Source organism: Methylobacterium pseudosasicola, assembly GCF_900114535.1.
Classification (GTDB): domain Bacteria; phylum Pseudomonadota; class Alphaproteobacteria; order Rhizobiales; family Beijerinckiaceae; genus Methylobacterium; species Methylobacterium pseudosasicola.
Window position 1 is genome coordinate 55,279 of the sequence record NZ_FOTK01000008.1, and the last position, 111,521, is coordinate 166,799.

Genomic DNA, 111,521 nt, shown 5'->3' on the forward strand with positions numbered 1-111,521 from the left:
GTGGGTGCCTCGATCGAAGGTCAGTGGCCGCCCGCGGCGTGCGTCTCCTCGATCAGGCCCAAGGTCCGGCCCGGATATCCGGCGGCGTCGAAATACCGGGTCTCGCCGACCGTCTGATAGTTCAGCACCGTCACGATGCCGGCGGCGTCCGGCTCCGAGCGACGGACATGCTTCTCGGCCGCGGGCCGGGCTCCGTTGAGCATCGCCTCCGTCAGGACCCGGCCGACCAGCTTGCCCTTGTTGGGGATGTCGAGATCGAGGATCCGGGCGATGGTCTTGCCGAGATCGGCGTTGCTTGCCGGGATGTCGCTCTCCAGGCCACCGCGGAAGCTCGGGCCGACCGCGCCCATGACGTTGCGGGTGTCGGAGCGGGCGAAGCTGCCATGCATGCCCTGGCCCTGCTGCAGGGTGGTGTCCGACACCTCGACGCCGCAGGTGGTGGGATCGGCGCAGCCGGTGGAGAAGCTGCGGAAGTTCACCACGATCGCTGGCATCGGGGTCAGGGCCGACCCGTCGAGGGCGATGGACGAGAGCGGCAGGGTCCCGGGGATCGCACCGAGCGCGTCGCTGACGAACAGGCCGCTGACGTAGTCCTGGCGGGACAGGGCCTCGACCACCTTCCGGGCCAGCGCCGTGTCGCTGTTCGGCACGTAGACGAGGTCCGAGCCGCCATTGGCCGCGACCACCACGTCGGGCTTCACCGGATCGGATCCGATCAGGCCGTTGGCCCGGCTCGGGAAGGTGCCGGCCTCCACCTTCGCGCCCTTGGCGTCCGGGTCGAACAGGGTCAGGCCGAGATCGTGCGCGAGATCGATGGCGAGGAAGCCCGGCGGCAGCTGCCTGGCCGGCACGCCCTTGTAGGAGTCCGAGGCGGCGTGGCTCGTGGCGCTCTCTTTCGAGATTGTCGAGAACCCGTGATCCGAGGTGAGCACCACGTCGGTGGTGTCGGCGAGCCCCTGCTCGCGCAGGGCCGCCAGGAGCGCGGCGAGGTTGTCGTCGGCGTTGCGGATGGCGGCGAGGCTCGTCGGCCCGTTGATGCCGGGCATCAGCCGCCCGAGACTGTCGCCGTGGTTGTGCTGCGTCCCGTCGGGATCGCGCGACCAGAACACCAGCACGAACGGCTTCTGCCGCGCCTTGAACAGCGGCAGCACCGCCTTGGTCGCGACGGAGGCGAAATAGGCCTGCTGCTCGACATTGGCCGCGACCGTGCCGGGCGTCTCGGCGGTGCCGGCCTGGCCGTTCGCGCCCCGGGTTGGCGCCTGATCCGGCAGGTTGACCTCCTTGAGCCGGGCGCGGAAAGCGTCGCCGAGCGGGATGCCGCCGGCCCGGCCGGTGCTGTCGTCGATGTGGATGTTGTACTGGCCGGTGCGCTCCGTGTGGTCGAAGACCAGGGACGGCCCGAGCTTGCCGATGCTGGCGGTGGAGAAGCCCTTGGCCCGGGCGGCCTTCAGGATCGTCTCCTCGTTGAGGTAGTTGCCCGCGAAGTGCTCGTCGACGTCGCCGAGCACCGGGTCGCTCTCGAGGAACGGGGTCAAGCTGTCGCCGGCGCCCGGCACCGGGAAGGCCGTGTAGATCGTATTCCCGAACTGGCCGGTATCGCCGAGCATGTGGCCGGTCGCCATGGCGGTGGCGTTCGGCATGGTGAAGGTCGGGAACATCGAGTGCGTGTTGGTGAAGCGCACGCCGGTCTTCATCAGCCGGTCCATGGTCGGTGCGTTCTGCGGGTTCACCATCCCGGCCCGAAGGCCGTCGGCCACGAACAGGATGACGTTGTGGGGCCGCGTCTCGGCGCGGGCGGCGCCTGACGCGCACAATCCGACGAGGCAGGCAACGATGACGCGACGCATAAAGAATCTCCGACCGATCCGGGGAGCGGCGTGGCCGGGGAAGATTACAATGCTGTGACAGGCGGGCATCGGGTGGCGCCGCCGGGTGTACGTCCTGGTGTCGGATCTGGATGCGCGCGACTGCTTGTCGAGACGATCAGCACCTGAGAAACCACAACGAACACAAAGAATAGGCTATCTTCTAGGTATTCGCAGACAAACAGATTACCGGAGACATTCTCGCATGTCTTGCCACCCGCACCGTCATTGCGAGCGCAGCGAAGCAACCCAGTGCGGCGCGCGATCCCCGGACGGAGCGTTTCCCTAGGTTGCTTCGCTGCGCTCGCAATGACGGTGGAGGCTGCTGCGCACGCTTCACCCGGCGACCGTAAAAACGAAAACGGCCGCGATCATCCGATCGCGGCCGCCTCACATCTCTATGCCGCTCTGTTACGCGGCCTTGGGCTTGGCGCGATTGAGCAGCTTGCGGTTCACCAGCACCTCGGCGATCTGCACCGTGTTGAGGGCGGCGCCCTTGCGCAGGTTGTCCGAGACACACCAGAAGTTCAGGCCATTCTCGATGGTCGCGTCCTCGCGGATGCGCGAGATGTAGGTGGCGTCCTCGCCGGCCGCCTCGTGCGGGGTGATGTAGCCGCCGTTCTCGCGCTTATCGACCACCAGCACGCCCGGCGCCGAGCGCAGGATCTCGGTGGCCCGTTCCGCCGAGAGCGGATGCTCGAACTCGACGTTCACCGCCTCCGCATGCCCGATGAAGACCGGCACGCGGACCGCGGTGGCGGTCAGCTTGATCTTCGGGTCGAGCATCTTCTTGGTCTCAGCGACCATCTTCCACTCTTCCTTCGTGTAGCCATCCTCCATGAATACGTCGATGTGGGGGATGACGTTGAAGGCGATGCGCTTGGTGAACTTGCCGCCTTCCTTGATCTCGCCGGCGGTGAACACGGCGCGGGTCTGGTTGAACAGCTCGTCCATCGCCTCCTTGCCGGCGCCGGAGACCGACTGGTAGGTCGAGACCACGACGCGCTTGATCGTGGCCGCCTCGTGCAGGGGCTTGAGGGCGACGACCAGCTGGGCGGTCGAGCAGTTCGGGTTGGCGATGATGTTGCGCTTGGTGAAGCCGACCACCGCGTCGGCATTCACCTCGGGCACGATCAGCGGCACGTCGGCGTCGTAGCGGAACGCCGACGAGTTATCGATCACCACGCAGCCCTGCTGGCCGATCCGGGGCGACCATTCCTTGGAGGTCTCGCCGCCCGCCGACATCAGGCAGATATCGGTGTCAGAGAAGTCGTAGGTGTCGAGGGCTTTGACCTTGAGCGTTTTGTCGCCGAAGGAGACTTCCTGACCCTGGCTGCGGCGCGAGGCCAGCGCCACGACCTCGTCGGCGGGGAAAGCCCGCTCGGCCAGGATATCCAGCATCTCACGGCCCACGTTGCCCGTGGCGCCTACGATGGCGACCTTGTAACCCATCTCTCGTCTCCGCGCGGAAAACCCCGACCGATCCGGGTGCCGCGCTCATGCCAGCAAACTCGGCCGAAGATCGTTCGCGCCGAAGGGGCGCCCGTTAAACGGGCGCGGCCGCGAACCCGCACGAGGTGGGGGCGACGGCCTCTGCGAGCAAGGCGCCGAAGGGCCGAGGCTGTCAAGGCCGGCGCCCACCGTCAAGGATCGATTCACCCTGTCGCGGGAATGCCGGGCATGACGCCCGGTTGGAGGGTGGTGCTCAACCCGGCGCGGTGATGATCGAGCGCGGCCGACATCAGCGGCCGCCCGCACGGGACATCATGCAGAGCGACCATCCGAGTGGAGCAGCGAACGCGGCGACCGGCGCACCGGAAGGGCGGCGCACCCTGTCGCTCGTCGGCCTCGGCCTGCGCCTCGTCGTCGCCTCGGCGATGATCGCCGCGCTCTGCCTCTACGCGCGGAAGCCGCCGGGCGTGCCGCAGCAGGCCGTTGCGGACCAGATCGCGACTCCGTTCGTGCCCACCACGCCGGCACCCAAGGCCCCCCTGGCGGCGACCCCTGTCCGGTTCGGGCTCGCCGAGCCCGGTCTCGATCCGGTTCGGGTCGCGGCTGCCCGGATCGACCCGGCCACGGGCCTGCGGGAAGACGCGCTGGCGCGCGGTGCTTTCGAGGCGATCGAGGCCCTGGCGCTCCGGGTGACCCTCGCCCGGGGCAATGCGGCCCGCCCGGCGCCCAGCCTCTTCATCCTGCTGGCCCGCCGGGCCGCCACCGACGGACCTGCCCTGGCCGTGATTCGCACCGGCCCGGGCGGCCGGATCGTTACGAAGTTCGGCGCGGTCGAGACCCTGGAGGTCACCCTCGGGGGTACCACGCGTCGGACCTGCACCGGATTCCTCAGCCGGGAATCCGCGTTTCAGCTCGACGGCTGGCTCTGCGCACCGCTCGGCCACCCCCCCGAGGCGCAGACCCTCGGCTGCATGATCGACGCCCTGAGCCTCGACGACCGGGCCGATCCCGACGCGACGGCGGCCTTCCTGGCGCCGCGGATGGACCGCGGCTGTTCAGTCACCACGGTCGCGGATGCCACCGAACCGACCGGTTCGATCGGTCGGCGGCGGGCGCACACGAAAAAATGAGGCCAGAATACGGCAAATCGCCGAAGCTCGGCCATTTTCGCGGAACCACAGCCTCGCTCAAGCGTCGTTCTATCAAAGGCGGCGAACTGTTAAGCTTCGGTCGCCATATTGGTGGCACTCACAGACAAGGTTGGCCATGCGCTCGCTTAAGATCGCTCTTCTCGGCGTCATCGCCGCCACCGGCTTCGGCGCCCTGGCATCCGCGCCGGCCCAGGCCCAGGACGGTTTCGGCCCGGGTCGCGTCTACAACGTCGGCCGCCCGCTCCCGATCCGCGTCCGTCCGCGCAGCTGGCTCGACGCCGGCAACGTGCCGCTGACCTCGAACGTCCCGGGCGCCGGCGGCTCGCGGAACCCTGCCCTGAACCCCTACCTGATTGCCGCCTCGAACCAGCTGACCCCGGTCTACGGCCGTAACGATCGCTTCGACAGCGGCACGCTGCCCGACCCGATCACCAACGGCCCGTTCATCGGTGCGCGCTCCTCGGCGATCCGCAACGTCGACCTGTCCTTCGTCGACCGGATCGACCCGACCTCGCCGCTCTACGGCCGCCCCTACTGAGCGAAACGCACAGTCTGGAATTTCGGGAAGCGCGGGCCTTCGGGGCCGCGCTTTTTGTTATTTTGGGGGATTTTCGCACTCGCCCCCTCATCCTGAAGTGTGAGCGAAGCGAGCCCCGAAGGAGCCCTCTAGCCAGACCCGCGATCCTTGGAGCCCTCTTCTGAAACCCAGGGATTTCCGATCGCTAGGCACCTCAGGACGAGGAGAGAGGTAAAGGCATCAAGATGATCGCCGCAGCCTGCATCGTCAGCGCGCGCTACTTGACCTGCACGCTGTCGACGACTTCGCGGAACTTGGCGAGCACGCCCGTGCGCTGATCCTCGCGGACGACGCCGAGGGCGCGCAGGTACCCGTCCGGATTGAACCGGATGGTCTGCGAGACGACCACGGAGACGTTGGTCGGCATATCGACCGCTCGGGCCACGATCTCGTGCCAGTCGACGCCGTTGGAGCGGTAGCTCTGGGCGCGCTCGATCACGAAATCCTTCATGGTCTGGTTGGACGCGAGGGCCGCCCGGGCGAAGCCGTCGCGCTGCTCGGCGGTCGGCGGCTGCTGGACCGCCTGGGCGAGCACCAGGATCGGCTGCTCCAGGTTCTGCATCTGGTCCTTCGGTCCCGCGGTGAGAAGGACGGAGTTGCCGGCCAGCACCCGCACCGGGCGGAAGCCCGCCATGTTGCCGATCCGGAACGGCAGCGCCTCGACCTGCTGGTCGAGGGTCAAGGGCGGCCGCAGGGTGACGCCGGTCACCAGCTTGCGCATCGTCTCTTCGGTCTCCGCATCCGGGAGCGCCTGGGCGATAATCAGGCCGGTGACGGTGGGCGTGCCGACCACCAGAATCCACTTGCGGATCGCGGGCGCGGAGGCGTTGGGATCGGCGGGCTGCTCGCCGGTGTAGAGCATGCCCTCGTTGTCGCCGACCTTGACCTCCTCGCGCTTCTCCACCGCAAAACCCTGGCTGAGCAGGTTGGCGTCGGTGAAGCCGCTGACCATCTCGGCGAAGGCGTTGGGCGGCAGCTCGACCACCGATACGGTGGCACCGCCCTCCTTGCGTTCGAAGCCGGAGAAGCGCCGCGACAGTGCCATGTCGGCGGGCGGCTCGAATCCGAAGCGGGAGCCCGGCGGATAGACCGGATCGGCGGCATGCGCCGCGGAGCCGAGCCCGGCCATCAGGACGGCCAGGGACAGAACCCGCCCGAAACGCAGCGTCAGGTTACGCACCAGCATCGGAAACCGGTTCTCCTCGGGCCAAGGCCCATGCGGCCTCGCCTTGTGCGATGGGTCCGACGGCCGGCTGCTGGTGTCAAGCGCTTGCGAGATCAGGAGATCGGGAGATCCGCCAGGTGGCACTTACGCCTCGGCGGCGCTGACCCGGCGCAGCGTCAGGTTGCAGCGGCCGCCGGCCGGCAGGAAGCCCGGCAACGGGTTCTCGGTGGGCAGGTCGTTCTCCGGGTAAAGGCGGTCGACCCCGTGGTGGATCAGGCGCGAGGCGCCGCCGATCACCAGGGCATCGCCGGGGAGGAGCCGCACCGAGCGGGTCGGGTCCGAGCGCCGCAGGCCGCCGTAGCGGAACAGGGCCACTGCGCCGAGCGACAGGGACACGACCGGGGCCGAAAAATCGGCCTCGTCGCGGTCCTGGTGCAAGCCCATCCGGGCGTCCGGGGCGTAGAGGTTGATCAGGCAGGCTTCCGGCGACGCCGGAAACGCCGCCAGCGCGTCCCAGGCTGCCAGGGCGGTCGGCGGGATCGCGGGCCACGGGTCATCGGTCTCGGGGTGGGTCGGCTGGTAGCGGTAGCCGCTCCGGTCGGAGATCCAGCCGAGCGGACCGGCATTCGACATCCGCACCGAGAACGGCTTTCCCGTGCGCGGCATGCACGGGGTGACGGGTGGCGCGGATGCGAGCACCGCGGCCACTTCGGCGGCAAGCCGGACGCGGGCAGTGGAATCCAGGAAGCCCGGATGGTGGATCAGCCCTGGCGCGAGTTCGGTCGCCAATCAGCGGCCCGCTTCGCCGTCGCGGGCCAGGATTTCCTTGGAGGCGACCGTGGTGTCGGCGGCGAGCCGGTAGACCAGCGGCACGCCGGTCTTGATCTCCAGGCCGGCGATCGTGTCGGCACCCAGATGGTCGAGCACCATCACCAGGGAGCGCAGCGAGTTGCCGTGGGCCGCCACCAGCACCCGCTGCCCGGCCATCACCCGGGGCAGGATCGTCTCGATGTAATAGGGCAGCACCCGGGCGGCGGTGTCCTTGAGGCTCTCGCCGCCGGGCGGCCGCACGTCGTAGGAGCGGCGCCAGAGATGGACCTGCTCCTCGCCCCATTGGGCGCGGGCGTCGTCCTTGTTGAGGCCGGCGAGGTCGCCGTAATCGCGCTCATTCAGCGCCTGCGACCGCACCGTTTCGAGATCCGCCAGACCCATCTCTTCCAGCATCAGCGCGCAGGTGCGCTGCGCCCGGACGAGTTCGGATGTGAAGGCGATATCGAACCCGTAGCCCGCCCGCTTCAGGGCTCGGCCGGCCGCACGCGCCTCGTCAATGCCGCGCTCGGTAAGGTCGGGATCGCGCCAGCCGGTGAACAGGTTCTTGAGGTTCCACTCGCTCTGGCCATGGCGAGCGAGGACGAGCAGGCGCTCCATCGGCAGATCGTATCCCTCGATGTTGGTCTAAAGCCCCAGCACGTCCGCCATGGAATAGAGCCCCGGCGGCTTCGGGTGCGCCCAGAGGGCGGCCTTGACGGCGCCGGCGGCGAACAGGCCGCGGTCGGCGGCATGGTGGCTGATGGTCAGGGTCTCGCCAGCCCCGGCGAAGATCACGCTGTGGTCGCCGACGACGGAGCCGCCCCGCAGAGTCGCGAAGCCGATATCGCCCGGCCGGCGCGCGCCGGTATGCCCGTCCCGGGTCGAGACCCGCACGTCCTTGAGGTCGACGCCGCGCCCCTCCGCGGCGGCCTCGCCGAGGAGCAAAGCGGTGCCGGAGGGCGCATCCACCTTCATGCGGTGGTGCATCTCGGCGATCTCGATGTCGAACTCGTCGCCCAGCGCCTTGGCGACCCGGCGCACCAGCTCCGCCATCAGGTTGATGCCGAGCGACATGTTGCCGGAGCGAACGATGCGCGCGTGGTAGGCGGCGGCCTGGAGCTTGGTGAGGTCATCGTCCGACAGGCCGGTGGTGCCGACCACGTGGACGATGCGGGCCTGGGCGGCCAGCTCGGCGAATTGCACGGTGGCGGCGGGGGCGGTGAAATCGAGCACGCCGTCCGCAGTGGCGAAGGCCTTCAGCGGGTCATCGGTCACCTTCACGTCGAGGGGCGGCAGGCCGGCCAGCACACCGGCATCCTGCCCCAGGACCGGCGAGCCCTCGCGCTCGATCGCCGCCGCGAGGGTGCAGCCCTCGGCCTCGGCCACCGCCCGCACCAGCATCCGCCCCATGCGCCCGTCCGCGCCGACCACCACGAGCCGCATTCACAGTTTCCTATGTCGTTCCGTCCCCGGCGAGCCTGGCCGAAGTCAGGCGCGCCATCAATGGGCCGGACCGTCTGTTGGGATTGTCCCGATCGCGGGCTTCCGCATCGTCTCGATGAGCCCGATGCGGAAGCCCGCTATAAGCTCAATCCTTCTCGGGGGCGATCGCTTCGAGGCCGCCGATATGCTTCTGCGCGTAGAGCGGCAGACCGATCTGCTTGATCAGCTCGAGCTGGGTCTCGAGGAAGTCGATATGGCCCTCCTCGTCCTCGGCGAGCTGCTCGAACAGGTTCTTCGACACGCGCTCGTTGATCGACTCGCAGTACTGCGCGGCTTCGAGATAGAGGCTGCGCGCGCCGTTCTCGGCGGCGAGGTCGCACTCGATGATCTCCTGCACATTCTGGCCGATTCGCAGCGGCTCCAGCTCCTGCAGGTTCGGGAAGCCGTCGAGGAATAGGATCCGGTCGATGAACCGGTCCGCGTGGTTCATCTCTTCGATCGATTCCTTGCGCCAGAACTTGGCGAGATCGATATAGCCCCAGTCATTGAGCATGCGGAAATGCAGCCAGTACTGACTGACCGCAGTCAGCTCGCTCTTCAGGCCGCGATTCAGGTACTCGATGACCTTGGTGTCGCCCTTCATGGCCCCCGTACTCCCAACAGCTATTCTGGCGGGGGGGTCGTGGCGTCACGCCGAAATCCCGTCCTCCGCAGTTTGGAATAAAACCAAACTGCAAGCGCTGGCGCAAGCCGTCGAGCATTCATGGCTGCCTTGATCGCCCACGGCTTCTCCCAGCGCGTTGCGCATGATCTCGCGGATCGTCCGGGCGCAGCGCCCGCATTTCGGGCTGCAACCGAGGCAGGCATAGACCTGCGCCGGGGTGCGGGGACAGCCCGGGCCGGGCGACAGGCAGCTGCGCACTGCGCCATCGGACAGGACGTTGCAAGAACAGACGATCATGCGCGCTGCAGAACCCGTCTTCCTCGGGCCCAACCCGACCGTGTCGAGCAAGGCATTGCGGACCCACCAGATTAGAATGAGTGAAAAGTAGAAGACTTTTCAAGGCCTTACTGGTTATCGGGGAGATGGCATCGCTCCGGCTCCGGGTCAAGGCGGCGCTAATCACAGGGACTCGATCGGATCGTTCACGTCCGATCACCCGGTTCAGCAGCTCGGTCTGCTTGGCTTCAGCGGGCGAGTTCGCGCAGCCCCAGCCGAATCAGCACCTTGGCCTCGGCACCCTCCTCCGCTCCCTTCAGGGCCGCCGCGATGGCGGCGGCGGCCTGCACCTGCGGATAGCCGAGATTGACCAGCGCCGAGATCGCGTCGGCCACCGGGCGCGGCGCGGCGCCCTCCTCCACGGCGCCGGTGAGCGCGATCAGGGCCGGGTCCACCGGTGCGAAGGCGGGCGCCTTGTCCTTCAGTTCGGCGGCGAGCCGCGCCGCCAGCCGCGGTCCGACGCCGGGTGCCCGGCTGATCGAGCCCTTGTCGCCCGTGGCGATGGCGGTCGCCAGGGCGTCGGGCTCCAGCACCGACAGGATCGCCAGCGCCACACGCGAGCCCACACCCTGCACGGTCTGGAGCAGGCGGAACCATTCCCGCTCCGCATCCGAGCGGAAGCCGTAGAGCCGGATCATGTCCTCGCGGACATAGGTCTCGATCGACAGCTCCGCCGCCTCGCCGACCTTGGGCATGCGCTGGAGCGTGCGCGCCGAGCAATGCGCGATGTAGCCGACGCCGGACACGTCGAGGATCACGAAATCCTCGCCGAACGAATCCACCACGCCCCTGAGCTTGCCGATCATTCTGTGCCCGTCCGCTGTCGGGGCGATGCCTATAGAAGCGCGGGCGCCTCCGCCAGACGCGCTTGAGCCCGGCGGCACTTCGTGAAATCAGGGGCGCCGCGGCGGCCAGGCTTGATGGGGATCGAAGTCGGCCGGACGAGCGGGGGAAACGACCATGCGCGCGCCCATACTCGCCCTGATCGGCCTCCTGTGCCTCGGCCCCGCCCGGGCGGCGGACGATCCGGCCGCGGCGGCACCGAGCAAGGATCCGACCCAGGTCCGGCCGGGCGCCTACGTCCTCGATCCGGATCACGGCAAGGTCACGTGGTCGGTGAGCCATCTCGGCTACTCGACCTATTACGGCCAGTTCACCGGCCTGACCGGCAAGCTCGACCTCGACCCGAAGGCGCCGGACAAGAGCCGCCTCGAGGTCAGCGTACCGCTCGGCGGCGTCATCACCGGCAGTGCCCGCCTGAACGAGCATCTGGCGGCACCGGACTTCTTCGACACAGCGAAGTTTCCGAGCGCCACCTTCACGGCCACCGCCGTCGAGCCGACGAGCCCGACCACCGCGCGGATCACCGGCGACCTGACCCTGCGCGGCGTCACCCGGCCGCTGGCGATCGACGCCACCTTCAACCAGGCCGGCATCCACCCGGTGGACCAGCGCTACACCGTGGGCTTCGACGGGCGCGCCGTGGTGAAGCGCTCGGATTTCGGCGTGAACGCCTACCTGCCGGCGCTGGGCGACGAGGTATCCCTGCGCATCGAGGGCGAGTTCAAGGCGGCTCCCTGAGCCACACGCACTAGGTGACGGAGCCCCCTGCCACCGTGTACGCAACCGCGGTTGCTGCATCGCACAGGAAGGATCGCCCGGCATGACCAAGCTCGTCATCGGCGGGGCCCAGATGGGTCCGATCCAGCGGGCCGACAGCCGTGCGCTCGTCATCGACCGGATGGTCGCGTTGCTGGAGCGCGCGGCGCAGGCTGGCGTCGAGATGCTGGTCTATCCGGAGCTGGCGCTGACCACCTTCTTCCCGCGCTGGTACATGACCGACCCGGCCGAGATTGATGCGTTCTTCGAGCGCGACATGCCGAACGCTGCGACGGCGCCCCTCTTCGCCAGGGCCCGGGAGCTGCGGATCGCGATCAGCTTCGGCTATGCTGAGCTGACGCCGGAGGGGCGCCGCTTCAACACTGCGATCCTCACCGACCGGGATGGCCGGATCGTCGGCAAGTATCGCAAGATCCACCTGCCGGGGCACAGCGAATACGACCCCGAGCGCAGCCACCAGCACCTCGAGAAGCGCTATTTCGAACCGGGGGATCTCGGCTTTCCGGTCTGGCGCAATGCGGACGTCGTCATGGGCATGGCGATCTGCAACGACCGGCGCTGGCCGGAGACCTACCGCTGCCTCGGCCTCCAGGGCGTCGAGCTGATCATGATCGGCTACAACACCCCCTCGGTGAACAGCCAGAAGGGTGCGGAGGGCCTGGAGAAGCGCCTGTTCCACTCGGACCTGTCGCTGCAGGCCGGCGCCTATCAGAACGCCACCTATGTCGTCGGTGTCGCCAAGGCGGGTCTCGAGGACGGCCATCCGCTGATAGGCGGCTCGATCATCGTCGACCCGGACGGCACGGTCATCGCCCGCGCCAAGACCGAGGGCGACGAGCTGATCGTGGCGCCCTGCGATTTCGCCGCCTGCGCCTTCGGCAAGACGACGATCTTCGATTTCGCCCGGCATCGCCGGCCCGAGCATTACGGGCGCATCACGGCGCAGGTCGGCGCCACCGTGGAGGTTTGAACGTTGCGCGGTGCTTGGCTGATCTGGACCCTGATGTTCGCCGGACCCGCTTGCGCGCAGACGCCCGCGCCGCCAGCCGCCTCGCCCCTCGACAATTATGCCGAGGCGGCGGCGACCACGATCATTGCCGAGCAGACCTGCCCGGGCATCCAGGTGAAGGCCGGGCAGCTGACGACGCTGCGGCTCGCCACCAAGGTCGCGGCAGCGCAGGAGGCGATCCTGCAGGAGAAGCTGCGGACCCGGGCCACGCAGGTCCGGCAGCAGCTCGCCGCCGACGGGCGGGAGGCTTGGTGCGCGCAGGCGCTGGCCGCGTTCGGCCCGCAAGGCAGCGTCGCCAAGGGCATCCTCGCCACCGGCGCGCCGATCCGCTGACCCTGTTCAGGATTGACACGGCGCCACCCCGCCCCTACTGACCCGGCATGGCGCGCGGCCTCCTCGACGAGGTCCGCGCGTTTCGCGTTGTCCGGGTCCGCCCGTGCAATGACTTCAAACAAGAAGCCGGTCCAGGGGCAGCCGCCCCGGAGGCCGTTCGAGAACACGAGAGCAACGATGTTCGCAGTCATCAAGACGGGCGGCAAGCAGTACCGCGTCGCCGCCAACGACACCATCACCATCGCCACCCTGCCGGGCGAGGCCGGTGAAACCGTGACCTTCGGTGAGGTCCTCCTGTTCGCCGACGGTGCGGGCGCGACGCAGGTCGGCGCGCCGACCCTGTCGGGCATCAGCGTCACGGGCGAGATCGTGAGCCACGGCCGCGACAAGAAGGTGATCGCCTTCAAGAAGCGCCGCCGCCAGAACTCGCGCCGCAAGCGCGGCCACCGCCAGCACCACACCGTGGTGCGCATCACCGGCATCTCCGCGTGATCGAGCGCGGGCCCCAGGCGAGGCCCGCGATCCGCGCGACCCACACGCATTCGGAGCAGATCCCATGGCACACAAGAAAGCAGGCGGCTCGTCCCGCAACGGCCGCGACTCGGAAGGCCGGCGCCTCGGCGTCAAGAAGTTCGGCTCGGAAGCCGTGATTCCGGGCAACATCATCGTGCGCCAGCGCGGCACCAAATGGCATCCCGGCAGCAATGTCGGCATGGGCAAGGACCACACGCTGTTCGCGCTGGTACCGGGCCATGTCCGCTTCGAGACGCGCCGCGGGCGCGCCTTCGTGGCCGTAACCCCGCTGGCCCAGGCCGCGGAATAACAGGCGGGCGCCCGAGCGGCGAAGCTGGCGTCCCGCCCGGTGTCCCACACCGGACCGGAGACGTCGATGCCGAGCCCCTGACGGGACGGATCGGACGGAACACCGGGGAGGATGGGGCACCATCCTCCCCTTCGTCGTCTTGAGGCGGTGCCCCGGAGCCGGGAACGCCGCCCTGCGAGGGCACGATGTTCCCCGATCTCACCCGCGACGATGTCTTCCGGATCGAGACGCGCCGGCTGTGGCTGCGCTGGCCGACGGCGAAGGACAAGGACGCGATCCTCAAGCTCGCTGGCGAGCGGGCGGTGGCCGAGATGACCGCCCGGATCCCGCACCCGCTCGACCGGCACACCGTCGACGCGTTCCCGCTCAAGACGCGGGGCGCCAACAGCGCCGGCAGCGGCCTGACGCTGGCGCTCACCGAGCGGTCGGCCCCGGCAAACCTGATCGGCCTGGTCGGGATCTCGGATGGTGGCGGCGAGCCGCATCTCGGCTACTGGCTCGGCCGGCCCTGGTGGGGCAACGGCCTGATGGGCGAGGCCGCGCGGGCCCTGGTCCATGCCTATTTCGCCTATGCGGGTGGGGGCCGGCTCGAAGCTTCGGCGCTGCCGGCGAACCCGGCCTCCCGGCGTGTCCTGGAGAAGGTCGGCTTCCGGGTGACCGGGCGCAGCGCGCGTCCCTGCCCGGCCCGCGGAGGCGACCGGGAGGTCGACCTGTTCGGCCTCGACCGCAGCGACTGGGCGACCCGTGCGGGCGCTTTCGGCTCCACAGCGGAACTCGCGGCGGCGTCCTGAATCACGGCGTTCCGACCCCTCCGGACGGAGGGGCCGGGCGCGGCGTCGAACAGTCCGGCGCGCCCCCCTATATGCTTCGGCGACTCCCGGGTTGCCGAGGCCAGCCAGCGACGAGATGCACCGTGAAATTCCTCGACGAAGCCAAAGTCTATGTCCGCTCCGGTGACGGCGGTCCCGGCTGCGTCGCGTTCCGGCGCGAGAAGTTCATCGAGTTCGGCGGCCCGAACGGCGGCGATGGCGGCCGTGGCGGCGACGTCTGGGTCGAGTGCGTCGAGGGCCTCAACACGCTGATCGACTACCGCTACCAGCAGCACTTCAAGGCCAAGAAGGGCGAGCATGGCATGGGCTCGAACTGCCACGGCGCCAACGGCACCGACGTGGTGCTGAAGGTGCCGGCCGGCACGCAGATCTTCGCCGAGGACGGCGACACCCTTATCGCCGACCTCACCGAGGTCGGCCAGAAGATCCGCTTGGCCAAGGGCGGCAATGGCGGCTTCGGCAACGCCTACTTCACCACCTCTACCAACCGCGCCCCGAAGCACGCCAATCCGGGCCTGGAAGGCCAGGAGATGTGGATCTGGCTGCGGCTCAAGCTGATCGCCGATGCCGGCCTCGTCGGCCTGCCCAACGCGGGCAAGTCGACCTTCCTGGCGAGCGTCACGGCGGCCAAGCCGAAGATCGCCGATTACCCGTTCACGACCCTGCATCCGGGCCTGGGCGTCGTCCGCTCGGACAACCGCGAATTCGTGCTCGCCGACATTCCCGGCCTGATCGAGGGCGCCCACGAGGGCGTCGGCCTGGGCGACAAGTTCCTGGCCCATGTCGAGCGCTGCCGGGTGTTGCTGCATCTCGTCGACGGCACCAGCGAGCATGCCGGCAAGACCTACAAGCTGGTCCGCGGCGAGATCGAGGCCTACGGCAACGGCCTGGCCGACAAGCCCGAGATCGTCGCGCTCTCGAAGGCAGACGCGCTGGATGCGGAGACCTTGAAGAGCCAGGTCGCCAAGCTGAAGCGCGCCGCCGGCCGGGCGCCGCTGGTCCTGTCCTCAGCGAGCCGCAAGGGCGTCCCGGAAGCGCTCCGGGCGATCCGGAGCGAGATCGACGCCAGTGCCGCGGCGGAGGCGCGACCGGTGGAGGCTTGGCAGCCGTGAGTGCCGGGGCGCAGATCCGGCGCGCCGCGCGGGGCTTTGGCCGACCGGGACCCGCGCGGGATCGTGCTCCGCGCGCACGCTGTTCACGCGCGTAGACTTCGTCCAGACAGCAATCCCTGATTCAGCCCGCGAAGAATTATGATCCCGGCCCTCGAAGAATTCCGTCGCGTCGTCATCAAGGTCGGATCGGCCCTGCTGGTCGACCGCAATGCCGGCCGGCTGCGCCATGCCTGGTTGGCAGCTTTGACCGAGGACATCGCTGAGTTGCATGGCCGGGGCGTCGACGTGCTGGTCGTGTCGTCGGGCAGCATCGCTCTCGGGCGGACGGTGCTGGGCCTGCCGCCCGGGATCCTGCGGCTGGAGGAGAGCCAGGGCGCGGCCTCGGTTGGTCAGATCACGCTGGCCAGGCATTGGGCCGAGGCGCTCGGGCATCACGGCATCGTGGCGGGGCAGATCCTGGTGACCCCGCAGGACACCGAGGAGCGGCGGCGCTACCTCAATGCCCGGGCCACCGTGCTGAAGCTCTTGGAGATGCGTGCCGTCCCGGTGGTCAACGAGAACGACACGGTGGCGACCTCCGAGATCCGCTACGGCGACAACGACCGGCTCGCCGCCCGGGTCGCCACGATGATCGATGCCGACGTGCTGGTGCTGTTCTCCGACATCGACGGGCTCTACACCGCCCCGCCCCAGTCGGACCCGGAGGCGCGGCACCTGCCGGTGGTGGAGCGCATCACCCCGGAGATCGAGGCGATGGCCGGCGGCCCGGCCTCGGAGCTGTCCCGGGGCGGCATGCGCACCAAGGTCGAGGCGGCCAAGATCGCGGCCTCGGGGGGGACGCACCTCGTCATCGCCGATGGGCGGGGCAAGAACCCCCTGAAGGCGGTGCGCGAGGGTGCGCGCTGCACGTGGTTCCTGTCCGGCTCTACCCCGACGGCGGCGCGCAAGACCTGGATCGCCGGCTCCCTGGAGCCGCGCGGGACGCTGACCATCGATGCCGGCGCCGCCAAAGCCCTGCTCGGCGGCGCGAGCCTGCTGCCGGTGGGCGTCCGGGCGATCGAGGGGAGCTTCTCCCGGGGCGACGCCGTGATGATCCGCGATCCTGAGGGCCGCATGCTCGGACGCGGCCTCGTCGCCTATGACAGCGCCGAGGCGGCCCTGATCATCGGCCACCCGAGCGCACGCATCCCGGAACTGCTCAACTATCCGGGCCGCGCCTGGATGGTGCACCGCGATGATCTGGCGATGTTTTAGACTGGACTGATTCTGATCAATTATCGTCCCGTCGAAAACCGCGTATTCTCTGTCACGCTCGATCAGCCGGCACACTTGTAGCCCCGTGGCCCGATGTGCAAATACCGCCCCATCCCCTGTCGGGCCGGTTCTTGCGGCCCCCGAACGTCGAGGACGCCAGCGTGCCCGTCCTGAACCTGAGATCCGATCTCGCCGAGGCCGATACGCTGCCGGAGCAGATGGCGGTCATCGGCCGTCGGGCGCGCGCTGCCGGCCGGCGCATGGCGCTCGCCTCGGCCCAGACCAAGGATCAGGCGCTGCGTCTCATCGCCGAGCGGCTGCGGGCGAACGCGGACGAGATCCTGCGGGAGAACGCCCGGGACGTCGCCGCCGCGCGCCAAGCCGGCCAGAGCGCCGCGCTGATCGACCGGCTCGCCCTTGATGCCGGCCGCCTCGCCGGAATCGCCGAGTCGGTGGAGAAGGTCGGCGCGTTGGCCGATCCGGTCGGGCGCCAGCTCGCCGCAATCGAGCGGCCGAACGGCCTGCTGATCGAGCGCATCGCCGTGCCGCTCGGCGTCATCGGCGTCATCTTCGAGAGCCGCCCGAACGTCACCGCCGATGCCGGTGCCCTCTGCCTCAAGGCCGGCAACGCCGCGATCCTGCGCGCCGGCTCCGACAGCCACCGCAGCGCCCTGGCCATCGCCAAGGCGATGAGCGAGGGCCTGGCCGAGGCGGGCCTGCCCGCCGATGCGATCCAGCTGGTGCCGACCCGGGACCGGGCCGCGGTCGGGCTGATGCTGGGCGGCCTCGAGGGCTGCATCGACGTCATCGTGCCCCGGGGCGGGCGCGGCCTCGTGGAGCGCGTCCAGGCCGAGGCGCGGGTCCCGGTCTTCGCCCATCTCGACGGCGTCAACCACGTGTATGTGGCGGCGGCGGCCGATCTCGACATGGCGCTCGCCGTGCTCCTCAACAGCAAGATGCGCCGGACCAGCGTCTGCGGCGCCGCCGAGACCCTGCTGGTCGACCGCGCCTGCGCGGGGACGCATCTGGCGCCGCTGGTCCGGACCCTGCTCGATGTCGGCTGCGCGGTGCGCGGCGATGCCGAGACTCAAGCCGTCGATCCGCGGGTGACGCCGGTTGCCGAGGACGACTGGCACACCGAATATCTCGACGCGATCATCGCGGTGCGCGTCGTCGACGGGATCGAGGCGGCCATCGAGCATATCGAGACCTACGGTTCGCACCACACCGACGCGATCATCACGGGAGACCGCGCCGAGGCGACCCGCTTCCTGGCGGAAGTCGATTCGGCGATCGTCACCCACAACGCCTCGACGCAGTTCGCCGATGGCGGCGAGTTCGGCTTCGGCGCCGAGATCGGCATCGCCACGGGGCGCATGCATGCTCGCGGCCCGGTGGGCGTCGAGCAGCTGACCACGTTCAAGTACCGCGTCCACGGCAGCGGCCAGATCCGTCCGTGACCCCCCGCGAAGTCCCGGCGTGCGGCTGACCCTGCCGCCGAGCGCCCCCGGCATGCGGATCGGCCTCTACGGCGGATCCTTCAATCCCGCCCACCACGGTCACCGCCACGTCACCGTGACGGCCCTGCGCCGGCTCGGGCTCGACCGGGTGTGGTGGCTGGTGAGCCCCGGCAACCCGCTCAAGAGCCGGATCGCCCTGCCCTCCGTGGAGGCCCGCTGCGCCCAGGCCCAGGAGATCGCCCGACACCCGCGCATCGCGGTGACCGGGATCGAGGCGGCGTTGGGCGTGCGCTTCACGGTGCAGACCCTGCGCTACCTGACCCGCCGCTGCCCCGGGGTGCAGTTCGTCTGGATCATGGGGGCGGATTCGCTCAGCAATTTCCACCGCTGGAAGGGATTCGCCGAGATCGCCCAGTTGGTGCCGATCGCGATCATGGATCGGCCGGGCTTCACCATGACGCCGCTCAGCGCCCGTGCCGCTCACCGGCTCGCCGGGGCGCGGGTCCCGGAGGACGCGGCCCATACCCTGCCGACCCGTCCGCCGCCGGCTTGGGTGTTCCTCCACGGGCCCCGATCGCCCCTCTCATCCACCGAGATCCGCAACGGTCGGCGGGGCGCCTGAGCCCCTTCGCATGCGACGCAGTTGCAATCGCGGCACGATACAGCCAATTTCATACCGGTCGGCGCGCCCCAAGTGGGCGGCGCGACCTCACGAGGAATCAGGACGCTGCCCGAGACCATCCGCACGGAGACCATCCGCACCCATGCCCCCGTTCCGGAAGAGCCCGGAATGGCGCGCTCGGACGACCTGAAGGCTCTCGCCCTCTCGTGCCTCGACGAGATGAAAGCCGAAGAGACGATCGCGATCGACCTCGCGGGCAAGACCTCGCTCGCCGACACGATGATCATCGCCTCCGGCCGGTCGCAGCGCCATGTCGGCTCGATCGCCGACAAGTTCATCCAGGAGATGAAGAGCCGCGGCTACGGCAACGCCCGGGTCGAAGGCATGCCGGCCTGCGACTGGGTGCTGATCGATGCCGGCGACGTGCTCGTCCACATCTTCCGCCCGGAAGTGCGCGGCTTCTACAATCTCGAGAAGATGTGGGGCGCGGACCGCCCGGTAGGCCTGGCGGCGGATTAGCGGTCGCGCGACCTACACCGTGATTGCGAGCGTCAGCGAAGCAACCCAGGGCCGCGCGCGATCTCAGGACGTAGCGCCACACTGGGTTGCTTCGCTGCGCTCGCAATGACGATGCGGCAACTTCCGTCCCGACACAGCAAGAGCCCCCTCCCCCGTGCGCGTCGTCCTGGCAGCCATCGGCCGATTGAAGGCCGGCCCGGAGCGTGAGCTCGCGTCACGATACCGCGACCGGGCGGCGCAGCTCGGCCGCGGCCTCGGCTTTCCCGCCTGCGACAGCGTCGAGATCGTCGAGTCCCGGGCCCGCCGGGCACCGGACCGCTGCGCCGAGGAGGCCTCCGCCCTGCTCACGCATCTCCCGCCCGGTGGAGTGCTGGTGGCCTATGACGAGCGCGGGCGCTCCGACATCGCCAGCGAGGCCCTGGCCGAGCGGGTCGCCGGCTGGCGCGATGCCGGGCGGCCGGCCCTGATGGTGGCGATCGGCGGCCCGGACGGCCTCGATGCCTCAATTCGGACGAAGGCGGAGCTGATCCTGTCCTTCGGGGCCGCCACCCTGCCCCACGGACTCGTGCGCGTGCTCGCCCTCGAACAGATCTATCGCAGCCTGACCATCCTGGCCGGCCACCCGTATCACCGCGGCGAGCCGGGCTGAGGCGCCGTGCGGTTCGATCGCCTCGCCCGTGCCGTCCGACAGCGTTCAACCCTCCGCGCGCTCGTGCTGATCGCGCTGGCCTGCGCGGCCGGGCCGTCGCGGGCCGAGGACCCGGCTGCCAATGCCGAATCCGAAAAAATCCAGCGCGCCACCGAGGAGCGCGAGCGCCGGGCCGAGAACCTGAAGCGGGTGCAGGACGCGCTGGCTGCCAGCGCCGGCCAGCGGGCGCAGTTCGAGAGCGAGATCGCGGCGATCGGCTCGGACCGGGCCAAGCTCGACAGCGCGCTCCTCGATGCCGGCCGGCAGGCTCAGGCCACCGAGGATAGGTTGAGCCGCCTGGAAGAGCGCCTGAAGGCGATGACCGAGAGCGAGGCCGCGATCCGGCGCTCGCTGCATGCCCGCCGCGGCATCGTCGCCGAGATCCTGGCGGCGTTGCAGCGGATGGGCCGCCGCCCGCCCCCGGCGGTGCTGGTGAGCCCGGAGGACGTGCTCGCGGTGATCCGCACCTCGATGCTGCTCGGAGCCGTGGTGCCGGAGCTGCGCGGCGAGGTCGACACCCTGGCCGCCGACCTCGCCGAGATGATCCGTCTGCGCGGCCTGATTGCTCAGGACAAGGAGGGGCTGGCCAACGACCTCGCCGGCTGGGCGCGCGAGCAGCAGCGCCTCCAGGCCCTCGTCACCGCTCGTCGCGCCCGGCAAGCGGATGTCGAGAGCGGCCTGAGCGCGGAGCGCAAGCGCGCCGCCGAGCTCGGCGCGCAGGCGAAATCCCTGAAGGACCTTCTCGACCGCACCGAGGCCGAGGTCGCGGCGTCGAAGCGCTCCGCCGAGGAGGCGAAGGCCGCGGCCGAGCGCGAGGCGCGAGCGACGCAGGAGCGTTTCGCCGCGGCGGGCTTCCGCGATCCCGCCCGTCTGGCCCCGAAAGTGCATTTTGCCGAAGCGCGGGGCGAAGTGCCGCGGCCGGTCAGCGGACGGCTGGCGCGGGGCTTCAACCAGCCCGACGGCAATGGCGGAACCACCCGCGGCGTCTCCTTCACGACGCGGCCGAAGGCGCTGGTCTCCTCCCCGGCCGATGGGTGGGTCCAGTTCGCGGGGCCGTTCCGGTCCTACGGGCGTCTCTTGATCATCAACGCCGGCGATGGCTACTATCTTCTGCTGGCGGGGATGGATCAGATTAGCGTAGAGGTCGGCCAGTTCGTTCTCGCGGGGGAACCCGTGGGCAGCATGGGTGAGGGTGGCGCGGGCTCGCCCGGGTCCGACGGCGAGCCGACCCTCTACGTCGAGTTCAAGAAGGATGGCGGCTCCGTCGATCCGGAGCCGTGGTGGGCCAAAAGCCCCAGTGACAAGATACTTGGCGAGAAGGTTCGCGGCTGATGCGCAAGACATCCCTGATCATGCTCGGCGCCTTCCTGGGTGCCGGCACCTCCATGGTGGCGACCCAGACCGACTTCCTGTCGGGACCGCGGGCGGTCGCCGCCTCGGCCGAAACCTATCGCCAGCTCAGCCTGTTCGGCGACGTCTTCGAGAAGGTCCGCACCGACTACGTCGAGAAGCCGGACGAGTCGAAGATGATCGAGGCTGCCGTCAACGGCATGCTGACCTCGCTGGACCCGCATTCGAGCTACATGGACGCCAAGGCGTTCCGTGACATGCAGACCACCACCCGCGGCGAGTTCGGCGGGCTGGGCATCGAGGTCACCATGGAGGACGGCCTGATCAAGGTCGTCACCCCGATCGACGACACCCCGGCCGCCAAGGCGGGCCTGCTCGCCAACGACATCATCACCCAGATTGACGACGACCAGGTGCAGGGCCTGACCCTGAACCAGGCGGTCGACAAGATGCGCGGCCCGGTGAACTCGGCCGTGAAGCTCAAGATCTCCCGCAAGGAGTCGAAGGACCCGATCGACGTCACGCTCACCCGCGACGTGATCAAGATCAAGCCGGTGCGCTCGAAGGTCGAGGGCGGCGACGTCGCCTATATCCGCTTGACCCAATTCAATGAGCAGACCTTCGACGGCATGCGCGCCGCCATCGACAAGCTGTCGGGCGAGATCGGCGCCGACAAGCTCAAGGGCTACGTGGTCGATCTGCGCAACAACCCGGGCGGCCTGCTCGACCAGGCCGTGATGGTCTCCGACGGCTTCCTCGACCGCGGCGAGATCGTTTCCACCCGCGGCCGCAACCCGGACGAGACCCAGCGGTTCTCGGCCAAGGCCGGCGACCTGACCAAGGGTAAGCCGGTGGTGGTGCTGGTGAACGGCGGCTCGGCCTCGGCCTCCGAGATCGTGGCCGGCGCCCTGCAGGATCACAAGCGCGCGACCATCATGGGCACCCGCTCCTTCGGCAAGGGCTCCGTGCAGTCGATCATCCCGCTGGGCGGCTCCGGTGCCCTGCGGCTCACCACGGCGCGCTACTACACGCCATCGGGCCGCTCGATCCAGGCGAAGGGCATTGAGCCGGATATCGAGGTTCTGCAGGACGTGCCCGACGAGCTGAAGGGCAAGGACGAGACCAAGGGCGAGGCCGGGCTGAAGGGCCACCTGAAGCAGAAGGATACCGACGAGCGCGGCGGTTCCTCCGCCTACATCCCGCCGGACCCGGCCAAGGACAAGCAGCTCCTCTCGGCGATCGACTTCCTGCACGGCATCCAGAAGGGCGCCGCCAACGGGACCCAGGCTCCGCAGCAGCAGAAGCCCAGCCTCCCGAATTGATTTTATCGACGACACGAAACCCGAAACGACCCCGTCCGGCAGGAATGCCGGGCGGGGTTTTTCGTGCCGAAGAGTGGTGTTAGCGGAAGATTAACCATACCGGCCGGCAATGCGGGCTGGGAGTCGCGCCGCTGCTACGGGGCGTGGGACGCGCGCCCGCATCGAGTGCCGCTTGACCGAGTCCACCGACGATATCCTCACGCGCCCGCTCGGGGTGACGGAGGCCGCAGCGCCGGAGCCGCCCCTGGGCCGGTTCGGTCGCCTCGTCGCGCCCCTGCGCCGGCCGAAGATCGCCGCCGGCGCGATCGCGGGCGCCCTGCTCGCCGCCTGCGGGCTGGTGCTGGCGCTCGGCGACCCGCAGGGCGGCGAGCCGCGCGTGGAAGTCGCCATCACGATCCGCGAGCCCGTCGCCCGGCCCGCCCCCGCCCCAGTGGCAGCGACGCCCGAGATGCAGGGCACGGTGGTGGTCAATGCCGGCGGGGCGCAGCAGCGCAGCGCCGAGGAGATCGAGACCGCCTCCGGTGTCACGGTGGTGCGCCCGCCGGGCTCGGGCCCGAGCGAGGCCGTGGTGATCCGCGTGCCGCCGGTCAACGCGCCCCGCCTCGCCGCCGCGCCGGACCCGCGCATCAGCGAGCAGAACCGCCACGGCATCATGCCGAAGCTCGGCGACGGCCGGGTCCGCGCCCTCGACGTCTATGCCCGGGCCGAGGAGCCCGGCACCGGCCCCCGCATCGCGATCCTGGTGACCGGCCTCGGCGTCGGCCAGGCCGCCACCGCCGGCGCGACCGTACGCCTGCCGCAAGCCGTGAGCCTCGCCTTCCTGCCCTACGGCGCCGAGGCCGAGCGCTCGGCCGCCCGCGCCCGCGATACCGGCCACGAGGTCTTCCTCCAGCTGCCGATGGAGCCCTTCGACTATCCCGACAGCGATCCCGGCCCCCAGACCCTGCTCACCGCGCTGAAGGGGCTGGAGAATACCGATCGCCTCGCCTGGTCGCTCGCCCGCTTCCCCGGCTATGTCGGTGTGGCGAATTTCATGGGCGCCAAGATGATGGCCGACCCGGCCTTCGAGCCGGTCCTGCGCGAGATCGGCGCCCGCGGCCTCGGCTTCCTCGACGACGGCACCGGCCCGAAACCCGCCTTCGCCAACAAGGCCCGCACCCCGGTCGCCCGGGCCGAAATCGTCCTCGACGCGGTGCCCCGCGCCGACGCCATCGACGCGGCGCTCAGTCAGGCCGAGGCGAAGGCCCGCGCCACCGGCTTCGCCTTGGTCTCGGCCGGGGGGGCGGCGCTCAGCGTCGACCGGATCGCCCGCTGGGCCAAGGATCTCGACACCCGCGGCATCCGCCTGGTCCCAGCGAGCGTCGCCCTGCGCGGGTCCGTGGAGAAGCGGGTCAGCACGGCCAATTGAGCACGCGCTTTCCGATGCCGGCGCCGTTGCCGCGCGACTTGCCCCTGACCTATGGTCGCTGGCGATGACCACAGATTCTGATCCGGGGGCCGCGCCGCCCTACCGCCCCTGCGTGGGCGTTGCGCTGATCGCGCCTTCGGGCGGCGTCTTCGTCGGGCGCCGGATGAAGGATGCCGGCCCGGAGCACGTCGCCGGCCCGTATATGTGGCAGATGCCCCAGGGCGGCATCGATCCCGGCGAGGATCCGGAGGCGGCCGCCCGTCGGGAGCTCTTTGAGGAGACCAACGTGCCGCCGGACGCGATCCGGCTGCTCGGCGAAATCCCGGACTGGCTCGCCTACGACCTGCCCCCGGCGGTGATGAAGCAGGCCTGGAAGGGGCGCTATCGCGGCCAGACCCAAAAATGGTTCGCCTACGGCTTCCTCGGCAGCGAGGAGCTGATCGACGTGCTCAGCCCCGGCGGCGGCGCCCACAAGGCCGAGTTCGACGCCTGGCGCTGGGCGCGGTTCTCCGAACTGCCCGACCTGATCGTGCCGTTCAAGCGCCCGGTCTACGAGCGTGTGGTCGAAGCCTTTGCGGGTCTCGAGAGCTGGGCGGATGAAGCCCGGGCGGCCCGGCCGTGACGCCGCGGACGGGGTCGTAGGGTGGTGCGCTGGCTCGCGGTCCCGCTCGGCCTGGCCGTGGCGTGGCTCGCTTTCACGGTGAGCCCGCTCTGGTCGCTCTACGACCTCGCGCAGGCCGTGCGCCGGCACGACGTGGCCTATATCGAGACCCACGTGAACTTCCGGACACTCCGGCTGTCCCTGGTCCGCCAGATCACCGGGGCGGTGCGCGCCGCCTCCGACACCGATCTGGAGCTCGAGCCCCGCGATCGCCAGCGCCTCAACGATGTCGCCTACGGCCTCGCCCTGGCGCTGGCCGAGACCCTGGTGACGCCCGACACGGTGATGGACCTGCTCGACAACGGCTGGCCCGACAAGCTCGACATCGAGCGCCCCGCCGCCCTCAAGCCGGAGGGCCTGGCGATCCGCAATGCCGGGCGCCTCCTGCCCTATTACGCCGCCCTGGAGATGCGCGGATTCCGAGCCGTGGTGATCCCGATCCCGCCCGAGGCGCCCCGCGCGGAGCGCACCCGAATCCGCCTGCGGCTGCGGGGACTGAGCTGGCGGCTGGTCGATATCGAGATGGCCGACATCCTGCGCGAGCAGATCGCCGCCAAGCTGGGACGGGCCCTGGCACGGGCGAAGCTCGGGGCGAGCGCGGGGGAGGAGCGGTAGGGACGCGTTCGGTCGTCGTCGCCGCCTGCCGTCCGCGCAGGAAGCGCCCGGAATCCCATTCTCTCCCTCATCCTGAGGTGCCGGAGCGAAGCGAAGGCCTCGAAGGAGCCCTCCAGGGATCGCGCGTCCCGCTGGAGGGCTCCTTCGAGGCTCGCTGCGCTCGCACCTCAGGATGAGGGGGGTTGTAGGGAAGAACGTCGATACCGGCTGCGCGGGGTGTCCCGGCCCTCAATTCGCCTTCGGAGCCGGCGTCTTCCCGGCCGGGGCCTTTTCGTCCGCCGGGGTCTTGGCCTTCGGCTCGCGGGCCTCGACCAGGCTTTCCGCCTCGTCCTCGTCGGTGTCGCCGCCGCGGACGATGGTCTTCTCGGGGTTGGCGAGAAGCGATTTGGCGATGCCGAGCAGCACCTCGCACTCGCCGGGGAACTTGTAGGTCTCCAGCACGATCGCGGCGTCGCGCAGGGTGCGCAGGTCGCGCACCGTCTGGGCGTTGGCGTCCGCCTGCAATTCCTTCTTGGCGGCGATCGCCTCCTCGATCTGGGCGCCCTTCACGTCGCAGGCGGCCCGGGCCGGCAGCGCGGCGGCCGTCAGGGCGAGGACGAGGGCGGTTGCGATCAGCGAGCGCCGCATGGCGGAATTCCTCGGAGGGGCCAGGGTTCAGGCGTGGTGGGGATGCGCGGCGCGCAGGATGTCGTTGGTGAGCGCGACGAGCTGGCTCGGGCGGTAGGGCTTCGGGACGAACACCGATTCGGAGACGGCGTCGGCGGCCGAGAGGCAGGCGCGGCCCCCGGACGTGTAGATGACGGGGAGGTCCGGATGGGCGCTGCGGGCGAGGCGCGCCAGGGCCAGGCCGTTCGTGTTGCGGGCGAGGTCGATATCGGTGAAGAGCATGTCCACGCTCTCCCGCGCCAGGATCGCTTCGGCCTCCCAGGCATCCGCGGCGGTGAGCACCCGATAACCCTCTTCGAGAAGCGCCTCGGCGGCCAGCTCGCAGACGGTCGGCTCATCCTCGACCACCAGGATGGTCGCGGCGGCCGAATCGAGCGCGGGCATGGACAGGCAGGCGAAGGCGGCGGCGAACGGCATCATGACGCAACTCCCACTCACCCGGCGGGGGCGCGGTAGCCCCGTGCCGGATCGAAGGAGCAACGGGCCCTTCCGCTCCGGCGTTCGCCGTGATTGCATCGAATTGCTCCGACTTGGTGCACGGCTCGTTAACCGCGCCCCGGCGCAGGTGAACGGAGCGGTCGAAATGGTTAACGGGGCGTTACCGCGAAGCGTCGGGAGATCGGATCCGTGAACCGGTCCTGGCAGGTGGGCACCGGCCTGCTCCTCACGGGGCTGGCGGGCTACGTCGATGCGCTGGGGTTCGTACGGCTCGGCGGGCTCTACACCTCGTTCATGAGCGGCAACACCACGCAGCTCGCGGTCTTCGGCGCCGAGGCGCAGCCGCACCGGATGGCGCTGCCGGCGATCCTGCTCGCCGCCTTCCTGTTCGGCTCGATCCTCGGCAGCGGGTTGGCGATCCTGGTACCGGCGCGCTGGACCACCCCGGTGGTGCTCGCCTACGAATCGCTGCTGATCCTCGGCGGCCTGGCGCTCGGCCTCGCGACGCCGGAGCTCGGGCTCGCCGCCTTCTTCGTCGCCGTCGCCATGGGGACACAGAACGCCGTGCTGGCGCAGGTGCAGGGTTTTCGGGCCGGCACCACCTTCGTCACCGGCGCCCTGTTCAGTTTGGGCCAGAAGATCGCCAAGGCACTCACCCGCACGGGCGAACCGTTCGGTTGGATCGGTGACGGTCTGGTGTGGTTGTCCCTGCTGCTGGGCGCCTATCTGGGGGCGCTGGCCTACGAAGCGTTCGCTCTCTACGCCCTGATCGCGCCGGCGGCGGTCTCGGGGGCCTTCGCGCTCATCACCGCGTTCCTGGTCCTGCGCGCGGGCCAGCGGACCAAAGGATCGACAGGTAGGGTTGAGTCTCCATGAGCGATTCCGTCAGCCATCCGTCCCTCACCAGCCACGTCACCCCGCTGGAACCGGGCGCCCACGTGGTCGCGGCGCATTTCCTCAAGGATGCCCCGGCCCTGGCGCTGAGCGACGGCACCGTCGCCCTGGTGAAGGAGGACGGGCTCAACACGATCGCCGCCCATCCCGAGAGTGGAATCCTGGTGGCGGCGGCGCACGGCGACCGACTGCTCACGGGCGGCGACGACGGCCGGGTCGTCGAGATCCGGGCCGGCGGCGCCGTGGAGCAGGTCGGCCTCGCCAAGGGCGGCGCCTGGATCGACGCCCTCGCCCTGCACCCCGACGGCGCCCTCGCCTGGTCGGCCGGGCGCATGGTCGTGGCGCGGGACGCCAAGGGCCGGGAAAAGATTTTTACCGCCCCGTCCACGGCCCGCGGCCTCGTCTTCGCCCCGAAGGGCTACCGGTTGGGCGTCGCCCACTACAACGGTGTCAGCCTCTGGTACCCGAATCTCGAGACCCCCGCCGAGGTGGTGAGCTGGAAGGGCTCGCATATCGACGTCACGTGGTCGCCGGACGGCCGCTTCGTGGTCTCGACCATGCAGGAGAACGCCCTGCACGGCTGGCGCCTCCAGCCGGACCGCGGCCACATGCGGATGTCGGGCTATCCCGGCAAGGTCCGGTCGGTGTCTTGGTCGTCGGACGGCAACTGGCTCGCCACCGGCGGCGCCGAGGCGGCGATCGTCTGGCCGTTCGATTCCAAGGAAGGCCCCACCGGCAAGGCGCCCCGGGAATGCGGCGTCCGGCCCGCCCGGGTCTCGCGGGTGGCGTTCCACCCGAAGGCGCCGGTGCTGGCGGTCGGCTACGAGGATGGCTGTATCCTGCTGGTGCGCTTCACCGACGCCTCCGAGCTGCTGGTTCGGCCGGCGGTGCGGGACAGCGGGATCACGGCGCTGGCCTGGGATGCCCGCGGCAACCGGATGCTGTTCGGCTGCGCCGACGGCAAGGCCGGCCTGCTGACCCTGCCGGCCTGATTTTTTGTTACTTTGCGGCAGCCATGCTTTGTTTCTGCTGCGTCGAGTCGCTCGGCTGGAGGGTCTGACGTGTTCCGCGTGTTCCGCACTTTCGGCCTCGCCCTCGGCCTGCTCGGCGGCGTGATCGCCGCGCAGGCCCCCGAATTCGCGCAGCAATACACGCAGCGCCTCGGCGGCGCGGTGGACGAGCTGCGCCGCCAGGTGGCGGTGCTCGAATCGGATGCGCAGGCCACCGGCACCACCCGCGACGGCGCGGTCGACCGGCTGCGCACCAACCCGGACCAGCTCGTGGCCCGGCGCGGCGAGGCCGCCCAGTCGGATATCGCCCGGCTCGCCCGGCTGAGTGCGCAGCAAGAGGCCCTGGCCTCGGCGACGAGCCCGCTCGGCCGCGTGGTCGCGATGCTGCGCGACCCGGACGTGCCGGTGGCGCAGGCCGCCTATCAGGATTTCAGCCCGGCGGTGCCGACCAACGCCGATGGCCTCGCGGCCGCGCTGATCGGCTTCCTGGCCGCCTGGGGCGGCTGGCGCGTGCTCTCGGATGTCGGCCTGCGGCTCGTCCGCCGGCGCCCGCGGGAGACCACGCGGACCGCCTGAAGGCGCGGCGCATCGGCGCGCGGACCCGGGAGTGTTGCTCAGGGTCTACAGCGGCTTGCGCGGGGCTTGCGTATCGAACGTGGTCCGGCCGCCTCGGTCCGGGAGAAAGCGCTAGATGCCGCGCGCGTCGAACCCCACCACGATCGATCCGGCGCTCGACGCCGCCGCCTTGCTGCGGCGCATCGGCTTCTTCGGCCTGTTCGTGATCCTGCCGGTGCTGGCGCAGGTCGCCCGCCGGGCCACCGTGATCCTGGCGCCGATCGCCGTGGTGCTGCTGATCATCGCCAGCGCGATCGACCGCCGCCAGCGCCCGGTGCGCCCGGCCGTGTCCCGGCTGCTCACCGCACCCGCGTTTCTCGCCGGCATGCTGGTGGTGCTGTGGTCGGTCCTGTCCCTGACGTGGACGCCGTTCCTCGGGCCGGCGGTGGAGCGGCTCGCCAACCTCGCCGCGACCATCGGGCTGGCTTTGCTCGGCTACTTCGCCCTGCCCGACCGGATGCGCTCGGCCAACCTCTACCTGCTGCCGCTCGGGGTCGTGGCAGGCTCGATCGTGGCGATCGTGCTCGGGCTGTTCGGCGCCCACCTGGCGCCCCCCGGCATCGACGATGATGGCGCCCTCGACCGCGGCCTGATCCTGCTGATCCTGCTGGTCTGGCCGGCTCTGGCCTGGCTGCGGTCCCGGCGGCGCGACCGCGAGGCGCTGGGGCTGGCCCTGCTGGTCGCCCTGGCGCTGACGGTCCAGCCCGACGCCACGCAGATCGCCGCCCTGGCCGTGGGGGCGCTGGCCTTCGCGGTGACGAGCTACCGGCCGAAGCTCGGCGTGATGCTGACCGCGACCGTCTCGGCCGCCCTGCTCGCCGTCGCGCCGCTGCTGCCGTTCCTCGCCCGCCCGATCGGCGCTGCCCTGCTCGGGCCGCTCTCGCCGGCGGTGCTATCGCTCAAGAGCTGGCAGAAGGTGGTCACCAACGATCCCGTTCGGCTCATCACCGGCCACGGCTTCGAGACGGCTTTGCGCGGGCGCCTCGTCGGGCTGCTGCCGGTGAACGCGCCGACCACGGCCCTGTTCGAGTTCTGGTACGAGCTCGGCATCGTCGGCGCGCTGGCCGCCGCCTTCGCGCTCTATGCCTCGATCCGCCGGGGCGGCCGGGACATCCCGGCCCTGATCCCGGGGGCGATGGGGTGTTTTGCCGCCGCCTTCACGGTGGCCTGCCTCGGGGTCGGCCTCACGGCGATCTGGTGGCTCAGCATCATCGCCATCGCCATCGTGGTGTTCGTGGCGGTGGAACGCGGCCAGTTCCGCACCAGCCGCCCGAAGGTGGCGAAGCTGCACCGGCTGCGGGAAAGCTGAGTCCGCGCTCAGTTTCTCAGGAAGCCGTGCAGCCGGATCCAGGCCAGGAACAGGCCGGGCCAGGCAGCGGCAGGCGTTCCGGGGGCGCCGAGCCCGAAGCCGTGGCCGCCGCGCTCGAACAGGTGCAGCTCCGCCGGCACCCGCGCCTTGCGGAGCGCCGAGAACATCAGCAGCGGGTGGTCGGCCACCGCCACCGGATCGTCGATCGCCTGGACCAGGAAGGTCGGGGGCGTCTCGGGCCCGACTTGGAGGTCGACCGAGTAGGTCTTCATCTCGAACGGCGTAACCTCGTCGCCCACCAGGATCCGGCGCGTTGCGGTCCGGTCGAACGGCTTGCGCATGGTGATGACCGGGTAGATCAGCCCGGCGAGCACCGGCCGCACCGGCTGCGCGTCGGCCTCGTCCACCGCGGCGTAGAGGTTGTTGGCGGTGCCGACCGCGGTCTCGCCCATCAGGTGCCCGCCCGCCGAAAATCCGAGCACGCCGACCCGGGCCGGGTCGATGCCGTATTCCGCGCCCCGCGCCCGGACCAGCCGCAGCGCCCGCTGGGCATCCTGCCGCGGTGCGTCGGGGCCCGCGCCCCAGCCCTCCGCGGGCAGGCGGTACACGAGGAGAAAAACCGTGATGCCGGCTGCGTTCAGGACGCGCCCGACCGGCACCCCCTCATTGCCGAGCGCGATGAACTGGTACCCGCCCCCGGCCGCCACGATGATCGCCGCGCCGTTGGGATTGGACGGCCGCATCGCCAGCAGGCAGGGTTTTGCCACGCGGGTGACATCGCCGGAGGCACCCTCGACATAGCGAAAACCCTCCGCGTCGGGCCCGTTCCCGCCGCCCGGTGGCTCGCCGGGCCACAGGTCGATCACCTGAAGGTCGGCCCCGGGCAGCGAGCGCGGCAGGGCGCGGATCGCCTCGTGCGGCGCCGGCTCCGGCGGTTTGTCTTGGGATTTGGCTGGGCGCAGGCCGAGAAGGGTGCTCAAGCCGGCGAGCAGCAGGCGGCGGTCGAGATGCATGAACCGGTCCCGGGCGCCGCTCAGGATCGGACCGGCACGGCGCGGAAAATGGGTTCGGGCATGGCGCTCTCCTGAGACATCCCTCGCCCAACGCCGTACCGCACGGTGCCGGTTCCAGGGGCCTCAGCTGCGCCGGGCGATCACGGAGACGTAAAACCCGTCGGTGCCGGTCCGCAGGGGGGTCATCTGCAGGCCGTGCTCCGTCCGGCGCACGGCCGAAGCGAGGCTCGGCGGACCCGCCGCCAGCACGGTCTCGGCCGGCACGGCATCGAAGCGCCCGCGCCAGCGCGACAGCAGCCCGGCCACGGCGGCGTCGTTCTCCGCGGGCAGCAGCGAGCAGGTGATGTAGACGATCCGCCCGCCGGGCCGGACCAGCTTGGCCGCCCGGTCGAGCACCTGGCTCTGCTCGGCGACGCGGAGCGCCAGGCTGCCGGGGCGCAGGCGCCACTTGGCGTCCGGGTTGCGCCGCCAAGTTCCCGAGCCGGTACAGGGCGCATCGACCAGAACCCGGTCGATCGTGCCGTCGAGGTCTTCCAACACGTCGGCTCGGGCCTTGCCGCTGCGCGGGGTGCGCACCTCGGCCGTCGCGCCCGACCGGCGCAGGCGCTCATGGATCGGTGCGAGCCGGCGCGGATCGCCGTCGGTGGCGATCAGGCGGGCGCCGTTGCCGGTCTGAGACGCCAGCGCCAAGGTCTTGCCGCCGCCGCCGGCGCAGAGGTCGACGATGGTCTCGCCGGCTTGCGGATTCACCAGCAAGGCGGCGAGCTGCGAGCCCTCATCCTGGATCTCGTACCAGCCGTCCAGAAACTCGGCCTCGACATGGAGCGCCGGGCCGCGGCCATCGGCGCCGATCGGGATCCGGACACCCATGGGGGCATGCGGAGTCGGCACGGCGCCGTGGGCGGCGAGCGCGGGCATTAGGTCGTCGCGGCTGCCGCGCAGGGCGTTGACGCGGATGTCGAGGGGCGCGCGCCGGGCCAGTGCTTTCAACTCGGGAACGAGATCGTCGCCGAGGGCCGCTTGCAGCTCCGACAGCACGAAGGCCGGGGCATCGCCCGCCACCTCGGGGGGCGCCTCCTCCAGCGTGCCGGATTCGAGGCGGGCGCGCTCGTCGTCGCTCAGCGGCGCCGGGGCGAAGCGCTCGCCGGAGAACAGGGAGCTCACCGAAGCGGCGGCGAGCCCCTGCTGCAGCCGCAGGGAGCCGATCAGCACGGCCCGGGGCGCGTCCGAGCCCATGATCCAGGCAGCCGACGCCCGGCGGCGCAGGGCGTCGTAGACCAAGCTGGCGATCCCGGCCCGATCACCCGAGCCGGCGAAGCGGTGCGCGAGGCCCCAATCCTTGAGCGCGTCGGCGGCCGGGCGGCGGCGCTCCGCGATATCGGTCAGGACTTCGATGGCGGCGGAGCAGCGGGCGGCGGGGGTCAGGGTCCGGATCCTTTTGAACGGGTCGAGGCCGACGCGAAACGGCCACGCTTGCCCCACGATGCCGCCACGGTACGGCCGAGCTTCCAGCACGATCCCGGTTCAGACCGGATCGTGGGCGGTCCCGCGACAGGGGCTCGCCCGTGTCGTATGGCATCCTCCCGCCGCGGACCAGTGCGTTCCGCCCCGGGGGCATGGCCGGGAGTGCCTCAGCTCATGTCTTCCGTCGTTCGCATCGCTCTTTCCGGCACCCTGGCCGGGCTCGTCGCCGCCACCCTCGCCGCCTGCGCGAGCGCCCCGGCCGCTGCCCCCGATCTCACCCCGACGCCGCGCCGGCCGGTGGATGCCAAGACGCAGCTCGAATACGGCAACCCGCCCCCGCCGCCGCCTGGCCGGTACTGAGGCTTGACTGCGGGGTGCGGCTCAAGCCGCCTCGCGCGCCCGCCGGGCCTCGTAGGCTTTGAGACCGGCATAGACCTGCTCCAGCGCCGGGAAGGGCGCCTCCGGGGCGAGCCGGAGCCCTCGGGCGATCAGGTCGCCGATGATGTGGTCGGACTCGATCCGGCCGCCGTTCTCGATATCGCGCAGCATCGAGGCGGTGAAGGTCGAGCCCTGGGCCGTGAGCTGCGCCCGCGCCCGCTCGGCGACCACGCCGCGCGGCGCGAACCCGCTCGCCGCCGCGACCGCGGTGCATTCGGTGTGGAGCGCACCGATTAAGGCCGCGCCGCCGGGCGCCGCCACAATATCGCCGATGGCGGCGCGCATCAGGGTTGTCGACCCGGCGAGCGTCGCCAGAAACACCCACTTCTCCCACATCTCCAGCAGGATCACGTCGCTGAGCCGCGCCTGGAACTTCAGGCCGCGCATCAGGTCGTCGATCGCTGCGATCCGGGCCGAGCGCGATCCGTCCCGCTCGCCGTAGGTGATGCTGCACAGCTCGCTCATGTGCCGGATCGCCCCGTCCGGCGCGAGGGTCGCCGCGATGGCGCAGCAGCCGCCGAGTACCCGCTCCGCGCCGAACTTGGCGTCCAGCGCGTCGAGATGGGACAGGCCGTTCAGCACCGGCAGGATCGCGGTCTGCGACCCCACCGCGGGCGCCAAGTCGGCGATGGCGCTGTCGAGATCGTAGGCCTTGCACGATAGCAGCACGAGATCGAACGTCCCGGCCTGCGCCAGCGTGTCAGCCGTGACAGTGGGCGGGGCGGCCAGATGCAGGTCGCCCAGCGGCGAGCGCAGCACCAGCCCGTTCGCCGCCAGCTTCTCGGCCCGGGCCGGCCGGACCAAGAATGTCACGTCGGCCCCTGATTCCGCGAGTCGAGCCCCGTAATAGCCGCCGGTCGCCCCGGCTCCGACGATCAGCGTGCGCATTGGGTGTCTCCGGGGCGAGGCGTCGGCCGCATCGATTTATTGAGGCCATACCATCGAAAGTCGCCGCAAGGATCGAGAAGGCGGCGATGGTTCGTTGCGTGCCAATCGAAGGCAGTCCCCCGTGCGGATCGGCGGCGTATGACGGAGCAGAACGAAGCGCGGGTCCCCTCTCCCGTGCGGGAGAGGGACAGGGTGAGGGGTGCGACCTCTCCGGAAAAACCTATCCCCTCACCCCAACCCTCTCCCGAACGGGAGAGGGGGCGTGTCGGGACGGCGGAAGGGGTTCGCCTCAGGTCCGCGACGGGTAGTTCGGGCTCTCACGCGTGATGGTCACATCATGCACGTGGCTCTCGCGCAGGCCGGCATTGGTGATGCGGATGAACTGCGCGCGCTCTTGGAAGTCCGGGATGGTCGCGCCGCCGACATAGCCCATGGCCGCGCGCAGGCCGCCGGCGAGCTGGTGCAGGACGTTGCCCACCGGGCCCTTGTAGGGGACCTGACCCTCGATGCCCTCGGGCACGAGCTTGTGGGTGTCGTTGACCTCGGCCTGGAAGTACCGGTCGGCCGAGCCGCGGGCCATGGCGCCCACCGAGCCCATGCCGCGGTACGACTTGTACGAGCGGCCCTGGTACAGGAACACTTCGCCGGGGGCCTCGTCGGTGCCGGCCAAGAGCGAGCCCAGCATCGCCACCGAGGCGCCGGCCGCGATCGCCTTGGCGAGGTCGCCGGAATACTTGATGCCGCCATCGGCGATGACCGGGATGTCGGCTTCGCCGGCGGCCTCGACGGCCTCCAGCAGAGCGGTGAGCTGAGGCACGCCGACGCCCGCCACGATCCGGGTCGTACAGATCGAGCCCGGGCCGATGCCGACCTTGATGGCGTCCGCGCCGGCATCGATCAGCGCCTTCGTGCCCTCGCGGGTGGCGACGTTGCCGGCGATCACCTGGACGGCGTTGGAGAGCTGCTTCACCCGGGCGACGGCGTCGAGCACCTTGATCGAGTGACCGTGGGCGGTGTCGACCACGATCACGTCGCAGCCGGCATCGATCAGGCGCTCGGCCCGCTCGAAGCCGCTGTCGCCCGTGGTGGTGGCGGCGGCGACCCGGAGGCGGCCTTGCTCGTCCTTGACGGCGAACGGGTAGGTGACGCGCTTCTCGATATCCTTGACGGTGATCAGGCCGATGCAGCGGTAATGGTCGTCGACCACCAGCAGCTTCTCGATCCGGAACTGGTGCAGCAGGCGCTTGGCCTCGTCCTGGGTCACGCCCTCGCGGACCGTGATCAGCCGGTCCCGGGTCATGAGCTCGGCGACGGGCTGGGCGGAGTTGGTGGCGAAGCGCACGTCGCGGTTGGTCAGGATGCCGACCAGCTTGCCCCGGGAGCCATTGGGACCGCGCTCCACCACCGGAATGCCGGAGATCCGGTTGCGCTTCATCACCTCGAAGGCGTCGGCCAGGGTCTCGTCCGGGTGGATGGTGATCGGGTTCATCACCATGCCGGACTCGTACTTCTTCACGAGGCGGACCTGCTCGGCCTGCTCCGGCGGCTCGAGGTTGCGGTGGATGACGCCCATGCCGCCGTTGGCCGCCATGGCGATCGCCATCGGCGCCTCGGTGACGGTGTCCATCGCGGAGGCGAGGATCGGCAGGTTCAGGGGGATCGTGCGGGTGAGCCGCGTCGCGACGTTGACCTCGGTCGGCATCACCGAGGAGGCGGCGGGCCGCAGGAGCACGTCGTCGAAGGTCAGGCCCTCGATGATCGATGCGGAGTCTACTCGGGCCATGTGCCAACTTTCCTCGGACGGCCGCGCTGTGAGGGGGTGCGCAGCGGGATCGGGTTGGCAAGTGCCAGTATCATGGGGTCCGCGGCTGCGCCAATGCACCGTCGCCGCGCCGCAGCGGGAAATCGTGCATGGCTCCCCCGCTTTTTCGGACCGGGACGGGCTGCGGGGTCAGCGCGCTCCCGGTGCGGGGCCCTTGTCGGTGTATTCCGGCGGCAGGCCGATATAGTCGCCCAGGATGCCGTCGATGCCCGGCGCCCGGCCGAAGGCCTCGCAATCGGGATCGAGCGGCGCCTCGCCGAGCACGGTGACGCGGACGCGGTCCCAGGTCGGCAGGGTGTTGGGCGCGGTGAACGGGTCGTCGCCGGTGGCCAGCATGAAGCCGAAATCCTGGCCGAACTCGCCGGCCAGATCGTAGGCGTCGCTGGCGCGCGAGAAGCGCGGCTGGCTGGTGAACGAGTTGGAGGCCCCGCCCCAGACCATCGCGGCCCGCTGCTCGCGGCGCCGGTCCAGCGCCTCGGCCTCCACCGTGAGGCTGCCGAGCCCGATCGGGATCCGCGGGATCGGGATGCGGCCGATGCCCTCGACGGCGCTGAGGCCGACCTGCGAGGCGACGGTCACGCCGGCCGAGCCCGCGATGGTGGCACCCGCGCCGAGGAGGTCGGTGGGCTCGACCCGCGTCACCTGCGCCCGCACGGTCAGGTCGGCGTCGCGGCCGGTCACGACGTCGTAGCGCAGAGACAGGTCGTAGCAGAGCGCCCGGTCGGCGGCGTTGGCGACGAGGCGGCGTTCCGCCTGGGTCAGCGGCCCGGCGCCCTCGACATCGGCGTGGAACGCCGTCGGGATGATCCGCACGGTGCGGGCCTTGGCCAGAGCCGGCCGGTCCACGTAGAGCCGCGAGGCCGAGGCCACCGCCTCGCTCGCCTTCAGGCGGTCGTAGCGCGTCAGCGAACCGCGATCGTTCAGCAGCACCGTGCCGCAGGCCGCAACCGTCGACAGGAGTGCGACGGCGGCAGCGATCCGCGACAGGGAACGGCGCTTGCTCGGAGAGGGCTGCATCGAGGGTCTCGCGGCCGGCACCGTGCCGGGATCGACGGCCGGAAGACCGCTCGCGCCAAACGTAGCCATTGGACCACCCGCACAAAAGGTGGTGTTCGGTCACGATGCAACCCCTGTTGCGTTGCGGATACAGGCGCGAAACACGACCGTGCGAGATCGCGGCCCCGCCGTGCAACCGTCCCGGCGCGCTACGCGTCTGCTGTCCGATGCCTTCCCCCGCCGCAAAACCGCTCTGGATCGTCCCCCTGACGGTCGCCACCGCCCTGTTCATGGAGAACACCGATTCCACGGTGATCGCCACGGCGCTGCCCAGCATCGCATCGAGCCTCGGCGAGGATCCGATCGCCCTGAAGCTGGCGCTGACCTCCTATCTCGTCAGCCTGGCGATCTTCATCCCGGTCAGCGGCTGGATGGCCGACCGCTACGGCTCGCGCACGGTGTTCCGGGCGGCGCTGGTCGTGTTCATGATCGGGTCGCTCGCCTGCGCGGCTGCCAACGGCCTGGCGTGGTTCGTGGCCGCGCGGTTCCTCCAGGGCATGGGCGGCGCCATGATGGTGCCGGTGGGCCGGCTCGTCGTGCTGCGCAGCGTGCCGAAGTCGCAGCTGGTGACGGCTCTAGCCTATCTGACCTTCCCGGCGCTGGTCGGCCCGGTGCTGGGGCCGCCGCTCGGCGGGCTGATCACCACCTGGTTCGACTGGCGCTGGATCTTCTTCATCAACCTGCCGATCGGCTGCGCCGGGATCGTACTAGCGAGCCTCTACTTCGAGGATATCCGCGAGCCGGAGCGGCCGCCCCTCGACATCGCCGGTTTCTTCCTGCTCGGCACGGGCCTCGCCGCCCTGATGCTGGGACTCGCCTCGATGGGGCGCCACCTCCTGCCGGCCTCGGTGTCCTGGGGATGCCTGGCGGCGGGCACGGTCCTGCTGCCGATCTACTTCGCCCATGCGCGGCGGATCGCCCATCCGATCGTGCGGCTCGACCTGATGAACCGCCCGACCTTCCGGGTCGCGATCCTCGGCGGCAGCCTGTTCCGGGTGGGAACCGGGGCGATCCCGTTCCTGCTGCCGCTGATGCTGCAGGTCGGGTTCGGGCTCGATGCCCTGCATTCCGGGCTCATCACCTTCGCGGCGGCGGCTGGGGCGATGTTCGTGAAGGCTTTGGCGCCCAAGATCCTGCGCCGCCTGGGCTTCCGGTCCCTGATGGTCTGGAACGCCGTCCTGGCCTCAGCCTTCCTGGCGGTGAACGGGCTCTATACGGCGGAGACGCCGCACTGGATCATGATCGCGTTGCTGTTCATCGGCGGCTGCTCGCGCTCGGTGCAGTTTACCTGCGTCAACGCCATCGCGTATGCCGATCTCGAATCCCGGGAGATGAGCGCGGCCACGAGCTTAGCCAGCGTCTGCCAGCAGCTGTCGCTGAGCCTCGGCGTCACCCTGGGCGCGCTGGCGCTCGAGGGCACGGCCGGGCTCCACGGCCGGACCCGGATCGAGGCCGGGGATTTCGGGCCGGCCTTCGTCGCGGTCGCCGTGCTGTCGGCGCTTTCGGTCCTCGCCTTCCGCAAGCTGACGCCCGATGCCGGCGCCGAGATTTCCGGTCGCCGGATGGTCGCCGCGACCCCGCCGGCCCTGAAGCCGCGGGCGAGCTGAGCCGGTCAAGCCGCGGCGCGGGCCGGGGCGCGGCCGCCCGATTTCTTGCCGGTGCCACCGCGCGCCGCCGCGCTTTTGGCCGGTGCCTTGGCCGGCGCGCGTTGCGGAGCCGGACGCTCGGCCGCCAGGCCGGCGCGCCAGCCCTGCCAGCTCCAGGCGCCGGGACCCGTGAGCGCATAGATCAAAAACCCGCCCGCCAGGCCGAGATCGGCGAGCATCAGCGTCCGCTCGGCGACCGCCGCCGGACCGACATATTGCCAGAAGGCGTGCAACATCACCGCCGTCACCGCCGCGAACACGGCGAGCGCCAGCCCGGTCAGCCGCGGTAGCACGCCGAGGATCAGGGCCAGCGGGCCGAAAACCTGCACCACCACGGCGGCGGTGGCGACGCCGTTCGGGAATGGCATGCCGCTGCCGGCGAGCGTCAGCGCGAAGCCCGAGACGTTGAGTGCCCGGGCGATCCCGGTGGGCAGCAGCGCCGCGGCCAGGAGCAGGCGCGCGGCGAGAAGTGTTCCGTCCTGGGCGCGGGCGATCATGGTCGGGTCCGGTCGGCTGTAAGGGCTGGCCGGAGGGTGACGGATTCTCTTGAAGGCGGGGTTAAATCCCCTGGTTCAAGGGCGCATCGTCTTTGCCCGAAAGCCGGCTTCTGCCGTTCGGGACGATGCTCAGCCCGCGACCCCGCCCCGGAACAGCCGGCCGCGCTCGGTCCAGAGCACCACTAACAGCGCCAAGCCCCCGAGGGTCGCGTAGCCGATGCCCACCGGCAGCACGGTCCCGTCGAAGGCCTGGCCGATCACGTAGCCGGAGAACGCCCCCAGGATCGTCGTGTAGAAGCCGACGAACGACGAGGCCGTGCCGGCGATGGCGCCGAGCGGCTCTAGCGCCAGGGCGTTGAAGTTCGGCAGGGCAAAACTCATCAGGAACTGGTTCGCCGCCAGGATTGACAGGAACGCCGCCAACGGCGGATGGCCGTGATAGGCGAGTCCGACGCCGATCTGGGCCAGGGCCACCAGCGTAAAGGCGATGATGCCGGCATGCGAGAGCGCCCGCATCCCCAGCAGCCGCACGATCCGTGCGTTGATCAGCGTGGCCGCCCCCATGGCGCCGGCCACAAGCCCGAAGGCCAGGGGGAAGAGCGGCCCGAGATGGTAGAGCCCGGTGTCGAACACCTGCTGGGCCGAGCCGACATAGCCCATGATGCAGCCGGTGAGCAGGCCGAGCGCCGTCGCGTAGCCGATGGAGACCCGGGTCGTGACCGTGGTGCGGACCGCGTCCCAGGTCGCCCCGAGCGAGAGCGGGCGGCGGTACTCCGGATGCAGGGTTTCCGGCATCCGCAGCGAGAACCAGGCGGTCAGCCAGAAAGCCAGCGCCAGCATCGAGACGAACACGTAGACCCAGGAGCCCAGCGCCAGCATCAGGCCGCCGATCGCCGGGGCGATCATCGGGACGATTAGGAAGACCATCATGGTGAGTGACATCACGCTCGCCATCTCGCGGCCGGCGAAGCGGTCGCGCACGATCGCCACCGAGAGCACGCGCCCGCCGGCGGCGCCGATGCCCTGGATGACCCGGGCCGCCAGCAGCCAGCCGAAGCTCGGCGCCACCATGGCGAGCCCGCAGCCCACGACGTAGATCGCCAGGCTGGTGAGCAGCACCGGCCGCCGCCCGAACGTGTCCGAGATCGGTCCGTAGGCGAGCTGGGCCACGCCGAACCCGGCCATGAACACGTAGACGAGAAGCTGCAGCCGGTTCGGATCGGGCACCGAGAACCGCGTCTCGATCGCCGGGAAGGCCGGCAGCAGGTTGTCGATGGAGATCGCGGTGACCGCCATCATCAGCGCGATGATGGCGACGAATTCGGTGAAGCCCGGCCCCGACCGCGTCTGCGGGACACGAACCTGCTGGACCGGCGGGTTGGGCCGGATCGCGATTGTCACAATGGGAACTCGTGCTGCGAAGGGTTGGCCCGACCGAGGCGCCCCCTTCGCGGCACGCTTATGACGGCCCCGCCCGCGGGGCGCAGTTCAGGCCGGCAGCGGGCGCAGGGCCGGCTCCCGGGGGCTGCGCCCGACGAAGCCCGCCATCAGGGCCGCGACCAAGCAGAGCAGGCCGGCCGAGACGAAGGCGCCGAGATAGCTGCCGGTATCGGTGCGGACCATGCCGGCGAGCCAAGCGGCGGAGGCGGCGCCGATCTGGTGGGCGGCGGCGATCCAGCCGAACATCAGCGCGGCATTCTCCTCGCCGAAGGACTTTCCGGCGAGCTGCACGGTGGGCGGCACGGTGGCGATCCAGTCGAGCCCGTAGAACACCGCAAACAGGGACAGGCCGTAGAAGCTCAGATCGAACGAGTAGGGCAGGAAGATCAGGGAGAGGCCGCGCAGGCCGTAATACCAGGCGAGCAGCTTCCGGGAATCGAACCGGTCGGTGAGCCACCCCGAGGCGGTGGTGCCGATCAGGTCGCAGATGCCCATCACCGCCAGCAGGCCCGCCGCCGTCACCTCGGCGATGCCGTGGTCGATGCAAGCCGGGATCAGGTGCGTGCCGATCAATCCGTTGGTCGAGGCGCCGCAGATGAAGAACGTGCCGGCGAGCAGCCAGAAATCCTTCGACTTCAGGCCGATCCGCAGGCCGCGCAGGGCCCGGAGCGCGGGGTTCTCGGTGTGCACCGGGTTCGGGGTGACGACGGTCTCGCCGTAGCGGGGCAGGCCGAGATCCGCCGGGCGGTCGCGCAGGAACAGGGCCGCCACCGGGATCAGCACCAGGGTCACGGCCGCCACCAGTAGGGAGACCGAGCGCCAGCCCTGCCCGACCGCGAGCGAGGCCAGCACCGGCAGGAAGATCAGCTGCCCCGTGGCGCTGCTCGCCGTGAGCATCCCGATCACCAGCCCCCGGCGCTTGCCGAACCAGCGCCCGGCCACGGTGGCGCCGAGCACGTTGGCGACCATGCCGGAGCCGGAGCCGACCACGAGGCCCCAGAGCAGGACCATCTGCCAGGGCGCCGTCATCAGGCTGGTGGCGGCCGTGCCGATCGCCAGGACGAGCAGGGCGGTACAGACCGAGCGCCGGAGCCCGAAACGCTCGATGATCGCCACCGCGAACGGCCCGATCATCCCGTACAGGAAGATGTTGAGGGCGATGCCGACCCCGATCGTCGCCGCGGTCCAGCCGAATTCCCGCTCCCAGGGCACGATCAGCACGCTCGGCGTGGCGCGCACGCCGGCCCCGATCAGCAGCACCAGGAAGGTCACCCCGGCGACGATCCAGGCATAGTGCAGGCGCGGCACGGGGGGCGCAGGAAGCGTCTCGACGGGGGCGACCATGTTCAAGCTCCGAAGATGAGACGACCAGTTTAGGAGGCGGCGATGAGGGCATCCGCCAGGGCGGCGACGGCTTTAGAATCGACCTGCGCGTTGATCCGGGCCTGGGCCGCCTGCCAGTACGGCGTCGCCGCCGCGACGGCCTCGCGGCCCAGATCCGTCAGGGACACGATACGCGCGCGCGCATCCTGGCCCGGCTCGATCTTCACGAGGCCGCGCCGCTCCAGCGGGTCGAGGTTGCGGGCCATCGTGGTCCGCTCCAGAACCGCCTCGACGGCCAGCCGGGTCAGCGGCGTCGGACCCAGCTGCTCCAGGCGGCGCAGGATTGAGAATTGCGTCACCCGCAGGCCCACCGGACGCAGGGCCGTGTCATAGGACGCGGTCAGCGCGCGGGTGGCCCTGCGCAGCGCGACGCAGGTGCAAGGCTCGGTCAGAGAATCGGTATTCACGATACGTGTATATGCACCTATTTCGACGGGCACAAGCTGGGCCTGACGGTTCGCGCGGTTCGACATGCGCGGACAGGGAAATCCGCCGCGCTGTCATCGACATGGCGGATCACCCTGCTATCGCTGCGCGGGCAAACTCCCGGTTCGTGAGAGGCACGATGACACTCGAAACCGCTACGGCGTTGTCATCCTCGGAACAGAAATCGGCCCGGACCGGACTCATCGAGGCCGCCGCCGAGATCGTCGCCGAACAGGGCGGCCCCGGCGGCTTCGTCCGCGACCTGTTCGGGCGCGTCACCCCGGAAGATTTGGCCCCCTACCCGGCCGGCGCGGTGGCCGATCTCGCGGTTCGCGCCCGCGCCCTCCTGGCCGAGCCGCGCAAGCCGGGCGATCCGGCCCGGGTGCGCCTGAGCGACGCCGAACTGGTGCGGGACGGACGGCCCCGCGAGATCACGGTGGTCGAGGTCGTCAACGACAACCGGCCGTTCCTGCTGGATTCGACCCTGGCCGAGCTCACCGAGGAGGGCCTGACTCCGGATCTCGTCGCCCACCCGATCCTCGGAGTCGAGCGCGACGCGTCGGGCGCGCTGGTGCGGGTGGTTGGCGAGACCACCGCCGATGCCCATGGCAGCCTGGCGCGCGAGAGCTTCATCCACCTCCATCTCGGCCGGCTCGACGGCGAGGCCCGCAAGCGGCTCGTGGAAGCCCTGTCCCAGGTCTACCGGGACGTGGCTCTGGCGAGCGACGACCACGATGCCATGCTGGCGCGGATCGCCGATCTGTCCGACAGCCTCGGCCGCGCCCCCTCCCCGCTGCCGGAGGCCGAGATTGGCGAGGCGCGCGCCTTCCTGGACTGGCTCAGTGACGGCCAGTTCCTCGTGCTGGGCATGCGCCAGCACGGCATCGAGGGCGACGGGCATCCGCTGATCGAAGGGTCGAGCCTCGGGGTGCTGCGCGATCCCGGCGCCACGCCCCTGCGCCGGGGCCGGACGCCGGTGGACTACACCCCCGAAATCCTGGCCTTCCTGGAGGAGCCGCAGGCGCTGATCATCACCAAGGCCAGCGCGAAGTCCCGGGTCCACCGGGTCTCCTATCTCGACTATATCGGCGTGAAGCTGTTCTCGGCCACCGGCAAGCTCTCGGGCGAGGTGCGGATCGTCGGCCTGTTCACGGCCGCGGCCTATACCAGCCCGGCGCGCGAGGTGCCGGTCCTGCGCCGCAAGGTCGAGGCGGTGGCCGAGCGGGCGGGCCTCGACCCGACCAGCCATGCCGGTCGCAGCCTGCTGGCGGTGCTGGAGACCTACCCGCGGGACGAGCTGTTCCAGATCGATATCGACCGGCTGTACCGGTTCACCCTGGCGATCGCGAACCTCGCCGACCGGCCGCGGATCCGGGTGCTGTCGCGCCCGGACCGGTTCGGCCGCTTCGTCTCGCTGCTGGTCTACGTGCCCAAGGACCGGTTCGATTCCACCGTGAGCGCCCGCATCGCGGCGTATCTGGCCGAGGCCTATGGCGGCCGGCCGAGCGCGGCCTATTCGGAGCTCCCGGAAGGCCCGCTGGCCCGGACCCACTACATCATCGGCCTGCCCGACGAGGGCGCGCCGGAGCAGGACCCCGCCGCCCTGGAGGCCGGCATCGCGGCGCTCGTTCGCACCTGGGGCGACGCCTTGAGTACGGCTCTGGCGGAGGCGCATGACGGCGGCCAAGCCCGCCAGCTCGCCGCCCGCTATGCCGACGCGTTCTCGGCCGCCTATCGCGACAATTTCCAGGCGGATGTGGCCGTCGCCGACATCGCCATCCTGGAGGGGTTGAGCGAGGCGCAGCCCCGCGCTGTGCATCTCGGGCGCCGGACCGGCGATTCCGACGCTCAGGTCCGGCTGAAGGTCTTTTCCCGCGGCACCGCGATCGCCCTGTCCGACCGGGTGCCGGTTCTGGAGAATCTGGGATTCCGCGTCATCGACGAGCGGACCTACCGGGTCAGGCCGGCGGGGCTCGACGACTCCGCCCGGATCTGGCTGCACGACATGCGGATCGAGCGCGCCAGCGGCGCGGCGATCGATCTGGACTTGCTGGAGCGGCCCCTCGAAGAGGCCATGCTGGCTCTGGCCGACGGCTCGGCGGAGTCCGACGGCTACAACCGGCTTGTGCTTGAAGCCGCCCTCCCCTGGCGGGAGGCGGCCCTGCTCCGGGCGCTCGGTCGATACCTACGCCAGCTGCGCATCCGCTACGGCCAGGATTACATGGCCGGCACCCTGAGCCGCCATCCCGGGATCGCCCGGGCGATCGTCAGCCTGTTCCGCACCCGGTTCGACCCGCAGGCCGAGGGCGACCGGGCCGCCCAGGAAGCCGAGACCCGCGCCCTGATCGAAGAGGCGCTTTCCGACGTCACTAGCCTGGACGACGACCGGATCCTGCGCCGGTTCGTCAACCTGGTCGAGGCGGCGGTGCGGACGAACTTCTTCCAGACCGCCGCGGATGGCGGCCCCCGGGAGACGATCAGCTTCAAATTCGCCTGCGCCAAGGTCACGGCGATGCCGTTGCCGCGGCCGTTCTTCGAGATCTTCGTCTATTCGCCCCGGGTCGAGGGCGTGCATCTGCGCTTCGGCTACGTCGCACGCGGCGGCCTGCGCTGGTCCGACAGGCCGGAGGATTTCCGCACCGAGATCCTGGGCTTGGTGAAGGCCCAGCAGGTGAAGAACGCGGTCATCGTGCCGGTGGGCGCCAAGGGCGGCTTCTTCCCCAAGCGCCTGCCTCCGCCCTCGGACCGGGCGGCGTGGATGCAGGAGGGCACCGAGAGCTACCGGATCTTCATCCGCACGCTCCTGGAGCTCACCGACAACATCGTCGACCAGGCGATCGTCCCGCCGCCGGACACGGTGCGGCACGATCCCGACGACGCCTATCTCGTGGTGGCGGCCGACAAGGGCACCGCGACCTTCTCGGATATCGCCAACGCCCTCTCCCTGGAGAAGGGCCACTGGCTCGGGGACGCGTTCGCGTCCGGCGGCAGCCAGGGTTACGACCACAAGGGCATGGGCATCACCGCCCGGGGCGCCTGGGAGGCGGTGCGCCGCCATTTCCGCGAGATCGATGTCGACGTGCAGACCGACCCGATCACCGTGGTCGGCGTCGGCGACATGTCGGGCGACGTGTTCGGCAACGGCATGCTGCTCTCGGAAAGCCTCCGGCTGGTCGCGGCCTTCGACCACCGCGACATCTTCCTCGACCCGAATCCCGACGCGGCCAAAAGCTTCGCCGAGCGCAAGCGCCTGTTCGACCTGGGCCGCTCTTCCTGGGCGGATTACGACCGCGCGCTGATCTCCGAGGGCGGCGGGGTGTTCTCGCGCAGCCTCAAGACCATTCCGCTGTCGGAACCGGTCCGGGCGGCCCTCGGCTTCGATCGGAACGAGGCGACGCCCACCGAACTGATGCAGGCGATCCTGAAGGCGCCGGCCGACCTGCTCTGGTTCGGCGGCATCGGCACCTATATCCGCGCCACCACCGAGACCGACGAAGATGCCGGCGACCGGGCCAACGATTCCGTCCGCATCACCGCGCCGGAGCTGCGGGTGAAGGCCATCGGCGAGGGCGCCAATCTCGGCCTGACTCAGCGCGGGCGCATCGAGGCGGCCCGCTCGGGCGTCCGGCTCAACACCGACGCGATCGACAATTCCGCAGGCGTGAACACCTCCGACGTCGAGGTGAACATCAAGATCGCCCTGATGGTCCCGGAGCGGGACGGGCGGCTCGACTACGCGGCGCGCAACCAGCTTCTCGCCGCCATGACCGACGAAGTCGGGCGGCTGGTCCTGCGCAACAACGAATTGCAGACGCTCGCCCTGTCGCTGGCCCAGCGCGGCGGCCTGGGCGAGACCGGGTTCGCCATGCGGACCATGCAGGCGCTGGAGGCCGAGGGGCGCCTCGACCGGGCGGTGGAATACCTGCCGGACGATGCGGCGATCAGCGAGCGCATGCGTCGCGGCGAGGGGCTGACCCGCCCGGAATACGCGGTGCTGCTCGCCTACGCGAAGCTGTCGCTCTACGACGCGATCCTGGCGAGCGCGGTCCCGAACGACCCGTATTTTGACCGGGAATTGCAGCGTTACTTCCCCAAAGCCCTGCGCGAGCAGTTCCCCGACGCCGTGAAGGGCCACCGGCTGCGCCGGGAGATCATCTCCACGGCGCTGGCCAACATCATCGTCAACCGCGGCGGCCCGTCCCTGGTCACGCGCCTCGTCGACGGGACCGGGGCGGATGCCGCGACCATCGCCAAGGCTTACGCCATCACCCGGGACGCCTTCGGGCTGATGGAGCTGAACCTCGCCATCGACGGGCTGGGACGCGGTCTCTCCGGGCAGGACCAGCTCGGCCTCTACGCCGAGGTGCAGGGCCTGCTCACCAACCGGATCGTCTGGTTCATCCGCAACCTCGACCTCACCGGCGGCCTCGCGCCGCTGGTGGCGCGCTATCGCGACGGCGTCGCGGCCGTGGAGGCGGCCTTGCCGAAGGTGCTCGACGCCGCGGCGCTCGCCGCCATCGGCGACCGGGCGGCGGAGCTGAAAGGCCACGGCATGGCCCCGGAACAGGCAAGGCGCCTCGCCTCGCTCAACGCCCTGATCTCCGCGCCGGACATCGTGCGCGTGGCCGAGGCCAGCGGCCGGCCGGTGGAAGAGGTGGCGGCGACGCACTTCGCCCTGGAACACGCCTTCCGTCTGGACGAGCTCGCCGCGGCGGCCCGGACCGTGCCGGTCGCCGACACGTTCGACCGGGTCGCTCTGGAACGCGCGGTGGCCGGCATCGCCGCCGCCCACCGCAAGCTCACCGCCGAGGTGGTCGCCGATCTCGGCGCCGGGCCGGAGGCCGTTGAGGCCTGGGCCAAGGCCAGGGGCGCGCCACTGGTCCGCATCCGCGACGCGGTGGACGCGATTAGCGCGTCCGGCCTCACGGTGTCCAAGGCGACCGTGGCGGCGAGCTTGCTCGGTGACTTGGTGCGGGCGGACTGACGGTTCGTCAGACGCCAGGCGCCGGGCGTCGCTCCGAGACGTTCACATTGGCCGGATGTGGCGCGGGGTCCCTCTCCCGTTCGGGAGAAGGACAGGGTGAGGGATGCGACGTCTCCGGAAAAACCTGGTACCTAACCCCAACCCTCTCCCGCACGGGAGAGGGGGTCGTCCCGGCCTGCACACGAGTCGTTGCCTCGGCATTGAGGCCGACGAAACCCACCGGTACGAGGGCTCCGAAGCCCGTGACCGGCTTTCGGGACTATTTGCTACGCCCTCGGCGCCGAGGCGGAAAAAATCCGGCTGCCGGTCCGGCTGACGGCGGTGACCGTCAGGCCGAGGCCCAGAATCGAGACAGCGGCGGCGATCAGTGGGAGCTGGCCGTAGCCGGCGCCCAGGGTCAGGGCTGCGCTGCCGAGCCAGGCGCCCGTGGCGTTGCCGAGGTTGAACGCGCCCTGGTTCAGCGTCGAGGCGAGGTTCGGGGCGTCGCTGGCGGCCTCGACCACCCAGATCTGGAGCGGCGAGACCAGCGCGAAGGCGAGGCCCGACCACAGGACCAGAATGGCGACGGTCGGGATTGCGTGGTGTGCGACCCCGGCCAGGACCAGCAGCACCGCGACGATGCCGATGAAGCCGCCGATGATCGTCGCCATCAGGCCCCGGTCGGCGAAGTGGCCGCCGGCGAGGTTGCCCACCGTCAGGCCGATCCCGGCTGCGAACAGCACGCCGGTCACGCCCTGCGGCGTGAACCCGGTGACGCTGGTGAGGAACGGCGTGATGTAGGTGAACACCGTGAAGAAGCTCACCGACGATAGGGTGGAGATCAGCATCGGCCGCAGCACCGGCCAGCGGCCGAGAGCCCGGAACTCTTTTACCAGGCCGCCTCGTGTGCCGGGCAGGCCCGAGGGCACGAAGGTCTGGATCGCCAAGCCGGCGGCGATGCCGATCGCCACCACCGCCCAGAATGTCGAGCGCCATCCGGCGACTTGGCCGAGGGCGGTGCCCAGCGGGACGCCGAGCACGTTGGCGAGCGTCAGCCCGGCGAACATCAGCGAGACCGCCTGGGTCCGCTTCTCGCGCGGCACGAGATCTCGCGCGACCACGGCACCGATCCCGAAGAACGCGCCATGTGCGAAGGCGGTGACGATCCGGGCCGCCATCAGCAGGCCGTAGCTCGGCGCCAACGCACAGCCGATGTTGCCGATCAGAAAGACCGCCATCAGGGCGAGCAAGGCGGTCTTGCGGGGCAGCCGCGCGGTGGCGATGGCCACGATCGGCGCGCCGATGACCACGCCCATGGCGTAGCCCGACACAAGGTAGCCCGCCTGCGGGATGGTAACGCCGAAGCTCTGTGCCACCTCAGGTAGCAGGCCCATGATGACGAATTCGGTGGTCCCGATTCCGAACGAAGCGACGGCGAGGGCGAGGATCGGCAGGGGCGGCACGGCGGCCTCCTTCAAGCGGATGACGGGCGCCGCTTTGTGCGACGCAGCATCGCTCAAGGATGGGGCCTGATCGGTTTTTGCATAGCGATGCAAACGCGACGCACCGTTGCGCCACATGCAAGAAGCCGGATCGCGGACGGAAGGGCGACGATCAGGACCGCGTGCTGCCGCGCTCGGTCAGGCGTGGCGGGATCAGTTCCCGCTCGCCGGCACCGGCATCCTCGGCGGCCATGCGGTCGATCATCGCCAAGGCTGCCTCGACCAGCGCCGGAACATCCTGATCGAAGCTGGTCAGGTCGTAGCCGCCCCATGACGCGGCGGGGGTATCGTCGTAGCCGATCACCCGAACATCGTCGGGAATACGCCGTCCCGCGCGCCGCAAGGCGTCGATCGTGCCGAGCGCGCAGAGATCGTTGGCGCAGAAGATTCCGTCGACGGCCCCTTCGGTGCAAAGCTGCGTCGCCGCCTCGGCACCGCCGTCATAGGTGTAGGCGGATCCGGCGACGCGCGGCTCCGGCAGCCCGGCTGCGCGCAGGCCATCGCGAAAACCCGTCAGGCGCTCGGTGCTGGCGGGGCTGTCGGCGGGGCCGGCCACGAAGGCGGGATGGCGTATGCCTCGGGCGTGCAGGAGGGCGGCGGCCTGCCAGCCCCCGAGCGCGTTGTCGGAGCCCACCGAGCCGACCCGCGCGGCCGTCACCGGGGTGTTGAACGAGACCACCGGGATCCGGGAGGCCGAGAGCGTCTCCGCGGCGTCTCGCGAGAGCACCGCCAGGGCGCTGACGATCGCGTCGACCCGGTACTGGGCGAGGCGGGCCGCGACGGCGTCGAGGGTATAATCGCTGTCGACCGGCACCAGCAGGACTTGGTTGCCGGCCTCCCGCAGGCGCGCGGCGAGGATCTGGACGACGCGGGCGTAGAACGCGTTCTCCAGGCCCCCGACCACAAGGGCTACGAGGCCGGACCGGTCGGTCAGCATGATCTTAGGGATCAGGCTCGGGCGGAAGCCGAGGCTGTCCGCCGCCGCCAAGACCTTGTCGCGCGTGCGCGCCGAGACGCTGGCGCCCGGCGTGAACGTCCGGGACACCGCCGATTGCGAGACCCCGGCGAGGCGGGCGACCTCGATCGATGTCGGGTAGCGCTTCGAGACCATGATCGGCGTGCGTTGCGGTGGTTGACGCTCGTCGGCCGAGCCGTCCCCCGCCGTGTCACGCCCGAGGTCGGTCCCTGTCAAACGCGACCGACGAAACCGGCACCCGAGCCTACTCGACCGGCGCCTTCTTGCGTCCCCGGGTCTTCGGGGCCGCCGTCGCTGGCGCTTCCTCGGCGGCGGGCGCTGCCGCCGCCGCACCGCGGGACTTGCGGCGCTGCTGGCCGAGGCCGAGGGCGCGGGCCAGTTCCGACCGCTGGGCCGAATAGCTCGCCGCCGTCATCGGGTAGTCCCTCGGCAGGCCCCATTTCTCGCGATAGGCCTCCGGACTCAGCCCGCGCAGCGTCAGGTGCCGACGCAGAGTCTTGTACGGCTTACCGTCTTCGAAACTCACAAGATGATCGTGCGTGATCGATTTCCGGATTTGCGCCGGACTCATCTTTTCCACGACGGTCGTCGATGACGTTCCTGAAGCCGAAAGGCTGTTCAGGGCCGCATGAATGCCGCCAATCAGACTCGGAAGTTCCGAGGGCGGCACGGAATTGTTCGACACATAGGCCGCGATGATATCGACCGCTAGCTCAATGTGTTCGACCTGCTCAGCTTCAGCGCTATCGCTCACGTTGAACCTCTGTCGTAGCAACTATCCGGCTCGGTGAATCCCCAGCGGATCGTATCGAATTCTGGCATACGCTACCGGATCTCCGAGAAGATCTCAATCGCTACTTTTGCGAGACGACGAAATTTAAGAGCGACTGTAACGGCGCGGGAAGTGCCGCGCAGGTTCGGCGTTGACGCCGCATTAACCACGCGGGCGCTAGCTTGCGTTAACCATACCGACGACCTCGGAGGCGGCGGCGTGATCTGTAGATCCCGGCTGATCATGCGCGGGGCATAGGTGGAGACCAAGATCAGGTGCGGATGGCGGGCGCTGATCGGCGGGGACGGTAGGAGATGCGGCTCGCCCTCGCCGCCCTGACGCTCGCGCTCGCGGCGTCGCCATCCCTGGCTCAGCGCTTCGACGCGATCAGCCCGGTCACCGGCCAGCCCGACAATCCCGGCCTCGGCCAGGACACGGCGCCCAACGGGCTGCCGGCTCTGCGGCGGCGCATCCCGGACGGGTTGTCGCGCGAGGATGGACGCGCATCATCCGGCGGGAATACGACCGGCGGCGAGCAGACGGGTGGCGACAGCCTGCGGTCGCCGCTCTCGCCCCCGATCCCGACCCAAAGCCAATCGGGGCTCTCGCAGCTCGGGACCCGCATCTCCGGTACCGGCCAGCGCACCGGCGGGTCGACCACGGCGCCGAACAACCGGGGGCCGTCGGATCTGCTGCGCACCCGGGCGGCGCCGCCCCGTCGCATCGGTTCCGCGACCCGCAAGGTCACGCAGGAGGTGACGCAGGTGCCGGCCCCGGCGCTGCGCCTGACTCCGGTGGTGCAGCAGGCTGTCGTGGGCGTGCCGGTGCAGCCGGTCCTCGCCTTGCGCCCGGTCCTGCCGCTCTTCGCAATCACCCCCGCGCTCGGCCTGCTCACGCCGGGCTTCATCCTCGGCACCGACCTCGCGCGCCCGATCCCGACCGATCCAGCCTACGCGCCGATCGGCTACCGGATCGGCACCTTCACGGTGCTGCCGAGCTTCGCCCAGAGCGTCGGTTACGATTCGAACCCGGACCAGACCAGCCGGCAATTCGCCAAGGGCTCGGTGGCTCTGCGCACGGAAGCCGCCGTCGATTTCCGCAGCGACTGGTCGTCCAGCTCGTTCCAGGGCGCCCTGCGCGGCTCCTATCTGGAGACGCCGCAGAACGAGGCCGCCAGCCGGCCGGCCGCGGACGGCACGGTCCGCCTGCGCATCGACGCCAACCGTGACCTGCATATCGACGCGGAAGGTCGCTTCCTGGTCGATACCCAGCGCACGTCGAGCCCGAACCTCCAGGCTGCCACGGCCACGAGCCGGCCGCTGCTCGCCGTCTACGGCGCCTCGCTCGGCGCTACGGAGACGTTCAACCGGCTCTCGGTGACCCTGCGCGGCTCGGTCGACCGCTCGCAATTCGACAACGCCCAGCTCTCGGACGGCACGATCATCAACCAGGCCGACCGCAACCTGAACCAGTACAGCCTACAACTGCGCACCGCCTACGAGGTCAGCCCGGATCTGAGTCCGTTCGTGGACCTGCTCGCCGACACCCGCGTCTACGACCTGCGCCGGGACACCAACGGCATCCGGCGCGATTCCGACGGCATCGCCCTCATGGTCGGGGCGAGCTTCGGGCTGGCGCGCTCGGTCACCGGCGAGATCTCGGCCGGCGTCCAGCACCGCTCCTATGTCGACCCGTCGTTGCGGTCGATCGATGCGCCCCTGGTCAACGCCGCTCTGGTCTGGTCCTTGAGCCCGCTCACCACGGTCCGGCTCACGGCGGCGACGGGGGTGACCGAGACCACGGTTCTGGGCTCCAGCGGCATCCTCACCGAGGTCGCGACCCTGGAGGTCCAGCACGACCTGCTGCGCAACCTGTCGATCGTGCTCGGCGGCTCGTTCCTGAAGAACGACTACCAGGGCAGCACCATCAGGGAGAACGGCTTCTCCGCGACCGCGCGCCTCGATTACCGGTTCACCCGCTGGCTGACCTTGCGCGGCACCTACATCTACCAGCAGATCGACAGCACCGTGGCGGGCTCGAGCTTCCGCGACAACACCTTCCTGCTCGGCCTGCGGGTCAATCCGTAAGGCGCGATCTAGAAGCGCTCGACCCAGGGGCGCAGCTCGAGTTCCGAGGTCCAGGCGCTGCGATCCTGGCGCAGCAGGTCGCGATAGGCGCGGGCGATGGCGTCCGGGTCGAGATGGCTGTCTGGGGAATCCGGCGGCTCGCCGCCCCGGGCCGGATTCCGGATGGCCCCGTCGATCACCACGTGGGCGACGTGGATGCCCTGCGGCTGCAATTCACGGGCGAGGCTCTGGCCGAGGCCGCGCAGGGCGAACTTACCCATGGCGAAGGGCGCCGAGCCGGGAAACCCCTTCACGCTCGCCGAGGCGCCCGTGAGCAGGATCGCCCCGTGCCGGTGCGGCAGCATCCGGCGCGCCGCCGCCTGCGCCACTAGGAAGCCGCCATAGGCTGACACCATCAGGGACTGGGCGACGGCCGCCGGATCGAGATCGACGACCGGCCCGCGCAGCCGCCCGCTGGCATTGTAGACCACCACGTCGGGCGAGCCGCCGAGCGCCGGCTCCAGCCGGGCGAACAGGGCCTCGACCTCACCCGGGTCGCTCGCATCGCAGGCATGGACGGCCGCCCCGGTCTCGGCCGCGAGGGCCGACAGCTTCTCGACGTTGCGGGCGGCGAGCCCGACTTTCAGGCCGTCCGCCGCCAACAGCCGGGCGAGCGAGGCGCTGAGGCCGGAACCGGCCCCGACGATCAGGGCACGCGCATAGGTCGGTATCATGGGCGGATACTCCGTTCGATCCCGCGAGGATGCCCTGAAGCCGCGCGGGTTCAAGCCCTCAGTCGCGGCGTTCGGCGAAGAAGTGGCGCAGCAATTCGGCCGCCTCGGCTTCGCGGAAGCCGCCATAGACCTCCGGCGCGTGGTGGCAGGTCGGCTGGTTGAACACGCGGGGCCCGTGCTCGACGCCGCCGCCCTTGGGATCGGCCACGCCGTAATAGAGCCTTCTGATCCGGGCGAAGGAGATCGCGCCGGCGCACATCGGGCAGGGTTCGAGGGTGACGTAGAGATCGCAGCCGGTCAGCCGCTCGTCGCCGATCGCCGCGCAGGCGGCACGGATCGCCAGGATCTCGGCATGCGCCGTCGGGTCGTGGAGCGCCCGCGGCCGGTTATGGGCCACCGCCAGCACCGCGCCGTCCCGGACCACGACGGCGCCGACCGGCACCTCGCCGGCTCGGGCCGCGGCGCGCGCCGCCGCGAAGGCGCGGTCGAAGGCGCTCGCCGCACCGGCAGATTCACCCGGAACGTGTTGGATCGGATCGGCCGCCACGGTGTTTATCACCCCATCGCCGGGATAGGCAGCACCCGGCGCCGGAGACTGATCCAGGTCAATGTTAATGCCTGGAACATTCCTCGCATCGCCGTCGTTGCCAGTTCGATTGCGGCGCCGCCGCGAGATGATTGGACGGAAGGAAACGCCATGAGCAGCACCACCGACAAGATCAAGGGCGCCGCCAACGAGGCCCTCGGCAAGGCCAAGCAGGGCATCGGCGACGTGACCAATAACGACAAGCTGAAGGCCGAGGGTGCCGCGCAGGAGCTCAAGGGCAAGGCGCAGGGTACCGTGGGCGACGCGAAGAGCGCCGTGAAGTCGGCGACCGACAAGCTCTGAGTTCCAACGTCTGACCGGATCGGGATCCGCCCGCGGCGGGTTCCGATCCCGAACCGCGTGACTTTCGTGAGGTTGCCATGATCGGTTGGGCTATCACGTTTCTCGTCGTCGCTCTCGTGGCGGCGCTCCTGGGCTTCGGCGGCATCGCCGGGACCGCCATCGAGGCGGCCAAGATCGTGTTCTTCGTGGCGATCGCCCTGTTCCTCGTCTCCGCCGTGTTCGGCGTGATGCGCGGGCGGTCCCCAAGACTCTGACGACGAGACTCTGACGACGCGCCTGACGGCGTAGGATCGGGGGCGGTCCAACCGGGCCGCCCCGTTTTGTTGGGCTGAGCGCATATTCCGTTGCCGCCGCTCAACCCGTCTCGCCTGTCCGGGCCGGCTCTGGTAAGGCCGGCACATGAGTGACTTGCCGAAAGACGATGTCCCGGGGGCGCACGCCCAGCCGGACACTGAGACCACGCGAACCGAGCGCTGGAAGCCCGCCACCGACGCGGGCACCGAATCCGAGCGGAAGCCCGAAAGCTCTTCCGCAGCGAGCACGCCCCGGAAGCCGGCGGCCGAGCCCGTCGCCGACGCGGCCGAGGAAGCCGACGCTCCGACCCCGCCGGGCGAGCGCATCGCCAAGGCGATGGCCCGAGCCGGCATCGCATCCCGGCGCGACGCCGAGGCGATGATCCTGGCCGGCCGGGTCAGCGTCAACGGCGAGACCCTGACCTCGCCCGCCCGCAACGTCACCGACGACGACACGATCCTGATCGACGGCGAGCGCATGCCGGCGCGCGAGCGCAGCCGCCTGTGGATCTTCCACAAGCCGCGCGGCCTCGTGACCACGGCCCGCGACCCGGAAGGCCGCCAGACGGTGTTCGAGGTGCTGCCCGAGGACCTGCCCCGGGTGGTCGCAGTCGGCCGGCTCGACATCAACACCGAGGGCCTGCTGCTTCTCACCAACGATGGCGGCCTCGCCAAGGTGATCGCCCATCCCGACACCGGCTGGCTGCGCCGCTACCGCGTGCGCGCCCACGGCGACACCGACCAAGCCCAGCTCGACAAGCTCGCCAACGGCGTGACCATCGACGGGATGGAATACGGCCCGGTCGAGGCGACCTTGGACCGGGTCCAGGGCGACAATCTCTGGCTGACGCTCGGGCTGCGCGAGGGCAAGAACCGCGAGGTCAAGCGCATCCTCGAGCATCTCGGCCTGTCGGTGAACCGGTTGATCCGGCTGTCCTTCGGCCCGTTCCAGCTGGGCGATCTGGAAGTCGGCCTGGTCGAGGAGGTGCGGATGCGCGTCCTCAAGGACCAGCTCGGCAAGGCCCTGGCCGAGCAGGCCGGCGTCGATTTCGAGAGCCCGGTGCGCGAGCCGATCGGCGCCTTCGGCAGTCCCAAGAAGGCCGAGAAGAAGGTCGAGCGGGCGCCGTCCGCCGGCCGTAACGCCGCGCGCCCCGCGCCGGCGCCTCGGGTATCCACCGGGGGGACCGGGTCCGGCCCGCGCAACTCGGCTTGGCGGGCCGACGAGGATTCCGGCAAGCCGCGCGCCGCCCGCGTGCCGCGCCGGGGCGCGAATCCGCGTGCCTCGCAGGCGGCCGCGGCCGAGCGCGGCCATGAGCGGGTCGGGTCGTTCCAGAAGGGTGATCGCCGGGTCGTGGTCGAGCGCCTGTCGGCGAGCCCGGTCGCGCCGGTGGCCGAGGAGAAGCCGCGTCGCCGCTACGCCGACCGCGGCGCGCCCGAGGGTGGGCAGCGGAGCTCGGCGGGCCGTCCGGATCGCGACAGCTGGGGCAACCGCGGACCGTCGCCGCGGGGCGACCGGGGCGCGGGTGACCGTCCGAGCTACGGCGACCGTTCGGGACCGCGCGAATCGGCGCGGGGCGCATCCGGCCCGCGGGACGATGCACGCCGGGACGACCGCCGTGACTCGCGGCCGGGCGGACGAGGCGATCGGCCCTACGGCGCTGGAACCGGCGACGGTGCACCGCGCGGCCAGGGCGGTTTTCGCGGCGAGCGATCCGGCGACGGTGCGCCGCGCGGCCAGAGCGGATTTCGTGGCGAGCGGTCCGGCGGTGGGGGCAAGCCCGCTTTCGGCGGCCCGAAGCCCGGAGGCGGAGCGCGCCCCGGCGGCAGGCCCGGCGGCTTTGCGGGCAAGAGCGCTGGCGGCTTCGCCGGCAAGGGTCCCGGTGCCAAGCCGGGCGGGCGTCCCGGCGGCTTCAAGGGTGGTGGTAAGCCCGGCGGCGCGAGGCCCAGCGGTGGCGGCGGCGGCGGTGGGCGTCCGCCGCGCGGTCGATGAGGATCGTCGGCGGCGCCTGGCGCGGCCGGAAGCTCGCGACCCCACGCACCGACGCGATCCGGCCGACTTCGGACCGGCTTCGCGAATCGCTGTTCAACGTGCTGACGCACGCCTATGACGAAGTTGTTACCGGCGCACGGGTCCTCGACCTGTTCGCCGGCACTGGCGCGCTGGGTTTCGAGGCCCTGTCGCGGGGCGCGGCCTACGCGCTCCTCGTCGATGAGGGCGCCGAGGCGCGCGCGGTGATTCGCTCCAATATCGAGGCGTTCGGCGCCGAGGGCGTGACCCGACTGTTCCGCCGCGACGCGACGCGCCTCGGGCCGGCCGGCACCACGGCGCCGTTCTCGCTGGTCTTCTGCGATCCGCCCTACAATCGCGGGCTGGCGCCCTTGGCGCTAGCGAGTGCCGCCGAAGGCGGTTGGCTGGCGCCGGCCGCCCTGGCGGTGGTGGAGGAGGCCGAGGGCGTGCAGCTCGCTTGGCCCGAGGGCTTCGCTCCATTGGAGCGGCGCGTCTACGGCGACACCGCGGTGGCGGTGGCGCGCTTCGCCGGCTGAGCGGGGCTCACGGGCTCTCGTCGGCTCCGATTTCCGGCCCGACATGGATTGCGAGCCAGATCGTCGGCGCATCGGTGCGCTCGACCCGGTGGCGGCGATGGGGCTCGATCAGGAGCGTGTCGCCGGCCGTGAGCCGGCGCGGCGCCGACTCGTCGGCGAAGCGCAGCTCGGCGGACCCGGCCAGTACCGCCACCCATTCGGCGTGCGGCTGGTCGTAGTGGAAGCCCGGCGGGCTCGCCTGCCCGGTCGAGACGATGCGCTCGATCCGCAGGCCCGGCGCCGTATGCAGGACCGTGACGACCTCCTCGGACGCATCCAGGGCGAGATCCGCGAAAAGGTTCGTCAAAGTTGCAGGCATCGCCGGCGTCTCCCGAATCTGAGTCGCGAGAGGCCGTGTGCCGTGCGGCGGAGCCGGTCAACCGGCCCCGGCCGTCGCCTCAGGCCGACGGGGCCGCGGCGCCGTTGGTCGCGGACCGCTGCGCGACGGTCTCGGCGGTGCTGGTGCCATGGCCGATGCGGGCCGCGGACTTCACCAGCGCGATCACGTCCCGGCGCATCTGGTCGTCGGTGATCTGATTGTAAGCGCGCAGGAGCTCGACCGCCCCGGCCACGCGCAGCAGCGCCGGGCCGTTCTCGGTGGCGGCCTCGGGCTCGGGCTCGAAGAAGCTCGACACCGGCACGCCGAGCCGCTCGGCGATCGCCTGAAGGCGCCCGGCGCCGACGCGGTTCTTGCCGGTCTCGTACTTCTGAACCTGCTGGAAGCTGACGCCCAGCGCGCTCGCGAGGGCGGATTGGCTCAGCCCGTTGGCCGCGCGCAGGAACGCGATGCGGCTGCCGACCCCGTGATCGATGGCCGTGGTCTGCTTCGGCTTAGGGGTGGGGTTGGACATGATGGGAAGTCCGAACTTCTTCAGGTTGCGGCAGACGTGGTCGTGCGGACCCTGGCCGACGTTCACAACCGATAGGTGCAACATCACGCGGCCAAGGTCCAGACGTGACGCCTGTTAGTGCCACAGTGCAGCCCAGTGTGCAACGAATGGTCACGCTTGCACGATCATGCAGGGCGAACATAGCCGCCCGGGTTTCGCAATCGCGCCAAGGCGATCGGCACACAGATCGCCGGCGGATCAATTTTGGCGATCCCCACTACGCAGGCCGGGACTTTCCGACACCGATCGCGTTCGCACGATTGCCTGCGACGCAAATGATTCGGCCTTGCCTGGACTTTCGAGCCTCGGATCGATCCTGATCTGATCCGCGTCGGGTCTTACCGATCTGGAGGTGTGCCGATGCGGGGTCGCGCCGCTCAGGCGGCGGGGCCGAGCCAGTCGGTGACGATGCGGAGTTGCGCGTCGTCGAGCAGCGCGGGCGCGTGGCCGCAATCTGGGATTTCGATCCGTTCGGTGGGCGGGCCGCGCCGGGTCATCTCCTCGGCGGTGGAGGCCAGAAGCAGTTCCGAGTGCTCGCCGCGCAGCAGCAGGACCGGACAGGTGATCGCGTCCCAGTCGCGCCACATGCTGACGCTGTAGACCCGGCCCGGCCGGAAGGCGTCGCCGATGCCCGGATCGTAATGCGGGCGCCAGCCGCCATTGGGCTCGGGGAAGAAGCTGTGCTTGGCGATGTGGCGCCACTGCTCGTCGGTGAGCGGCCCGAAGGCCGACAGCACCGTCCGCAGACGCGACTCGCCGGAGGCGAGGTTGTGGTGCAGCCGCGGCGCATCGCGCAGCCGGGTCCCGATATGGCGGATCGGCGCCCAGGGCAGGAACGGCCCGATATCGTTGATCACCATGCGTCGGATCGGCGTGTTGGCCGAGGCCGCCAGCACCATGCCGGTGAGGCCGCCGAGCGACGTCCCGACCCAGTCGATCTTGCCCTTGATCCGCAGGTGCCCGATCAGCGCCGCCATGTCGGCGGCGTATTGGGGCAGGCCGTAGAGTTCCGGGTCCCTCAGCCAGCCGCTCAAGCCCCGCCCGGGCAAGTCCGGGCACACGACCCGGTAGCCCATCTTCGCCAGCCGATAGCCCAGCGGATCGAAATCCCGCCCCTGCCGGCTGAGGCCGTGGACGCAGACGACCACGTGCGGGCTGTCCGGATCGCCCCACTCGACATAGGCGATGCGGTGAAAGTCGTGCGGCGCGTAGGCGGCGAAATGGCCGGTCCGGAACGGCACGTCGGCCTCGGCGAGGTCGTCCAATCGCGGCATGGTCTCGGACACTGCGACCCCTTCGGCAGCGAGGGCAGTCACGGGGTTTCCGTGCGGGCGGCGGCTTCGCGGGCCAGGCGGCTGGTGGTCTGATGGAGGTCGACCATCTGGTCGGTCAGGCGGCGCGACTGCTCCTGCATGAACGTGACGTGCAGGGCCGCCGCCTCACGCGCATCGGCCGCCTTGGCAAGGCGCTCGGCGAAGTCCAGGGAGGCGCGGACATTGGTGTCGGAGGCGACCAGCATCCGGTGGCCGATCTCCCGCATCGCCGCCAGGGTGTGGCCGGCATTGTCCTCGAACGCGTTGTAGAGCCGCGCGCCGGCGGCATCCCATTGCTCGCGCATCTTGCGGGCGCCCGCGACGTTGCTGTCCGAGAGCTGGTGTGCCGTCTCCCGGCTGGAGCCCATCACCGAGCGCCAGCCTTCGAAACTCTGCGTGAGCGAGGTCTCGAAGGCGTTGAGCGCCATCTCCCCGGCCTCGGCGAAATGTTCGTAGGCTTCGCGGACCCGCGCCAGGCTACCCTCGGCGATCTCGCGCCCGGCCTGTGGCGGGACCGTCGGCAGGTTGTCGTTCTTCACAAGCCTCTCCCACGCGTCGACCGTCCCGACCGCCTTCCGCCAGGGCGCGTCCGTCGTCAACCGCAGCCGTGTAACAGGGCCTTATCGCCTCGACAGGTTTCGGCATCCTCGCGGCGGTGTGATGACCGAGCCCGCCTGTAACCGGCACGCCGATTGACAGTCCGGAGGGACGCGACGTCATCTCATCGCCAAGCGAACGCCACGCCAGCCGCCCGATTCGAAGGCCGAAAGATGACGGAGACAGATCCGCCCCGCGCGGGCGCCCACGAATCCGACCGTCATCCGTTCGAGACCGGGCTCGACCGCAATCCGGCCAATTACGTCCCGCTGACGCCGGTGAGCCTGCTGGCCCGGGCGGCGGCCTCCGTCGGGGGGCGGGTCGCAATCATCGACGGGGCGCGGCGTCTGACCTACGCGGACCTCTACACGCGCTGCCGCCGCCTCGCCTCCGGGCTGGCCCGGCGGGGAATCGGGCGCCTCGACACAGTGGCGATCCTGGCGCCGAACGTCGCCGAGATGATCGAGGCGCATTTCGCCGTGCCGATGCTCGGCGCCGTGCTTAACCCGCTCAACACCCGCCTGGACCCGGCGACGATCGCGTTCTCTCTCGACCATGGCGGCGCCCGGGTGCTGATCGTCGAGGCCGAGTACGGGGCGCTGGCAGCGCGGGCGCTCGCCGACCGTGCGGGGCCGATCCTGGTGGTGGAGATCGGCACCAGCGGCATTGCCGGCGCGGTTCCCTACGAGACCCTGCTCGCGGAGGGCGACCCGGCCTATGCCTGGCCGGGCCCGGCTGACGAATGGCAGTCGCTCTGCCTGCTCTACACCTCGGGCACCACGGGCGACCCGAAGGGCGCGGTCTACAGCCATCGCGGCGCCTATCTCCAGGCGCTCGGCAACGCCGTCACCTTCGGGTTCACGGCCGAGAGCGCCTATCTCTGGACGCTGCCGATGTTCCATTGCAGCGGCTGGTCCTACCCCTGGGCGAGCGTCGCCGCCTGCGCGACGCAGATCTGCCTGCGCAAGGTCGAGCCGGCGGCGATCTTTGCGCTGATCGCCGAGCATGGGGTGACGCATCTCTGCGGCGCGCCGATCGTGCTCTCGATGATCGCCCACGCCCCGGCCTCCGACCGCGTGCCGTTCCGGCAGCGGGTCCGCTGCGCGGTGGGCGGCGCGGCGCCGTCCTCGACGATCATCCGCACCATGGAAGACCTCGGCTTTCAGGTGACGCATCTCTACGGCGCCACCGAGAGTTACGGCCCGGCCACGGTCTGCCTGGAACAGCCCGACTGGGCCGACCTGCCGGACGACGACCGCTACGCCCGGATGGCCCGGCAGGGCGTGGCGCTCGCCACTCTGGAAGCCGCCATCGTGGCCGATCCGGACACCGACCAACCGGTGCTGCAGGATGGCCTGACGGTCGGCGAGATTTGCCTGCGCGGCAATACGGTGATGAAGGGTTATCTCGGCAACCCGGACGCCACCGCGCGGGCGCTGGCCGGCGGTTGGTACCGCACCGGTGACCTCGCGGTCTGGCACCCCGACGGCTCGGTTGAGATCAAGGACCGGGCCAAGGACATCATCATCTCGGGCGGCGAGAACATCTCCAGCCTGGAGGTCGAGGAGGTGCTGATGCGCCACCCTGCGGTGATGCTGGCAGCCGTGGTCGCACGTCCGGACGCCACCTGGGGCGAGAGCCCCTGCGCGTTCCTGGAAATGAAACCGGGCGCGACCGCCCCCACCGACCGGGAGCTGATCGATTTCTGCCGGGAACGCATGGCCCGGTTCAAGGTGCCCAAGACCGTGGTGTTCGGCCCCCTGCCAAAAACCTCGACCGGCAAGATCCAGAAATTCGTCCTGCGTGAGCAGGCACGCGCGCTTTAAGACGTCAGGCGCCCGCTTTCGACGGCTTCCAGATGTCGGCGGCGGCCTCGGCGGCGGCGCTGAGGGCGGCGTGCAGTTCCGGATCGGCATCGCGCGCGCCGGTTCGGATCGCGCGGACCAGATCGCCCAGCGCATCACCGCCCGCGCTGCCCAGAAGCCGCGCGCTGGTCTCGCCGAGCCTTTCCGCCTGGACGATCTCGCGGGCGGCAATGCCGATGGCGTTGGCGACCATCAGGGCGACGTAGCGGGGCCGGCCGGTCAGGCCCGGCACGACTTCTTCCGTGAGCGCCCGGCGGGCGGCGTCGAGGAGGGCGGCGCCGAAGGGTTCGTCCTGCATGCTCAGCTCCAGCTTTCCAGGGCGGTGGCCCGCAGGATCGTGCGCTCCAGCTCCGGCACCATCCGGCCGGTGAGCGCCAGCTCCAGGGAGAATTCCCGGCCCGAGACGTGGCGGGCACCCTGCTCTAGGGCGATCACCGCCCAGCGCAGATGCGCCATCACCTCCCAATAGGCGACGCTCGCGGGGTCGATGCTGCGGCCGCTCTCCTGCGTGTAGCCCCGGTAGAACGCCGCCCGGGAGCCGATCCCGCCGGCCTCCAGATCCGGGCGCCCGAAGCGCCAGCAGGCGGCGCAGAACCAGCCGAGATCCTGCGCGGGGTCGCCCCAGCCGGCAAATTCCCAGTCGAGAATCGCGGTGAGCCCGGATTCGTCGACCATGTAATTGCCGGTGCGAAAATCCCGGTGCACCAGGGCCGGCGCCAGGCAGTCCGGCGCCCGGACCTCGCCCCAGCGCAGCCCCCACTCGATCGCCGGCCGCTTGGCGCCGATCCCGTCGAGGCTGGCGCGCAGCCGGGCAATCTCGGCGAGCGCCGGCTGCTTCTCGGGCGTGCCCATGAAGGCGAGCGCAGGGGGCGGCTCGCGCGGGTCGAGGGCGCCGTGGATCCGGGCGAGCTCGCGGCCGAGCGTCTCGGCCAGGACCTCCCGGTCGCCGCCCAGGGACAGGTCCTTGGCGATGCGCGGTCCGAGGCCCACGCCCTTGACGAGGCCCATCAGGGCGAAGGGCGCCCCGAGAACCGCCGGATCGTAGCAGAAGCCAACCGGCTCCGGCACGCGCACCCCCGCCTGCCACACGGCCTCAAGGATGCGGAATTCTTCCGCCCGCGACCGGCTCGACGCGATGGTCGCGGCAGCGTCCATCCGGAGCACGAAGGCCCGTTCCGTGTCGCCGATCCGGCAGCGGACCAGCCGGTTTTCCTGGATCGAGCCGCCGCCCAGCGGGCGGATCTCGTCGATGGCGAGGTCGGGATGGCCGAGAATCCCGGCGATCCACTCGCGCAGCCGCGCCTGATCCATCAGCTAAAGCCCCGACACGAGGTGGCCGCCATCGACCGCGACGACGCTGCCGGTCATGTACGAGCCGGCCTCCGATGCCAGCAGCAGGAGCGGCCCGTCGAGTTCGGACGCTTCGCCGAGCCGGCGCTGCGGCACGCGCTTGATCAGCGCCTTGCCGGGCTCGGACTCGAAGAACGTGTCGTTCAGCTCGGTGGCGATATAGCCGGGCGCGAGCGCATTCACCCGGATCCCGTGGCGCGCCCATTCCAGCGCCAGGCTCTTGGTGAGCTGCACCACCCCGGCCTTGGACGCGGCGTAGGGCGCCAGCCCGCCCGTGACCCGCAGGCCCAAGATCGACGCGATGTTGACGATGCTGCCGCCAGTACCGTGCCGGACCATGCGCCGGCCGGTCGCCTGCGCCACCAGCCAGACGCCCTTCAGGTTCGTGTCGAGCACGAAATCCCAGTCGCTCTCATTCAGGTCGAGGGCCGGCTTCGTGGCGCTGACGCCGGCATTGTTGACCAGAACCGAAACGGGGCCGAACCGCGCCTCGGCGGCCTCGAGCGCCCGCTCGACGCTCGCGGCATCGGTCACGTCCATGACGACCGCCTCGGCCTCGCCGCCCTCGGCTTCCACCCGGGCGACGGTCTCGGAGAGGGCATCGGCGCGGCGGGCGCCGAGCGACAGGCGGGCGCCGGCCTTGGCCAGCGTGCCGGCGAAGTGGCGGCCGAGGCCGCTCGACGCGCCGGTGACCAGCACGTGCCGGCCGGTGAGATCGAACAGGCCGGCCATCTCAGTGCAGCCGCTCGATCGCCATGGCGATGCCCTGGCCGCCGCCGATGCACATGGTGACGAGCCCGTAGCGGCCGTTCACCCGGGCCAGCTCGTAGAGCGCCTTCACGGTGACGATCGCCCCCGTCGCGCCGAGCGGATGGCCGAGCGCGATGGCGCCCCCATTCACGTTGACCTTGCCCGGATCGAGATCGAGGGCGCGGGAGACCGCGCAGGCCTGCGCCGCGAAGGCCTCGTTCGATTCGATCACGTCGAAATCAGCGGCGCGCAGTCCGGTTCGTTCCAGCAGGCGCTGCACCGCCGGCACCGGCCCCATGCCCATCTCGGACGGATCGACCCCGGCATGGGCGTAGCCCACGATCCGGGCGAGCGGTTTTGACCCGTTGCGCTCGGCCGCCGCCGCGCTCGCCAGCACAACTATCGCGGCGCCGTCGTTGAGGCCGGACGCGTTGCCGGCGGTGACACTGCCGGTCTTGGAGAAAGCCGGCCGGAGCTTGGCCAGATCCTCGGCGCTGGTCGCTTTCGGGTGCTCGTCGGTATCGAAGGCCACGGTCTCGCGCTTGCGCTGAACCTCGACCGGCAGAATCTGTTCGCGGAACCGCCCCTCGCGGATCGCCCGCGCGGCCCTCGCTTGGCTCTCGGCGGCGAAGTCATCCTGCATGCTGCGGGAGATGCTGTAGCGCTCGGCGACGTTCTCGGCGGTGACGCCCATATGGCCGTGGCCGAACGGGTCGTTGAGCACGCCGACCATGTAGTCGACCAGGGCGGCATCGCCCATGCGCTGGCCGAAGCGGCCGGTCTTCAGCAAGTGCGGCGAGCGGCTCATGCTTTCGGCGCCGCCGGCGACCGCAACGTCCGCATCGCCCAGCATGATCGCCTGGGCCGCCGAGACGATCGCCTGCAGGCCGCTCCCGCACAGGCGGTTGACCGTCAGCGCCGGCACTTCTTTCGGCACCCCGCCCTCAACGGCCGCGACCCGGGCGATGTAGGCGTCCCGGGGCTCCGTCGGGATGACGTTGCCCAGAACCACATGGCCGACCGCCTCGGGCGCGGTCCCGGCCCGCTTCAGCGCTTCCGCGACGCATTGCGCCGCCAGCTCGGCCGGCGGGATCGCAGCGAGCGAGCCGCCGAAGGTGCCGATCGCGGTGCGGACCGCACCGGTGATCACGACATCGGTCATTTTTTTTGGACCTTTCCCTCACCTTGGACGGTCACCGATCTACGCAGTCGCAGAGGCGGCTTTCAGACTTCATTACCGGCGGCGTAGACAACCGATCATCCCACCCGCGCCCTCATCCTGAGGCGCCCGCGTCAGCGGGCCTCGAAGGAGCCCTCCAGCCGGCCGCGCGATCTCTGGAGGCCTCCTTCGAGGCGGCTTCGCCGCACCTCAGGATGAGGGGGTGGGTTGGACGTTCATTTCACGGAAGAAATCACGTCGGTCACCCCTCGACACCCCAAGTCCAAAACGAATCGCCCTCGGCCTCAAGATTGCGGTTGAGCACCATCTTGTGAACCTCGTCGGCCCCGTCCACCAGTCGGGCCTGCCTTGCGTAGCGGTAGATCCATTCCAGCGGCGTGTCGGTGGAATAGCCCCGGGCACCGTTGATCTGGATCGCGATGTCGGCTGCCGCATGGATCAAGTTGGCCACGTGGACCTTGGCCATCGAGACCTCCTTGCGGGCGAAGCTACCCTGGTCCAGCGCCCAGGCGGCCTTCATGACCAGCAGCCGGCCGATCTCGATCCGCATGGCGAGGTCGCCGAGCATGAGCTGGATGCTCTCGCGGTCGGCGAGGCGGATGCCGAACCCATGGCGCTCGGCCGCGTAGGCCCGGGCGATCTCGACGCAGCGCTTCGACAGGCCGAGCCAGCGCATGCAATGGGTCAGCCGGGCCGGGCCGAGGCGGATCTGGGTCAGCTTCAGGCCGTCGCCCTCGTTCATCAGGACGTTCTCGGCCGGGATCTCCAATCCGTCGAAGAGCAATTCGCAGTGACCACCATGCTCCTCCGGACCCATGATCGGGATCCGGCGCAGGATCTCCCAGCCGGGCTGGTCCTTGTGGAACAGGAAGGCGGTGAGCCCCTTGCGGGCATCGTCGGAGGTGCGCGCCATCAGGATGAAGTGCGCAGCCTCCTCAGCGCCGGTGATGTACCATTTGCGGCCGGTGACCACGTAGGTGTCGCCCCGCCGCTCGGCCCGGGTCTGGATCATGCCGGGATCGGAGCCGCCGCCGGGATGCGGCTCGGTCATGGCGAAGGCCGAGCGGACCTCGCCGCGCACGATCGGGGCAAGCCACCGCTCCTTCTGGGCCGGGGTCGCGACCTTCTCCAGCACCATCATGTTGCCGTCGTCGGGGGCGGCGGAGTTGAACACCACCGGCCCGAAGATCGAGCGGTTCATCGCCTCGTAGCAGACCGCCATGCCGACCTTGTCGAGCCCGGCCCCGCCGGTCTCGGGCTTGAGCTGGAGGCACCACAGCCCCTCCGCCTTGGCGAGCGCGCGCAGCCGCGCCAGCTCGGCCAGGCTGATATTGCCATGCGCGTCATAGGCCGACCGATCCGCCTCCACCGGCAGGATCTGCGCGTCCACGAACGCCGCGATCCGCGCGCGGTACTCTTCGACGCGGCGGGAGATGGTGAAATCCATGGTCGCGGGCTCCGGTGGATGCCAGTGCGCGGGGAAATTATCGGCGGCCGAACAGCCGCTCGATGTCGGAGAGCTTCAGCTCGATCGAGGTTGGGCGGCCGTGGTTGCACTGGCCGGAATTGGGCGTCGCCTCCATCTCGCGGAGCAGCGCATTCATCTCCTCCGGACGCAGGCGCCGCCCGGCGCGGACCGAGCCGTGGCAGCTCATGCGCGAGAGCACCGCATCGAGGCGCCGACCGAGAGGGCCGCCCTCGGTGGCGGGGGCGCCGCCCTCCTCGTCACCGCTCGCCTCCAGGGCATCGAGGATGTCGGTGACGAGGTCGCGGATCGAGGCGCCGATCAGGGCGGCCGGTACCTCGCGGACCAGCACGGCGCCGGTCCCGAAGGCCTCGATGGTGAGGCCGAGCCGGTGGAGATCCGGGGCGGCGGCGACGAGGCGCTCGGCGGCGTCGGGGCTCATCTCGACCACGTCGGGGATCAACAGGCCCTGGCGGGCGATGCCGCCCCGGGCCCGCTCCGCCTTCATGCGCTCGTAGACGAGGCGCTCATGGGCGGCATGCTGGTCGACGATCACGAGGCCGTCCCTTGTCTGGGCCAGGATGTAGGTCTCGTGGATCTGGGCGCGGGCTGCGCCGAGGGGATGATCCACGGCCTCGGCCGCATCGGCCATCGGGCGGACATCGGCCTGGGGCGGCGCCGCGTCATCCGCCGGGCGCTCGAACAGGGCCTGGGCCGCCTCGCCGAAGCCCTGTGGTTCCCCGTAGACCGGCTCCGCATGCGCGACGGCCGGCTCGGGGGCCGGCTGCCAGCTCTCCAGCCGGCGATAGCCCGAGGGGGCCGCCACGGAGGGCGTGCCCGCCGGAAAGAAGCTCGGACGGGCGGACCGGAACAGGCTCGGCGCGGCCGTGCCGGTATGGGTGGCGAGCGCCGGGCCGGCCGGGCGCAGGGCGTCGAGGGTCCGGCTGGCCCCCGTGGTGGCCGAGCGGGCGCCGCCCCGGCGCAGGGCGTCGTGGATCGCGCTCACCACCAGCGCCCGCACCAGCCCGGGCTCTCGGAACCGCACCTCGGTCTTGGCCGGGTGGACGTTGACGTCGACCAGCTCGGGATCGCAGGCGATGGCGAGCCCGAGGACCGGATGGCGGTCGGAGGCCAGGGTATCGGCATAGGCGCCGCGCACAGCTCCGAGGAGCAGCCGGTCGCGCACCGGGCGGCCGTTGACCACGAGGTGGATGTAGCCGGCGGCGCCGCGGTGATAGGTCGGCAACCCGACATGGCCGGTGACGGAGAACCCCTCCCGGGCCAGCGAGACCGGCAGGGCGTTGGCAGCGAAATCTGCGCCCAGCACGGCGGTGAGGCGGCGGAGTTCGCCCTCCGGGCCGGTCTCTGAGGGCAGCAGCAGCGGCTGGCCGGCATCAGCCCGCAGGGTGAAGCGGATCCCGGGCTGGGCCACGGCGAGCCGCCGAAGGGTCTCGGCGATGGCGGCGTTCTCGGCCCGGTCGGACTTCAGGAATTTCAGGCGGGCCGGCGTCGCGGCGAACAGCTCGGTGACCTCGATCCGGGTGCCGCGCTGGGCCGGCGCCGGGCGGACCGGTCCCTTGACGCCGGCCTCGACGGTCAGGCTCGCCCCGGCCTCGGCGCCCTCGGGGCGGGTGGTGATGGCGAGCCGGGAGACCGCGCCGATCGAGGGCAATGCCTCGCCGCGGAAGCCCAGCGTGTCGATGGCCGAGAGGTCGCCGCCGGGGAGCTTCGAGGTGGCGTGGCGCTCGACGCAGAGGGCCAGATCCTCCGGGCTCATGCCGCGGCCGTCATCGACCACCCGGATCAGGCGGCGTCCGCCATTCTCCACCACCACATCGATGGTGCGGGCCCCGGCATCGATGGCGTTCTCGACCAGCTCCTTCACGGCCGAGGCCGGACGCTCCACCACCTCGCCCGCGGCGATGCGGTCGACGAGGATCGGGTCCAGGCGGCGGATGACGGGCGGGAGGGCGGACATCCGGGCCACGATAGCCCGGGGGCGGCGGCGCTCCTAGAGCCTCGGGCCGCTGCGGCGCTCAGGCGCGACGGCTGGACCCACCGAGCGAGATCCGGCTGCCTGCAGGCCGGGCGCCGTGGCTCGGCGCCTTGTAGGGCCGGCGGGAGGCATCGTAGAGGGCGTTGCCGACCAGCCCGGCGGTGCGGCGCAGGATCGCGCCGTCGCAGGTGGCGGCGACGCGCACGCCGATCTCGTGGGTGTGGCTGCGGCCGTAGAGCCAGACGGCGAGGCGCGCCCGGGTCGCCTCCGGGATGCCGTCGAGGATGTAGGACGCGGTATCGGCGTCGGCCTTGATCAGGCGGCCGACGGTTTCAGGCGGAATCGGGCAATCCACCGCGGGATCGTCGATGCTCAGCGGCTGGGTGTTCGTCATGGTCAAACCTGTCAGCCTGGGAACCGCAGGTTGAGCGGGCTTGGTTAACGAAGGGTCAACGATCCGGGCCGCGCAAGGCGCGGCAGCCTGTCACAGCGGCTTGCGGATCAGCTTGGCCACGAGCCCGATGATGCCCTCGCGGAACAGCAGTACGCAGAGCACGAACACGCAGCCCTGGATGATCGTCACCCAGGCGCCGAACTGCGCCAGGTAGGTCTCCATGGTGACGATCACCAGCGCGCCGACGATCGGCCCGAACACCGTGCCCATGCCGCCCACCAGCGTCATCAGCACCACCTCGCCCGACATCGACCAATGGACGTCGGTGAGTGAGGCGAGCTGGAACACGATCGCCTTGGTCGAGCCGGCGAGCCCGGCCAGCGTCGCCGAGAGGACGAAGACCGCGAGCTTGTACTGGTTGGCCCGGTAACCCAGCGAGATCGCCCGAGGCTCGTTGTCCCGGATCGCCTTGAGCACCTGACCGAAGGGCGAGTGGATGATCCGGTAGATCAGCAGCATCCCGGCCATGAAGACCACGCAGACGACGGCGTACATCGCCCGGTCGTCGGCGAGGCTGAACACGCCGAACAGGTTGCCCCGCGGCACCGCCTGGATGCCGTCCTCGCCGCCGGTGAACTTGGCCTGCAGCGAGAAGAAGAATGCCATCTGGGCGAGCGCCAGGGTGATCATCGAGAAGTAGATGCCCTGCCGGCGGATCGCCAGCGACCCGAAGATCAGCCCCAGCACGGCCGCCGTGGCGGTACCCGACAGGATCGCCAATTCCGGCGTGAAGCCGAGATGCTTGGCCGTGTAGGCGCAGAGATAGCTCGCCATGCCGAAATAGGCGGCGTGGCCGAAGGAGAGCAGGCCGCCGTAGCCGAGCAGCAGGTTGAAGGCGAGGGCGAACAGCGCGAAGCACAGCACCTTCATCAGGTAGACGGGATAGAGCACCAGCGGCGCCGCGATCAGCAGCAGAGCGATGCCGACGAAGATCATCCGGTGCAGCGCCTTGTCGTCGCGGCGCGTCGGCAGCGCGGCGGCGATCGGTGCGACGTCGATGGCGGCGGTGTCGGCCATGGGATTCGTCCCTCAGATCGTGATCAGGCCGTGCGCCCGAACAGGCCGGCGGGTTTGACGAGCAGCACCAGCACCATGATCACGAAGATCACGGTGGCCGAGGCCTCCGGGTAGAACACCTTGGTCAGGCCCTCGACCAGGCCCAGCGCGAAGCCGGTGATCACCGAGCCGATGATCGAGCCCATGCCGCCAATCACCACCACGGCGAAGACCACGATGATGATGTCGGCGCCCATATTCGGGTTCACCGAGTAGATCGGAGCCGCGAGCACGCCGGCGAAGCCCGCGAGCGCCACGCCGAACCCGTAGGTCAGGGTCAGGAACAGCGGCACGTTCACGCCAAAGGCCTGGACCAGGGTTGGGTTCTCGGTGGCGGCGCGCAGATACGCGCCGAGCTTGGTCTTCTCGATGACGAGCCAGGTGGCGATGCAGACGGTAAGCGAGGCCACCACCACCCAGGCCCGGTAGTTCGGCAGGAACATGAAGGGCAGGCGCTGGCCGCCCGACAGCTCCGCCGGGATCGCGTAGGGGAGCCCGGAGACGCCGTACTGGTTGCGGAACAGGCCCTGGATGATCAGCGCGAGCCCAAAGGTCAGGAGCAGGCCGTAGAGATGGTCGAGCTTGTAGAGCCGGGCGATCAGCACCCGCTCCAGCACGATTCCGAACACCCCCACCACCAGCGGCGCCAAGCCCAGCGCCCACCAGTAGCCGAGCCCGACATAGGTCAGCAGCATCCAGGCCACGAACGCGCCCATCATGTAGAGCGCGCCATGGGCGAAGTTGATGATGTTCAGGAGGCCGAAGATGATCGCGAGCCCGAGCGACAGGATCGCGTAGAACGAGCCGTTGATCAGGCCGAGCAGCAACTGCCCGAACAGCGCCTGGGTCGGCACACCGAAGATGGTCGTCATGGCCGTTCTCCGCGCCCCGAACGCACCGTCAGCCCTTCACGAGGGGGCAATTGCCCTCGTTAAGCGGACGGAAGACCTGGTCGCCGGGGATCGTGTCGAGCTTGTTGTAGAGGTCCCACTCGCCCTTCGATTCGGACGGCTTCTTGACCTCGAACAGGTACATGTCGTGGATCTTGCGCCCGTCCGCGCGGATCGTGCCCTTGCCGAACAGCGGGTCGTCGGTGGGCATGGCCTTCATCTTGGCGACGGTGGCGGCTCCGTCGGCCGTGGACTTCGTCTCGGCCACCGCCTTCAGGTAGTGGAGCACGTCCGAATAGACGCCGGCATGGTTGGCGGTCGGCTTGGAATTGCCCTTCATCTGCTTGGCGAACCGGTCGGAGAAAGCCCGGGTCTGGTCGTTCAGGTCCCAGTAGAACGGCTCGGTTAGGACCAGGCCCTGCGCGACCTTGGTACCCAATGAGTGCACGTCCGAGGAGAAGACCAGGAGGCCGGCCAACGCCTGCCCGCCCTCGGTGATGCCGAATTCGCCGGCCTGCTTGATCGAATTGATCGTGTCGGTGCCGGCATTGGCGAGACCGATCACCTTGGCGCCGGAGCCTTGAGCCTGAAGCAGGAACGAGGAGAAGTCCGAGGTTGGGAACGGAGTCTTGACCGAGCCGATGACCTTGCCGCCGTTCTTGGTGATGACCGAACTGGTGTCGCGCTGCAGGGTCTGGCCGAACACGTAGTCGGCGGTGAGGAAGAACCAGGTGGTGCCGCCGCGCTTGACCATGGCGCCGCCGGTGCCGTTGGCGAGCGCGACCGTGTCATAGACCCAGTGGATCGTGTTGGGCGTGCATTGCGGGCCGGTGAGGTCGGCGGTGCCGGCGCCGGTATCGATGAAGACCTTGTTCTTCTCCTTGGTCACCTGGCTGATCGCCAGAGCCACCGAGGAGGTGACACCGTCGGTGATCATGTCGACGCCGTCGCGGTCGTACCATTGCCGGGCGATGCCGGCCCCGACATCGGGCTTGTTCTGGTGGTCGGCGGAGACGATCTCGACCTTCAGCCCGTGCTCGGCCGGCTTGAAATCCTCCACCGCCAGCTTCGCGGCGACCACCGAACCCTCGCCGCTGATGTCGGAATAGGCGCCCGAGCGGTCGCCCAGGATGCCGATCTTCACGTTCGTCTGCGCGCTCGCACCGCCCATCATCAGGGCACCAGCGAGGGCGGCGAGGGACACGGACCCGATGAGACGTCCGAACATGGTACTTCTATCCTCCAGCGGCGCAGCGGATCCCCGCCTGCCGAGTGTCCGACGCCGTTCTCCGGCGCTTATCAGGTATTGGCCGCCCGCCTCAGACGCCGAGATAGGCGTGAAGCTTGTCGATATTGGCGTCAAGCTCGGCATTCGGGATCATGTCGACCACCCTGCCCTGCTCGATGACGAAGTGCCGGTCGGCCAGAGTCTGCGCGAAGCGGAAGTTCTGCTCGACCAGCACGATGGTGTAGCCCTGGGACTTCAACTGCTGGATCGTCCGGCCGATCTGCTGAACGATGACCGGCGCGAGACCTTCCGTGGGCTCGTCCAGCAGGATCAGCTTGGCGCCGGTCCGCAGGATGCGGCCGATGGCGAGCATCTGCTGCTCGCCGCCCGAGAGCTTGGTGCCCTGACTGCCCGCGCGCTCCTTCAGGTTGGGGAACAGGGTGTGGATTTCGGCCACCGACATGCCGCCGGGCTTCACCCGGGGCGGCAGCATCAAGTTCTCGTGGACCGTGAGGCTCGCGAAGATGCCCCGCTCCTCCGGGACGTAGCCGAGCCCGAGCCGGGCGATGTTGCGCGAGGCCATCCGGATGGTCTCGACGCCGTCATAGATGATCGAGCCGGAGCGCTTGCCCAGGATGCCGATGATCGCCCGGAGCGTCGTGGTCTTGCCGGCGCCGTTGCGGCCAAGCAGGGTGATCACCTCGCCGGCCCGGACATCGATGTCGATGCCGTGGAGCACGTGGCTCTCGCCGTACCAGCCCTCCAGCCCGCGCACGGTGAGGAGGGCATCCTTCGCTGCGGCCGGCGCGTATGTCTTCACGGCGGTGTCAAGCATGTCCCGCCCCGATATAGGCCTCGACCACGCGCGGATCCTTCGAGACGGTGGCGTAATCGCCCTCGGCCAGGACCTGGCCGCGGGCCAGGACGGTGATGCGGTCCGACAGGGACGCCACCACCGAGAGATTGTGCTCGACCATCAGGATGGTCCGGTCCTTCGAGACCCGGCGGATGAGCTGCGCCGTCCGGTCCACGTCCTCGTGGCCCATCCCGGCCATCGGCTCGTCGAGGAGCAGCATCTCCGGATCGAGGGCCAGCGTCGTGGCGATCTCGAGGGCGCGCTTGCGGCCGTAGGACAGCTCGACCGCGAGGGAATCGGCGAAGTCGGACAGGCCAACGGCCTCGACCAGCGCCAGGGCCTCGCCGTCGAGCGCCCGCAGCACCTTTTCCGGCCGCCAGAAATCGAAGGAATCGCCCCGGAGCCGCCGCTGAAGCGCGATCCGCACGTTCTCGGTGACCGTCAGGTGCGGGAAAACCGCCGAGATCTGAAAGGAGCGCACGAGCCCGAGACGGGCCACGTCGGCCGCCCGCATCCCGGTGATGTCCTTGTCCTTGTACCGGATGGTGCCGGCGGTCGGGATGAGGAACTTCGTCAGCAGATTGAAACAGGTGGTCTTGCCGGCGCCGTTCGGGCCGATCAGCGCGTGGATCGTCCCGCGCTCGACTTCCAGCTTGACGCCGTTGACGGCCCGGAATCCCTTGAATTCCATCGTCAAGCCATCGGTCGCCAGGATCACGTCCCGTGCCAAGCGCGTCCCTCCCGCGTATGATTTATTGCCTGCCATATCGCCGATCCGGCCCTGAACAGTCCATCGCAAACGCTCGGCGCGGCGGGACAATCCCCGGCTCCTGATATGCTGATGGTTCTTGGCTTCGGATTGAGCATCTGAACCGCGGATGCCAATGCCGGTGCGAATCGTGGCCGCGCGTCACGGTTTCCGGGCTGGACGGACCCGCGGGCTTCGCTTGACCCGGCGCGACGACCGCCTGTAACTCAGACAAATCATTGACAAGGAGGGGCGCGCATGGTCGGCCGAACGGCCTACATCGCTGTCGATTGGGGAACCACCAACCGGCGCGCCTACGCGATGACCGCCGACGGCGCCGTGGTGGATACCCTACAGGATGGCCGCGGTGTCCTCGCGCTGAGTCCCGGCGACTATCCCGAGGCGATCGCCACCTTGAGGGAGCGCTTCGGCGCGCAGACCATCGTCGTGGCCGGCATGGTCGGGTCGACCCGGGGCTGGCGGGAAGCCCCCTATATCGACGCCCCGGCCACGCTTCAGGCCCTCGGCGCTGCCGCCCTCGATGTCGCCCCCGACGTGCGGATCATCCCCGGGGTCGCCCTGAGGAGCGGCCCGCGCCCCGACGTGATGCGCGGCGAAGAGGTTCAGGTGCTCGGCGCGATCAGCACCGGGGCAGCGCCGCCGACGGCCCTGTTCTGCCAGCCCGGCACGCACAACAAGTGGATCGAGACGGTGGACGGGGCGATCACGGATTTCGCCACCGTGATGACCGGAGAGCTCTTCGCCCTGGTCCGAGCCCACGGCATCCTGGCCGGCATGCTGGACGGCGCGGTCGCGGACGGCGCCGCCTTCCGGGATGGCCTCAAGCGGGGGCGCGAAGCGCGCAATCTCGCCGCCGCCCTGTTCGAGGTCCGGGCCGGCGTGCTCCTCGACCGGCTCGCCCCCGCGGACGCCGCCGCCTATGCCAGCGGCGTCATGATCGGCACCGATGTCGGCACGCGCACCGATCTCGGCGACCGCCCGGTCCACCTGCTCGGCGGCGGCGCCCTGGCCGCGCTCTACACCGTCGCAATCACGGAAGCCGGCGGCCGGGTCGTCACAGTTCCGGACGGGGCCACCACGGCCGGAATCCACGCCATCTGGAGTTTGCGGGCATGACGATTCTCAACCGATTCGAGGTCGCCTTCGCGGCCTGCCCACTGGTGGCGATCCTGCGCGGGCTCACGCCGGACGAGGCGCCGGCCATCGGCGACGCGCTGGTGGAGGCCGGGTTCACCCTGATCGAGGTGCCGCTGAACTCGCCGGAGCCGCTGAAGAGCATCGCCTTGCTTGCCCAGCGCTACGCCGGTCGCGCCCTGGTGGGTGCCGGCACGGTCCTGACGCCGGCACAGGTCGCGGAGGTCGCGGCGGCGGGCGGGACCCTGATCGTTTCGCCCAACACCGATGCCGCGGTGATCCGCGCCACCGTCGATGCCGGCCTCGTGTCGCTCCCCGGCTACCAGACGCCGAGCGAAGCGTTTGCCGCTCTCGCGGCCGGCGCGACCGCTCTAAAGCTCTTCCCCGCGGATATCGCCACCCCGGCGGCGCTGAAGGCGCACCGGGCCGTGCTCCCGGCCGCCGCCCGCGTGCTCGCGGTCGGCGGCGTCACGCCCGACAGCGTTTCCACCTGGCGACAGGCAGGCGCCGTGGGCTTCGGGCTCGGCTCGAACCTCTACCGTCCCGGCAAGCCGGCAGCCGATGTCGCCCAGGACGCGGCAGCCTTCATCACGGCGATCGGGGGATCGCGATAAGCCGAACCTGCCGTGACGGCGCCCCCGCCGCTCTCTAGAACCACGCCGAGGTGGCGAGCGCAGGAGCGGGCGGATGACGGACGGGCGCATCGGGCAGGCGGAGGGCTTCGGCGATCTTGAGACGCCTTGCCTGCTTCTGGATTCGGACAAGCTGACCGCCAACGTTGCCGGGATGCGGGACCGGCTCGATCGGCTTGGCGTATCGCTGCGACCGCACCTGAAGACCGCCAAGTCCCTGGATGTCGCCCGCATCGCCATGGCAAGCCCGGCCGGGCCGGCCACCGTCTCGACCCTGAAAGAGGCGGCGTACTTCGCCGAGGGCGGCGTCCGCGACCTGATCTACGCGGTGGGGATCGCGCCGCAGAAGCTCGACCGGGTCGGAGCGATCCGCCGTCGCTGGGGCGTGGATCTGGCGATCGTGCTGGATTCCGTCGAGCAGGCCGAGGCTGTCGCGGCCTGGAGCCGAGGCAACGGCGATCCGCTGCCGGTGCTGATCGAAGTCGATGCCGACGGGCATCGCTCCGGCGCAAATCCCCGCGACGCGGACAGGCTCGTGGCGATCGGCCGGGTGCTCGAAAAGGGCGCGCTCTTGCGGGGTGTGCTGCTGCATGCCGGCGACAGCTACGGGCTGAGTGATCCGGCAGCCCTCAGGGCAGCGGCAGAGGCCGAGCGCCAGGCCGCCCTGGCCGCCGCCGCGATCCTGCGTGAGGCAGGTCTGCCCTGCCCGGAGGTCAGCGTCGGCTCGACCCCGACAGCGCGCTACGCGGAGAGTCTCGACGGCATCACCGAGGTCCGGGCCGGCGTGTTCATGATCGGCGACCTGTTCCAGGCGGGCGTCGGCTCCTGCGGGATCGAGGACATCGCCCTCACCGTCCTGACCACCGTGATCGGCCACCAGCGGGACAAGGATTGGATCATCACCGACGCCGGCTGGATGGCGCTCTCCCGCGACCGCGGCACGGCGCGGCAAGCGGTCGATCAGGGCTACGGCGTGGCCTGCGACTTGGCCGGACGCCCTTATCCCGACCTGATCGTGCGGGACGCGAACCAAGAGCACGGCATCCTGGCTCTGCGGCCCGGCTCCTCCGCGCCCCTTCCGGATCTCCCGATCGGGGCGCGCCTGCGGATCCTGCCCAACCATGCCTGCGCCACCGGCGCCCAGCACGATCGCTATCATGTGGTCGTCAATGACCGGCTGACCGGAGCGGTCTGGCCGCGCATCAACGGCTGGTGATGCGCGGTCTCAGGGCCGGTTCGAGACGGTCCGGACCGGGCGATCGGACTGGTCCATCACGAGGCGGCAGCCGGGGCTGAGATTCGGGCGCTGCTGGCGCAGGCAGCCCGTGATCGCGGTCACGTTCGGGATGTGCGAGGCGCACAGGCGCATCACGTCCGGCGTGCAGGCGGCACGGTCGGCCCGGGATTCCGCCAGCGCCGGCGCCGCGCCGACGATCAAGGCGAGCAGAGCGAACGAAGCGGATTTCATGGTACCGGATCCTCTGGCGGGAGCGTGGACGACCCGAACGGTCAAGGCTCGAAGTGGGGCGAGAACGTCGGGACGGGCCGAAATTTCCCCTCGGCCAGTGCCCTATTCTGTCGCACCACCGGGGGCGCCGCGATGTGCGTCGGCGCTCCGATGGGATCGGCGGCCGATGACGGCCGGTGCGATCAGTGTCGCGAAGCGGGCGTGATCGCCCCGGTGGCGGCGGGCTCGGTCAGAGCCGCGGCAGCGTTGGCCGGGGCTTTCTGCCGGTCGAGCTTGTCCGCCGAGACGAGAGCGGCCGCGATCAAGGCCGCCACCGCCATCGTTGCCTTCACAACCTCCCAGGTCCGCGCAAGCATGACTGATTCCCAATGGCGTCACAGCATCTTGAGCAGGTCAGCCTGGGGCGAAGCTGTTCAGGCCGTGCGCCCTGCACAGGTTGATCAATCCGTGACCTCGGGATCTTCAGCGCGGACCCTTCCCAAAACCTTTCGGACTCAATTGCCGGATGTCATCACCGGGGACGTGATGCATCCGTGCCTCACCGGGACGCGGCGGAGGCGGCCTCGGCGGCCAGTGCCTCGAAGACCAGGGCATGCCGAAGCGCCAGCGCCTCCACGTCAGAGATGTAGCCGCCTCCGATCACCGCCACGAGCGGGATGAGCCGGGCGCGCGCCTGCGCCACCACGAATCGATCCCGGGCGAGCAGGCCGGCATCGCTGAGGCAGAGCCGCCCGAGCCGGTCGTCGCGATGCGGATCGACCCCGGCATTGTAGAAGATGAGATCGGGGACCAGGGCGTCGAGGAGCGGCGGCAGCCGGGCGCGCAGCACCTCCAGATAGCCGGCATCGTCGAGCCGGTCCGGCAGGCCGATATCGAGATCCCCGGCGATCTTCTGGGCGGGGTAGTTGTTCTCGCAATGGATCGAGAGCGTGAACAGGTCCGGATCGGAGGCCAGGCAATCCGCCGTGCCGTCGCCCTGGTGCACGTCGCAATCGACCACGAGGATCCGTCGGACCGCCCCCTCCGCCTGCAAGGTCCGGGCGGCGACCGCGACATCGTTCAGCACGCAGAAGCCCGCGCCCTGCAGCCGCCGGGCATGGTGGCTGCCGCCGGCTGCGCTCCCCGCCAGCCCCTCAGTCAGCGCCAGCCGGGCGGCCAGGAGCGTCCCGCCCACGGAGGCCCGCGAGCGGCGGACGAGGGCCGCGTCCACCGGCAGGCCGATGGCCCGCTCGATCTCCCGGGGCACGGCGACGCCGAGAACCGCCGCCACGTAGGCGGAATCGTGGGCGTTGATCAGAATTGCGGCACTCGCCAGCTCCGGCGTGACAAATCCGAGCGGCGCCAGGCCCTTGGCGACCAGGGTCTCGGCGAGCAGGCCATATTTGCGCATCGGAAACCGGTGCCCGGCCGGCAGGCTCGATTCATAGGCCGGGTGGAAGGCGATGGGCGGGATCATGCGGATCGCCTCACCGTCCGGCGGCCAGGGCCCGTTCGGCAGGATTCCGCGTCAGTGTCCTGAGGCCCGCTTCGGAGCCGTGGGGCCGGTCCGTGGCCTCAGGTGAGCATTCCAGATCGACGGCGACGCACATGCTTCGGACATAGCGCGGCATGCCCCCGGATGGCAGGTAGGGTTGCTGCGGCGCGTGAGCCCAGCCTCGATCGCGACAGCCGCCGTATCCCGCGTCAGACGGGATCCGGCCGCCGGATACGCGCCCGCCAGGCGCCAATCTGGACCAACAGGGCCACGATCCCGAGACCGGCGGCACTGGCGCCGACGACCGCCGTGGCAGTCAGGCCGAAGGCGTCGATGACGCCGCCGCCGACGAGGGAGCCGAGTGCAATCCCCGCATTGAAGCCCGCGATGTTGAGGCCGGCGGCTGATGCCAGCGCGGCGGGTGCGTGGCGCTCGGCCAGGCCTATCACCCGGGCCTGCAAGGCGGGAACGGCGGCGTAGGTCAGCGCACCGAGTGCCGCGACCAGCAGGGCCATGGCGGGAATCGCGCGCGCGGCGAGCCCCATGGCGGCGAGGACGAGAGTGAGTCCGACGAGGACGATCAGCACCGCCAGGTCGGGCCCGAGCCGGTCGGTCATTCGCCCGCCGACGACGTTGCCGAGTGCGGCGGCGACCCCGTAGACCAGCATCATCGAGCCGACCCAGGACGGGTCCATGCCGGTGACGCGGATCAGCAGCGGCGCGATGTAGGAGAACAGGCAGAACGAGCCGGTATAGGCCAGGACCGTGATCAGCGCGGCGCCGAGCAGCCGACGGTCGAGGAGCGCCGTCAGATTGTGGAGGGCGTCGCGGGCGTGGCCGCCGTCGCGGCCGTCGGGCATCAAGGCCAGCAAGCCGACGACACCGGTCGCGCCGCAGGCCGCCACCGCCAGGAAGATCGCCTGCCAGGTCCAGAGGCCCCCGAGCCAGGTGCCGAGCGGCACACCGAAGGCCAGTGCCAGGGTCAGGCCGCCGAACACCACCGCGACGGCGCTCCCGGCCCGCTCGGGCGCGACCAGCCGGGTCGCCGCGCTAGACGCGACGGCGAGGAAGACGCCGTGTCCCAGCCCCGATCCGAATCGCGCGGCGAGCAGGAACGGCAGGTCGGCCGACAACCCGACGAGGGCGTTGCCGAGGGTAAAGACCAGCATCGCGGCAACGACCAGGTGCTTGCGGCTGAGCGGCGCGGCCAGCGCCGTCAGGATCGGCGCACCGATCGTGGCGCCGATCGCGTAGGCGGCCACGGCGCCGCCGACTGCGCTGACATCGACCTTCAGGTCCGCCGCGATGGCGGAGACGAGGCCGATGGTGACGAATTCGGTGAAGCCGAGGGCGAAGGCCGACAGGGCGAAGACGTAGACGACGAGCGGCATCCGCTGAGCGGTGGAGGTAGAGGCTGTCATGCGGCGGATCCCCAGGTCCGGGAATACGGTGCCAATCCCTGTGCCGCTGTTGAAATGATTCCTTTTGTGGTCAGCCATCAGAAATCTTATGGCTCAGACTACGATGAGCCATCTCCTGCACCTGCGCACATTCCTGGAGATCTACCGCGCCGGCTCGCTGACCCGGGCCGCCGAGCGCCTCGGTATGACCCAGCCGGCCGCCTCCGGCCATCTGGCGGCCTTGGAGGCGACGCTCGGAAAGCCGCTGTTCCTGCGGCAGGCCCGGGGCGTGAAGCCGACGGCTGCGGCCGACGACCTCGCCCACGCGGTCGCCGCGAGCCTCGACCACGTTGAGGCGACGATGGGCGCGGCGCGCGCCCGCTCGCATCAGCTCACCGGCACGGTGCATCTGGTCGGGCCGGCCGAATATCTCTCCGCCCGCCTCGCGCCGCTGCTGATGCCGCTCGTGGCGGAGGGGCTCCGGTTCCGCATCCAGACGGGCAACCGCGAGCGGATCTATGCCGGGCTGGACGAGGGCCACGCCGACCTCGCCGTCACCGCGTCCAGGCCGGATCGGCAGCGCCACGGATTCACTGCACTCGAGACCGAGCGGCAGATGCTGGTGGCCGCGCCCGACCTCGCCGCCCGGGCGAAGGCACGAAGCGTCACCGCGGACTTCCTCGCCGCCCTGCCCTGCCTCGCCTATGACGAGACCCTGCCGCTCATCCGCCCGTATTTCGCACACGTCTTCGGCCGGCCCCCCGACATACAGGCGTCCGCGACGGCGCCGGATCTGCGCATCCTGCTCGGCATGGCGGAAGCCGGGACCGGCTGGACCGTCCTGCCGGATTATTTCTGTGCCGAAGCCCTGGCGACCGGGCGCCTGATCAATCTACTCCCGGCGAGAACCGGGCCGGACAACACGCTCTACCTCGTCTGGAACAAGGCCGCCCTGCGTCATCCCCGCGTCGTCCACGTGCGCGATCGTCTGCTGCAGGCTATTGGACGGCTCCAAGATCCACACCGTACTAACAGCTGAGACCGAAGCTGTCATCGCTGCGTTCCGGCGCATATCTTTCTGCCGTTGCAAGCGCACCCCACCTCCTGCCGGTCACCATTTTGACCCCGGTTGACTCCTCACTGCGTCGTCTCAGAGAGCACAAGACATCTCTGCATCGGAGATGGAAGGCGACAAATTCGATTATCGATTTGACAGTAATGCTGTCAACTGCGCCAAATTGTCATCGTTTACATATCAGCTGAAATAATAAAAATGAAGCTTGGCGCTCGCTATTCGCGAAACAAAAGATGACTCTAATGAATTCTAAGAAAAAAAACAAGTGTGACGCAGCATCGGATTGCCTAGATGCGCAGATCGAGTATGTGCTGCGCCAGACTCATACAGTGATGCCTGATAACGGCAATCCGTCCTGCTCTGTGCCACTCCACACTTGGCTCCGTAAGATTAACCGAATGCCAGGAACACAGCGTCAAACACGATAGCTTATTATAAACTGCCGCATCGTTATGTTTGATGTATTTGTCGAAAGGATGACTCTATGGCACAGCCGCTTGTTTCGATCATCGTTCCGACCCTGAGTCGCCTTGAATTGCTGGTTCAAACAATTCGATCTATAATTCTGCAGGACTGCACAAATATAGAAGTAATAATAAGCGATAATTACAGCAAAGATAATACAAGTAATTTTTTGTCACAGTTAGAAGACAGTCGTTTTAAAGTAATTACTCGTAAATTTACATTGCCATTGGAGACAAACGTCAACGATGCGGCTCGGCACGCGAGCGGAAAGTATCTCCTTATCTTAAGCGATGATGACCTCATTCCGAATAACTACATATCGACGATGGTATCTGCCTTCGAGGCCGACGACGCCGTTCAGGTTGGACTTGGGCGCAGGGTCCTGATCGACGGCGAGAGCAAAATATTGCATCAAGCTGCGCCACTTTCCGCAGCGTCCTATGTTGAGCCTGCAGAAACTTGGCTAACGCAATATTTCGCAAGCTCAAGCGCTCACAATCATATCAATACTGTTTTTTCGACCTTCTATCGTCGTTCCGAATGGCTAAACTCTGGTGTTCAACCGGCACTGTCCGCATCTTTCTTTGCCGACACCATTCCATTCGTAGGTGTCAACAGCTCCAAATCGAAAGTTTTTTACTCACCAGACGCTGTGTTTCTGTACCGGATGCATCAAAACCAGGGTAGTCGTCAAGTAGGATCAGTTGGAAAGCAAACTTATCTAGGCATGTTTCAATTTTTCGAACGATTAAAGCCGGCTCTAGGAGACTTTTCGACATCGGATATGTTCTTGAAATCGATAATAAAATATATCCTTATGATGTTTTTCGGCTCATGTGCTCAGTTCGTTGCCGAGGAAGCCATCAAAGAGCCTGATTTGTATGAAATATTTTGGGGATATCTAAAGGATATGCCTCATCCGGCAGCCCGATCGACTGGACCGCTGCACGCAGATCTGGTTACGAAGCAGCGTTCTGCTTCAAACATTGTGCAAGCGTAATGTCCGATAGCGCACTCTCTGCCTAAATGTTCTGACATGACCCTTGAAAGATATCGAGGCGCCCGTGTCCTCGTAACCGGGCATACGGGGTTCAAAGGGGCTTGGCTTGTCGCTTGGTTGCTTGACCAAGAGGCAGAGGTCATGGGCCTCGCGCTGTCCCCGCCAGACGACAGACCGAACCTCTTTCTCGACCTTGGGTTGGCTGAACGGATCCAGTCCGAATTCGTCGATATTCGTGATGCGGGCGCCGTGTTCGCGGCAGTAACGGCGTTCCGTCCGCAAATCGTCTTCCATCTTGCGGCCCAAGCTCTTGTCAGGCGCTCTTACGCTGACCCGCTTGAAACATTTGCAGTCAACGTCTTGGGTACAGCCCACGTGCTGGAAGCGGCGCGCCAAACCGACTCAGTTCGGGCCGTCGTCTGCGTCACCTCGGACAAGTGTTACGAAAACCGCGAATGGGTCTGGGGTTACCGCGAGAATGATCCACTCGGCGGTAAGGATCCATACAGCGCCAGCAAGGCTGCTGCAGAAATCGTTGCTGCCAGCTACCGGGAAACCTTGGTTTCAGGATCGCGGTTTCGTCTCGCTACCGCGCGCGGCGGCAACGTAATTGGCGGCGGTGATTGGTCGGAGGATCGTCTGGTGCCGGATCTCGTGCGCGCGATCCAGGCAAATTCGCCGCTTGTGCTGCGGAATCCGAAAGCCGTCAGGCCTTGGCAGCATGTTCTTGAACTCTTGCACGGCTATCTTCTGCTGGGTGAGCGCCTCCTCGCTGCCGACGACGGTGCCATCGGCGCCTGGAATTTCGGACCTCCTCGCGGCAGCGAGGTGGCGGTGAGTCACCTTATCGATCAGGCGCTTACGGTATGGGGCGGGGATCCCATCTCGATACGCGTCGAGCCCTCGACCTTGCGTGAGGCAGGTATCCTCAAGCTCGACGCGTCGAAAGCCGAGGCAGAACTGGGCTGGCGCCCCTTGCTCAGCTTCGCGGACACGGTGCGTCTGACGATGGATTGGTATCACAGCTATTGCGAGCGGCCTGCGTCCGCCCGGAAGCTTATCGAGGCGCAAATCACCGATTATCGCCGGATTGCTGCTGCGGCCAGCCCTGTAGACAAGGACTACTCCAGACTATGACTTTCAGTCGGCTCACGATCCGGTCGCGGTTCGCGGCCTTGGAGGGCGGTCTGTGAAGGCCGTAATTCTTGCCGGTGGCCTCGGCACACGTCTTTCCGAGGAAACCGCTACACGACCGAAACCGATGGTCGAGATCGGCGGCCGGCCGATCCTGTGGCACATCATGAAGGGCTACAGCCAGCATGGTATCAACGACTTCGTGATTTGCCTCGGATATAAGGGATACGTCATCAAAGAATATTTTGCAAATTACTTCCTGCACATGAGCGATGTGACGATTCACATCGCTGAGAACCAAATGGACATTCATAGAAGAACCGCCGAGCCCTGGACCGTCACACTGGTTGATACAGGCGATCACAGCATGACGGGGGGCCGTCTTAAGCGCGTTCGGCATCACATTGAGGGCGAAGAAATGTTCGCGCTCACCTATGGTGACGGCGTCAGCGACGTAGATTTCACGGCGCAGATCGCCTTCCATAGGGCCCACGGGAAGCGCGCTACGGTGACGGCGGTGCGTCCCGACAAGCGCTTCGGCTACTTGGCGCTCGATGGTGAGCGGGTCACTGCATTCGAGGAGAAGCCCGACAACGAGGGGGGCTGGATCAACGGCGGCTTCTTTTTGCTCTCGCCGTCGGTCGTTGACGCGGTCGAGGGCGACGAAACGATCTGGGAGCGTGCGCCTCTGGAGCGACTGGCCCTGGCCGGCGAGTTGCAGGCTTTCGCGCACGACGGCTTCTGGCAAGCAATGGATACGCTGCGCGACAAAACAAATCTTGAAGCGCTCTGGGCATCGGGACAGGCCCCGTGGAAAACGTGGTAGGTCTTACCCCTCTTGCCAAGCGCGTGCTCGTCACAGGCGCGACTGGTTTCGTTGGCGGTCATCTCGTCCGAGGCCTTGCCGACGCCGGTATCGCTGTTGGAGCCATGCTCCGAGCAGAGTCTTCAGCTCAGGTTCTCGACCAGCGCGCGACGATCCTGCACCACGATGGCTCGACAGGCAATCTTCATGCTCTCGTGCGCAGCTTTGCGCCCAATGTTGTGATCCACGCGGCGACGCATTTTGTGGGCACACATGAGCCGGACCATATCGTCCGGCTTGTTCAAGCTAACGTGTTATTCGGAACACAACTACTCGATGCGATGGCGCGATGCGGGATCAAACGTGTCATCAATTTCGGCACGACCTGGCAACATTTCGATAGCGATCACTACAATCCGGCGACGCTTTATGCGGCAACGAAGCAAGCTTTCGAGGATATTGCTGCCTACTATGCCGAGGCGGAAGGGTTCGCGATCCTGACACTAATGCTTCCGGACACTTACGGACCAGCTGATCGACGCGGCAAGCTCGTCTCCTCCCTGCTTCGCGTTCAGAAGGAAGGAGGGCGTCTGGACCTATCCCCGGGCGAGCAGCGTATCAACCTCCTTCACGTCGAGGATGTTCTTTCTGGGGTCCGCATGGCGCTGGATAGAATCTGTGCAGCCCCCGCCCGCACGCACGAAGCATTTGCTCTTCGCGGTCCCGATACCCTTTCGCTGCGCGATCTCGTGGCGCGGATCGAGCGTCTCGGTGGGCGTCCCGTGCCGGTAACCTGGGGGGCTCGGCCCTACCGGTCGCGGGAAGTGATGCGGCCATGGATGGGGCCTCTCCTGCCCGGGTGGTCCCCTGGCATCGATTTAGATCGCGGCCTTAGCGATCTGATGGGGTCGAAGTAATGTTCGCAGTTCGACCAAACAGTATGCCAGGCGTTTTTTCGCTCCACGCGCCTGGCAGTCTTGATGAACGCGGAAGTTTTCAGAAACTGATGCACGAGACGAATTTTGCGGATTCGGGCTTAAGGACCGATTTTTCAGAAATATATTGCTCTACGTCAAAGCATGATGTGATCCGGGGCATGCACTTTCAAGTCCCTCCGTACCATCATGCAAAGCTCGTCTGGTGTCTTTCAGGCGCGGTGACTGATGTAATACTTGACCTTCGTAAGAACTCATCTCATTACGGTCGCGCTGTCTCCCTGGAACTCCGCGGCGATATGCCGACCGGCGTCTACGTACCAGAGGGCTGCGCCCACGGATTTGCTGTCCGCTCGACCGAGGCAACGTTGCTTTATCTTGTCACGTCTATTCATGTTCCCGCGGCCGATGCAGGTATCAGATGGGACAGCTTTGCGTTCGACTGGCGTATTGAACACCCGATCCTATCGGACCGAGATCGCACCCACCCCGCCCTGGCTACCTTCGACACTCCATTCTAATATATTTGTGATGTTGGCTAGAAACACCAGTTGGATCCATCTATAACCCGCAAATTTCCTTTATTGCCATTACTGATCCAGCATCCCATTTACCCAGTTGCATAGCTGAATTACAGCAGCCTCAAGACAATAGTGTTCAGCCACCCATGACCGACTCCCTGCGCGCCGAAATCTTGAGCCTCGCCCGGACCCATTTTAAGGCTCGCGGGACGCCGGCCTTCGTGCCCGGCGAAAGCTACATCCCGCCATCCGGGAAGGTGATGGATGCGGAGGATTGCGCTCACCTAGTCGATGCCTCTCTCGACATGTGGTTAACTGCGGGGCGCTATGCCGACCAGTTCGAGCGGGAGCTCGCAAGTGTCTTCGGGCGTCGGCACGCGCGGCTGACCGTCTCGGGCTCCGCAGCAAATCTCCTGGCCTTCGCAACGCTTACCTCGCCGAAGCACGGCACGCGTCGCTTGCAGTCGGGCGACGAGGTGATCACCGTCGCGGCAGGCTTCCCAACCACCGTCGCGCCGATCGTGCAGCACGGATGCGTGCCCGTCTTCGTCGACGTCGATATCGAGACGCACAACGTCAATGTCGATCTGCTCGAAGCGGCGGTGACACCGAAGACACGCGCCGTGATGATCGCACACTCGCTCGGCAACCCGTTCGATGTGGTACGGGTGGCCGAGATTTGTCACCGTCACGACCTTTGGTTGGTGGAAGATTGCTGTGACGCGTTCGGCGCAACCATCGGCGGACGGGGGGTTGGAACTTTTGGCGACTTAGCCACCCTAAGCTTTTACCCAGCCCACCACATAACCACCGGCGAGGGCGGGGCCGTTCTGATGGATCGAGGGCCACTCGCCAAAATCGCCGAGTCGTTTCGGGATTGGGGGCGAGACTGCTACTGCAAGCCAGGCGCCGACAACACCTGCGGTAACCGCTTCGGCTGGAAGCTCGGTGACCTGCCCCGCGGCTACGACCACAAATATACGTACTCTCATATCGGCTACAATCTTAAACTCAGTGATATGCAGGCTGCCCTTGGGGTAAGCCAATTGACCAAGCTCGACCATTTCGTTGCACGCCGCCGTGAGAACTTCGCGGGACTGGAGAGACGGCTGAGGGAGCGTAAGCTTGATCACCTTTTCCATTTGCCGAAGGCTACCCCAGGCTCGGAACCAAGCTGGTTCGGCTATCTCCTGACGGTAAGGGACGGAGCCGCCATCGATCGGAACTCCCTTGTTGCGCGCTTGGAAGAAAAGCGTGTCGGGACCCGGCTGCTGTTTGCTGGAAACCTAACCAGGCAGCCTGCCTTCCGAGATGTGACCTACCGCGTCCACGCTGAGTTGATCCACACCGACAAGATCATGCGCGATAGCTTCTGGATAGGGGTTTGGCCTGGCATTACGGAACCCATGCTCGATTATATGGCTGACATGCTTCTGACAGTCACTCAAGAACTCAAAGGCTGACAGCCGCAGGCAACAAGCGCTCATTGAAACGACTTTTCCACCCTCGCATTGACAATTTAGTTGGCAGCCAGAGCCACAAAAGGAAACATCAAGCTTCAGAGCCAGTTGCCGGTTCTTGCGCCGGAGCCGGATGAGCTTTGCGCGTTCGAGCTTTATCGGGACATGATCACTAGGCGACGGCTTCGCCTGCCGCTGGCCGTGCCGCTCATCCGCTCGAACTCGCTGGTAAGATCGGGCGAATCACAGCCGGCGCGGGTCAGTTTGATCATCGAGTGTCGAAACTCGGCCGGCAAGGCGGCGTGCTTCTTCGATATTGGCGGGTTAAGACCTCACGCGAACGCGATCCCGGTGTCTGCAAAATCCGGACAGGCCCGGTCGACGCGCTGGTCATCTATCGGCCGGTCGGCCATCGCGTACGCCGGGGCGAGGTCACCGTGCCGAAAGTCAGCGCTGTCATCGATGCCGAAGGCCGCCTGCGCATCCTTGGGTCCGACAACGGTCCCGTTGCCCCGATCATGGGCAGGCGCATACCAGAAAAATCCGTAACTTCATTCGAGATGATGGTGCGGGTAGAGGGAATCGAACCCCCACGCCTTGCGGCTGGCGATTTTGAGTCGCCCGCGTCTACCAATTCCGCCATACCCGCACGCGTCGCGCTCTTCGCATAGGTGTGGCGTCCGCGCCAAGGGTGTCGGCGCTGTTTTTTGCCGAACCGACCGATCTGGTCATCACACGACGCCTATGCTCAAAGGGCGGCCGATTCCTCACGATCTGGAAGTTGTATGCTTCGGCGGCTCTACGCGTGGATCCTCGCGCTCAGCGGCAGGCCCTCCGCGCCCTACGTGCTCGGCGCCGTCGCCTTCGCCGAGAGCTCGTTCTTCCCGGTCCCGCCGGACGCGATGCTGGTGCCGATGGCGGTGAGCCGACCCGACCGGGTCTGGCTCTACGCGACCATCGCCACTGTGGCCTCGGTGCTGGGCGGCCTTGTCGGCTACGCGATCGGGGCGCTGCTGTTCGATTCCGTCGGCGAATGGCTGATCCGCCTCTACGGGCTGCAGAACTCGGCTGCGACCTTCCAGGATTCCTATGCCCGCTACGGCCATTGGGTGATCCTGTTGAAGGGGCTGACGCCGATCCCCTACAAGCTCGTCACGATCACGTCGGGCTTTGCCCATTACAGCCTGTTCTGGTTCACGATTCTGTCGGTGATCACCCGCGGGGCCCGGTTCTTCATCTTGGCCGGGCTGCTCGGGCGCTACGGCGTCCAGATCCGCGGCGTGCTCGACCGGCATCTCAACGCGGTCGCGGCGATCTCGGTCGCCGTGGTCGTCCTCGGCTTCCTGCTGTTCAAGGTGATCCTGTAGCGATGAACATGGCGGCCGCCCTGCGCCTCAAGAGAGCGGGCCTCTGGCTCGCCCTCGCCTCCGCCCTGATCCTGGGCGTCGTCCTGGTGCTCCAGTACGGCTACGGCTACGCGCCGTGTAAGCTCTGCCTCACCGAGCGGCTGCCCTACTACGCTGCAATCCCGCTCGGGCTCGCGGCCGTGTTCGCGCCGGAGCGGCTCGCGCGCCTGGCGTTGGGCCTTGCGGCTCTGGGGCTGCTGTATGGCGCTGGGATCGGCGTCTACCATGCCGGCGCCGAATGGGGCTTTTGGCCGGGGCCGAGCGATTGCGGTGGCGGGACCGGCGCCAATCCGGGCCAAGTCGGCGATTTCCTGAATCAGCTTCAGACCACGAAGGTGGTCGATTGCTCGGTGGCGGCCATGCGCGTGCTCGGCATCTCGCTGGCCGGCTGGAACGCCGTCGTGGCTTTCGTGCTGGCCGCTCTGGCCGGCACGGCCGCCGTGCGTTCCTAAGCGCAGCCGATCAGTTGCGGTCGTCGGGCATGATCGGGATCGGCGCGACGTCGATCCCCTCGTCGATCAGGGCGCGGGCCTCGGCGGGGCTCGCCTCGCCGTAGATCGGACGGCCCTCGGACTCGCCGTAATGGATCTTGCGCGCCTCCTCGGGGAAGCGCGCCCCGACATGCTCGGAATTGGCGATGACCTGCTCGCGGAGCGCCCGCAGCATCGCCCGCACCTGGCGCTCGGGCTCGGCGATCATCGGCATCGGGGCGTCGGCCTGAGGCGCCACCGGCACTGGAAGCTGCCCGCGATCGGTGCGGGCCACACTCGGGGCCATGAGCGCCTTCGTCACCTTGGCGCTGTCGCAGATCGGGCAGGTCACCAGACCGCGCGCGGCCTGCGCATCGTAGGATTCGGAAGAAGGAAACCAGCTGTCGAAGCCGTGGGCGGCTTCGCAGACGAGACTGTACCGGATCATTTGGGTGCTTACTGTGCGGCCTGGACCTCAGGCCCGATGCGCTCGACCGTGAACGCGCGTGCATGCTGCAGAGCCGGGATCCGCGCCCGGGCATCCGCGACCTGGGCGAGGTCGATCTCGGCCAGGATCACCCCCGGCTCGGACCCGCCGGCATCGGCGAGCACCCGGCCCCAGGGATCGATGATGAGCGAATGGCCGTAGGTCTCGCGGCCGTCCTCATGGACGCCGCCCTGCGCCGCCGAGATCACGAAGGCGCCGGTCTCGATCGCCCGGGCGCGCTGGAGGATGTGCCAATGCGCCTCGCCGGTCTGGCGGGTGAAGCAGGCCGGCGCGGTGAGGATCTCGGCGCCCGCCTCGGCCAGGGCCCGGTACAGGGCTGGGAAGCGGATATCGTAGCAGATGGTCAGGCCGAGCATTGCCCAGGGCGTGGAGCCCAGGATTGCGCAGGCGCCGCCCGTATAGGTCGCCGATTCCCGCCAGCGCTCGCCGCTCGGCAGATCGACATCGAACAGGTGCAGCTTGTCGTAGGAGCCGAGGATCGCGCCGTCGGCGCCGATCAGGTAGGCCCGGTTGGCGATCTTGTCGCCCGACCGCACCGCGATCGAGCCGATATGCACCAGGGCGCCGGTCTCGCGGGCGGTCTGCCGCAGGCTCGCAAGGGTCTCGTCGCGGTCCTCGGTCGTCACGCGCTCGAACAGGCGCTCGCGGCTGCGCTCGACCAGAGACGTCATCTCGGGAGTCTGGACGTAGGCCGCACCGCGGCTCGCCGCCTCGCGCACCCCCGCGACGGCGGCGTCGCGGTTGATGCCCGGGTCGCGGCCCGAGCGCATCTGAACGCAAGCCGCGATGAAACGCCGCTCAGGCATCGGCCTTGTCCGTCAGAAGCGGATCGAGCTTGCCGGCGCGATCGAGGGCGTAGAGGTCGTCGCAGCCGCCAACATGGGTGGTGGCGATGAAGATCTGCGGCACGCTGGTGCGGCCGCCGGCGCGCTCGACCATCGTGGCCCGCGCGCCCTGGACGCGCTCCACGTCGATTTCCTGGAAGGCGACGCCCTTCTCCTTCAGCAGGCTTTTCGCCGCCGAGCAGTAGGGGCACCAGGCCGTGGTGTAGATCGTGACCGGCTGCATGGCGTGCGTCGTCTCGCGGATGAACTCCCATCATATAGGAGCACGCCCGTCGAATTACCTATGCCCGCGCGGTCACAGCCGGACCGGTCGGCATTCCGCGCCGGTCAGGCGGCCATCAGCTTCTCGACCTCGTTGACGAGATCGCGCAGATGGAACGGCTTCGACAGGACCTTGGCGTCCTTCGGGGCCTTCGAATCCGGGTTGAGCGCCACCGCGGCGAAACCCGTGATGAACATCACCTTGATGTCCGGGTCGAGCTCGGTGGCGCGCCGCGCCAGCTCGATCCCGTCCATTTCCGGCATCACGATATCGGTCAGCAGCAGCTCGAACGGTTCCTCACGCAGCCGGTTGTAGGCGGAGAGGCCGTTGTCGAAGGACAGGACGTCGTAGCCCGCGTTCTGCAACGCCTTGGCCAGGAACCGGCGCATGTCGTTGTCGTCTTCCGCCAGCAGGATTTTCATCGGCCGTTTCCGAGCCCTCGAGTCGAAATGTTGATCCCATAAAGGGAGGCGATGGTAAACAAGGTGTTAGGATCTGGACCCGCGGCCGGCGCCGCGCGTCCCTCGGACGGCTCTGTGGGCCGTCGGCACCACAGTGGACAGGCGATCATTCGCATACCACAGTGTGCGTCCGCCGCGTTTTCTCAACCGCCGGGGCCTGCACACATCCAATGATCGCGCCCGAAACGGTACAGCCCGACGCATTCGGTTTTGCCCCGGCCTTCGCGGTCGACGAACCGGCGGCGCACACCCTGCCCTTCGTCTTCAATACCGGCCATTCCGGCGCCGTCTACCCCCCGGACTTCGTTGCGGCCTCCCGATTGGATGCCCTGACCCTGCGCCGGTCCGAGGACGCCCATGTCGACCGGTTGTTCGCCTCGGTGGTCGAGCTCGGCGCACCGCTCCTGCGGGCGAATTTCCCCCGCGCCTTCCTCGACGTGAACCGCGAGCCGTTCGAGCTCGATCCACGCATGTTCGACGGGCGGCTGCCGCCCTTCGCCAACACACGCTCGATGCGCGTCGCGGGCGGGCTCGGCACGGTCCCGCGCGTCGTGGCGGACGGCCAGGAGATCTACGCGCGTCGTTTGCCCGTCAGCGAGGCGACCGCCCGGATCGAAGCTCTGTACAAGCCCTACCACCGGGTGCTGCGCGGGCTGATCCAGCGCACCGCGCGCACCCACGGCCATTGCGTCTTGATCGATTGCCACTCGATGCCGTCCTCGAGCCTTGGCCGCGACACCGAGGTCAAGGCCGACATGGTCCTGGGCGACCGCTACGGGACGGCCTGCGCGCCGAGCCTGATCGAAGGGTTCGAGGCGTCCCTCCGGGCCCAGGGTTTCCGCGTGGTGCGCAACAAGCCCTATGCCGGCGGCTTCATCACCGAGCATTACGGCGAGCCGAATCTCGGGCGTCACGCCCTGCAGATCGAGGTCAACCGGGCGCTCTACATGGACGAGGCGAGCCTAGCGATGACGGCGGATTTTCCGAGTTTGGTGAAGGCTTTGCGAACGGTCATCGCAACGGTGGCGGCGGATCTCGGCGATCTCACGCCACGCCGGATGGCAGCCGAATAGCATTCCCGCAAAGGGTAAGCGCGGCTGACCTGATCTCGGCGTCTGTTTCCGGACCCTGAAAAGAAAAAAGGCCACTCCCGAAGGAGCGGCCCGAAGTCTAGGGAGGAAACGCCCAAGAAGGGCTACGGGACCGCGACGCCATCGCGATCTCGCAATGCACAAAATAAAGTGCGCCGCACAAGAAGCAAGGATTAAATCGCTTCCGCCCGCGCACCGGCTGCATGCCTCCGTCGCGCCATGCGCACAGGTTCTAGCTCTGCGCCAGCAGCTTGGCGATCTCGGCCTTGAGCGGACCGGCAAGGTCGGGCCGCTCGAGCGCATAGGCGAGGTTGGCGGTGAGGAAGCCGATCTTCGAGCCGGTATCGTAGGTCCGGCCCTCGTAGCGCATGCCGAAGAAGTCCTGCGTCTCCATCAGGTCGATCATCGCGTCGGTGAGTTGGATCTCGCCGCCGGCGCCCTTCTTCCCATGCTCCAGGATCCCAAAAATCTCGGGCTGGAGGATGTAGCGGCCGGAGATGATGAAATTCGACGGGGCGGTCCCCTGCTTGGGCTTCTCGACCATGCCGTTGATCTCAAAGGACTGGCCGTAGGTCTCGCCGACGCTGACGATGCCGTACTGGTGCGTCTCCTCCGGAGCGACCTCCTCCACCGCGATGATGTTGCCGCCGTGGCGTTCGTAGGTCGCGAGCATCTGCTGCATGCAGCCCCGGCTCAGCATGTCCGGCAGCAGCACGGCGAACGGCTCGTCGCCGACGATCTCCCGGGCGCACCACACCGCATGCCCGAGGCCGAGGGGGGCCTGCTGGCGGGTGAAGCTGGTCTGGCCGGCCTTGGGCAGATCACGCTTCAACTCCTCGTAAGCGGCGGTCTTTCCGCGCTCCTGAAGGGTGTGTTCGAGTTCGAATGCGAGATCGAAATGGTCCTCGATCACCGCCTTGCCGCGACCCGTGACGAAGATGAAGTGCTCGATGCCGGCCTCACGGGCCTCGTCGACGACGTGCTGCACCACCGGCCGGTCCACGACCGTGAGCATTTCCTTCGGGACCGCCTTGGTGGCGGGCAGGAATCGCGTGCCCAAGCCCGCGACGGGCAGGACGGCCTTGCGGATCGGTTTCATCAAGCGGCAACCTCAAAACTGAATGGACCGGCACGGGCAATGGTTCGGGCCGTACGATAGCCTAACACGATGCTTCGCAAGCCCTCTACGTCGTTAGTATGAGCCAGAGCTCCATAAATATACCGTCTGCGACCACCTAAAGTCGCCATTATCAAATGGAATCCCACGCGGCGCTTGAACGGGCGATGAAGCGCCGGCGGATAGCCTTGCCCTGACGCGGCCCGATCGGGCAAGGCTCCCGGCAGGCACGATCGGAACGGCTTCGGAGCGGACGGCATGACGGTTCTGATGACCGGTGGGGCGGAGGCTATCGGTAGCCACTCGGCGCCGGATGCGGGCCGTGACCACGTTGTGGTGTTCGGCGCTGTCGCGGATCAGGCGCTGGCCTGGGAGGACAGACGCGGTCCGCGCAATCGGATCTAACGCGATGCCGTCCCGCCGCGCGGTGCTCGCAGCCGCATTGTGCCTTTTCCCGGCGGTCGCACGAGCCGCGAAGCCTTCGACTGCGGACGGTCCCTTTCAGGCTTTCATCGCAGCCCTGCGACCGGATGCGGAGGCCCGCGGCGTCTCGGCGGAAACCTTCGCGGCCGCCTTCCGCGGTATCACGGCGCCCGATGCCGGAATCCTCGCCCGGACGAAGCAGCAGAACGAGTTCGTGCGCCCGGTCTGGGACTATCTGGTGGGCGCCGTCTCGGCCGGTCGGATCACCCGGGGACGCGCCCGCGCGGCAGCCCTCGCACCGACGCTGAAGGCCATCGAGGACCGTTATGGGGTCCCGGCCGCCATCGTTCTGGCCTTCTGGGGCATCGAATCCGATTTCGGTGCGAGCGCCGGCAACCTCTCGACCATTCGGGCGCTCGCGACCCTGGCACTAGCGAAGCACCGGGGCACGCTGTTTCGCGACGAGCTGCTCGCTGCCCTGACCATTCTCCAGCGCGGCGACATCACGCCCGACCGGATGAGCGGCAGCTGGGCCGGCGCCATGGGCCAGGTCCAGTTCCTGCCATCCACCTACCTCGCCCACGCGGTCGATTTCGACGGCGACGGCCGCCGGGATATCTGGACGAGCGACGCGGATTCGCTGGCCTCCATCGCGGCCTATCTCAAGGCTCTCGGTTGGGACCCGGCCTTGTCCTGGGGCTACGCGGTGCGCCTGCCCGAAGGGTTCGACCTCTCGGACTATTCCGGCGACCTCGCCAGGTTCGAGAGCCGCGGCGTGCGACGGACGGACGGCAAGCCGCTGCCCGAGCGCGGCAAGGCCAGCCTGTTCCTGCCCGGCGGCCTCGGCGCGCCGGCCTTCCTGATCACCGGCAATTTCGAGGTGATCCGCGGCTACAACACCTCGGATTCCTACGCCCTAGCGGTGGGCCACCTCGCCGACCGTCTCGATGGCGGCCCCGCCCTGGCGGCCCCCTGGCCGACCGGCCCGCGCCTCGACGGTGCCGGTTTGCGGGCGCTTCAGACCGGGCTCGCGGCGGCGGGTTTCTACGAGGGCCCGACCGACGGTCGCGCCGGCCCGAAGCTACGGGAAGCGGTGCGGCGCTACCAGATCAGCGCGGGGTTGCAAGCCGATGGCTACGCCACACCGGCGCTTCTCGCCCATGTCCAAGAGCGGCACGGTCTCGGTCGATAGCGCCCGGTTTAGACGTGCGCGTCCATCTCCCCTATACTGTCGGCCAGCGATCGGCATCCGGTCGCCTTGGGAATACGGGATGCGCATGAGAGTCGCTGTCTGGCGCTGCACGACCCGTCCGGTCCTCCTCGGGCTGGCCGTCCTGCTGGGCCAGGCAGGTCTGTCTCTGGTCGGCACCGCGCCCGCCCGGGCGCAGTGGGGCGACGGCTACCAGCAGCCCGGGAATGGGGCCTATTCCGAAGCACCGATGCGGCGGCGCCCGCGCGATGCCTATTACCGCGATGACGGCGCCTATGCGCGCCAACCCCGCTACGCGCCGCCCCAGGAAGCACCGCGCCAGTTCTACTGGCCCTGGGAGGACCGTCCCCAGCAGCCGACGGCCCCCCCGCCGGAGCGCACCTACCGGGCGCCGCGGCCCCGCAGCCCCGTCGGAACCGCCGACGCGCAGCGGCCCCCACCCGCCACCAAGCGGCGGGAACGCCCGGCCCGGGCGCCGATTCCGCCGAAGCCCGCCATCACCAAGACCGCGCCGAACGTGCAGATCGCGGTGTTCGGCGATTCTCTGGCCGACCACCTCGCCCGCGGCCTCGACGACGTCTTCGAGGACAATGCCGATATCGCCGTGGTCGATCGCGCGAAGGGCGATAGCGGGCTCGTGCGCAAGGACGTGATCGATTGGCCGAAGAGCGCCGAAGATTACCTCCGCACCAATCCGAAGGTCCGCTACGCACTGATCATGCTCGGCGCCAATGACCGCCAGCCGATCCGCGAGGGCGACGAAACGGCCGAGCCGCTCACCGATCGCTGGAAGGCCCTGTACCGCGCGCGGGTCGACGCCCTCCTGAAGGTATTCACCGACCACAAGGTGCCGCTGGTCTGGGTCGGCCTCCCGCCGATGCAGAGCGAGACGCTGAGCCGGGACCTCGCCGGCATCAACGACATCGTCCGGGACAGCGTGACCAAGGCCGGCGCGACCTATGTCGACATCTGGCCGGGCTTCGTCGACGATCGCGACCGCTACGCGGCCTCCGGCCCCGATCCCGAGGGTCAGATCGCCAAGCTCCGCACCGCCGACGGCGTCCACTTCACCAAAGCTGGCGACCGCAAGCTGGCGCACTTCGCCGATGTCGAGCTGAAGCGGCTGATGGGCACGGCAACGCCGGCGCTAACCGATCAGCCGCCGACCGCAACCATCGCGCCGGCCGGGCCACCCTCGACGACGGGACCGAGCCTCGACGGTTCGGGGCAGCCCACCGACACCGCGACCATCGACCGCCAAATCACCGCGATGCTGCCGAGCCTGCCGGAACCGCCGGGCGTCCCGGCCCTGCCGGTGAAGCCCGCCGCCGGACCGGTTGTGCCGCTCGGCCGTGTCGAGGTTTCCCCCGGTGGAGCGCTGCTCACCGGCCGGCCGCGCGACGGCGACAATCTCGGCACCGTCGAGCGGACCCTGGTCCGCGGTGCCGCACCGCTGCCGCAGCCCGGCCGCGCCGACGATTTCCGCTGGCCGCCCGGCTGAAGCGCGGGCCCGGCGCGGGCTTCGTGATCCCGCGCCGATGATCTCGTAAGAAACTACCGGGGTAGGACGCTCGCGCCCATCAGGGTCTCGTCGATGGCGCGGGCGGCCTGACGGCCCTCGCGGATCGCCCAGACCACCAGGGACTGGCCCCGGCGCATGTCGCCCGCGCTCCAGATCTTCTCGTCCGAGGTGCGGTAATCCTCCTCGTTCGCCTCGACGTTGCCGCGCTTGCTGACGCTGATGCCGGATTGCTCGAGGAGGCCCTTCTGGACCGAGCCGGCAAAGCCGATCGCCATGAAGACGAGATCGGCCGGAAGGATGAACTCGCTCCCGGGGATCGGCTGACGCTTGGCGTCGACCCGGGCGCAGACCACGCCGGTCAGCCGGCCCTTCTTGTTGCCTTCGAGCCGGAGCGTCGCCGCCTGGAACTCGCGCTCGGCGCCCTCGGCCTGGCTGGAGGAGGTGCGCATCTTGGTCGGCCAGTACGGCCACACCGTCAGCTTGTCCTCGCGCTCGGGCGGACGCGGGCGGATATCGAGCTGGGTCACCGACAGGGCGCCCTGGCGGAAGGCGGTGCCCACGCAATCCGAGGCGGTGTCGCCGCCGCCGATTACCACGACGTTCTTGCCTGAGGCCAGGATCGGTGCCTCGCCGTTGCCGCGCATCGGCTCGGCCGCCACGCGCCGGTTCGACTGGATCAGGTAGGGCATCGCGTAGTGGACGCCCTCGAGCTCCTGCCCCGGGAGCTGCGGGTTCCGCGGATCCTCGGCGCCGCCGCAGAACATCACCGCGTCGAACTCGGCCTTCAGCTCCTCAACCGGCTTCGTCACGCCGATATTCTGGTTGTAGTGGAACACCACGCCCTCGGCCTCCATCTGCCGCACGCGGCGGTCGATGTGGCGCTTCTCCATCTTGAAGTCGGGAATGCCGTAGCGGAGCAGGCCGCCGGCCTTGGGCTCACGCTCGAACACGTGCACGTCATGGCCCACCCGGGCGAGCTGCTGGGCCGCCGCGAGACCGGCCGGCCCAGAGCCGACGATCGCCACGCGCTTGCCGGTCCGCACGGACGCCGCCTCGGGCTTGATCCAGCCCATGTTCCAGGCGCGATCGGCGATGGCCTGCTCGATCGTCTTGATGGCGACCGGCTGGTTCTCGAGGTTGAGCGTGCACGCCTCCTCGCAGGGCGCCGGGCAGACGCGACCGGTGAACTCGGGAAAGTTGTTGGTCGAATGGAGGTTGCGCGAGGCCTCCTCCCAATCCGACTGGAACACGAGGTCGTTCCAGTCCGGGATCTGGTTGTGGACCGGGCAGCCGGTTGGCCCGTGGCAGAACGGGATGCCGCAATCCATGCAGCGCGCCGCCTGTTTGGTCAGGTCGTGCTCGTCGAGCGGCAGGGTGAACTCGCGGAAGTGCCGCACGCGATCGGCCGCGAGCTGGTACTTCTGCTCCTGCCGGTCGAACTCGAGGAAACCCGTGATCTTGCCCATCGGTCAGTCCAATCGCGCCGCTATGTCTTCCATCGGGTCGCCTCGCTCCGCAGTGGAGAGGGGATCGATCACGGGCGAACCCAGTTCTCGATCGCCAAACCGCTGATCCGCGCGAATTCCCGCGTGTTGTCCGTCACCAGTACGCTCCCATCGGCGAGAGCCTGAGTTGCGATGAGCAGGTCGTTGGCCCCGATCGGTGTCCCGGCCCGCTCAAGCCCGAGACGTAGGTTCGCGTAGATCGCGTCGTACGGGACTCGCCAGGGTTCGATCGAGACGGCGCCGAGCACCGCTTCGACCTGTCGTGTCAGCCGATCCGACCCTTTTCGCAGAGCGCCATACCGCAATTCAGCGGCGACGACGACGCTTGTGTAGATTTCCGTCTCCCCGACCCGTTGGACCAGCTCCGCCACCGGGCCTCGCGGCGACCGGACCAGCGCCGAGAGGATGTTGGTGTCGAGCAGGTAGCGCATTCACAGGTGAACGTCGTCGGGCGGCGCGTCCGCGATCTCCGGCCAAGCCTCGTCGAGGTCGTCCAAACTGTCGAGGACGCGCAACAGCGAGGGACGTCCGACCGGCTCGACCACCAGCCTCGCCCCGTCCCGGCGCAGCAGCACGTCATCGCCGCCCAGCATGAAGCTGGGCGGGATGTCGAGCCGCTGCCCGTCCGGGGTCCGGACCAGGCGGATGCGTGCCACCGGTTCGCCCATCTTGCCCCCGCCGCTACTCCGCCGCCACCGGCATCCGCGCCATCTCCATCTCGCGCAGCGCGCGGCGGTATTCCACCGGCATCACCTTGACGAACTTGGTGCGGAAGCTCGCCCAGTCGTCGAGGATCTGCTTGGCCCGCGGGCTGCCCGTATATTTGAGATGGTTGGTGATGAGCTGGCTAAGGCGCTCCTCGTCGTGGCCGGACATGTCGGCCAGGATGTCGACGCGACCCTTGGTCTCCAAGTCGCCGTCCTGGTGGAAGCGGCGCATCAGGTCGTCCTCCTCCTCAACGGGTTCGAGGTCGACCATCGAGAGGTTGCAACGGGCCGAGAACGAGCCGTCCTCGTCCAGCACGTAGGCGATGCCGCCCGACATGCCGGCCGCGAAGTTGCGCCCGGTCTCGCCGATCGAGACCACGACGCCGCCGGTCATGTACTCGCAGCCATGGTCGCCCATGCCCTCAACCACGGTGATGGCGCCGGAATTGCGCACCGCGAAGCGCTCACCCGCGGAGCCGCGGATGTAGCACTCGCCGGCGATGGCGCCGTACAGCACGGTGTTGCCGACCATGATGGTCCGGTCCGGGGGCGATCTTAGCGCGTCGCTCGGCCGGATGATCAGCTTGCCGCCCGACAGGCCCTTGCCGACATAGTCGTTGCCGTGGCCGGTCAGCTCGATGGTGACGCCGGCCGCGACCCAGGCGCCGAAGCTCTGGCCGGCGGTGCCGGAGAGCTTCACCACGATGGTGTCGTCGGGCAGCCCCTCGTGGCCGTGGGCCTTGGCGACCATGCCGGACAGCATCGCGCCCGCGGCCCGGTCCGAGTTCCGGATCGTGTCGGTGACGACCACCGGCTCTCCGGTCTCAATGGCGTGCTTGGCCCGCTCGATCAGGCGCCGGTCCAGGACCGTGTCGATCGGATGATGCTGTTTCTCCACGTGCCTGATGGCGATGCCTTCGGCGACTTTCGGGCGGTGGAAGAGCTTGGTGAAGTCGAGCCCGCGCGCCTTCCAGTGGGCGATGGCCTCGACCTTGTCGAGCACATCCGAGCGGCCGACCACCTCTTCCAGCTTGGTGAAGCCGAGCGAGGCCAAGATCTCGCGTACTTCCTCCGCAACGAAGAAGAAGTAGTTCACCACGTGCTCGGGCGTGCCCTTGAAGCGCTTGCGCAGGACCGGATCCTGCGTGGCGACCCCCACCGGGCAGGTGTTGAGATGGCACTTGCGCATCATGATGCAGCCGGCCGCGATCAACGGCGCGGTCGAGAAGCCCATCTGGTCGGCGCCGAGCAGGGCCGCGATGACCACGTCCCGCCCGGTGCGGATGCCGCCATCGGCCTGGAGGGCGACGCGCCCGCGCAGGCCGTTGAGCACCAGCGTCTGCTGTGTCTCGGCGAGGCCGGTCTCCCAGGGGCCGCCCGCGTGCTTCAGCGAGGTGAGCGGCGCGGCACCGGTGCCGCCGTCATAGCCCGAGATCGTGATGTGGTCGGCGCGCGCCTTGGCGACGCCCGCCGCCACGGTGCCGACCCCAACCTCGGAGACGAGCTTTACCGACACGTCGGCCGACGGGTTCACGTTCTTCAGGTCGAAGATCAGCTGGGCCAGATCCTCGATCGAGTAGATGTCGTGATGCGGCGGCGGCGAGATCAGGCCGACGCCCGGGGTGGCGTAGCGGACCTTGGCGATCTTGGCGTCGACCTTGTGGCCGGGCAGCTGGCCGCCCTCGCCGGGCTTGGCGCCCTGCGCGACCTTGATCTGCATCATGTCGGAATTGACGAGGTATTCCGTCGTGACGCCGAAGCGGCCCGAGGCGACTTGCTTGATCGCGGAGCGGCGCGAGCGGCCGTCCGGCAGCGGCTTGAACCGCTCGACCTCTTCGCCGCCTTCGCCGGAATTCGAGCGTCCGCCGAAGGAATTCAGTGCGATGGCCAGCGTCTCGTGCGCTTCCTTTGAAATGGATCCGTACGACATCGCCCCGGTGGCGAAGCGCTTGACGATCTCGGAGGCCGGCTCGACCGAGTCCAGCGGCACCGGCTCGCGGCCGAGCTCGGACGCCGACCTGAGCCGGAACAGGCCGCGCAGGGTCTTGAGCTGGTTCTCCTGCCGGTTCACCAGCGCTGCATATTCCCGGTAGCGCTCGGGCACGTTGAGGCGCACCGCGTGCTGGAGCGTCGCGATCGTGTCGGGCGTCCAGGTATGGGCCTCGCCGCGCAGCCGGTAGGCGTATTCGCCGCCGACATCGAGGGCGTTGCGGTAGATCGGCGCGTCGCCGAAGGCGTCGCGGTGGCGGCGGACCGTCTCCTCGGCGACCTCGGCCATGCCGACGCCCTCGATGGTGGTGGCCGTGCCGAAGAAGTCGCGGCTGACGAAGGTCGAGTTCAGGCCGACCGCGTCGAAGATCTGGGCGCCGCAATAGGACTGGTAGGTCGAGATGCCCATCTTGGACATGACCTTGAGCAGGCCCTTATCGATCGCCTTGATGTAGCGATAGATAATTTCGTCGTCGGTGAGGTCCGGCGGGAACTCGTCCTTCATCGCCAGCAGCGTCTCGAAGGCGAGGTACGGGTTCACCGCCTCGGCGCCGTAGCCCGCCAGGCACGCGAAATGGTGCACCTCGCGCGGCTCGCCCGATTCGACCACGAGGCCGACCGAGGTGCGAAGCCCCTTGCGGATCAGGTAGTTGTGCACGGAGGCTGTGGCCAGCAGCGCCGGGATCGGGATCCGGTCCGGCCCGACGGCCCGGTCGGTCAGCACGATGATGTTGTAGCCGCCCCGCACCGCCGCCTCGGCCCGGTCGCAGAGCCGGTCGAGGGCGCCGTCCATGGCCTGCGCGCCCATCTCGGCCGGGTAGGTCATGTCCAGGGTCTTGGTGTCGAACCGGTCCTCGAAATGGCCGATCGAGCGGATCTTCTCCAGGTCGCCGTTGGTCAGAATCGGCTGGCGGACCTCCAGGCGCTTGCGCCGGGACGCGCCCTCCATGTCGAGCAGGTTCGGCCGCGGCCCGATGAACGAGACGAGGCTCATCACGGCCTCTTCCCGGATCGGGTCGATCGGCGGGTTGGTGACCTGCGCGAAATTCTGCTTGAAGTAGGTGTAGAGCAGCTTCGACTTCTCGGAGAGCGCCGAGAGCGGCGTATCCGTGCCCATCGAGCCGACCGCCTCCTGGCCAGTGACGGCCATGGGCTGCATCAGCAGCTTCAGGTCTTCCTGGGTGTAGCCGAAGGCCTGCTGGCGATCGAGCAAGCTCACGTCCGAGCGCGATTCCCGCGCCACGACGGGCTTGAGGTCTTCCAGCACGATCTGGGTGTTCTTGACCCAGTCGGCATAGGGGTGCGCGGCGGCGAGCTCGCCCTTGATCTCCTCGTCGGAGACGATCCGGCCCTTCTGCAGATCGATCAGCAGCATCCGGCCCGGCTGGAGACGCCAGGACTGGACGATCTTCTCGTCCGGGATCGGCAAGGTGCCCATCTCGGAGGCGAGCACCACGAGCCCGTCATCGGTGACGATGTAGCGGGCCGGGCGCAGGCCGTTCCGGTCGAGGGTGGCGCCGATCTGGCGGCCATCCGTGAACGCCACCGCGGCGGGGCCGTCCCATGGCTCCATCAGGGCGGCGTGGTACTCGTAGAACGCGCGCCGCTCCTCGCTCATGAGCGGATTGCCGGCCCAGGCCTCCGGGATCAGCATCATCATGGCGTGGGCGAGCGGGTACCCGCCCTGCACGAGGAATTCGAGGGCGTTGTCGAAGCAGGCGGTGTCGGACTGGCCCTCGTAGGAGATTGGCCAGAGCTTCGAGATGTCGTTGCCGAACAGGTCCGAATCGACACTGGCCTGGCGGGCCGCCATCCAGTTGACGTTGCCGCGCAGCGTGTTGATCTCGCCGTTATGCGCGACCATCCGGTACGGGTGCGACAGGCGCCAGGTCGGGAAGGTGTTGGTGGCGAAGCGCTGGTGGACCAGGGCGATGGCCGAGACGAATCGCTCGTCCTTCAGGTCGAGGAAGTAGTCGCCGATCTGCGTGACCAGCACCATGCCCTTGTAGACGATGGTCCGGGTCGAGACGGAGACCGGGTAGAACTCCTTCACCCGCGGGTCGTCGAGGGCGTAGACCTTGTTGGAGATCACCTTGCGGGCGACGAAGACGCGCCGCTCGAACGTGTCCTGGTCGGAGACCGAGGCCGGACGGCCGATGAACACCTGGCGGTGATGCGGCTCCGTGGCCTTCACGGCCACGCCGAGATCCTCCGGGTCAACCGGCACGTCGCGCCAGCCGAGCAGCGGCAGGCCTTCGTCGGCCAGGGCGGCTTCGATGATTCCCTGAATGATCGCCCGGGGCTCTTCGGCCTTGGGCATGAAGAACTGGCCGATGGCGTATTGGCCGGCCGGCGGCAGCTCGAAGCCGAGGCGCGAGCATTCGTCGGCGAAGAAGCCGTGCGGGATCTGGGTGAGGATGCCGCAGCCGTCGCCCATCTTCGGATCTGCGCCCACCGCGCCGCGATGGTCGAGATTCTCGAGGATCTTCAGGCCCTGCTGGACGATGGCATGGGTGCGGCGGTCGTGCATGTCGGCGATGAAGCCGACGCCGCAGGCATCGCGCTCGTTGGCCGGATCGTAGGCACCCTGGGCTTTCGGCAGAGCGGGATCGCGCACCGTGAGCGGCGTCGCGCCGCCGCGCGGAGCGGCAGCCTGGAACTCGGAAGCAGCAAACTCTTCGGCGGGTCCGCGCTGGGCCATGCTTCGTCTCGTCCTTCCCTCGATCCCGTCCGCTGCCGATCAACCCGCGAGCATGTTTCATGCCTGCGAGCCGTCGCCGCCCGGCGCCCCGACCCGATGCCGCAGGCGGTCCGGCCGGTCCCCGGGAGGGCACGTCCGTCGACCTTCGTTCATCGAGAACCCGGACCGCTCCGGAGAGCGGCGCGCTGGCGCGCTCGAGACCGTCTGCCGGATTTCTCGCTTGCGCGCGAGACGGAGACGGTCGGCATGCACGGCCGATGGGACAGTTCTACTGTCCTAAGTCGCGAAATTGGCAGATTGAAACCGTTTCAGCAAGGGATCGCGCGAGGACGCGGGCGCGGCATCGGCGACTTGGCTTAAACTGCCGTTCACCAGTCTCTTCCGCAATCTCGCCCGAATCACCCAGTCTACGGGATCTTGCCGAGCACAAGCGGCATGCGGGGCAACGACCTCGCCGGCATGGTCGAGGTCTGGGCAAACCGGCCCGGACCATGCCGGAACCGGTTACTCTGCCGGGTCTTCAAGACAGGCGGGTCTCCAAGACGGGAACGCACCAGAGTGATGATCGAGAACAGACTGGCTGGCCGGGCACGGCGCGCGACGACGCGTGCGCTCTGTGCCGTGCTGCTGTCCGGCGGAGCGGTGCTGGGCCTCTGCCGCGGGGCCAGCGCGCAATTTGCCCTTGAGGACGACATTCTGCCGCCGCGGGTCGTCGCGTGGCGCTTGGCCGATCGCGGCTTCAGCGGCTTGAGCCGCCCGCGCTTCGACGGACGCGTCTACGTGGTGGATGCCGTCAGCCCGACTGGTGTCCCGGTCCGCCTCTTCGTCGATCCCGCCGCGGGCGCGATCGTCGGGCGTCAGCGGATCAGCCCGCCGGAGACCTATGCCCGGCTCGAGCGGCCCGGTCCCGGCTTCGGCTGGACCGAGGAGGAGGCCGCACCGCGCCGGATCCTGCGGCCGGCGACGCCTGACGACGTGCCGGGCCCGGCCGTACGTCCGCAACGCCGTCCGGTTCCCGAGGCCCTGCGCCCAGACACCAACCCCGATGGCCTCAATCCCGATAGCCGTCCCCGCCCCGAAGCGCCGCGGAAGATCGCGCACGCGGCCCAGCCCGGCCGCCAGCCCGAGCTGAAACCCGCGCTTCGCACGGTGCCCGAGGCCCCTGCCCCGAAGGTCGCCCCCGCCGAGGCCGCCAAGGCGGATCCCGCTGCCGAGTCGAAGCCGGACACCAAGTCGGCCGCCATCGACAAGGCGCCCGCCGCCAGCCCTGCGCCCGCGAATCCCGCTCCGGCCAAGCCCGCGATGGGCGGCGTCGCCGAGGCCGCCAAGCCTGCGGCTCAGGATTGGAAGGATCCTCCGGCGGACAAGAAGCCGGTACGAATCATCGGCGGTGCGACCATCGTCCCCGGCCCCTCCGAGAAGGAGCCGGCGGCGCAGTAACGTCAGCCGCCGGGGGCCAGCCGTTCGGCCCCGGTGAAGACGGTCAGCGTGTCCGCGCGCGCGATGGCGCAGAGCGTGATCCCGTGCGCCCGGGCGCGCTCCAGCGCCAGGGAGGTCGGGGCCGAGATCGCCACGATCACGGCGGCGCCGAGGCGCGCGGCCTTCTCGACCATCTCGAACGAGCAGCGGCTGGTGATCACCAGGAAGCCGCCGGCCGTGTCGGTACCGGCCCGCATCAGCGCGCCGATCAGCTTGTCCAAGGCATTGTGCCGGCCGACATCCTCGCGCACCGCGACGAGCGTGCCGTCGAGCCGGGCCCAGGCGGCGGCGTGAACGGCGCGCGTCTCGGCGCTCAGAACCTGCGCCGCATCGAGGCCGTCCAGCGCCTTGGCGATGGCCGGGAGGGCGACCCGCACGTTTGGCGCGTCCCGCATCTCGGCCCGGGGCAGTTCTGCTAGATCCTCGATGCCGCAGACGCCGCAACCGGTGCGACCGCTGATCGCGCGCTTGCGGGCCAGGTGCTCCCGCAGGCGCCCCGGAGCCAACTCGACATGGAGGCGCAAGCCGTCCGCGCCGGCCTCGACCCGGGTCGCGCGGATCTCGTCGGCGGTTTCGATGATCCCTTCCGTGAGGCTGAATCCGTAGGCGAAATCCTCCAGATCGGCGGGCGTCGCCATCATGACGGCATGCGGGACGCTGCCGTAGACCAGGTTCACCGGCGCCTCGACGGCCAGCGCCCGCATGCCGGGCTGCGGTTCCGAGCCCGTATAGGCGACCACCTGCATCGGGGCTCGGACTGAGCGCGGCGGCAGACCGGCCGGTCGATCCTCGGGTTTAATCAACATCCCACGCTCCGACGGAGTCCGCTCGCGCCGCCCCGACGCGGTGAAACAGAATCGAAGGCGACGAAAGGTCGAGGCAACGTCGCATCGACACCTGAATCAGCCGGAATCAACCCGCTGCGACGCTTGTGCGGTTGCACCTCGAACGTCCTTGTGATCTGAAGCCGCGATCGGATACATGCCGGGTAACACAACTGGCGGTCCGTCACGTCGGCACCATCCCGCGCTCAGTCAAGACGGGAAAGGCCGGCGGGCAAGCAAATCGCACGGGGAGCAACGAGAGGCAGATGCGGACGGTGCGGACGATCACCCGATCACCCTGGAGCCTCGCCGCCCTCGGCGCATTGCTCACCTCGACATCCGGTGCGCTCGCCGGCGGCTTCGGACAGCCGGTGCCGTGGGAGATGAGCCGGCAGATCCCGGTCACCGAGAATGCCCGCGACATCCTGGGCTTCGAGATCGGCCTTCATTGGCTCTCGCTGGCCATCTCGGTCTTCGTGCTCGGGCTGATCCTGTGGTGCGTCTTCCGCTTCAACGAGAAGACCAACCCGACCCCCTCGCGCACCACCCACAACACCGCCATCGAGATCGCCTGGACCATCGTGCCGGTGCTGATCCTGGTCGCCGTCGCGATCCCGTCCTTCCGCCTGCTGCGCACGCAGCTCGCGGACCCGAAGGCGGACATGATCGTCAAGGTCATCGGCCATGCCTGGTACTGGTCCTACGAGTACCCGCAGACTGAGGCCGGCGGCGGCTTCACGTTCGATGCCAACATCGACGAGGACAAGCAGCCCCGCCTGCTCCAGACCGACAACGAGATGGTCGTGCCGCTGGGCAAGATCGTGAAGATCCAGGTGACCGCGGCCGACGTGCTGCATTCCTGGGCGATGCCGGCCTTCGGCTTCAAGATCGACGCCGTGCCGGGCCGCCTGAACCAGATGTGGTTCCGGGCCGACAAGGAAGGCACCTTCCATGGCCAGTGCTCGGAGCTCTGCGGCCAGCGCCACGCCTACATGCCGATTGTGGTCCGCGTGGTCAGCGAGCAGGCCTATGCCGATTGGCTGAAGGAAGCGAAGACGAAGTACGCCCGCATCGATAACGGCACGAGCTTCGCCGAGGCGCGCTGAGCCCCGGCTGACCGAACAAAACCCGTCAGATCCACAAGGCACCCGAATCCATGGCTACAGCCGCAGCCCATGCCGAGGCCCACGAGGTCCACGACCACAAGCCGTCGTTCTTCGCCCGGTGGTTCCTCTCGACGAACCACAAGGACATCGGCACCCTCTACCTGCTCTTCGCCTTCTGCGCCGGCATGATCGGCGCGTTCCTCTCCTTCGGCATCCGGATGGAGATGGAGCAGCCGGGGCTGCAGTTCTTCTCGAACCCGGCGACCTACAACGTGTTCGTCACCGGACACGGCCTCATCATGGTGTTCTTCATGGTGATGCCGGCGCTGATCGGCGGCTTCGGCAACTGGTTCGTGCCCCTCATGATCGGCGCGCCCGACATGGCGTTCCCGCGCATGAACAACATCTCGTTCTGGCTCACGGTGGCGGGCTTCTGCTCCCTGCTGTGCTCGCTGTTCGTTGAAGGCGCTCCCGGCGCGTCCGGCGCCGGCACCGGCTGGACCGTCTACCCGCCGCTCTCTACCGCCGGCCATCCCGGCCCGGCCGTCGACTTCGCGATCTTCGCCCTGCACCTGTCGGGCGCGGGTTCGATCCTCGGCGCGATCAACTTCATCACCACGATCCTGAACATGCGCGCCCCGGGCATGACGCTGCACAAGATGCCGCTCTTCGCCTGGGCCGAGCTGGTCACCGCCTTCCTGCTGCTGCTGTCGCTGCCGGTTCTGGCGGGCGCCATCACGATGCTGCTCACCGACCGCAACTTCGGCACGACCTTCTTCGACCCGGCCGGCGGCGGTGACCCGATCCTGTACCAGCACCTGTTCTGGTTCTTCGGTCACCCCGAAGTGTACATCATGATCCTGCCGGCCTTCGGCATCGTGTCGCACATCATCTCGACCTTCTCGCGCAAGCCGGTCTTCGGCTACCTCGCGATGGCCTACGCGATGGTGGCGATCGGCGTCGTCGGCTTCGTGGTCTGGGCCCACCACATGTACACGGTCGGCCTGTCCCTGCAGACGCAGTCCTACTTCGTGTTCGCCACCATGGTGATCGCGGTCCCCACGGGCGTGAAGATCTTCTCCTGGATCGCGACGATGTGGGGCGGCTCGATCCGCTTCACCGCCGCGATGCACTGGGCGGTGGGCTTCATCTTCCTGTTCACCGTCGGCGGCGTGACCGGCGTCGTGCTCGCCAACTCGGCGGTCGATAAGTACCTGCACGACACCTACTACGTCGTGGCGCACTTCCATTACGTGCTGTCGCTGGGCGCGGTGTTCATCATCTTCGCTGGCGTCTACTACTGGTTCCCGAAGATGACCGGGCACATCATCCCGGAATGGGCCGGCAAGCTGCACTTCTGGCTGGCCTTCATCGGCGCGAACGTCCTGTTCTTCCCGATGCACTTCCTCGGGCTGGCCGGCATGCCGCGTCGTTACGCCGACTACCCGGACGCCTTCGCGGCCTGGCACAAGGTCTCGACCTACGGCGGCCATATCTTCGGCCTCAGCATGTTCGTCTTCGTGATCGGCGTCGTGCTGGCCTTCCGCTCCAAGGAGCGGGCTGCCGACAATCCCTGGGGCGAAGGCGCCACCACCCTCGAGTGGACGCTCCCCTCCCCGCCGCCCTTCCACCAGTTCGAGACGCTGCCCCGCATTGTCGACGAGCCAGGCGCGCACTGAACCAAAGTCTGCGAGGGCCGCACAGGCGGCCCTCGCCCTTCCCCGGAAGCCGTGACGGCGACTTCCCGGCAAGGGCGATCAAGACGAGCGAACCGCACAGGCCGCGTGTTCCGCTCGCACCCTCCCTTGGAACTAATCGATTTCGAAACCCGACTCGGCCGTGACGCGCGTGGCCGGGCGCCGACACAACAGCGGCAGACGCGATGACGAGCCTGACGAACACGATCGGACCGGACGCGCCGGCCCCGGCCTTCACGGCCGTCGGCGGCGACGTGCCGGACTATTTCGCCCTGCTCAAGCCGCGGGTGATGGTCCTCGTCATCTTCACCGCGCTGGTCGGCATGGTCGTGTCTCAGGGCCATGTTGCCCCGGCGATCGGCGTGATCTCGCTGCTGGCCATCGCGGTGGGCGCCGGCGCCTCCGGCTGCCTCAACATGTGGTGGGACGCGGATATCGACGCCGTGATGACCCGGACCGCGCAGCGCCCGATCCCGGCCGGCCGGATTTCCTCCGAGGAAGCGCTCGGCTTCGGCCTGTTCCTGTCGGTGGCGTCCGTGCTGGTTCTCGGCCTCGCCGCGAACTGGCTCGCCGCTGGACTGCTCGCCTTCACCATCGTGTTCTACGCGGTGATCTACTCGATGTGGCTGAAGCGGGCGACCGCGCAGAACATCGTGATCGGTGGGGCTGCCGGTGCCCTGCCGCCGGTGATCGGCCAGGCTGTGGTGTCCGGCTCGGTCGGGATCGAGTCGCTGGTCCTATTCGCGATCATCTTCATCTGGACGCCGCCGCACTTCTGGGCGCTGGCCCTGATCAAGGCCGAGGAATACGCCCGCGCCGGCATCCCGATGATGCCCAACGTCGCCGGCCCGGCCTCCACCCGTCGCCAGATCGTCTGGTACTCGATCTTCCTGGCCCCCCTTGGCTTGGCGCCCGTCGCCCTCGGCTTCGGCGGCCTGCTCTACGCGGTGATCGGCGTGGTCGGCGGCGTCGGCATGCTGGCCTTCAGCGTCCGCGTCCTGAAGAACCGCGAGGGCGAGGCTGAGAAGCGCGCCGCCATGGGCATGTTCGGCTTCTCGATCCTGTACCTGTTCGCGCTGTTCTCGGCCCTGCTCGCCGAGCAGAGCTTCGGCCTGTTCCGGCCGCTGGTCTGAGCGCCATGGCGGATCCCGAGATCCCGCAGCGCCAGCTCACCCCCGCGGAAGAGGCGCGTCGCCGGAAGCGGTCGATCGCGATCGCTCTCGCGCTGGGCGCCTGGGTGCTGCTGTTCTTCGTGTTGACGATCGTCAAGCTCGGCCCGCAGATCCTCAGCCGTCCGCTCTGAGGGGTTACAATGACAGCATCCCGCCCCGACCCCACCCGCGCTGCCAGACGGACGGCGCTCGCCTGCGCCGGTCTCGCCGTAGGCATGATCGGCCTCGCTTTCGCGTCGGTGCCGCTCTACGACGCCTTCTGCAAGGCGACGGGCTATGACGGCACGCCGCGCCAGGGTCCGGCGCTGGCGAGCTCGGCGGCCCGCGCCGACGACAGCATGGTCGTCCACTTCGACACCAACGTCGCGCCGGGCCTACCCTGGAAGTTCATTCCCGAGACGAACAACATCGCGGCGAAGCTCGGGGAGACCAAGACGGTCTTCTTCCGGGTCCAGAACACCAGCAGCAAGCCGTCTACCGGCGTCGCGACCTTCAACGTCCAGCCTGGCCTGATGGGCGGTTACTTCGTCAAGGTCGCCTGCTTCTGCTTCAACGAGCAGACCCTGCAGCCGGGCGAGACGCTGGATGTGCCGGTGGTGTTCTACGTCGACCCGGCCGTGCGGGATGATTCGAACACCGCGCATCTCTCCGAGATGACGCTGTCCTATACCTATTTCGCCTCGAAGAACGGCCAGCCGGTCACTGCGGCGGTCGCGACCACAGGGGCTTCGGGCACGAAGCGCGATTTCTGATCGCGACCGCGTGACAACAGAGGTCGGCACCGACTAAGTGTGCGGACAAGCTTGGGCGTCCTGTACGTGGCGCCCGGCCAAGAGCGATAGGCCGGATGCCGGGAACGGCGCGGGGCGTCAGGGTGAGGAGCGACGGAACGATGGCCGAGGCGCACGCCAAGAATCACGATTTCCATATTCTGAGCCCGAGTCCGTGGCCGCTGATCGGCGCGTTCTCGGGCTTCCTGATGGCGTTCGGCGCCGTGTTCTGGATGAAGAGTCTCCAGATCGGCACCCTGACCCCGGGCCCGTACATCTTCGGCGCCGGCACGCTCGGCGTGCTCTACACCATGTTCTCCTGGTGGAAGGACGTGGCGCACGAGGCCAATTCGGGTGACCACACCCGCGTCGTCCAGCTGCATCACCGCTACGGCATGATGATGTTCATCGCCTCCGAGGTGATGTTCTTCGTCGCGTGGTTCTGGGCCTACTTCGAGGCGGCGCTCTACACCGCCGATCCGATCCAGGTGTCGCGGGTCGAGTTCACTGGCGGCGTCTGGCCGCCCAAGGGCATCGAGGCGTTCGATCCCTGGCACCTGCCCCTGCTCAACACGCTGATCCTGCTGACCTCCGGCACCACCGTGACCTGGGCGCACCACGCCCTGCTGCACGGCGACCGGAAGGGCCTGAAATACGGCCTGTGGCTGACGATCATCCTGGGCGTGCTGTTCACCGCCTGCCAGGCCTACGAGTACAGCCACGCCGAGTTCGGTTTTTCGGGCAGCATCTACTCGTCGACCTTCTTCATGGCGACGGGCTTCCACGGCGCCCACGTCATCATCGGCACCATCTTCCTGGCGGTGTGCCTGTTCCGCGCCTATGCGGGCCAGTTCACCCCGCGCCAGCATCTCGGCTTCGAGTTCGCCGCCTGGTACTGGCACTTCGTCGACGTCGTCTGGCTGTTCCTGTTCGCCGCGATCTACGTCTGGGGCTCAGGCGTCTTCCACGGCGCCGCGCACTGAGCGCAGCTACCCCGTCACCGCATGGCGGGTCTGTGAAAGGGCGGCTCAGGCCGCCCTTTTTCGTGTCCGACTCGGCGCGATACCCATATCCAGGGGGACGGCCGGGAGGCGGTGCGACCGCGGCCTCCCGGGCCGGTCTGGAGTGTTGACGTGGGCCAACGAACCTATCCGCAGCCGCCGCCTGTCCCGACGGGCCTGCGCGGCCGATGCCCGCGCTGCGGCGAAGGCCACCTGTTCCA

The 111,521-nt window shown here is 68.9% G+C and carries 111 protein-coding genes and 1 tRNA gene (1 of these 112 running past the window's edge); 56 read left to right on the plus strand and 56 right to left on the minus strand.

Going from position 1 to position 111,521, the window contains the following annotated elements:
* Window positions 1–20: 20 nt before the first annotated feature.
* Complete coding sequence (locus tag BM228_RS10285) at window positions 21–1,847, minus strand: alkaline phosphatase family protein (protein WP_092039626.1); 1,827 nt, start codon at window positions 1,845–1,847, stop codon at window positions 21–23.
* Between the two features lie 429 nt (window positions 1,848–2,276).
* The gene (locus BM228_RS10290) at window positions 2,277–3,317 is read right to left on the minus strand and encodes an aspartate-semialdehyde dehydrogenase (protein WP_092039628.1); all 1,041 of its coding nucleotides are present in this window, start codon (window positions 3,315–3,317) and stop codon (window positions 2,277–2,279) included.
* Window positions 3,318–3,631: 314 nt separating this feature from the next.
* Between BM228_RS10290 and BM228_RS10295 the strand changes: the two genes are divergently transcribed.
* Both BM228_RS10295 and BM228_RS10300 read left to right on the plus strand, forming a co-directional pair.
* On the plus strand, window positions 3,632–4,447 hold the full coding sequence (locus BM228_RS10295; protein WP_244537090.1) for a hypothetical protein: 816 nt from the start codon (window positions 3,632–3,634) through the stop codon (window positions 4,445–4,447).
* A gap of 136 nt (window positions 4,448–4,583) precedes the next feature.
* Entirely contained in the window at window positions 4,584–5,006 is a 423-nt protein-coding gene (locus tag BM228_RS10300; protein WP_092039630.1) for a hypothetical protein, read from the plus strand.
* A 256-nt stretch (window positions 5,007–5,262) separates the two neighbouring features.
* On the opposite strand, the gene BM228_RS10305 is transcribed toward BM228_RS10300, so the two are convergent.
* The 7 genes from BM228_RS10305 to ruvA all read right to left on the minus strand — a co-directional run bounded on the left by BM228_RS10305 (window position 5,263) and on the right by ruvA (window position 10,269).
* The gene (locus BM228_RS10305) at window positions 5,263–6,231 is read right to left on the minus strand and encodes a hypothetical protein (protein WP_092039632.1); all 969 of its coding nucleotides are present in this window, start codon (window positions 6,229–6,231) and stop codon (window positions 5,263–5,265) included.
* A gap of 123 nt (window positions 6,232–6,354) precedes the next feature.
* Window positions 6,355–6,999, minus strand: a complete 645-nt coding sequence (locus BM228_RS10310; protein ID WP_092039633.1) for an alpha-ketoglutarate-dependent dioxygenase AlkB — start codon at window positions 6,997–6,999, stop codon at window positions 6,355–6,357.
* Window positions 7,000–7,638 carry a 2,3-bisphosphoglycerate-dependent phosphoglycerate mutase gene (locus tag BM228_RS10315; RefSeq protein ID WP_092039635.1) on the minus strand — a complete coding sequence of 213 codons (639 nt, stop codon included), beginning with the start codon at window positions 7,636–7,638 and terminating at the stop codon, window positions 7,000–7,002. It lies immediately after the preceding gene.
* Between the two features lie 27 nt (window positions 7,639–7,665).
* On the minus strand, window positions 7,666–8,463 hold the full coding sequence (gene dapB, locus BM228_RS10320; RefSeq protein ID WP_092039636.1) for a 4-hydroxy-tetrahydrodipicolinate reductase: 798 nt from the start codon (window positions 8,461–8,463) through the stop codon (window positions 7,666–7,668).
* Between the two features lie 145 nt (window positions 8,464–8,608).
* Window positions 8,609–9,106 (minus strand): bacterioferritin, encoded by a 498-nt coding sequence (bfr, locus tag BM228_RS10325; RefSeq protein WP_092039638.1) that lies wholly within the window; start codon window positions 9,104–9,106, stop codon window positions 8,609–8,611.
* A 45-nt stretch (window positions 9,107–9,151) separates the two neighbouring features.
* Window positions 9,152–9,424 carry a (2Fe-2S)-binding protein gene (locus BM228_RS35320; RefSeq protein ID WP_092039640.1) on the minus strand — a complete coding sequence of 91 codons (273 nt, stop codon included), beginning with the start codon at window positions 9,422–9,424 and terminating at the stop codon, window positions 9,152–9,154.
* A 227-nt stretch (window positions 9,425–9,651) separates the two neighbouring features.
* Window positions 9,652–10,269: a Holliday junction branch migration protein RuvA gene (gene ruvA, locus BM228_RS10335; protein ID WP_092039641.1), complete on the minus strand. Its 618-nt coding sequence runs from the start codon at window positions 10,267–10,269 to the stop codon at window positions 9,652–9,654.
* 154 nt (window positions 10,270–10,423) lie between these two features.
* Here ruvA and BM228_RS10340 point away from each other — a divergent pair, with 154 nt between their 5' ends.
* The 17 genes from BM228_RS10340 to BM228_RS10420 all read left to right on the plus strand — a co-directional run bounded on the left by BM228_RS10340 (window position 10,424) and on the right by BM228_RS10420 (window position 25,089).
* Complete coding sequence (locus BM228_RS10340) at window positions 10,424–11,044, plus strand: YceI family protein (RefSeq protein ID WP_092039643.1); 621 nt, start codon at window positions 10,424–10,426, stop codon at window positions 11,042–11,044.
* Between the two features lie 82 nt (window positions 11,045–11,126).
* Entirely contained in the window at window positions 11,127–12,053 is a 927-nt protein-coding gene (locus BM228_RS10345; protein ID WP_092039645.1) for an N-carbamoyl-D-amino-acid hydrolase, read from the plus strand.
* A 3-nt stretch (window positions 12,054–12,056) separates the two neighbouring features.
* Window positions 12,057–12,425: a hypothetical protein gene (locus BM228_RS10350; protein ID WP_092039647.1), complete on the plus strand. Its 369-nt coding sequence runs from the start codon at window positions 12,057–12,059 to the stop codon at window positions 12,423–12,425.
* A 177-nt stretch (window positions 12,426–12,602) separates the two neighbouring features.
* Window positions 12,603–12,917, plus strand: a complete 315-nt coding sequence (rplU, locus tag BM228_RS10355; protein WP_007568206.1) for a 50S ribosomal protein L21 — start codon at window positions 12,603–12,605, stop codon at window positions 12,915–12,917.
* Between the two features lie 64 nt (window positions 12,918–12,981).
* Entirely contained in the window at window positions 12,982–13,248 is a 267-nt protein-coding gene (rpmA, locus tag BM228_RS10360; RefSeq protein ID WP_007568208.1) for a 50S ribosomal protein L27, read from the plus strand.
* Between the two features lie 185 nt (window positions 13,249–13,433).
* Entirely contained in the window at window positions 13,434–14,039 is a 606-nt protein-coding gene (locus tag BM228_RS10365) for a GNAT family N-acetyltransferase (RefSeq protein WP_092039649.1), read from the plus strand.
* A gap of 122 nt (window positions 14,040–14,161) precedes the next feature.
* Entirely contained in the window at window positions 14,162–15,190 is a 1,029-nt protein-coding gene (obgE, locus tag BM228_RS10370) for a GTPase ObgE (RefSeq protein WP_092039651.1), read from the plus strand.
* A 138-nt stretch (window positions 15,191–15,328) separates the two neighbouring features.
* Window positions 15,329–16,444, plus strand: a complete 1,116-nt coding sequence (gene proB / locus BM228_RS10375) for a glutamate 5-kinase (RefSeq protein WP_092039653.1) — start codon at window positions 15,329–15,331, stop codon at window positions 16,442–16,444.
* Window positions 16,445–16,605: 161 nt separating this feature from the next.
* A complete protein-coding gene (locus BM228_RS10380; protein WP_092039922.1) occupies window positions 16,606–17,904 on the plus strand; it encodes a glutamate-5-semialdehyde dehydrogenase in 1,299 nt (432 codons plus the stop codon).
* Window positions 17,905–17,923: 19 nt separating this feature from the next.
* Window positions 17,924–18,526, plus strand: a complete 603-nt coding sequence (locus tag BM228_RS10385) for a nicotinate-nucleotide adenylyltransferase (RefSeq protein WP_092039655.1) — start codon at window positions 17,924–17,926, stop codon at window positions 18,524–18,526.
* Window positions 18,527–18,694: 168 nt separating this feature from the next.
* Window positions 18,695–19,045 carry a ribosome silencing factor gene (gene rsfS / locus BM228_RS10390; RefSeq protein WP_082643077.1) on the plus strand — a complete coding sequence of 117 codons (351 nt, stop codon included), beginning with the start codon at window positions 18,695–18,697 and terminating at the stop codon, window positions 19,043–19,045.
* A 154-nt stretch (window positions 19,046–19,199) separates the two neighbouring features.
* Window positions 19,200–19,694 (plus strand): 23S rRNA (pseudouridine(1915)-N(3))-methyltransferase RlmH, encoded by a 495-nt coding sequence (gene rlmH, locus BM228_RS10395; protein ID WP_092039657.1) that lies wholly within the window; start codon window positions 19,200–19,202, stop codon window positions 19,692–19,694.
* Window positions 19,695–19,700: 6 nt separating this feature from the next.
* Entirely contained in the window at window positions 19,701–21,065 is a 1,365-nt protein-coding gene (locus BM228_RS10400; RefSeq protein ID WP_092039659.1) for a murein hydrolase activator EnvC family protein, read from the plus strand.
* On the plus strand, window positions 21,065–22,405 hold the full coding sequence (locus BM228_RS10405; protein ID WP_092039661.1) for a S41 family peptidase: 1,341 nt from the start codon (window positions 21,065–21,067) through the stop codon (window positions 22,403–22,405). Before BM228_RS10400 ends, BM228_RS10405 begins: the two co-directional genes overlap by 1 nt.
* Window positions 22,406–22,577: 172 nt before the next feature.
* On the plus strand, window positions 22,578–23,813 hold the full coding sequence (locus tag BM228_RS10410) for a divergent polysaccharide deacetylase family protein (RefSeq protein ID WP_092039663.1): 1,236 nt from the start codon (window positions 22,578–22,580) through the stop codon (window positions 23,811–23,813).
* Between the two features lie 64 nt (window positions 23,814–23,877).
* Entirely contained in the window at window positions 23,878–24,435 is a 558-nt protein-coding gene (locus BM228_RS10415; protein ID WP_092039665.1) for an RNA pyrophosphohydrolase, read from the plus strand.
* A 24-nt stretch (window positions 24,436–24,459) separates the two neighbouring features.
* Window positions 24,460–25,089 (plus strand): DUF2939 domain-containing protein, encoded by a 630-nt coding sequence (locus BM228_RS10420; protein WP_092039925.1) that lies wholly within the window; start codon window positions 24,460–24,462, stop codon window positions 25,087–25,089.
* Window positions 25,090–25,317: 228 nt separating this feature from the next.
* Here the strand turns inward: BM228_RS10420 and BM228_RS10425 are convergent, their stop codons facing one another.
* Both BM228_RS10425 and BM228_RS10430 read right to left on the minus strand, forming a co-directional pair.
* On the minus strand, window positions 25,318–25,716 hold the full coding sequence (locus tag BM228_RS10425; protein ID WP_092039667.1) for a photosystem reaction center subunit H: 399 nt from the start codon (window positions 25,714–25,716) through the stop codon (window positions 25,318–25,320).
* A gap of 27 nt (window positions 25,717–25,743) precedes the next feature.
* Window positions 25,744–26,175: a response regulator gene (locus BM228_RS10430; RefSeq protein WP_092039670.1), complete on the minus strand. Its 432-nt coding sequence runs from the start codon at window positions 26,173–26,175 to the stop codon at window positions 25,744–25,746.
* A gap of 207 nt (window positions 26,176–26,382) precedes the next feature.
* On the opposite strand from BM228_RS10430, the gene BM228_RS10435 reads away from it, so the two are divergent.
* The 4 genes from BM228_RS10435 to BM228_RS10450 all read left to right on the plus strand — a co-directional run bounded on the left by BM228_RS10435 (window position 26,383) and on the right by BM228_RS10450 (window position 30,021).
* Entirely contained in the window at window positions 26,383–27,069 is a 687-nt protein-coding gene (locus BM228_RS10435; protein ID WP_092039672.1) for a YoaK family protein, read from the plus strand.
* Window positions 27,066–28,079 carry a WD40 repeat domain-containing protein gene (locus tag BM228_RS10440; RefSeq protein WP_092039674.1) on the plus strand — a complete coding sequence of 338 codons (1,014 nt, stop codon included), beginning with the start codon at window positions 27,066–27,068 and terminating at the stop codon, window positions 28,077–28,079. Before BM228_RS10435 ends, BM228_RS10440 begins: the two co-directional genes overlap by 4 nt.
* Before the next feature lie 69 nt (window positions 28,080–28,148).
* On the plus strand, window positions 28,149–28,673 hold the full coding sequence (locus BM228_RS10445; RefSeq protein ID WP_092039676.1) for a DUF2937 family protein: 525 nt from the start codon (window positions 28,149–28,151) through the stop codon (window positions 28,671–28,673).
* Between the two features lie 115 nt (window positions 28,674–28,788).
* Window positions 28,789–30,021 (plus strand): peptide ABC transporter permease, encoded by a 1,233-nt coding sequence (locus tag BM228_RS10450; protein WP_092039678.1) that lies wholly within the window; start codon window positions 28,789–28,791, stop codon window positions 30,019–30,021.
* An 8-nt stretch (window positions 30,022–30,029) separates the two neighbouring features.
* Here BM228_RS10450 and BM228_RS10455 read toward each other — a convergent pair whose 3' ends face one another.
* Window positions 30,030–31,034 (minus strand): alpha/beta hydrolase, encoded by a 1,005-nt coding sequence (locus tag BM228_RS10455; RefSeq protein WP_092039680.1) that lies wholly within the window; start codon window positions 31,032–31,034, stop codon window positions 30,030–30,032.
* 123 nt (window positions 31,035–31,157) lie between these two features.
* Window positions 31,158–32,516: an RsmB/NOP family class I SAM-dependent RNA methyltransferase gene (locus BM228_RS10460; protein ID WP_244537100.1), complete on the minus strand. Its 1,359-nt coding sequence runs from the start codon at window positions 32,514–32,516 to the stop codon at window positions 31,158–31,160.
* A gap of 156 nt (window positions 32,517–32,672) precedes the next feature.
* Between BM228_RS10460 and BM228_RS10465 the strand changes: the two genes are divergently transcribed.
* Window positions 32,673–32,858, plus strand: coding sequence for a hypothetical protein (locus BM228_RS10465; protein WP_092039682.1), 186 nt, complete (start codon window positions 32,673–32,675; stop codon window positions 32,856–32,858).
* A 21-nt stretch (window positions 32,859–32,879) separates the two neighbouring features.
* Here BM228_RS10465 and panE read toward each other — a convergent pair whose 3' ends face one another.
* From panE to BM228_RS10485, 3 genes are all read right to left on the minus strand, one after another.
* The gene (gene panE, locus BM228_RS10470) at window positions 32,880–33,824 is read right to left on the minus strand and encodes a 2-dehydropantoate 2-reductase (RefSeq protein WP_092039684.1); all 945 of its coding nucleotides are present in this window, start codon (window positions 33,822–33,824) and stop codon (window positions 32,880–32,882) included.
* A 289-nt stretch (window positions 33,825–34,113) separates the two neighbouring features.
* On the minus strand, window positions 34,114–35,607 hold the full coding sequence (guaB, locus tag BM228_RS10480; RefSeq protein ID WP_092039688.1) for an IMP dehydrogenase: 1,494 nt from the start codon (window positions 35,605–35,607) through the stop codon (window positions 34,114–34,116).
* Between the two features lie 168 nt (window positions 35,608–35,775).
* Complete coding sequence (locus tag BM228_RS10485) at window positions 35,776–36,663, minus strand: DUF3313 domain-containing protein (RefSeq protein ID WP_092039690.1); 888 nt, start codon at window positions 36,661–36,663, stop codon at window positions 35,776–35,778.
* A 206-nt stretch (window positions 36,664–36,869) separates the two neighbouring features.
* Here BM228_RS10485 and BM228_RS10490 point away from each other — a divergent pair, with 206 nt between their 5' ends.
* Window positions 36,870–38,309 carry an MFS transporter gene (locus BM228_RS10490; RefSeq protein WP_092039692.1) on the plus strand — a complete coding sequence of 480 codons (1,440 nt, stop codon included), beginning with the start codon at window positions 36,870–36,872 and terminating at the stop codon, window positions 38,307–38,309.
* A gap of 5 nt (window positions 38,310–38,314) precedes the next feature.
* On the opposite strand, the gene BM228_RS10495 is transcribed toward BM228_RS10490, so the two are convergent.
* The 4 genes from BM228_RS10495 to BM228_RS10510 form a co-directional block, all read right to left on the minus strand.
* Window positions 38,315–38,845, minus strand: a complete 531-nt coding sequence (locus tag BM228_RS10495; RefSeq protein ID WP_092039694.1) for a DoxX family protein — start codon at window positions 38,843–38,845, stop codon at window positions 38,315–38,317.
* 129 nt (window positions 38,846–38,974) lie between these two features.
* Window positions 38,975–40,246, minus strand: coding sequence for a multidrug effflux MFS transporter (locus BM228_RS10500; RefSeq protein ID WP_208612013.1), 1,272 nt, complete (start codon window positions 40,244–40,246; stop codon window positions 38,975–38,977).
* 87 nt (window positions 40,247–40,333) lie between these two features.
* On the minus strand, window positions 40,334–41,629 hold the full coding sequence (locus BM228_RS10505; protein WP_092039695.1) for an MFS transporter: 1,296 nt from the start codon (window positions 41,627–41,629) through the stop codon (window positions 40,334–40,336).
* A gap of 29 nt (window positions 41,630–41,658) precedes the next feature.
* Window positions 41,659–42,075, minus strand: a complete 417-nt coding sequence (locus BM228_RS10510; protein WP_092039697.1) for a MarR family winged helix-turn-helix transcriptional regulator — start codon at window positions 42,073–42,075, stop codon at window positions 41,659–41,661.
* A gap of 158 nt (window positions 42,076–42,233) precedes the next feature.
* Between BM228_RS10510 and BM228_RS10515 the strand changes: the two genes are divergently transcribed.
* Complete coding sequence (locus BM228_RS10515; RefSeq protein WP_092039699.1) at window positions 42,234–47,078, plus strand: NAD-glutamate dehydrogenase; 4,845 nt, start codon at window positions 42,234–42,236, stop codon at window positions 47,076–47,078.
* 266 nt (window positions 47,079–47,344) lie between these two features.
* Here the strand turns inward: BM228_RS10515 and BM228_RS10520 are convergent, their stop codons facing one another.
* The 3 genes from BM228_RS10520 to BM228_RS10530 all read right to left on the minus strand — a co-directional run bounded on the left by BM228_RS10520 (window position 47,345) and on the right by BM228_RS10530 (window position 50,289).
* Entirely contained in the window at window positions 47,345–48,520 is a 1,176-nt protein-coding gene (locus tag BM228_RS10520) for an MFS transporter (protein WP_092039934.1), read from the minus strand.
* 151 nt (window positions 48,521–48,671) lie between these two features.
* Window positions 48,672–49,751 (minus strand): LacI family DNA-binding transcriptional regulator, encoded by a 1,080-nt coding sequence (locus BM228_RS10525; RefSeq protein ID WP_208612014.1) that lies wholly within the window; start codon window positions 49,749–49,751, stop codon window positions 48,672–48,674.
* Between the two features lie 28 nt (window positions 49,752–49,779).
* Window positions 49,780–50,289: a Ros/MucR family transcriptional regulator gene (locus BM228_RS10530; protein WP_092039702.1), complete on the minus strand. Its 510-nt coding sequence runs from the start codon at window positions 50,287–50,289 to the stop codon at window positions 49,780–49,782.
* A 332-nt stretch (window positions 50,290–50,621) separates the two neighbouring features.
* On the opposite strand from BM228_RS10530, the gene BM228_RS10535 reads away from it, so the two are divergent.
* Window positions 50,622–52,394 (plus strand): outer membrane beta-barrel protein, encoded by a 1,773-nt coding sequence (locus BM228_RS10535; protein WP_092039703.1) that lies wholly within the window; start codon window positions 50,622–50,624, stop codon window positions 52,392–52,394.
* 8 nt (window positions 52,395–52,402) lie between these two features.
* Here BM228_RS10535 and BM228_RS10540 read toward each other — a convergent pair whose 3' ends face one another.
* The gene (locus BM228_RS10540) at window positions 52,403–53,107 is read right to left on the minus strand and encodes an SDR family oxidoreductase (protein ID WP_092039705.1); all 705 of its coding nucleotides are present in this window, start codon (window positions 53,105–53,107) and stop codon (window positions 52,403–52,405) included.
* Window positions 53,108–53,165: 58 nt separating this feature from the next.
* The gene (locus BM228_RS10545; protein WP_244537092.1) at window positions 53,166–53,654 is read right to left on the minus strand and encodes a nucleoside deaminase; all 489 of its coding nucleotides are present in this window, start codon (window positions 53,652–53,654) and stop codon (window positions 53,166–53,168) included.
* A gap of 150 nt (window positions 53,655–53,804) precedes the next feature.
* Between BM228_RS10545 and BM228_RS10550 the strand changes: the two genes are divergently transcribed.
* The 4 genes from BM228_RS10550 (at window position 53,805) to rsmD (ending at window position 56,833) form a co-directional block, all read left to right on the plus strand.
* Window positions 53,805–53,996, plus strand: a complete 192-nt coding sequence (locus BM228_RS10550; RefSeq protein ID WP_092039707.1) for a CsbD family protein — start codon at window positions 53,805–53,807, stop codon at window positions 53,994–53,996.
* 77 nt (window positions 53,997–54,073) lie between these two features.
* Window positions 54,074–54,250, plus strand: a complete 177-nt coding sequence (locus BM228_RS10555; protein ID WP_092039708.1) for a DUF1328 domain-containing protein — start codon at window positions 54,074–54,076, stop codon at window positions 54,248–54,250.
* Between the two features lie 145 nt (window positions 54,251–54,395).
* Entirely contained in the window at window positions 54,396–56,279 is a 1,884-nt protein-coding gene (locus BM228_RS10560; RefSeq protein ID WP_092039710.1) for a pseudouridine synthase, read from the plus strand.
* Window positions 56,276–56,833, plus strand: a complete 558-nt coding sequence (gene rsmD / locus BM228_RS10565) for a 16S rRNA (guanine(966)-N(2))-methyltransferase RsmD (RefSeq protein WP_092039712.1) — start codon at window positions 56,276–56,278, stop codon at window positions 56,831–56,833. Before BM228_RS10560 ends, rsmD begins: the two co-directional genes overlap by 4 nt.
* A 7-nt stretch (window positions 56,834–56,840) precedes the next feature.
* Here rsmD and BM228_RS10570 read toward each other — a convergent pair whose 3' ends face one another.
* From BM228_RS10570 to BM228_RS10585, 4 genes are all read right to left on the minus strand, one after another.
* The gene (locus BM228_RS10570) at window positions 56,841–57,191 is read right to left on the minus strand and encodes a cupin domain-containing protein (protein WP_092039714.1); all 351 of its coding nucleotides are present in this window, start codon (window positions 57,189–57,191) and stop codon (window positions 56,841–56,843) included.
* Window positions 57,192–57,270: 79 nt separating this feature from the next.
* On the minus strand, window positions 57,271–57,723 hold the full coding sequence (locus tag BM228_RS10575) for a helix-turn-helix domain-containing protein (RefSeq protein ID WP_092039939.1): 453 nt from the start codon (window positions 57,721–57,723) through the stop codon (window positions 57,271–57,273).
* A gap of 416 nt (window positions 57,724–58,139) precedes the next feature.
* Entirely contained in the window at window positions 58,140–59,078 is a 939-nt protein-coding gene (locus BM228_RS10580; protein WP_244537093.1) for an alpha/beta fold hydrolase, read from the minus strand.
* Window positions 59,075–59,614: a phasin family protein gene (locus BM228_RS10585; RefSeq protein WP_092039945.1), complete on the minus strand. Its 540-nt coding sequence runs from the start codon at window positions 59,612–59,614 to the stop codon at window positions 59,075–59,077. Before BM228_RS10585 ends, BM228_RS10580 begins: the two co-directional genes overlap by 4 nt.
* A 231-nt stretch (window positions 59,615–59,845) precedes the next feature.
* Here BM228_RS10585 and BM228_RS10590 point away from each other — a divergent pair, with 231 nt between their 5' ends.
* Window positions 59,846–61,498 (plus strand): AMP-binding protein, encoded by a 1,653-nt coding sequence (locus BM228_RS10590; protein WP_092039716.1) that lies wholly within the window; start codon window positions 59,846–59,848, stop codon window positions 61,496–61,498.
* Window positions 61,499–61,502: 4 nt separating this feature from the next.
* Here the strand turns inward: BM228_RS10590 and BM228_RS10595 are convergent, their stop codons facing one another.
* From BM228_RS10595 to BM228_RS10655, 12 genes are all read right to left on the minus strand, one after another.
* The gene (locus tag BM228_RS10595; RefSeq protein ID WP_092039718.1) at window positions 61,503–61,835 is read right to left on the minus strand and encodes a DUF6285 domain-containing protein; all 333 of its coding nucleotides are present in this window, start codon (window positions 61,833–61,835) and stop codon (window positions 61,503–61,505) included.
* 2 nt (window positions 61,836–61,837) lie between these two features.
* Entirely contained in the window at window positions 61,838–62,848 is a 1,011-nt protein-coding gene (locus BM228_RS10600) for a phosphotransferase family protein (RefSeq protein WP_092039719.1), read from the minus strand.
* 3 nt (window positions 62,849–62,851) lie between these two features.
* The gene (locus tag BM228_RS10605; RefSeq protein WP_092039721.1) at window positions 62,852–63,619 is read right to left on the minus strand and encodes an SDR family NAD(P)-dependent oxidoreductase; all 768 of its coding nucleotides are present in this window, start codon (window positions 63,617–63,619) and stop codon (window positions 62,852–62,854) included.
* Window position 63,620: 1 nt separating this feature from the next.
* Window positions 63,621–64,799, minus strand: a complete 1,179-nt coding sequence (locus BM228_RS10610) for an acetyl-CoA C-acyltransferase family protein (protein WP_092039722.1) — start codon at window positions 64,797–64,799, stop codon at window positions 63,621–63,623.
* A gap of 259 nt (window positions 64,800–65,058) precedes the next feature.
* Window positions 65,059–66,264 carry an acyl-CoA dehydrogenase family protein gene (locus BM228_RS10620; protein ID WP_092039725.1) on the minus strand — a complete coding sequence of 402 codons (1,206 nt, stop codon included), beginning with the start codon at window positions 66,262–66,264 and terminating at the stop codon, window positions 65,059–65,061.
* Window positions 66,265–66,301: 37 nt separating this feature from the next.
* On the minus strand, window positions 66,302–68,260 hold the full coding sequence (gene mutL / locus BM228_RS10625) for a DNA mismatch repair endonuclease MutL (RefSeq protein ID WP_092039726.1): 1,959 nt from the start codon (window positions 68,258–68,260) through the stop codon (window positions 66,302–66,304).
* Window positions 68,261–68,318: 58 nt separating this feature from the next.
* On the minus strand, window positions 68,319–68,672 hold the full coding sequence (locus tag BM228_RS10630; RefSeq protein WP_092039728.1) for a hypothetical protein: 354 nt from the start codon (window positions 68,670–68,672) through the stop codon (window positions 68,319–68,321).
* A gap of 90 nt (window positions 68,673–68,762) precedes the next feature.
* Window positions 68,763–69,749, minus strand: a complete 987-nt coding sequence (locus BM228_RS10635) for a branched-chain amino acid ABC transporter permease (RefSeq protein ID WP_092039729.1) — start codon at window positions 69,747–69,749, stop codon at window positions 68,763–68,765.
* Window positions 69,750–69,772: 23 nt separating this feature from the next.
* On the minus strand, window positions 69,773–70,660 hold the full coding sequence (locus tag BM228_RS10640) for a branched-chain amino acid ABC transporter permease (protein ID WP_092039731.1): 888 nt from the start codon (window positions 70,658–70,660) through the stop codon (window positions 69,773–69,775).
* 28 nt (window positions 70,661–70,688) lie between these two features.
* On the minus strand, window positions 70,689–71,906 hold the full coding sequence (locus BM228_RS10645; protein ID WP_092039733.1) for an ABC transporter substrate-binding protein: 1,218 nt from the start codon (window positions 71,904–71,906) through the stop codon (window positions 70,689–70,691).
* 91 nt (window positions 71,907–71,997) lie between these two features.
* A complete protein-coding gene (locus BM228_RS10650) occupies window positions 71,998–72,741 on the minus strand; it encodes an ABC transporter ATP-binding protein (RefSeq protein WP_092039735.1) in 744 nt (247 codons plus the stop codon).
* Entirely contained in the window at window positions 72,734–73,492 is a 759-nt protein-coding gene (locus BM228_RS10655; RefSeq protein ID WP_092039737.1) for an ABC transporter ATP-binding protein, read from the minus strand. Before BM228_RS10655 ends, BM228_RS10650 begins: the two co-directional genes overlap by 8 nt.
* 276 nt (window positions 73,493–73,768) lie before the next feature.
* Between BM228_RS10655 and BM228_RS10660 the strand changes: the two genes are divergently transcribed.
* The 3 genes from BM228_RS10660 to BM228_RS10670 all read left to right on the plus strand — a co-directional run bounded on the left by BM228_RS10660 (window position 73,769) and on the right by BM228_RS10670 (window position 76,513).
* Window positions 73,769–74,647: a 2-dehydro-3-deoxygalactonokinase gene (locus BM228_RS10660; RefSeq protein WP_092039739.1), complete on the plus strand. Its 879-nt coding sequence runs from the start codon at window positions 73,769–73,771 to the stop codon at window positions 74,645–74,647.
* Window positions 74,644–75,279: a 2-dehydro-3-deoxy-6-phosphogalactonate aldolase gene (locus BM228_RS10665; protein ID WP_092039741.1), complete on the plus strand. Its 636-nt coding sequence runs from the start codon at window positions 74,644–74,646 to the stop codon at window positions 75,277–75,279. The genes BM228_RS10660 and BM228_RS10665 overlap by 4 nt, the downstream gene beginning before the upstream one ends.
* A 73-nt stretch (window positions 75,280–75,352) precedes the next feature.
* Entirely contained in the window at window positions 75,353–76,513 is a 1,161-nt protein-coding gene (locus BM228_RS10670) for an alanine racemase (RefSeq protein WP_092039743.1), read from the plus strand.
* A 9-nt stretch (window positions 76,514–76,522) separates the two neighbouring features.
* Here BM228_RS10670 and BM228_RS10675 read toward each other — a convergent pair whose 3' ends face one another.
* From BM228_RS10675 to BM228_RS10685, 4 genes are all read right to left on the minus strand, one after another.
* Complete coding sequence (locus tag BM228_RS10675) at window positions 76,523–76,765, minus strand: hypothetical protein (protein WP_092039745.1); 243 nt, start codon at window positions 76,763–76,765, stop codon at window positions 76,523–76,525.
* A gap of 182 nt (window positions 76,766–76,947) precedes the next feature.
* Window positions 76,948–77,121, minus strand: a complete 174-nt coding sequence (locus BM228_RS34625) for a hypothetical protein (RefSeq protein ID WP_167367707.1) — start codon at window positions 77,119–77,121, stop codon at window positions 76,948–76,950.
* Window positions 77,122–77,303: 182 nt separating this feature from the next.
* Window positions 77,304–78,221, minus strand: a complete 918-nt coding sequence (locus BM228_RS10680) for a histone deacetylase family protein (protein ID WP_208612015.1) — start codon at window positions 78,219–78,221, stop codon at window positions 77,304–77,306.
* 227 nt (window positions 78,222–78,448) lie between these two features.
* Complete coding sequence (locus BM228_RS10685; RefSeq protein ID WP_208612016.1) at window positions 78,449–79,660, minus strand: MFS transporter; 1,212 nt, start codon at window positions 79,658–79,660, stop codon at window positions 78,449–78,451.
* An 88-nt stretch (window positions 79,661–79,748) separates the two neighbouring features.
* Between BM228_RS10685 and BM228_RS10690 the strand changes: the two genes are divergently transcribed.
* From BM228_RS10690 to rfbH, 7 genes are all read left to right on the plus strand, one after another.
* On the plus strand, window positions 79,749–80,678 hold the full coding sequence (locus tag BM228_RS10690) for a LysR family transcriptional regulator (RefSeq protein WP_244537094.1): 930 nt from the start codon (window positions 79,749–79,751) through the stop codon (window positions 80,676–80,678).
* Between the two features lie 520 nt (window positions 80,679–81,198).
* The gene (locus BM228_RS10695; protein ID WP_092039749.1) at window positions 81,199–82,179 is read left to right on the plus strand and encodes a glycosyltransferase family 2 protein; all 981 of its coding nucleotides are present in this window, start codon (window positions 81,199–81,201) and stop codon (window positions 82,177–82,179) included.
* Window positions 82,180–82,215: 36 nt separating this feature from the next.
* Window positions 82,216–83,316, plus strand: coding sequence for a CDP-glucose 4,6-dehydratase (rfbG, locus tag BM228_RS10700; protein WP_092039751.1), 1,101 nt, complete (start codon window positions 82,216–82,218; stop codon window positions 83,314–83,316).
* A 52-nt stretch (window positions 83,317–83,368) separates the two neighbouring features.
* Window positions 83,369–84,139, plus strand: coding sequence for a glucose-1-phosphate cytidylyltransferase (gene rfbF / locus BM228_RS10705; RefSeq protein ID WP_092039754.1), 771 nt, complete (start codon window positions 83,369–83,371; stop codon window positions 84,137–84,139).
* On the plus strand, window positions 84,124–85,035 hold the full coding sequence (locus BM228_RS10710) for an NAD-dependent epimerase/dehydratase family protein (RefSeq protein WP_167367708.1): 912 nt from the start codon (window positions 84,124–84,126) through the stop codon (window positions 85,033–85,035). The genes rfbF and BM228_RS10710 overlap by 16 nt, the downstream gene beginning before the upstream one ends.
* Before the next feature lie 23 nt (window positions 85,036–85,058).
* Window positions 85,059–85,574, plus strand: coding sequence for a dTDP-4-dehydrorhamnose 3,5-epimerase (gene rfbC / locus BM228_RS36085; protein WP_425284928.1), 516 nt, complete (start codon window positions 85,059–85,061; stop codon window positions 85,572–85,574).
* Between the two features lie 146 nt (window positions 85,575–85,720).
* Window positions 85,721–87,037: a lipopolysaccharide biosynthesis protein RfbH gene (gene rfbH / locus BM228_RS10720; RefSeq protein ID WP_092039762.1), complete on the plus strand. Its 1,317-nt coding sequence runs from the start codon at window positions 85,721–85,723 to the stop codon at window positions 87,035–87,037.
* A 561-nt stretch (window positions 87,038–87,598) separates the two neighbouring features.
* Here rfbH and BM228_RS10725 read toward each other — a convergent pair.
* Window positions 87,599–87,683 (minus strand) — tRNA-Leu (locus BM228_RS10725).
* A gap of 136 nt (window positions 87,684–87,819) precedes the next feature.
* Here BM228_RS10725 and BM228_RS10730 point away from each other — a divergent pair.
* Both BM228_RS10730 and BM228_RS10735 read left to right on the plus strand, forming a co-directional pair.
* A complete protein-coding gene (locus BM228_RS10730; protein WP_092039765.1) occupies window positions 87,820–88,401 on the plus strand; it encodes a YqaA family protein in 582 nt (193 codons plus the stop codon).
* 2 nt (window positions 88,402–88,403) lie between these two features.
* Window positions 88,404–88,892, plus strand: coding sequence for a disulfide bond formation protein B (locus BM228_RS10735; RefSeq protein WP_092039767.1), 489 nt, complete (start codon window positions 88,404–88,406; stop codon window positions 88,890–88,892).
* Window positions 88,893–88,902: 10 nt separating this feature from the next.
* On the opposite strand, the gene BM228_RS10740 is transcribed toward BM228_RS10735, so the two are convergent.
* The 4 genes from BM228_RS10740 to cpdR form a co-directional block, all read right to left on the minus strand.
* Window positions 88,903–89,358, minus strand: a complete 456-nt coding sequence (locus BM228_RS10740; protein WP_092039770.1) for a DUF1178 family protein — start codon at window positions 89,356–89,358, stop codon at window positions 88,903–88,905.
* An 8-nt stretch (window positions 89,359–89,366) separates the two neighbouring features.
* Complete coding sequence (locus BM228_RS10745; RefSeq protein ID WP_092039773.1) at window positions 89,367–90,224, minus strand: carbon-nitrogen hydrolase family protein; 858 nt, start codon at window positions 90,222–90,224, stop codon at window positions 89,367–89,369.
* Window positions 90,217–90,486, minus strand: a complete 270-nt coding sequence (gene grxC / locus BM228_RS10750; RefSeq protein WP_092039776.1) for a glutaredoxin 3 — start codon at window positions 90,484–90,486, stop codon at window positions 90,217–90,219. Before grxC ends, BM228_RS10745 begins: the two co-directional genes overlap by 8 nt.
* 104 nt (window positions 90,487–90,590) lie before the next feature.
* Complete coding sequence (gene cpdR, locus BM228_RS10755; RefSeq protein ID WP_007558883.1) at window positions 90,591–90,947, minus strand: cell cycle two-component system response regulator CpdR; 357 nt, start codon at window positions 90,945–90,947, stop codon at window positions 90,591–90,593.
* Window positions 90,948–91,156: 209 nt separating this feature from the next.
* Here cpdR and BM228_RS10760 point away from each other — a divergent pair, with 209 nt between their 5' ends.
* Entirely contained in the window at window positions 91,157–92,059 is a 903-nt protein-coding gene (locus tag BM228_RS10760; protein ID WP_092039778.1) for an N-formylglutamate amidohydrolase, read from the plus strand.
* Between the two features lie 250 nt (window positions 92,060–92,309).
* Here the strand turns inward: BM228_RS10760 and galU are convergent, their stop codons facing one another.
* Window positions 92,310–93,176, minus strand: a complete 867-nt coding sequence (gene galU / locus BM228_RS10765) for a UTP--glucose-1-phosphate uridylyltransferase GalU (RefSeq protein WP_092039781.1) — start codon at window positions 93,174–93,176, stop codon at window positions 92,310–92,312.
* Between the two features lie 276 nt (window positions 93,177–93,452).
* Here galU and BM228_RS34630 point away from each other — a divergent pair, with 276 nt between their 5' ends.
* From BM228_RS34630 to BM228_RS10775, 3 genes are all read left to right on the plus strand, one after another.
* Window positions 93,453–93,599, plus strand: a complete 147-nt coding sequence (locus tag BM228_RS34630; RefSeq protein ID WP_167367709.1) for a hypothetical protein — start codon at window positions 93,453–93,455, stop codon at window positions 93,597–93,599.
* A gap of 4 nt (window positions 93,600–93,603) precedes the next feature.
* Window positions 93,604–94,809, plus strand: coding sequence for a lytic murein transglycosylase (locus BM228_RS10770; protein WP_092039784.1), 1,206 nt, complete (start codon window positions 93,604–93,606; stop codon window positions 94,807–94,809).
* A 79-nt stretch (window positions 94,810–94,888) separates the two neighbouring features.
* Window positions 94,889–96,328: an SGNH/GDSL hydrolase family protein gene (locus BM228_RS10775; RefSeq protein ID WP_092039787.1), complete on the plus strand. Its 1,440-nt coding sequence runs from the start codon at window positions 94,889–94,891 to the stop codon at window positions 96,326–96,328.
* Window positions 96,329–96,381: 53 nt separating this feature from the next.
* Here the strand turns inward: BM228_RS10775 and BM228_RS10780 are convergent, their stop codons facing one another.
* The 4 genes from BM228_RS10780 to gltB form a co-directional block, all read right to left on the minus strand.
* Window positions 96,382–97,815, minus strand: coding sequence for a glutamate synthase subunit beta (locus BM228_RS10780; protein ID WP_092039790.1), 1,434 nt, complete (start codon window positions 97,813–97,815; stop codon window positions 96,382–96,384).
* Between the two features lie 68 nt (window positions 97,816–97,883).
* Complete coding sequence (locus BM228_RS10785; protein ID WP_092039793.1) at window positions 97,884–98,285, minus strand: type II toxin-antitoxin system VapC family toxin; 402 nt, start codon at window positions 98,283–98,285, stop codon at window positions 97,884–97,886.
* Window positions 98,286–98,510 (minus strand): AbrB/MazE/SpoVT family DNA-binding domain-containing protein, encoded by a 225-nt coding sequence (locus tag BM228_RS10790; RefSeq protein WP_244537095.1) that lies wholly within the window; start codon window positions 98,508–98,510, stop codon window positions 98,286–98,288.
* Between the two features lie 25 nt (window positions 98,511–98,535).
* On the minus strand, window positions 98,536–103,251 hold the full coding sequence (gene gltB, locus BM228_RS10795) for a glutamate synthase large subunit (protein ID WP_092039799.1): 4,716 nt from the start codon (window positions 103,249–103,251) through the stop codon (window positions 98,536–98,538).
* Window positions 103,252–103,812: 561 nt separating this feature from the next.
* Between gltB and BM228_RS10800 the strand changes: the two genes are divergently transcribed.
* Window positions 103,813–104,691 carry a hypothetical protein gene (locus BM228_RS10800; protein WP_092039802.1) on the plus strand — a complete coding sequence of 293 codons (879 nt, stop codon included), beginning with the start codon at window positions 103,813–103,815 and terminating at the stop codon, window positions 104,689–104,691.
* Between the two features lie 2 nt (window positions 104,692–104,693).
* Here BM228_RS10800 and fdhD read toward each other — a convergent pair whose 3' ends face one another.
* A complete protein-coding gene (gene fdhD, locus BM228_RS10805) occupies window positions 104,694–105,536 on the minus strand; it encodes a formate dehydrogenase accessory sulfurtransferase FdhD (RefSeq protein WP_092039804.1) in 843 nt (280 codons plus the stop codon).
* A 284-nt stretch (window positions 105,537–105,820) separates the two neighbouring features.
* Here fdhD and coxB point away from each other — a divergent pair, with 284 nt between their 5' ends.
* The 7 genes from coxB to BM228_RS10835 form a co-directional block, all read left to right on the plus strand.
* Window positions 105,821–106,660, plus strand: coding sequence for a cytochrome c oxidase subunit II (gene coxB / locus BM228_RS10810; protein WP_092039807.1), 840 nt, complete (start codon window positions 105,821–105,823; stop codon window positions 106,658–106,660).
* A gap of 50 nt (window positions 106,661–106,710) precedes the next feature.
* Window positions 106,711–108,339: a cytochrome c oxidase subunit I gene (gene ctaD / locus BM228_RS10815; protein WP_092039810.1), complete on the plus strand. Its 1,629-nt coding sequence runs from the start codon at window positions 106,711–106,713 to the stop codon at window positions 108,337–108,339.
* Window positions 108,340–108,542: 203 nt separating this feature from the next.
* Window positions 108,543–109,490, plus strand: coding sequence for a heme o synthase (locus tag BM228_RS10820; protein ID WP_092039812.1), 948 nt, complete (start codon window positions 108,543–108,545; stop codon window positions 109,488–109,490).
* A gap of 5 nt (window positions 109,491–109,495) precedes the next feature.
* On the plus strand, window positions 109,496–109,660 hold the full coding sequence (locus BM228_RS34635; RefSeq protein WP_167367710.1) for a hypothetical protein: 165 nt from the start codon (window positions 109,496–109,498) through the stop codon (window positions 109,658–109,660).
* Window positions 109,661–109,669: 9 nt separating this feature from the next.
* Window positions 109,670–110,281 carry a cytochrome c oxidase assembly protein gene (locus BM228_RS10825; RefSeq protein WP_092039815.1) on the plus strand — a complete coding sequence of 204 codons (612 nt, stop codon included), beginning with the start codon at window positions 109,670–109,672 and terminating at the stop codon, window positions 110,279–110,281.
* A gap of 140 nt (window positions 110,282–110,421) precedes the next feature.
* The gene (locus BM228_RS10830) at window positions 110,422–111,282 is read left to right on the plus strand and encodes a cytochrome c oxidase subunit 3 (protein ID WP_092039820.1); all 861 of its coding nucleotides are present in this window, start codon (window positions 110,422–110,424) and stop codon (window positions 111,280–111,282) included.
* 150 nt (window positions 111,283–111,432) lie between these two features.
* A protein-coding gene (locus BM228_RS10835) for a DUF983 domain-containing protein (RefSeq protein WP_208612017.1) crosses the window boundary here: on the plus strand, window positions 111,433–111,521 show its 5' portion. It continues 286 nt past the right edge of the window; the window shows 89 of its 375 coding nt (coding positions 1–89); the start codon lies at window positions 111,433–111,435; its stop codon lies off the right edge, out of view.

Excerpts from the sequence above, each read along its gene's own strand:
- BM228_RS10285 (WP_092039626.1), bottom strand. The coding sequence starts at position 1,847 with ATGCGTCGCGTCATCGTTGCCTGCCTCGTCGGATTGTGCGCGTCAGGC.
- BM228_RS10290 (WP_092039628.1), bottom strand. The coding sequence starts at position 3,317 with ATGGGTTACAAGGTCGCCATCGTAGGCGCCACGGGCAACGTGGGCCGT.
- BM228_RS10295 (WP_244537090.1), top strand. The coding sequence starts at position 3,632 with ATGCAGAGCGACCATCCGAGTGGAGCAGCGAACGCGGCGACCGGCGCA.
- BM228_RS10300 (WP_092039630.1), top strand. The coding sequence starts at position 4,584 with ATGCGCTCGCTTAAGATCGCTCTTCTCGGCGTCATCGCCGCCACCGGC.
- BM228_RS10305 (WP_092039632.1), bottom strand. The coding sequence starts at position 6,231 with ATGCTGGTGCGTAACCTGACGCTGCGTTTCGGGCGGGTTCTGTCCCTG.
- BM228_RS10315 (WP_092039635.1), bottom strand. The coding sequence starts at position 7,638 with ATGGAGCGCCTGCTCGTCCTCGCTCGCCATGGCCAGAGCGAGTGGAAC.
- dapB (WP_092039636.1), bottom strand. The coding sequence starts at position 8,463 with ATGCGGCTCGTGGTGGTCGGCGCGGACGGGCGCATGGGGCGGATGCTG.
- bfr (WP_092039638.1), bottom strand. The coding sequence starts at position 9,106 with ATGAAGGGCGACACCAAGGTCATCGAGTACCTGAATCGCGGCCTGAAG.
- BM228_RS35320 (WP_092039640.1), bottom strand. The coding sequence starts at position 9,424 with ATGATCGTCTGTTCTTGCAACGTCCTGTCCGATGGCGCAGTGCGCAGC.
- ruvA (WP_092039641.1), bottom strand. The coding sequence starts at position 10,269 with ATGATCGGCAAGCTCAGGGGCGTGGTGGATTCGTTCGGCGAGGATTTC.
- BM228_RS10340 (WP_092039643.1), top strand. The coding sequence starts at position 10,424 with ATGCGCGCGCCCATACTCGCCCTGATCGGCCTCCTGTGCCTCGGCCCC.
- BM228_RS10345 (WP_092039645.1), top strand. The coding sequence starts at position 11,127 with ATGACCAAGCTCGTCATCGGCGGGGCCCAGATGGGTCCGATCCAGCGG.
- rplU (WP_007568206.1), top strand. The coding sequence starts at position 12,603 with ATGTTCGCAGTCATCAAGACGGGCGGCAAGCAGTACCGCGTCGCCGCC.
- rpmA (WP_007568208.1), top strand. The coding sequence starts at position 12,982 with ATGGCACACAAGAAAGCAGGCGGCTCGTCCCGCAACGGCCGCGACTCG.
- BM228_RS10365 (WP_092039649.1), top strand. The coding sequence starts at position 13,434 with ATGTTCCCCGATCTCACCCGCGACGATGTCTTCCGGATCGAGACGCGC.
- proB (WP_092039653.1), top strand. The coding sequence starts at position 15,329 with ATGATCCCGGCCCTCGAAGAATTCCGTCGCGTCGTCATCAAGGTCGGA.
- rsfS (WP_082643077.1), top strand. The coding sequence starts at position 18,695 with ATGGCGCGCTCGGACGACCTGAAGGCTCTCGCCCTCTCGTGCCTCGAC.
- BM228_RS10405 (WP_092039661.1), top strand. The coding sequence starts at position 21,065 with ATGCGCAAGACATCCCTGATCATGCTCGGCGCCTTCCTGGGTGCCGGC.
- BM228_RS10415 (WP_092039665.1), top strand. The coding sequence starts at position 23,878 with ATGACCACAGATTCTGATCCGGGGGCCGCGCCGCCCTACCGCCCCTGC.
- BM228_RS10425 (WP_092039667.1), bottom strand. The coding sequence starts at position 25,716 with ATGCGGCGCTCGCTGATCGCAACCGCCCTCGTCCTCGCCCTGACGGCC.
- BM228_RS10430 (WP_092039670.1), bottom strand. The coding sequence starts at position 26,175 with ATGATGCCGTTCGCCGCCGCCTTCGCCTGCCTGTCCATGCCCGCGCTC.
- BM228_RS10440 (WP_092039674.1), top strand. The coding sequence starts at position 27,066 with ATGAGCGATTCCGTCAGCCATCCGTCCCTCACCAGCCACGTCACCCCG.
- BM228_RS10450 (WP_092039678.1), top strand. The coding sequence starts at position 28,789 with ATGCCGCGCGCGTCGAACCCCACCACGATCGATCCGGCGCTCGACGCC.
- BM228_RS10455 (WP_092039680.1), bottom strand. The coding sequence starts at position 31,034 with ATGCATCTCGACCGCCGCCTGCTGCTCGCCGGCTTGAGCACCCTTCTC.
- BM228_RS10465 (WP_092039682.1), top strand. The coding sequence starts at position 32,673 with ATGTCTTCCGTCGTTCGCATCGCTCTTTCCGGCACCCTGGCCGGGCTC.
- panE (WP_092039684.1), bottom strand. The coding sequence starts at position 33,824 with ATGCGCACGCTGATCGTCGGAGCCGGGGCGACCGGCGGCTATTACGGG.
- guaB (WP_092039688.1), bottom strand. The coding sequence starts at position 35,607 with ATGGCCCGAGTAGACTCCGCATCGATCATCGAGGGCCTGACCTTCGAC.
- BM228_RS10485 (WP_092039690.1), bottom strand. The coding sequence starts at position 36,663 with ATGCAGCCCTCTCCGAGCAAGCGCCGTTCCCTGTCGCGGATCGCTGCC.
- BM228_RS10490 (WP_092039692.1), top strand. The coding sequence starts at position 36,870 with ATGCCTTCCCCCGCCGCAAAACCGCTCTGGATCGTCCCCCTGACGGTC.
- BM228_RS10495 (WP_092039694.1), bottom strand. The coding sequence starts at position 38,845 with ATGATCGCCCGCGCCCAGGACGGAACACTTCTCGCCGCGCGCCTGCTC.
- BM228_RS10505 (WP_092039695.1), bottom strand. The coding sequence starts at position 41,629 with ATGGTCGCCCCCGTCGAGACGCTTCCTGCGCCCCCCGTGCCGCGCCTG.
- BM228_RS10515 (WP_092039699.1), top strand. The coding sequence starts at position 42,234 with ATGACACTCGAAACCGCTACGGCGTTGTCATCCTCGGAACAGAAATCG.
- BM228_RS10535 (WP_092039703.1), top strand. The coding sequence starts at position 50,622 with ATGCGGCTCGCCCTCGCCGCCCTGACGCTCGCGCTCGCGGCGTCGCCA.
- BM228_RS10540 (WP_092039705.1), bottom strand. The coding sequence starts at position 53,107 with ATGATACCGACCTATGCGCGTGCCCTGATCGTCGGGGCCGGTTCCGGC.
- BM228_RS10550 (WP_092039707.1), top strand. The coding sequence starts at position 53,805 with ATGAGCAGCACCACCGACAAGATCAAGGGCGCCGCCAACGAGGCCCTC.
- BM228_RS10555 (WP_092039708.1), top strand. The coding sequence starts at position 54,074 with ATGATCGGTTGGGCTATCACGTTTCTCGTCGTCGCTCTCGTGGCGGCG.
- BM228_RS10560 (WP_092039710.1), top strand. The coding sequence starts at position 54,396 with ATGAGTGACTTGCCGAAAGACGATGTCCCGGGGGCGCACGCCCAGCCG.
- rsmD (WP_092039712.1), top strand. The coding sequence starts at position 56,276 with ATGAGGATCGTCGGCGGCGCCTGGCGCGGCCGGAAGCTCGCGACCCCA.
- BM228_RS10570 (WP_092039714.1), bottom strand. The coding sequence starts at position 57,191 with ATGCCTGCAACTTTGACGAACCTTTTCGCGGATCTCGCCCTGGATGCG.
- BM228_RS10575 (WP_092039939.1), bottom strand. The coding sequence starts at position 57,723 with ATGTCCAACCCCACCCCTAAGCCGAAGCAGACCACGGCCATCGATCAC.
- BM228_RS10590 (WP_092039716.1), top strand. The coding sequence starts at position 59,846 with ATGACGGAGACAGATCCGCCCCGCGCGGGCGCCCACGAATCCGACCGT.
- BM228_RS10595 (WP_092039718.1), bottom strand. The coding sequence starts at position 61,835 with ATGCAGGACGAACCCTTCGGCGCCGCCCTCCTCGACGCCGCCCGCCGG.
- BM228_RS10600 (WP_092039719.1), bottom strand. The coding sequence starts at position 62,848 with ATGGATCAGGCGCGGCTGCGCGAGTGGATCGCCGGGATTCTCGGCCAT.
- BM228_RS10605 (WP_092039721.1), bottom strand. The coding sequence starts at position 63,619 with ATGGCCGGCCTGTTCGATCTCACCGGCCGGCACGTGCTGGTCACCGGC.
- BM228_RS10610 (WP_092039722.1), bottom strand. The coding sequence starts at position 64,799 with ATGACCGATGTCGTGATCACCGGTGCGGTCCGCACCGCGATCGGCACC.
- BM228_RS10620 (WP_092039725.1), bottom strand. The coding sequence starts at position 66,264 with ATGGATTTCACCATCTCCCGCCGCGTCGAAGAGTACCGCGCGCGGATC.
- mutL (WP_092039726.1), bottom strand. The coding sequence starts at position 68,260 with ATGTCCGCCCTCCCGCCCGTCATCCGCCGCCTGGACCCGATCCTCGTC.
- BM228_RS10630 (WP_092039728.1), bottom strand. The coding sequence starts at position 68,672 with ATGACGAACACCCAGCCGCTGAGCATCGACGATCCCGCGGTGGATTGC.
- BM228_RS10635 (WP_092039729.1), bottom strand. The coding sequence starts at position 69,749 with ATGGCCGACACCGCCGCCATCGACGTCGCACCGATCGCCGCCGCGCTG.
- BM228_RS10640 (WP_092039731.1), bottom strand. The coding sequence starts at position 70,660 with ATGACGACCATCTTCGGTGTGCCGACCCAGGCGCTGTTCGGGCAGTTG.
- BM228_RS10645 (WP_092039733.1), bottom strand. The coding sequence starts at position 71,906 with ATGTTCGGACGTCTCATCGGGTCCGTGTCCCTCGCCGCCCTCGCTGGT.
- BM228_RS10650 (WP_092039735.1), bottom strand. The coding sequence starts at position 72,741 with ATGCTTGACACCGCCGTGAAGACATACGCGCCGGCCGCAGCGAAGGAT.
- BM228_RS10660 (WP_092039739.1), top strand. The coding sequence starts at position 73,769 with ATGGTCGGCCGAACGGCCTACATCGCTGTCGATTGGGGAACCACCAAC.
- BM228_RS10665 (WP_092039741.1), top strand. The coding sequence starts at position 74,644 with ATGACGATTCTCAACCGATTCGAGGTCGCCTTCGCGGCCTGCCCACTG.
- BM228_RS10670 (WP_092039743.1), top strand. The coding sequence starts at position 75,353 with ATGACGGACGGGCGCATCGGGCAGGCGGAGGGCTTCGGCGATCTTGAG.
- BM228_RS10675 (WP_092039745.1), bottom strand. The coding sequence starts at position 76,765 with ATGAAATCCGCTTCGTTCGCTCTGCTCGCCTTGATCGTCGGCGCGGCG.
- BM228_RS34625 (WP_167367707.1), bottom strand. The coding sequence starts at position 77,121 with ATGCTTGCGCGGACCTGGGAGGTTGTGAAGGCAACGATGGCGGTGGCG.
- BM228_RS10680 (WP_208612015.1), bottom strand. The coding sequence starts at position 78,221 with ATGATCCCGCCCATCGCCTTCCACCCGGCCTATGAATCGAGCCTGCCG.
- BM228_RS10685 (WP_208612016.1), bottom strand. The coding sequence starts at position 79,660 with ATGACAGCCTCTACCTCCACCGCTCAGCGGATGCCGCTCGTCGTCTAC.
- BM228_RS10690 (WP_244537094.1), top strand. The coding sequence starts at position 79,749 with ATGGCTCAGACTACGATGAGCCATCTCCTGCACCTGCGCACATTCCTG.
- BM228_RS10695 (WP_092039749.1), top strand. The coding sequence starts at position 81,199 with ATGGCACAGCCGCTTGTTTCGATCATCGTTCCGACCCTGAGTCGCCTT.
- rfbG (WP_092039751.1), top strand. The coding sequence starts at position 82,216 with ATGACCCTTGAAAGATATCGAGGCGCCCGTGTCCTCGTAACCGGGCAT.
- rfbC (WP_425284928.1), top strand. The coding sequence starts at position 85,059 with ATGCCAGGCGTTTTTTCGCTCCACGCGCCTGGCAGTCTTGATGAACGC.
- rfbH (WP_092039762.1), top strand. The coding sequence starts at position 85,721 with ATGACCGACTCCCTGCGCGCCGAAATCTTGAGCCTCGCCCGGACCCAT.
- BM228_RS10730 (WP_092039765.1), top strand. The coding sequence starts at position 87,820 with ATGCTTCGGCGGCTCTACGCGTGGATCCTCGCGCTCAGCGGCAGGCCC.
- BM228_RS10735 (WP_092039767.1), top strand. The coding sequence starts at position 88,404 with ATGAACATGGCGGCCGCCCTGCGCCTCAAGAGAGCGGGCCTCTGGCTC.
- BM228_RS10740 (WP_092039770.1), bottom strand. The coding sequence starts at position 89,358 with ATGATCCGGTACAGTCTCGTCTGCGAAGCCGCCCACGGCTTCGACAGC.
- BM228_RS10745 (WP_092039773.1), bottom strand. The coding sequence starts at position 90,224 with ATGCCTGAGCGGCGTTTCATCGCGGCTTGCGTTCAGATGCGCTCGGGC.
- grxC (WP_092039776.1), bottom strand. The coding sequence starts at position 90,486 with ATGCAGCCGGTCACGATCTACACCACGGCCTGGTGCCCCTACTGCTCG.
- cpdR (WP_007558883.1), bottom strand. The coding sequence starts at position 90,947 with ATGAAAATCCTGCTGGCGGAAGACGACAACGACATGCGCCGGTTCCTG.
- BM228_RS10760 (WP_092039778.1), top strand. The coding sequence starts at position 91,157 with ATGATCGCGCCCGAAACGGTACAGCCCGACGCATTCGGTTTTGCCCCG.
- galU (WP_092039781.1), bottom strand. The coding sequence starts at position 93,176 with ATGAAACCGATCCGCAAGGCCGTCCTGCCCGTCGCGGGCTTGGGCACG.
- BM228_RS34630 (WP_167367709.1), top strand. The coding sequence starts at position 93,453 with ATGACGGTTCTGATGACCGGTGGGGCGGAGGCTATCGGTAGCCACTCG.
- BM228_RS10770 (WP_092039784.1), top strand. The coding sequence starts at position 93,604 with ATGCCGTCCCGCCGCGCGGTGCTCGCAGCCGCATTGTGCCTTTTCCCG.
- BM228_RS10775 (WP_092039787.1), top strand. The coding sequence starts at position 94,889 with ATGCGCATGAGAGTCGCTGTCTGGCGCTGCACGACCCGTCCGGTCCTC.
- BM228_RS10780 (WP_092039790.1), bottom strand. The coding sequence starts at position 97,815 with ATGGGCAAGATCACGGGTTTCCTCGAGTTCGACCGGCAGGAGCAGAAG.
- BM228_RS10785 (WP_092039793.1), bottom strand. The coding sequence starts at position 98,285 with ATGCGCTACCTGCTCGACACCAACATCCTCTCGGCGCTGGTCCGGTCG.
- gltB (WP_092039799.1), bottom strand. The coding sequence starts at position 103,251 with ATGGCCCAGCGCGGACCCGCCGAAGAGTTTGCTGCTTCCGAGTTCCAG.
- BM228_RS10800 (WP_092039802.1), top strand. The coding sequence starts at position 103,813 with ATGATCGAGAACAGACTGGCTGGCCGGGCACGGCGCGCGACGACGCGT.
- fdhD (WP_092039804.1), bottom strand. The coding sequence starts at position 105,536 with ATGTTGATTAAACCCGAGGATCGACCGGCCGGTCTGCCGCCGCGCTCA.
- coxB (WP_092039807.1), top strand. The coding sequence starts at position 105,821 with ATGCGGACGGTGCGGACGATCACCCGATCACCCTGGAGCCTCGCCGCC.
- ctaD (WP_092039810.1), top strand. The coding sequence starts at position 106,711 with ATGGCTACAGCCGCAGCCCATGCCGAGGCCCACGAGGTCCACGACCAC.
- BM228_RS10820 (WP_092039812.1), top strand. The coding sequence starts at position 108,543 with ATGACGAGCCTGACGAACACGATCGGACCGGACGCGCCGGCCCCGGCC.
- BM228_RS34635 (WP_167367710.1), top strand. The coding sequence starts at position 109,496 with ATGGCGGATCCCGAGATCCCGCAGCGCCAGCTCACCCCCGCGGAAGAG.
- BM228_RS10825 (WP_092039815.1), top strand. The coding sequence starts at position 109,670 with ATGACAGCATCCCGCCCCGACCCCACCCGCGCTGCCAGACGGACGGCG.
- BM228_RS10830 (WP_092039820.1), top strand. The coding sequence starts at position 110,422 with ATGGCCGAGGCGCACGCCAAGAATCACGATTTCCATATTCTGAGCCCG.